General features: G+C 69.8%; 72 protein-coding genes and 12 pseudogenes. 42 read left to right on the top strand and 42 right to left on the bottom strand.

What is annotated here, in order from left to right:
* Nucleotides 1-428, bottom strand: a 428-nt coding sequence (locus ACIPM1_RS30500) for a helix-turn-helix domain-containing protein (RefSeq protein ID WP_402440105.1), incomplete at its 3' end; no start/stop codon positions are given.
* Nucleotides 429-497: 69 nt separating this feature from the next.
* Nucleotides 498-1,364, bottom strand: a complete 867-nt coding sequence (locus tag ACIPM1_RS30495; protein WP_402440102.1) for a class I SAM-dependent methyltransferase — start codon at nt 1,362-1,364, stop codon at nt 498-500.
* 137 nt (nt 1,365-1,501) lie between these two features.
* Between ACIPM1_RS30495 and ACIPM1_RS30490 the strand changes: the two genes are divergently transcribed.
* On the top strand, nt 1,502-2,086 hold the full coding sequence (locus ACIPM1_RS30490; RefSeq protein ID WP_402440099.1) for a TetR/AcrR family transcriptional regulator: 585 nt from the start codon (nt 1,502-1,504) through the stop codon (nt 2,084-2,086).
* A 202-nt stretch (nt 2,087-2,288) separates the two neighbouring features.
* On the opposite strand, the gene ACIPM1_RS30485 is transcribed toward ACIPM1_RS30490, so the two are convergent.
* The 5 genes and pseudogenes from ACIPM1_RS30485 to ACIPM1_RS30465 all read right to left on the bottom strand — a co-directional run bounded on the left by ACIPM1_RS30485 (nt 2,289) and on the right by ACIPM1_RS30465 (nt 8,542).
* Nucleotides 2,289-3,122, bottom strand: coding sequence for an ANTAR domain-containing protein (locus tag ACIPM1_RS30485; protein WP_402440096.1), 834 nt, complete (start codon nt 3,120-3,122; stop codon nt 2,289-2,291).
* Between the two features lie 514 nt (nt 3,123-3,636).
* Nucleotides 3,637-3,951 (bottom strand): annotated as a pseudogene (locus ACIPM1_RS30480) (cellulose binding domain-containing protein); the annotation flags it as partial.
* Between the two features lie 72 nt (nt 3,952-4,023).
* Entirely contained in the window at nt 4,024-5,247 is a 1,224-nt protein-coding gene (locus ACIPM1_RS30475) for an RNA-guided endonuclease InsQ/TnpB family protein (protein WP_402440094.1), read from the bottom strand.
* Nucleotides 5,248-5,257: 10 nt separating this feature from the next.
* A complete protein-coding gene (locus ACIPM1_RS30470) occupies nt 5,258-6,988 on the bottom strand; it encodes a glycoside hydrolase family 6 protein (protein WP_402440091.1) in 1,731 nt (576 codons plus the stop codon).
* Between the two features lie 423 nt (nt 6,989-7,411).
* Entirely contained in the window at nt 7,412-8,542 is a 1,131-nt protein-coding gene (locus ACIPM1_RS30465; RefSeq protein ID WP_402440089.1) for a cellulose binding domain-containing protein, read from the bottom strand.
* Nucleotides 8,543-8,813: 271 nt separating this feature from the next.
* Here ACIPM1_RS30465 and ACIPM1_RS30460 point away from each other — a divergent pair, with 271 nt between their 5' ends.
* The gene (locus tag ACIPM1_RS30460; RefSeq protein ID WP_402440087.1) at nt 8,814-9,587 is read left to right on the top strand and encodes a class I SAM-dependent methyltransferase; all 774 of its coding nucleotides are present in this window, start codon (nt 8,814-8,816) and stop codon (nt 9,585-9,587) included.
* A gap of 92 nt (nt 9,588-9,679) precedes the next feature.
* Here ACIPM1_RS30460 and ACIPM1_RS30455 read toward each other — a convergent pair.
* Together ACIPM1_RS30455 and ACIPM1_RS30450 are read right to left on the bottom strand one after the other, a co-directional pair.
* A pseudogene (locus ACIPM1_RS30455) lies at nt 9,680-10,011 on the bottom strand (substrate-binding domain-containing protein); the annotation flags it as partial.
* Nucleotides 10,012-10,235: 224 nt separating this feature from the next.
* The gene (locus tag ACIPM1_RS30450) at nt 10,236-11,027 is read right to left on the bottom strand and encodes a hypothetical protein (RefSeq protein ID WP_402440084.1); all 792 of its coding nucleotides are present in this window, start codon (nt 11,025-11,027) and stop codon (nt 10,236-10,238) included.
* Nucleotides 11,028-11,362: 335 nt separating this feature from the next.
* Here ACIPM1_RS30450 and ACIPM1_RS30445 point away from each other — a divergent pair.
* Nucleotides 11,363-11,485: pseudogene (locus ACIPM1_RS30445) on the top strand (ABC transporter ATP-binding protein); the annotation flags it as partial.
* Nucleotides 11,486-11,556: 71 nt separating this feature from the next.
* On the opposite strand, the gene ACIPM1_RS30440 reads toward ACIPM1_RS30445, so the two are convergent.
* Together ACIPM1_RS30440 and ACIPM1_RS30435 are read right to left on the bottom strand one after the other, a co-directional pair.
* Nucleotides 11,557-12,114: a GNAT family N-acetyltransferase gene (locus ACIPM1_RS30440; RefSeq protein ID WP_402440081.1), complete on the bottom strand. Its 558-nt coding sequence runs from the start codon at nt 12,112-12,114 to the stop codon at nt 11,557-11,559.
* Nucleotides 12,115-12,607: 493 nt separating this feature from the next.
* Nucleotides 12,608-13,492, bottom strand: coding sequence for an alpha/beta hydrolase (locus tag ACIPM1_RS30435; protein WP_402440078.1), 885 nt, complete (start codon nt 13,490-13,492; stop codon nt 12,608-12,610).
* Between the two features lie 207 nt (nt 13,493-13,699).
* On the opposite strand from ACIPM1_RS30435, the gene ACIPM1_RS30430 reads away from it, so the two are divergent.
* Nucleotides 13,700-14,305 (top strand): NUDIX hydrolase, encoded by a 606-nt coding sequence (locus tag ACIPM1_RS30430; RefSeq protein ID WP_402440075.1) that lies wholly within the window; start codon nt 13,700-13,702, stop codon nt 14,303-14,305.
* 101 nt (nt 14,306-14,406) lie between these two features.
* Here ACIPM1_RS30430 and ACIPM1_RS30425 read toward each other — a convergent pair whose 3' ends face one another.
* Nucleotides 14,407-15,012 (bottom strand): DUF6461 domain-containing protein, encoded by a 606-nt coding sequence (locus tag ACIPM1_RS30425; protein WP_402440073.1) that lies wholly within the window; start codon nt 15,010-15,012, stop codon nt 14,407-14,409.
* A gap of 470 nt (nt 15,013-15,482) precedes the next feature.
* On the opposite strand from ACIPM1_RS30425, the gene ACIPM1_RS30420 reads away from it, so the two are divergent.
* The 3 genes from ACIPM1_RS30420 (at nt 15,483) to ACIPM1_RS30410 (ending at nt 17,990) form a co-directional block, all read left to right on the top strand.
* Nucleotides 15,483-15,653 (top strand): hypothetical protein, encoded by a 171-nt coding sequence (locus ACIPM1_RS30420; RefSeq protein ID WP_055705189.1) that lies wholly within the window; start codon nt 15,483-15,485, stop codon nt 15,651-15,653.
* 525 nt (nt 15,654-16,178) lie between these two features.
* The gene (locus ACIPM1_RS30415; RefSeq protein WP_402440071.1) at nt 16,179-16,685 is read left to right on the top strand and encodes a YrhB domain-containing protein; all 507 of its coding nucleotides are present in this window, start codon (nt 16,179-16,181) and stop codon (nt 16,683-16,685) included.
* 219 nt (nt 16,686-16,904) lie between these two features.
* The gene (locus ACIPM1_RS30410; RefSeq protein WP_402440069.1) at nt 16,905-17,990 is read left to right on the top strand and encodes a hypothetical protein; all 1,086 of its coding nucleotides are present in this window, start codon (nt 16,905-16,907) and stop codon (nt 17,988-17,990) included.
* A 220-nt stretch (nt 17,991-18,210) separates the two neighbouring features.
* On the opposite strand, the gene ACIPM1_RS30405 is transcribed toward ACIPM1_RS30410, so the two are convergent.
* On the bottom strand, nt 18,211-18,756 hold the full coding sequence (locus ACIPM1_RS30405; protein ID WP_402440067.1) for a GNAT family N-acetyltransferase: 546 nt from the start codon (nt 18,754-18,756) through the stop codon (nt 18,211-18,213).
* A 683-nt stretch (nt 18,757-19,439) separates the two neighbouring features.
* Here ACIPM1_RS30405 and ACIPM1_RS30400 point away from each other — a divergent pair.
* Entirely contained in the window at nt 19,440-20,036 is a 597-nt protein-coding gene (locus ACIPM1_RS30400) for a hypothetical protein (protein ID WP_402440064.1), read from the top strand.
* Between the two features lie 362 nt (nt 20,037-20,398).
* Here the strand turns inward: ACIPM1_RS30400 and ACIPM1_RS30395 are convergent, their stop codons facing one another.
* The gene (locus ACIPM1_RS30395; RefSeq protein ID WP_402440062.1) at nt 20,399-21,094 is read right to left on the bottom strand and encodes an alpha/beta hydrolase; all 696 of its coding nucleotides are present in this window, start codon (nt 21,092-21,094) and stop codon (nt 20,399-20,401) included.
* Nucleotides 21,095-21,537: 443 nt separating this feature from the next.
* Here ACIPM1_RS30395 and ACIPM1_RS30390 point away from each other — a divergent pair, with 443 nt between their 5' ends.
* From ACIPM1_RS30390 to ACIPM1_RS30375, 4 genes and pseudogenes are all read left to right on the top strand, one after another.
* On the top strand, nt 21,538-23,016 hold the full coding sequence (locus tag ACIPM1_RS30390) for a PHB depolymerase family esterase (RefSeq protein ID WP_402440059.1): 1,479 nt from the start codon (nt 21,538-21,540) through the stop codon (nt 23,014-23,016).
* Between the two features lie 464 nt (nt 23,017-23,480).
* A complete protein-coding gene (locus tag ACIPM1_RS30385; RefSeq protein WP_402440056.1) occupies nt 23,481-23,645 on the top strand; it encodes a hypothetical protein in 165 nt (54 codons plus the stop codon).
* Between the two features lie 305 nt (nt 23,646-23,950).
* Nucleotides 23,951-24,489, top strand: a pseudogene (locus ACIPM1_RS30380) (winged helix-turn-helix domain-containing protein).
* The gene (locus ACIPM1_RS30375; RefSeq protein WP_402440053.1) at nt 24,486-25,010 is read left to right on the top strand and encodes a transposase; all 525 of its coding nucleotides are present in this window, start codon (nt 24,486-24,488) and stop codon (nt 25,008-25,010) included. Before ACIPM1_RS30380 ends, ACIPM1_RS30375 begins: the two are co-directional and overlap by 4 nt.
* Before the next feature lie 24 nt (nt 25,011-25,034).
* Here ACIPM1_RS30375 and ACIPM1_RS30370 read toward each other — a convergent pair whose 3' ends face one another.
* Complete coding sequence (locus tag ACIPM1_RS30370; RefSeq protein WP_402440050.1) at nt 25,035-25,496, bottom strand: DUF4279 domain-containing protein; 462 nt, start codon at nt 25,494-25,496, stop codon at nt 25,035-25,037.
* A 98-nt stretch (nt 25,497-25,594) separates the two neighbouring features.
* Complete coding sequence (locus ACIPM1_RS30365; protein WP_402440047.1) at nt 25,595-25,912, bottom strand: hypothetical protein; 318 nt, start codon at nt 25,910-25,912, stop codon at nt 25,595-25,597.
* Nucleotides 25,913-25,937: 25 nt separating this feature from the next.
* Here ACIPM1_RS30365 and ACIPM1_RS30360 point away from each other — a divergent pair.
* The 6 genes and pseudogenes from ACIPM1_RS30360 to ACIPM1_RS30335 all read left to right on the top strand — a co-directional run bounded on the left by ACIPM1_RS30360 (nt 25,938) and on the right by ACIPM1_RS30335 (nt 34,003).
* Nucleotides 25,938-27,154: pseudogene (locus ACIPM1_RS30360) on the top strand (RNA-guided endonuclease InsQ/TnpB family protein).
* Between the two features lie 222 nt (nt 27,155-27,376).
* A complete protein-coding gene (locus ACIPM1_RS30355; protein WP_402440044.1) occupies nt 27,377-28,984 on the top strand; it encodes a long-chain fatty acid--CoA ligase in 1,608 nt (535 codons plus the stop codon).
* Between the two features lie 314 nt (nt 28,985-29,298).
* Nucleotides 29,299-31,338, top strand: coding sequence for a multicopper oxidase family protein (locus ACIPM1_RS30350; protein WP_402440041.1), 2,040 nt, complete (start codon nt 29,299-29,301; stop codon nt 31,336-31,338).
* Between the two features lie 300 nt (nt 31,339-31,638).
* A pseudogene (tnpA, locus tag ACIPM1_RS30345) lies at nt 31,639-32,068 on the top strand (IS200/IS605 family transposase).
* Complete coding sequence (locus ACIPM1_RS30340) at nt 32,065-33,273, top strand: RNA-guided endonuclease InsQ/TnpB family protein (protein ID WP_402440039.1); 1,209 nt, start codon at nt 32,065-32,067, stop codon at nt 33,271-33,273. The pseudogene tnpA and the gene ACIPM1_RS30340 overlap by 4 nt, the downstream one beginning before the upstream one ends.
* A gap of 31 nt (nt 33,274-33,304) precedes the next feature.
* Nucleotides 33,305-34,003 (top strand): hypothetical protein, encoded by a 699-nt coding sequence (locus ACIPM1_RS30335; RefSeq protein WP_402440036.1) that lies wholly within the window; start codon nt 33,305-33,307, stop codon nt 34,001-34,003.
* 143 nt (nt 34,004-34,146) lie between these two features.
* Here ACIPM1_RS30335 and ACIPM1_RS30330 read toward each other — a convergent pair whose 3' ends face one another.
* The 3 genes from ACIPM1_RS30330 to ACIPM1_RS30320 form a co-directional block, all read right to left on the bottom strand.
* On the bottom strand, nt 34,147-34,815 hold the full coding sequence (locus tag ACIPM1_RS30330; RefSeq protein ID WP_402440033.1) for a hypothetical protein: 669 nt from the start codon (nt 34,813-34,815) through the stop codon (nt 34,147-34,149).
* Nucleotides 34,816-35,060: 245 nt separating this feature from the next.
* Complete coding sequence (locus ACIPM1_RS30325; protein ID WP_402440030.1) at nt 35,061-35,783, bottom strand: dienelactone hydrolase family protein; 723 nt, start codon at nt 35,781-35,783, stop codon at nt 35,061-35,063.
* 288 nt (nt 35,784-36,071) lie between these two features.
* On the bottom strand, nt 36,072-37,043 hold the full coding sequence (locus ACIPM1_RS30320) for a 2-dehydropantoate 2-reductase (RefSeq protein ID WP_356191033.1): 972 nt from the start codon (nt 37,041-37,043) through the stop codon (nt 36,072-36,074).
* A gap of 183 nt (nt 37,044-37,226) precedes the next feature.
* Between ACIPM1_RS30320 and ACIPM1_RS30315 the strand changes: the two are divergent.
* Nucleotides 37,227-37,301 (top strand): annotated as a pseudogene (locus tag ACIPM1_RS30315) (GntR family transcriptional regulator); the annotation flags it as partial.
* Nucleotides 37,302-37,533: 232 nt separating this feature from the next.
* On the opposite strand, the gene ACIPM1_RS30310 reads toward ACIPM1_RS30315, so the two are convergent.
* From ACIPM1_RS30310 to frc, 3 genes are all read right to left on the bottom strand, one after another.
* On the bottom strand, nt 37,534-38,922 hold the full coding sequence (locus tag ACIPM1_RS30310) for an OFA family MFS transporter (RefSeq protein ID WP_402440027.1): 1,389 nt from the start codon (nt 38,920-38,922) through the stop codon (nt 37,534-37,536).
* Nucleotides 38,923-39,098: 176 nt separating this feature from the next.
* Complete coding sequence (locus tag ACIPM1_RS30305) at nt 39,099-41,231, bottom strand: acetate--CoA ligase family protein (RefSeq protein ID WP_402440024.1); 2,133 nt, start codon at nt 41,229-41,231, stop codon at nt 39,099-39,101.
* Nucleotides 41,232-41,235: 4 nt separating this feature from the next.
* A complete protein-coding gene (gene frc / locus ACIPM1_RS30300; RefSeq protein WP_402440021.1) occupies nt 41,236-42,495 on the bottom strand; it encodes a formyl-CoA transferase in 1,260 nt (419 codons plus the stop codon).
* 292 nt (nt 42,496-42,787) lie between these two features.
* Between frc and sucC the strand changes: the two genes are divergently transcribed.
* From sucC to ACIPM1_RS30250, 10 genes and pseudogenes are all read left to right on the top strand, one after another.
* The gene (sucC, locus tag ACIPM1_RS30295; protein WP_402440019.1) at nt 42,788-43,918 is read left to right on the top strand and encodes an ADP-forming succinate--CoA ligase subunit beta; all 1,131 of its coding nucleotides are present in this window, start codon (nt 42,788-42,790) and stop codon (nt 43,916-43,918) included.
* An 11-nt stretch (nt 43,919-43,929) separates the two neighbouring features.
* On the top strand, nt 43,930-44,808 hold the full coding sequence (sucD, locus tag ACIPM1_RS30290) for a succinate--CoA ligase subunit alpha (RefSeq protein WP_402440017.1): 879 nt from the start codon (nt 43,930-43,932) through the stop codon (nt 44,806-44,808).
* Nucleotides 44,809-45,056: 248 nt separating this feature from the next.
* Nucleotides 45,057-46,622, top strand: a complete 1,566-nt coding sequence (locus tag ACIPM1_RS30285) for an aldehyde dehydrogenase family protein (RefSeq protein WP_402440015.1) — start codon at nt 45,057-45,059, stop codon at nt 46,620-46,622.
* Between the two features lie 104 nt (nt 46,623-46,726).
* Nucleotides 46,727-46,868, top strand: a pseudogene (locus ACIPM1_RS30280) (short-chain dehydrogenase); the annotation flags it as partial.
* 67 nt (nt 46,869-46,935) lie between these two features.
* A complete protein-coding gene (locus ACIPM1_RS30275) occupies nt 46,936-47,853 on the top strand; it encodes a DUF2510 domain-containing protein (protein WP_402440012.1) in 918 nt (305 codons plus the stop codon).
* Nucleotides 47,854-48,423: 570 nt separating this feature from the next.
* Nucleotides 48,424-49,167, top strand: coding sequence for an acyl-CoA dehydrogenase family protein (locus tag ACIPM1_RS30270; RefSeq protein ID WP_402440009.1), 744 nt, complete (start codon nt 48,424-48,426; stop codon nt 49,165-49,167).
* A 273-nt stretch (nt 49,168-49,440) separates the two neighbouring features.
* Nucleotides 49,441-49,920: an NAD(P)H-dependent oxidoreductase subunit E gene (locus ACIPM1_RS30265; protein ID WP_402440007.1), complete on the top strand. Its 480-nt coding sequence runs from the start codon at nt 49,441-49,443 to the stop codon at nt 49,918-49,920.
* A complete protein-coding gene (locus tag ACIPM1_RS30260) occupies nt 49,917-51,533 on the top strand; it encodes a formate dehydrogenase beta subunit (RefSeq protein WP_402440005.1) in 1,617 nt (538 codons plus the stop codon). The genes ACIPM1_RS30265 and ACIPM1_RS30260 overlap by 4 nt, the downstream gene beginning before the upstream one ends.
* The gene (gene fdhF / locus ACIPM1_RS30255) at nt 51,530-54,370 is read left to right on the top strand and encodes a formate dehydrogenase subunit alpha (RefSeq protein ID WP_402440002.1); all 2,841 of its coding nucleotides are present in this window, start codon (nt 51,530-51,532) and stop codon (nt 54,368-54,370) included. Before ACIPM1_RS30260 ends, fdhF begins: the two co-directional genes overlap by 4 nt.
* Nucleotide 54,371: 1 nt before the next feature.
* Nucleotides 54,372-54,599: a formate dehydrogenase subunit delta gene (locus tag ACIPM1_RS30250; protein ID WP_402440000.1), complete on the top strand. Its 228-nt coding sequence runs from the start codon at nt 54,372-54,374 to the stop codon at nt 54,597-54,599.
* Nucleotides 54,600-54,703: 104 nt separating this feature from the next.
* On the opposite strand, the gene ACIPM1_RS30245 is transcribed toward ACIPM1_RS30250, so the two are convergent.
* The 3 genes from ACIPM1_RS30245 to ACIPM1_RS30235 form a co-directional block, all read right to left on the bottom strand.
* Nucleotides 54,704-55,339: a carbonic anhydrase gene (locus tag ACIPM1_RS30245; protein WP_402439997.1), complete on the bottom strand. Its 636-nt coding sequence runs from the start codon at nt 55,337-55,339 to the stop codon at nt 54,704-54,706.
* A 137-nt stretch (nt 55,340-55,476) separates the two neighbouring features.
* On the bottom strand, nt 55,477-57,210 hold the full coding sequence (gene oxc / locus ACIPM1_RS30240) for an oxalyl-CoA decarboxylase (RefSeq protein ID WP_402439994.1): 1,734 nt from the start codon (nt 57,208-57,210) through the stop codon (nt 55,477-55,479).
* A 211-nt stretch (nt 57,211-57,421) separates the two neighbouring features.
* Nucleotides 57,422-58,420: a LysR family transcriptional regulator gene (locus tag ACIPM1_RS30235; RefSeq protein ID WP_402439991.1), complete on the bottom strand. Its 999-nt coding sequence runs from the start codon at nt 58,418-58,420 to the stop codon at nt 57,422-57,424.
* A gap of 324 nt (nt 58,421-58,744) precedes the next feature.
* Between ACIPM1_RS30235 and ACIPM1_RS30230 the strand changes: the two genes are divergently transcribed.
* Entirely contained in the window at nt 58,745-59,737 is a 993-nt protein-coding gene (locus ACIPM1_RS30230) for a zinc-binding dehydrogenase (protein WP_402439988.1), read from the top strand.
* Between the two features lie 57 nt (nt 59,738-59,794).
* The gene (locus ACIPM1_RS30225; protein WP_402439985.1) at nt 59,795-60,763 is read left to right on the top strand and encodes an RNA polymerase subunit sigma-70; all 969 of its coding nucleotides are present in this window, start codon (nt 59,795-59,797) and stop codon (nt 60,761-60,763) included.
* Between the two features lie 351 nt (nt 60,764-61,114).
* Here ACIPM1_RS30225 and ACIPM1_RS30220 read toward each other — a convergent pair whose 3' ends face one another.
* Nucleotides 61,115-62,878, bottom strand: a complete 1,764-nt coding sequence (locus tag ACIPM1_RS30220; protein WP_402439983.1) for an Ig-like domain repeat protein — start codon at nt 62,876-62,878, stop codon at nt 61,115-61,117.
* 941 nt (nt 62,879-63,819) lie between these two features.
* Here ACIPM1_RS30220 and ACIPM1_RS30215 point away from each other — a divergent pair.
* Entirely contained in the window at nt 63,820-64,359 is a 540-nt protein-coding gene (locus tag ACIPM1_RS30215) for a 2'-5' RNA ligase family protein (RefSeq protein ID WP_402439980.1), read from the top strand.
* 265 nt (nt 64,360-64,624) lie between these two features.
* Here the strand turns inward: ACIPM1_RS30215 and ACIPM1_RS30210 are convergent, their stop codons facing one another.
* From ACIPM1_RS30210 to ACIPM1_RS30180, 7 genes are all read right to left on the bottom strand, one after another.
* Nucleotides 64,625-65,371 carry a phosphotransferase family protein gene (locus ACIPM1_RS30210; RefSeq protein ID WP_402439977.1) on the bottom strand — a complete coding sequence of 249 codons (747 nt, stop codon included), beginning with the start codon at nt 65,369-65,371 and terminating at the stop codon, nt 64,625-64,627.
* Nucleotides 65,372-65,607: 236 nt separating this feature from the next.
* Nucleotides 65,608-66,654, bottom strand: coding sequence for a S66 peptidase family protein (locus ACIPM1_RS30205; protein WP_402439975.1), 1,047 nt, complete (start codon nt 66,652-66,654; stop codon nt 65,608-65,610).
* A 179-nt stretch (nt 66,655-66,833) separates the two neighbouring features.
* Complete coding sequence (locus ACIPM1_RS30200) at nt 66,834-67,211, bottom strand: toxin Doc (RefSeq protein ID WP_402439974.1); 378 nt, start codon at nt 67,209-67,211, stop codon at nt 66,834-66,836.
* Nucleotides 67,211-67,447 (bottom strand): hypothetical protein, encoded by a 237-nt coding sequence (locus ACIPM1_RS30195; RefSeq protein WP_356194882.1) that lies wholly within the window; start codon nt 67,445-67,447, stop codon nt 67,211-67,213. Before ACIPM1_RS30195 ends, ACIPM1_RS30200 begins: the two co-directional genes overlap by 1 nt.
* Nucleotides 67,448-67,531: 84 nt before the next feature.
* Nucleotides 67,532-67,819: a hypothetical protein gene (locus tag ACIPM1_RS30190; RefSeq protein WP_402439970.1), complete on the bottom strand. Its 288-nt coding sequence runs from the start codon at nt 67,817-67,819 to the stop codon at nt 67,532-67,534.
* Between the two features lie 336 nt (nt 67,820-68,155).
* Nucleotides 68,156-69,745: an FAD-dependent monooxygenase gene (locus ACIPM1_RS30185; protein WP_402439968.1), complete on the bottom strand. Its 1,590-nt coding sequence runs from the start codon at nt 69,743-69,745 to the stop codon at nt 68,156-68,158.
* Between the two features lie 30 nt (nt 69,746-69,775).
* Nucleotides 69,776-71,302, bottom strand: coding sequence for an MFS transporter (locus tag ACIPM1_RS30180; protein ID WP_402439965.1), 1,527 nt, complete (start codon nt 71,300-71,302; stop codon nt 69,776-69,778).
* 73 nt (nt 71,303-71,375) lie between these two features.
* Between ACIPM1_RS30180 and ACIPM1_RS30175 the strand changes: the two genes are divergently transcribed.
* The gene (locus tag ACIPM1_RS30175) at nt 71,376-72,026 is read left to right on the top strand and encodes a TetR family transcriptional regulator (protein WP_402439963.1); all 651 of its coding nucleotides are present in this window, start codon (nt 71,376-71,378) and stop codon (nt 72,024-72,026) included.
* Nucleotides 72,027-72,074: 48 nt separating this feature from the next.
* On the opposite strand, the pseudogene ACIPM1_RS30170 reads toward ACIPM1_RS30175, so the two are convergent.
* Nucleotides 72,075-72,290, bottom strand: a pseudogene (locus tag ACIPM1_RS30170) (Tn3 family transposase); the annotation flags it as partial.
* Between the two features lie 41 nt (nt 72,291-72,331).
* On the opposite strand from ACIPM1_RS30170, the pseudogene ACIPM1_RS30165 reads away from it, so the two are divergent.
* Nucleotides 72,332-72,797, top strand: a pseudogene (locus ACIPM1_RS30165) (transposase); the annotation flags it as partial.
* Between the two features lie 46 nt (nt 72,798-72,843).
* Here the strand turns inward: ACIPM1_RS30165 and ACIPM1_RS30160 are convergent.
* From ACIPM1_RS30160 to ACIPM1_RS30145, 4 genes are all read right to left on the bottom strand, one after another.
* Entirely contained in the window at nt 72,844-73,230 is a 387-nt protein-coding gene (locus ACIPM1_RS30160; protein WP_402439960.1) for an ankyrin repeat domain-containing protein, read from the bottom strand.
* 667 nt (nt 73,231-73,897) lie between these two features.
* A complete protein-coding gene (locus ACIPM1_RS30155) occupies nt 73,898-74,833 on the bottom strand; it encodes an alpha/beta hydrolase family protein (protein WP_402439957.1) in 936 nt (311 codons plus the stop codon).
* 214 nt (nt 74,834-75,047) lie between these two features.
* Complete coding sequence (locus ACIPM1_RS30150) at nt 75,048-75,701, bottom strand: TetR/AcrR family transcriptional regulator (RefSeq protein ID WP_402439954.1); 654 nt, start codon at nt 75,699-75,701, stop codon at nt 75,048-75,050.
* 306 nt (nt 75,702-76,007) lie between these two features.
* Nucleotides 76,008-76,550, bottom strand: a complete 543-nt coding sequence (locus tag ACIPM1_RS30145) for a hypothetical protein (protein WP_402439951.1) — start codon at nt 76,548-76,550, stop codon at nt 76,008-76,010.
* 142 nt (nt 76,551-76,692) lie between these two features.
* On the opposite strand from ACIPM1_RS30145, the gene ACIPM1_RS30140 reads away from it, so the two are divergent.
* The 3 genes and pseudogenes from ACIPM1_RS30140 to ACIPM1_RS30130 all read left to right on the top strand — a co-directional run.
* On the top strand, nt 76,693-77,358 hold the full coding sequence (locus ACIPM1_RS30140; protein ID WP_402439949.1) for a glyoxalase: 666 nt from the start codon (nt 76,693-76,695) through the stop codon (nt 77,356-77,358).
* Between the two features lie 54 nt (nt 77,359-77,412).
* Nucleotides 77,413-77,898 (top strand): iron chaperone, encoded by a 486-nt coding sequence (locus ACIPM1_RS30135; protein WP_402439946.1) that lies wholly within the window; start codon nt 77,413-77,415, stop codon nt 77,896-77,898.
* A gap of 112 nt (nt 77,899-78,010) precedes the next feature.
* Nucleotides 78,011-78,430, top strand: a pseudogene (locus ACIPM1_RS30130) (phosphotransferase); the annotation flags it as partial.
* A 308-nt stretch (nt 78,431-78,738) separates the two neighbouring features.
* Here ACIPM1_RS30130 and ACIPM1_RS30125 read toward each other — a convergent pair.
* Together ACIPM1_RS30125 and ACIPM1_RS30120 are read right to left on the bottom strand one after the other, a co-directional pair.
* Nucleotides 78,739-79,767 carry an alpha/beta fold hydrolase gene (locus ACIPM1_RS30125; protein WP_402439943.1) on the bottom strand — a complete coding sequence of 343 codons (1,029 nt, stop codon included), beginning with the start codon at nt 79,765-79,767 and terminating at the stop codon, nt 78,739-78,741.
* 478 nt (nt 79,768-80,245) lie between these two features.
* Nucleotides 80,246-80,863, bottom strand: coding sequence for a CGNR zinc finger domain-containing protein (locus ACIPM1_RS30120; protein ID WP_402439940.1), 618 nt, complete (start codon nt 80,861-80,863; stop codon nt 80,246-80,248).
* A 165-nt stretch (nt 80,864-81,028) separates the two neighbouring features.
* Between ACIPM1_RS30120 and ACIPM1_RS30115 the strand changes: the two genes are divergently transcribed.
* Nucleotides 81,029-81,772 carry a metallophosphoesterase gene (locus tag ACIPM1_RS30115; protein WP_402439939.1) on the top strand — a complete coding sequence of 248 codons (744 nt, stop codon included), beginning with the start codon at nt 81,029-81,031 and terminating at the stop codon, nt 81,770-81,772.
* 398 nt (nt 81,773-82,170) lie between these two features.
* The gene (locus ACIPM1_RS30110; protein WP_402439936.1) at nt 82,171-82,734 is read left to right on the top strand and encodes a dihydrofolate reductase family protein; all 564 of its coding nucleotides are present in this window, start codon (nt 82,171-82,173) and stop codon (nt 82,732-82,734) included.
* A 74-nt stretch (nt 82,735-82,808) separates the two neighbouring features.
* On the opposite strand, the pseudogene ACIPM1_RS30105 reads toward ACIPM1_RS30110, so the two are convergent.
* Nucleotides 82,809-83,123 (bottom strand): annotated as a pseudogene (locus ACIPM1_RS30105) (transposase); the annotation flags it as partial.
* A 709-nt stretch (nt 83,124-83,832) separates the two neighbouring features.
* Here ACIPM1_RS30105 and ACIPM1_RS30100 point away from each other — a divergent pair.
* From ACIPM1_RS30100 to ACIPM1_RS30090, 3 genes are all read left to right on the top strand, one after another.
* Nucleotides 83,833-84,960 (top strand): ABC transporter permease, encoded by a 1,128-nt coding sequence (locus ACIPM1_RS30100; protein ID WP_402439933.1) that lies wholly within the window; start codon nt 83,833-83,835, stop codon nt 84,958-84,960.
* Nucleotides 84,957-85,673 (top strand): ABC transporter ATP-binding protein, encoded by a 717-nt coding sequence (locus tag ACIPM1_RS30095; protein ID WP_402439931.1) that lies wholly within the window; start codon nt 84,957-84,959, stop codon nt 85,671-85,673. The genes ACIPM1_RS30100 and ACIPM1_RS30095 overlap by 4 nt, the downstream gene beginning before the upstream one ends.
* Before the next feature lie 62 nt (nt 85,674-85,735).
* Nucleotides 85,736-86,347 (top strand): TetR/AcrR family transcriptional regulator, encoded by a 612-nt coding sequence (locus ACIPM1_RS30090; RefSeq protein ID WP_402439928.1) that lies wholly within the window; start codon nt 85,736-85,738, stop codon nt 86,345-86,347.
* 561 nt (nt 86,348-86,908) lie between these two features.
* Here ACIPM1_RS30090 and ACIPM1_RS30085 read toward each other — a convergent pair.
* Nucleotides 86,909-87,364 carry a VOC family protein gene (locus ACIPM1_RS30085; protein ID WP_402439925.1) on the bottom strand — a complete coding sequence of 152 codons (456 nt, stop codon included), beginning with the start codon at nt 87,362-87,364 and terminating at the stop codon, nt 86,909-86,911.
* Nucleotides 87,365-87,766: the final 402 nt, after the last annotated feature.

Raw genomic sequence — 87,766 nt, 5'->3', positions numbered from 1 at the left:
AACAACGGGTCGGTGGATAGCTTGAACGTCTGCGACCGGTGCGGAGCCAGCGCGAACGCCCGCCAGATCCGCGAGATCGCCGACTGCGACATGCCAGTGGCCGCCGCCATGGACCTGGTCGACCAGTGGGTGGCGTTCTTCGGCTTCTCCTCCAGCGTCTTGACGATGACCCGCTCGACGTCGGCGTCGGTGATCTTCCGCGGGACACCGGGCCGTGGCTCGTCGGACAGGCCGTCCAGGCCCCGTTCGAGGAAACGCCGCCGCCAGGTGCGGACCGTGTCCGGCGTGACCCGCAGCCGCCGCGACACCTCCATGATCGAGTGCCCCTCGGCGCACTCCAGCACGATCCGCGACCGCTGGGCCAGAGCCTGGGCCGTCGAACGACGACGCACCCAGCCCTCCAGCACGGCCCGCTGGGCATCGGTCACCGACAACGGCGGAATCTTCGGACCCGGACGACTCATACCGAACCAACGACGAATCTCCGACTCAGGTCACTAGAGCCTGTCGGAGGGGTCGGCCGGGCGGTCCGCCGCGACCAGCCACGACGTGCTGCGAAGCCGGACCGTTCCGTCCGCCGCCTGGTGGGTGCGCAGATGGTCCGTCAGGGTGCGGCAGGCTCGGGTCCGCGCGGCCGCATCAGCCTGTTCCATCAGGTGGCGGCCGGGGCCGGTACCCAGCAGAAATCGCGCCGCGTCCTCGGCTCCCCGCCCCCATGTCCCGTACGCCTGAACCTGGTTGATGCTGATGCCGGTGAACCCGGACGCGGTGAGGACGGCGTGGACGCGCTCCGGGACAGCCAGGGAGAACATGCCGGGCAGACCCGGCCGCCCGAAGTCGCCGACAGGCAGAATGCCGCGCAGTGACGCCATGGCCGCCACCCAGCCGTTGAGCGCGGCGTCAGCCGGGCAGACGAACGCCAGCCGTCCGCCGGGCCGCAGCGCCCGGCCGACGTTACCGAAGGCCGCCACCGGGTCGGCGTAGAACATCACCCCGAAGCGGCTGACCGCCGTGTCGAACGCGCCTGCTTCGAATGGGTGCACCTGGGCGTCTCCCTGCGTGAAGGAAGCGTTGTCGATGCCCTCCCGTTCCGCGCGGGCCCGCGCCGCGGCCAGCATGGGACCGGACAGGTCGAGGCCCAGTGCATGCCCTTGGGGCGCCCTGAGTGCGGCGAGGCGCGTGGTCTGTCCGGAGCCGCAACCGAGGTCGAGGACCCGGTGGTCTCCGGCGATCCCGGCGGCGTCCAGCAGCGGCTCGTCGAAGCCCTGGTTCACGGCGTTCCAGCGGTCCTGGTGGTGGGCCCAGTGGGAGCCTTCGGGACCGTTCCATGCCTGTGCCTGCTCGGTGTTGACGATGTCCGGCACTGGTGCCTCCTCTGGGGATGACGGAGAATGGGCGCTTGCCCAAACAGTATGGGCGTTCGCCCAAACCGGCAATCCCCGCTACCATCACAAGGGTTGTGGCCCCTGAGGGCGGCGGCAGCGGAACGAGAGAGAGGCCCATGTCACCGCGCGGAGTGGCGACACCGGATGTACGCGAACGGCTGTTCGCCGCGGCCGAGCGCGTCGTGGAGCGGGGCGGCCCCGGCGCGCTCACCAGCCGGGCCGTCACCACGGAGGCGGGCTGCTCCAAGGGGCTGCTGCACGCGCACTTCGCGGGGCTCGATGAATTCGTGGCCGAGCTCTGCCTCGACCGGTTCGCGCGGACGGCGGCGAAGGCGCAGGAACTCTCGGGGCTCGCCGGACACGGCTCGGTGGCGCAGAACCTCAACGCCGTCGCCCTCGCGCTGTTCGACTCCGCCGGTCCCGCCCTCTCGGGCCTCGCCGTCAGCCGCCCCGACACCGCGCTGCGCATCCGACAGGCCCTCGAAGCCGGGGCGCCGGGTCTCACCGCGATCCAGGAGGCCGTCACCGGCTATCTGACGGCCGAAAGAAGGCTCGGCCGGGTGGCGGAGACCGTCGACCCGGACACCGTGGCCCTCGCCATCGTCGGCACCGCCCACCACCTCCTGATGACCAGCTGGCCGAAGGTACCCGACCCCCGGCCCTCCATGACGCGCCTGGTGGCCGCGCTGGTGGAGGGATAGACGGGGTGCGGCGAGTCCGTGCGGAGCCGGAGACGGCTGGCTCCGTCGGCCCCAGGGACTGGGGCGTGCCCGCCGGCCGCCTCAGGTGGGGACCGGCGGACACACAGGCGCCGGCCGCTGGGCCGGCGACTCTCGCCTGCGTCCCCAAGCGAGCCCTTGCAGCGGGAGTGCCCAGCGTCGGTGTGCCGACACCTCTCGCGCGTCAGCGGGTGGCGTTGGCGTGGAGATGGTTGAGGGCGGTGAAGACGGCCGTGTTCCGGTGCCAGAGCAGCCAGCGGCCGACCTGGCTGCCGACCTCTTCGAGCTCGGCCAGCTGAGCAGGGACGAGGTCGTGCAGGGTCTGCTCGTGGTGGGAGGAGATCATGCCGATCACGGTGCCCTTCGGGCTGCGCAGAGGGACGCTGTGGCAGGCGCGGCTGCTGGCCTGCAGGATCACCTGCCGGGAGCCCTCGTCGAAGGTGTCGGAGGCGGCGACGTCTTTGACGGTGACCTGACGGCTTTCCTCCGCCGCCTGCGCACAGGAGGTGGTGGAGGTTTCGACGAAGGCGAAGTAGTCGGTGAAGCGGCGGTTGAGCCCGCTGTGCTTCTCCATGCGGAGCATGCCGTTCTCCACCAGCTGCACATTGCCCATCTCGGCACCGGTGATGTGCAGAGTACGGGTCAGTGCGGCCTTCAGGACGGCACTGTGGCTGACCAGCCCCTGCCCGTTCGTCCGCAGGGCGGGCAGCGGGGGTGCCACGCCGTGCGGACGGCTCGGCACCCAGCTCGCGGCGCCCGCCGCCGGAGCGGGCACGCGGACGGCCGTCTCGGCGAGAGTGTGCAGTTTGATGTTGAGCTGCTGGGAGGTGTGACGCAGGAGGTCGAATGCTTCCCTGGTGGACGAGAGTCGGTAGCGCGTGACGAGGAGCTGTTCGGCGCGCGCGACGCCGGCGCGCGCCAGTCGCCGGTTCCGCTCATCGATCGCCTCCTGCTCGATGTCCTGAGCAGGGTGTCCGGTGATCGGGCGGGAAGTGGGCGTTTGCGGGTACTGGGTCACGGGCGGGGCCTCCTGATCTGGCAGCATCCGGGACGGCGCCTCGCGGCGACGTCCACGCTGCTGGCAGCGCTGCGGTGCCTGTTTGCCCAAACACCTTTCTCGTTTCACTCTACGCACAACCGGACCGAGGCCTGCCATGGGCCATGGGCCATGGTGCCGGTGCGGAGCCTCCCGGGTGCGGGCGCGGGGGTCCTACCGTGTGCCTTCCCTGGCTCCGGCACGGTACACGCAGGCCGTCCCGCCAGGGCCCGTCACTCGCTGTCCCGGGCCTCTCGAGTGAGGGTCGCAGCCACGGACGACTCGTATCGAGGCCACGGCCCGCCGCCGGCCCCGTACGAGGGGTCGGCGGCGGGCCGTGGCGGGGGCGAGCGGGTCCCGGGTGGTGTGTGTGCCGGCGGGGCGGCGTCCTTCTCCGCCGCGGCTGCGTTGCCGGCGGATGAGAGGAGGCTCACCCTCCGGGTGGGCGTTCTCCTGGAGGGCGAGAGCGTGGGAGGCGCGCCCGGGCGTGGGTGGATCAGGTGGGCGGGGTGCCCCAGGCGAGGGTGGTGCCGAGATAGGCGGGGATCCCCGGGGCGTCGGCGTAGGCGGTGGCCGTGGACCGGCTGGCGTCGCCGACCTCGTCGAAGTCGGACCAGTCGGATTTGCTCATCCGTAGCTGCAGCTCACCGGTGGACCGACCGGCGGCCAGGGTTCCGCCGGTGAAGCCGGCTTCGAGATAGGCGTCGGCTCCCGCCACCGGCGTGGCCAGGGGTACGACTTTCAGCGTGACGTCGGAGCAGCCGACGGCCGCGTAGTCGCACCAGGCGTTGACGGTGGGGGAGCCGCCATCCCGGGTGAAGTATTGACTTGCTCTCCCTCCTGAAGGAGGGAGATTTTGGCCTGCTCGCCTGGTGCTGTGCCGCTAGGCGGCACGGGCATCGGGCGGGCTTCCGTGGCTTCCTGCTTCGTCGCGCTGTGCCAGATGGGGTTCTGGTCTTACCGGCGCTCCACAGGCTGTCACCGCCAGTCCGGCGGCCTGTTTCACGTTCTTCGCGGCGTTGTGGTCGCGGTCGTGGACGGTGCCGCAGGCCGTGCAGGTCCATTCCCGCACGTGCAGGGGTTTCGGGCCGTCGCGGTGGCCGCAGGTGGAGCACACCTGGCTGGTGGGTTCGAACCGGCCGATCTTGACGAAGGTGCGCCCATACCGCTGCGCCTTGTACTCCAGCATGTGCACGAACGTCGACCAGCCCGCATCATGCACGGACTTGGCCAGCCGGGTGCGCGCGAGTCCGCCCACCGCCAGGTCTTCCACGGCGACCGCTTGGTTCTCGCGGATCAGCTTCGTGGAGAGCTGGTGGTGGAACTCGCGGCGCGCGTCGGCCACCTTTGCGTGCGCGCGGGCCACCTTCCGGCGGGCCTTCTCGCGGTTCCTTGATCCCTTCTGTTTGCGGGACAGCTCTCGCTGGGCTTTCTTGAGTTTCTTCTCGGCGCGGCGCAGGAAACGCGGGGAGCCGATCTTCATGCCGTCGGACAGCACCGCGAAGTGCGTCAGCCCGAGATCGATCCCGATGCCGGCCTCGGCGTCGGGCATGCGCCGCGCGTCCGCCTCCGGGTCGGTGTCGATGACGAAGGACGCGAAGTACCGGCCCGCCGCATCCTTGATCAGGGTGACCGAAGACGGCACACACGGCAGGGGGCGGGACCACTTCACCCGTACCTCACCGATCTTCGGCAGGTTCAGCCGCCCGGCTGGGGTGATGGACCAGCGGGCGTTCGCGGTGAACCGGATCGACTGCCGTGAGTCCTTGCGCGACTTGAACTTCGGCGCGCCCAGCTTCGGGCCCTTGCGCCGCCCGGTGAGGGAGGCGAAGAAGTTGCGGTAGGCGGTCTCGGCGTCGCGCAGCGCCTGCTGCAGTACCACCGCGGAGACCTCGCCCAGCCAGGCGCGTTCGGCGGTCCGCTTGGCCTGGGTGATCAGGGTGCAGGACAGCTCGGCCATGGTGGGGAACGGCCTGCCCGCCGCGCGTGCGTTCTCACGGGCGCGCACCGCGTCGTTGAACACCACGCGGGCGCACCCGAACGCCCTGGCCAGCGCCGCGCGTTGGCCAGGTGCCGGGTACAGGCGGAAGCCGTACCGAAGCTGCATACGGACTACCCTACGTATTCGGGTCATGGCCGAGATGCAGAACAGCAGGACTGGCCGGCACTGTGTTTTCGTCATGCACGTTCACTTGGTCTTCGGTGTCGGTGAAGGCGGTACCCGTCACCTGCGTGACGGTGACCTTGTGGCCGTCGCGGTAGACGTCGTAACCGCTCACCCCGGTGTCGTCGGTGGACGCGGTCCAGGCGAGGGAGACGCTGGTGGCGGTCTTCGCCGTCGACTTCAGCGCGGCCGGTGCGGTGGGCACGGTGGTGTCACCGTCCGGGGTGCCGCCGCCGTCCGCGGGCACGATCGGGTAGGCGTTCCGCACCAGCATCGCGAACGCGTCGGGGAACCAGTGCCCGGCCAGGGGAGCGTTCGGCAGGGCGCCGGTCTTGTTGTTGCCCGCGTTGGGTGCCGTGTACGCGGGGTCGCACAGGGGGTCCAGGCGCTTGCCCTCGTCGTTGGGGATGTCGGTGGCGGCGCCGTCCGACTCGCCCGGCGGCTTGACCCACAGGAACGCGTCGAGGTGGGAGTCGGGGTAGCCGGCGGGTGCGGCCTGCGGAGGCTGTCCGAGCCCCGCGCCGCTGACGTTGCACCACAGGCCCCGGTGGGCCCGGCGGTCGACGCGGGAGTCACTGACGTAGGTCTCGAGGCTGGTGCTGCTGCTCTCCGCGGTGGGGCGCCCGGCGCCGCCCCACCCATTGCGGGAGGTGTCGATCAGCATGCCGGTCGCATCGGGCCAGCCGGCGGAGACGAGCGCCCGGTGCACGTTCCCGGTGAAGTCGGTCTCGTCGAAGTTGGGGTTCCACTCGTAGAACTTGCCCGACTTGACCGGGTTCCCACCGACGTTCTTGTCCGGGTCGGTGAGGAAGGGTTCCGTGAGCGGTGTGTAGTTGGCGACGTCGGTGATCAGTCCGTCGACGCTGGCGAAGCCCGCCGAGGTGCCCTTCGCGACGTCCGTGTAGAGCTGCACGGTCTGCGACAGGTTGTTGTCCCAGCCCAGCCATCCCGAGTGCGCGAAGTCCAGGTAGGTGTAGACGTTGGGGACGGCGTGCAGCTTGTTCAGCGCGTACTGGATGCCCTTGACGTAGATGCCGGTGCTCTTCGCCTGGGCGCACTCCGGGTCGGCGGTGTTCGTCACCAGGTTGGGCAGCCCGTCGGGCTCGATGACGGTCGTGATGCGGACGTCCTGGTACTTCGGGTTCTCGAAGACGTTCGCGACGGCGTCGATGTACTCGCTCTCGTAGCGGTCCAGTCCGGCCTGGGTGAGGGGGAGTTCGCCGTTGGAGGCGAGTGCCGCGCAGTCCCGGCCGGGCAGGTCGTAGATCACGAAGGTCGCGGCGATCGGTTGCCCGGGCTTCTTCTGTGCCAGCGCCAGGTCGAGATGGTCGGCGAGGCTCTTGCGGCCGGCGTTGGCGTCACCGCCGGCGATGGCTGCGATCCGGTCGAGCCACACCGCGGTGGGATACGTCCCCACCTTCTGCATACGGGCCTTGAGCGTGGCGTCGGCGGTCTGCGCGGCCGAGGTGCCGACCAGGTCGGTGTAGTCGGGGTTGACGTAGAAGGTGGCTCCGGCGAACGGGTTGTCGACGTGGGTCTCGGCGGCGGCCGCCGGGTGCGCTGTCAGTTGGCCCGCCATGCTCAGGGCCAGCGCCAGGGCCGCGAGCGCCGCGGTGAGTGAGCTCTTCCGGCGCCGCGGGCGGCCCGGCTCGGGTGCCCGCACTCGTCCAGGGGCGTGTGTCACGGGTCCTCCTTCAGGTTGCTCTGTGGGGGGCGCAAGGTGGTGCAGGGGTGTGTCGCGTGGGGCGGTGCGCGCGCTGCCGGGACCGGTCTGGGCGGCTGCTGATGCGGCGCGAGCCGGTCGGGCCCGCAACGCCCGGCGACGGACATCGTGACCGGGCCTCCCGTCCTGACACACGTCTGTCAGGACGGGGCTCGGCGCAACTGCTGGGCGCAGCAGACTTGTTCAGGCACGGCCATGGGGCAGGGGGCTGGGGCGGGGCCGGCGGCCGGCAGTGGATGCCGGTCGTGCCCGTCCGCCGCCAGCGGCTCGCCCGGCCGTGGTGAGCGGCTCTGGCGCGCCCGGCAGGTGGTCTGACGCGAGGCCGCGTGACTTACGGCGCAGCCGGCGTCTCCTGCGGCGTGGGGGCGAAGGCCGCCCCAGGTGTCAGACGGGCGTGCATGCGGTGCCGTTGAGGCTGAAGCCGGCGGGCCTGGCGAAGGTGCCGACGTAGGTGCCCTGGAAGCCGAAGGTCGTCTTGCCGTTGGCCGGGATCTCCGCGTTGTAGGCGACATTGGTCGCCCCGACCGATCCCGACGACGGAGTGAGACCGGCGTTCCAGGCACTGCTGATCTGCTGTCCGGCGGGCAGTGTGAACGCCAGCTTCCAGCCGCTGACCGGCGAGGAACCGCTGTTGGTGACGGTGACGTCGGCGGTGAAGCCGCCCTGCCAGACGTTCGTCGCGTACGACACGGCGCAGGCTGCGGGGTTGCCGGGCCCGCCGGGGCTCCCGCCGCCGGTGTCGATCGTCGAGGAGAAGGACGTCACCGCGAGTCCGGTGCCGTTCTGCCAGGGTTCGAAACCGGCCTGCACGCTGGTCAGGTACCAGCTGTTCTGTGCCAGCCCCCGCGAGACGGCCTGCCGGACGAAGTCCATGACGTCGAAGTTCCAGCTGGAGATCGCCGACGGGGCGACGAAGGAGAGGACGTCGTTGGAGCCGTTGTTGCCGGACCACACCTGCCACTGGCGCCCGGCCACGGTACTCGTGCCGACCTGCGAGCCGACGGGCTGAACGGGGCCCACCTTGGCGAACCAGATCATGATTTCGGTGCGGTTGACGCCGTCGGTTCGGGGTGTGGGGTCGAGCCAGATGTCGTAGGCGGCGTCGTACACGGCGTCGCTCACGTAGCCGTAGGAGATGCCGGTCGGCGCGCCGGCGATGCTGCTGAGCTGCGCCGGAAGGGCGGTGCCCGGTGAGCAGTTGGTGTAGTGGCAGCCGTTGTAGACGGACGGGTAGGACTTCGGGGCGCCGTTCGTCGGCACCGAGCCGTCGGCCTGGGTGATCCGGAAGCCCGAGTCGGTGGTGGTGACGCATTGGGGCTGGCTGGTGCCCCAGCGGTTGTTCTGGACGATGTAGCGGCCCTGGATCGTGGTCGATCCGAACTGTTCGCAGATCGAGGTGTCGGCCTGGGCCGCCGGGGCACTGCCCAGCAGCGCCGCCAGGGTGGCGAGCGAGGAGAGGAGTGCGGCGAACAGGCCGTGGGCTCTGCGGGGGAGGGGGTGCCATGACATCTGCATGGGGGTCCTCTCGGAGGGGTGGGGGGAGTGATCGCGGGAGCGCCGCCGCGCACTGGTGGAGTGGGAGCGCTCCCATTGCCTCCGTCAGAGGGGAATGTAGGAGAGGGGCATGGTCTTGACAAGGCGGTGAACGCGAAACCGTCGAGTTTCTTTCGAAGGCACAGGTCAGAGTCGGCGGAGCAACTCCACTAACAAACAACCGAGTTGGGAGCGCTCCCGAACTCGTCGCCAGGTTCGGTCCGTTGGATCATGTGAGCAATAGGCTGCGACGATGGAACGCGCAAGCAACGTGCCCGAGAGCGTCGCCGGGACCGCGGACCCGGTCCCGGCGAATGACTACGACCGTTTCGCCGAGGCGTACTCGGCGGAATCCGAGAACAACCTCGTGAACGCGTACTACGCGCGCCCCGCGATGCTGGCCCTCGCCGGAGACGTGGCGGGCCGTCGGATCCTGGACGCCGGTTGCGGCTCGGGCCCCCTCTCCGCCGCGCTGCGCGAACGCGGTGCCGTCGTCACCGGCATCGACGCCAGCGCCGGGATGCTGGCACTGGCCAGGCGGCGGCTCGGGGACGACGCGGCCCTGCACCTGGTCGACCTGAGCGACCGCCTGCCGTTCGCCGACGGTGCGTTCGACGACGTGGTCGCGTCGCTGGTGCTGCACTACTTGCAGGACTGGGGCCCGACGCTGGCCGAGCTACGGCGAGTGCTCAGGCCCGGCGGCCGCCTGATCGCGTCCGTGGACCACCCCTTCGTGGCCTACGCGATCCAGGACCCTCGGCCCGACTATTTCGCGACCACCAGCTATACCTTCGACTGGACGTTCAACGGGCAGTCCTTCCCGATGAGGTTCTGGCGCAAGCCGTTGCACGCGATGACCGACGCCTTCACCACCGCCGGCTTCCGCATCTCCGTCATCAGCGAGCCACAGCCCGACCCGGCCGCCCGTGAGCTGTTCCCCGACGGCTTCCACGACCTTTCGACCAAGACCTGCTTCCTGTTCTTCGTCGTCGAGGTACCGCCGTCGGCCACCGGCTCGGACGGCTAGCAGGCGGGGGGTCTGGCAGCAAGGTTCGGCCCGCAGGACCCAGGCGGATACGGCGCCCTCGCCGCGGACCTCCCTGCCGTCGCCGACAGCGCTCAGGCCGATTCGCGCAGCATCAGTTCGGTCCGCAGGATCACGTGACGCCAAGCCCCCGACGACTCCTCGATCTCCTGGAGCAGCAGTTGGACCATGGTCGTGCCGATGTCCTCCAGGGGCTGCCGAACCGTGGCCAGTCGTGGCTCGGTGCGCTGGGCCAGGGGGAAATCGTCGAAGCCGATGACGGCGACGTCCTCCGGTACCGGCGTCCCGCCGCGCGCAGCGTCGCCAGGGCACCCGCGGCCGTCGTGTCCGACGCGGCGAGGACGCCGTCGATCTCCGGATGCCGTCGCAGGAGCCGAGCCATGGCCCGGCGACCGCTCTCCTCGGTGACCCTTCGCCGCTGCCCGGCAGGGAGCGCACCCTCGCGCGATACCTTGGGCAGAGTCGTGGGGTGAGGATCATTCCGGCCACGTCTCGGACGAGACGTGGCCGGTCTGCGCCGCCGTCTCGCTCAGGCGGCCGGGGCATTCGGCCGTTTCTGCCGGCTGCCGGCGAGCAACCGCCGAAGGAGGCGCGGCTACCGGCTGGAGCCGTGGCGTCCGGTTCCGGCCGTCAGTTCGCCTTACCGCTGGGCGTGTCACGGCGCGAGGTGGCCAGATACCCGACGAAGCAGACGATGGCGACCGTCCAGGCGAGGGTGACCGGGCCCAGCCCCAGCCCGAGCCCGCCCCGCGTGTGCCCGAGCGCCATCCAGTCGGCGAGGGAGGCGCCGAGGGGTCGGGTGATGACGTAGGCCGTCCAGAAAGCGGTCACGGCGTTCAGGGTGGCGAAGCGGTGGGCGAGGGCGGGCACGCAGATCGCGGCGGCGAAGAGGAAGACCGATCCGAGGTAGCCGAAGCCGACGGTGGCGGTCAGGTCACCGGCGGCGGTGCCGAGGGCGAAGGTGGCGAGGACCGCCGCCCAGTAGAAGGTCTCGCGGCGGCGGGTCCGGATGCCGTGGATGGACAGCGTCCGTTCCGCGGCGTACCAGAGGGCGAACACGGCGGCCAGGGCCGTGAGGAAGAGCGGTGTGGACACCGTGTAGGAGATGCCGAGGCCGACGTGCAGGACGTCGGCCGCCATCGTGCCGAACACGCTGACCATGACGATGGCGGTCCAGTACACCCAGGCGACGTACCGGCGGACGGCGAACTGCACCATCAGGGACGCCACCAGGGCCAGACCACCGAGCGCGACCGCCGGCACCGGGCCGAGCACCCGGGCCAGCAGGTCCGAGGCGGTCTCGCCCATCCCGGTGGTGAGCACCTTGATGATCCAGAAATAGATGGTCACCTCCGGCACCTTGTTCGTCATCTGGCGTATGGGGGCCAGGGGCCGGTCGTCGAGGAGGTGCTCTGTAGTCATGATCGTACGATGACATGGTGAACTCTTGGGTCCTCGACGCGTTTGCCACTGCTTTGGGGCTTCTGGGGCATGATTTTCAACACCGCACCGACCATCTGAACGCCACCTGAACAGTTCGGCAAATAGCCTGGTCACGATGGTTGCGCTGGTGATACGCGGGGAGTTTCCCCCGGGCACGCTCACCGCGAAGCGCGCTCGAAGTCGCGTAGTACCGCGGTACCACGTGTGCGGGCCGTTTCAGCCTCCGGTACCACCGAGGCGGGGCGATCGGGGCCTTGGCGTTGCGGGTGAGGCGTCGGATCCGACGGAGGCCGGGCCCGAGAGAAAGAGCGCCCATGATCGACGCGCAGCAGCTGACCAAGAGGTACGGGGAGAAGACGGCCGTCGACGGCCTGGACTTCGTCGTGAAGCCGGGCACGGTGACCGGCTTCCTGGGGCCCAACAGAGCGGGCAAGTCCCGGCGGAAGATCTTGTCGGATTGCCGAACAGGATCCGGATTCGGGCAGCGTCCCAGGAAGGGTACGGCCGGTCAGCCCCCGCCACCGGACGTACGGTTCAGACCCCACGTCTGCAGGGCGTAGGGCCGCCCCTTCTCCTCACCCTTGATCAGGGGCACGTCGAGCAGCCTGAAGCCCGCCTTCGTGGCGACCGCGACGCTGGCGGCGTTCTCGGCCTCCAGCTCCAGGATCACCTGCTCCGTGCCCAGCTGCTCGAAGGCGTAGGCGGCCATCACCCGCACCGCCCGCGCCGCCAGGCCCTGGCCGCGGTGCGCCGGGCCGACCGCGTAGCCGAGTTCTGTGCCCTCGGGGGCGCGCCGCAGCATCACCTCCCCGAGCGGGGTGCCGCCGTCGGCGGTGATGGCGAGCAGGATGGCCGTGCCTTCCGCCCGCAGCCGCCGGTCCCGGTCCAGCCGTGCGCGGGCGGCCGCTTCGTCGAAGGGGGAGACGATCGGCGTCCAGTACGCGATGTCGGGGTGGTCGAACAGCTCCGGCATCGCGGCCAGGTCCGCCTCCGACCAGTCACGGAGTACGAGCCCCTCGCCCGAGAGCTCGATCCGCTCGGGAAAGGACGACGTGGTGCTGCTCATGCTGAGGGACCTCCCTGGCCTGTTCAGGACAAGGCAGGATAACGCGCGGCTTCGCAGGAACCGGCGAACGGGTGTACGTGCTGGTCCGCCCTGCCGCCCACCCGGCGGGCCGAAGCCCGGGTCCGTGACGCGATGGAGCGGCACGGCCGGTGACACGGCGGCGACGACGGCCGGTTCACCGGGCCGGCCGGCGCGACGGGACCGCCCGTACCAGCGTTCCGCGCCGCGTTCGTCGGTGCTCGGCGCCGGCAGCGGACGCGGCAGCCTGGCAGCGTGAGAGCCGGAGAACCGGGCTCTCGCGCTGCCCGGCGGTACGTCCCGCCGGGGGGAGCGAAAGGTCAGCCGTGGTCGAGACGCGGCCGGCTCACCGTGGGCCGTCGGACAGTGCCTCTTGCCGAGGGCACCTGAGGCTGGCGCAGGGGGATACGGGGTGCAACCCCGCTCTCCGGGCAGGCACAAACGGCCCTGCCCGGCGACCCGCGGCGGCGCGGCGCTACATCCGGTCGAGCTCGGCGTGCACCGTCTGAGCGAGGGCTGCCGTCGCGTTCTTCGCGAACAGGATCGTGTAGTGGTTGGTGTCGTCGACCCGGTGGGTGGTGATCCGTTCCGGGGCGAGGCCGCCGGCGGCCAGGCGCGCCTCGTCGTAGAGCCCCTGGGGCTCGTTCATCAGTCCGCGTTCCGCCCACAGCAGGGTGCCGCACACCTGCGGCTGGTGGATGGCGTCGAGCGTCTCGGGATCGCCGAGGGGGCCCGCGCCGTCGGCCCGGATCGCGTCCAGGACACAGCTGCTCCGCATCTCGGGGGGCTCGCCGGTCAGATCGCGGTCCACGTAGGCCTGGATGAGCGGGCCCCAGTGGGAGGCGAGGGAGGGGTGCTCCCGGAAAAGGGCGAGGTAGGCCTCGCGGTCCGGGAAGGTCGTCTTCAGTCGCCGCATGGCGGGGCCGATGACGGACTCGATGACCTCGTCGATGTCCGCGCCCGCGGGGATGGGGAAGCCGAGGCCCCCGTCGACGAGAACCACGCGCGGAAAGCGGTCCGGATGCCGCGCGGCCGCCACCGCGGCGATGAAGGCACCCAGCGAGTGGCCGACGAGCAGCGCCTGCCGCAAGCCCAGATGGTCGAGCAGGGCGACGATGTCCTCGACGTGGGCGGGAACTCCGTAGGGTCCGGGGAGACCGGCGCTGTGGGCCCGGCCGCGCAGGTCCGGGGCGTACAGATCGACGTCGACGAGTTGTTCGGCGGCGGCACCGAAGGCCAGGCTGTTCGCCGTTATGCCGTGCAGCGCGATGATCACCGGTCCCTCTCCCGGCCACCGGGTCACGGCGAGCTCGCCTCCGCGTACGGGGACGGAGAGTTCCTCTGGGGTGCGCGTGGTCATGCGGACTTCCTCCTTCTGCCCAGTGCGGCCAGGCCGCCGCGGGCCACATGAACGGTAGCCGCGAACAGTCTGCCGAGAACGAGCGGGCGGCCGGACGCCGGGCCCGCGCTTGGGACTGAGGCTGTCGCCGATGCGCAAGACCGCGTCCCCCAGGACCTACATCCAACGCTGCGGCGAACTCCACCGTGTCCAGGCATCATGAGGGCCGTGACTGCCATTGATGCCTCAGAGGTTTCCGACCAGCTTCTTCGCGCTCGACTGACAGATGTGCTGGATCGGCTGTGGATCTGGGACGAGCAGGAGCGCGCGCATCTCACCGCGGCCGTGGAGTGGGTCGCCGGCGGGGCTCCGCTGTACCGGACACAGAAGCCTGATGTCCCCTCGATGCATCTGGTCAGCTACTTCGTCGTCCTGGATGAGAGCCGCGGGGAGCTCCTGCTGGTCGCCCACCGCAAGGCGGGACTCTGGCTTCCCAGCGGCGGCCACGTCGAGCCGATGGAGGATCCCTGGGACACGGTCACGCGCGAGTGCCGGGAGGAACTGTCCATCGAGGCCGTCCCGTCGGCTGTCACCGGCGCGCAACCGTTCTTCCTCACGATCACGCGAACACGCGGGCACGGTCAGCACACCGACGTGTCGCTGTGGTACGTGTTGCAGTCGAGTGCGGGCGCCATCACCTCTTTCGACGAGGGCGAGTTCGAAGCGATCAAGTGGCTGTCCCCGCAGCAGGTCCTCGCCGAGCCCGCTGACACGCTCGATCCGCACATGCACCGGTTCACCCGCAAGCTCATGAGCGTCGTCGCTTGCGGGTAGTCGCTCTCGCTGCGGTGCCTGCTCGGCTCGCTTCGTGCCTGATCCCTGTCGGTGTCTTCTTCTACTTCCGGTGCTGGTTGGCGTAGAGAGGCGCCGCGCTGTCACCTGACCTCGACGCTGCCGCAGGTGAACTCGGTGTTCCGAAGCAGTTCCGGTGTGATCGCTATTCCGGACAGGTGCTCGGCGAGGGCGAACGCGGCTGGTCCGGACAGGTCGGCTTCGAGGCTGTCCTCCCCGAAGTGGAATCCGATGCCGTGCATGACGTCCAGTAGTTCGTCCGGCGTGGCGCCCCAGCGGTCATCAGGGAACATGGGCTCGAACCAGAGCCGCCTCACGGCGTCCTCGGCCCAGAGAAAGGCGTCCACGCCATTGATGTTGACGAAGTGTGAAATCCAGCGTGTGCCGGCCGAGGCGGGCAGGGCCCTGTCCTCCGTGACTCCGAGATAGCCGTTCGGCTCGATCAGCAGGACCCAGCGTCCCACGGTGGCCATGGCGAGGAGTTGCCGCTTGCCGTCCGATTGGCGGAGCAGGCCGAAGGCCGCGTCCACGACCGCGTCGATGCCCGTGAGGGAGGGTTCGTCTCGGCCGTCGAGGCGGTGGAGCAGATCAGCAGGTGCCAGATCGTGCACCAGCGTGAAGCAATACGCCTCCGCGAGATCGGGGAAGCGCTCCTCGAACCACGTGTAGTCGGCGGCGTTCGTAGTCATGCCAGAGATCCTCGCCCATGCCACTGACAGAGTCTGCGGCCGCACCAGTCCGCGGCCGCACCACTGTCTCGATGCGCGCGGCGCCCGCTCGACCCTGGCGAGGGCTACCGCCACGACCTACGGATCGGCGTGGCATACGGCGTGAGCGGGACCTCCTGATCGTGACCGGGGCCTTCGATCAGACGGCCGTCGGCCTTGGGTCTGGCTTCCTCGCTGGCGGCCGTACTGCTCGCCTTCCTCGGCGCCGGTTCCAGGTGCTGGATGTGCGCATGACGTCTCAGCTCGCCCGTAAAACCTTGGCCAAAGCAGTGCATCGAGTGACCTGCGGTGGGTGGCCGCAGTGCGTGAGATACGCGAGAAGGGGAATCGTGCACGGTGCGCGGATGCCCTTAGCCCAGTGGGAGTAACTTGCAATTTGTGGGCTTGTAGGGCCGAAGTAAGGGCATTCGATGGTCAGGAGGTTGATAACGATGGTTCCCCTGCTTCTGGTTCTTCTGCTGGCTCTGATCCTCTTCGGTGCGGGCTTCGCACTGAAGGCCCTGTGGTGGATCGCGGTGATCGTGCTCATCGTGTGGCTGCTGGGCTTCGTCGTCCGGTCCGCGGACAGCGGCGGCCGACGGGGCCGCTGGTACCGCTGGTAACGAGCGCGCCTGAGCGCGCGGGGCGCGCCGCCCCGCGAAAGAAGCGTGAGGCCCGGCCGGAACACGGCCGGGCCTCACGTGCATGAGCAAACAAGCCGGGGTGACTGGAAGAGATCGGGCGTATCGGACGCACCGCAGGGTACGCGTCAAAAGCGGCGGCCCCGCGGAATCAGCAGTGGAACCCTGCCTCCTAAAATCCGCGGGACCGCCGCGCCCGCTCTCCCGGAACCGGCCAGTTCCGCGGCCGGACCGCTCGTCGACGGTTGGTTCCAGCGGACTCCCACTGCATACAGCTGCACGTCAGCGGCTGTCGCTCTGAGCCACGACCGGGTGTGACCACGGTCCACCGCGAGCCATCAAATTCATGAGGAGACGTTGCGGTCACGGTCACACCACCTATTGCTCCTCAAACAACACGTGGGCAGTGTGGACTGCCACGTACGCTGACTGCGTGATCTCGCGTGAGTGGGCGGTTGAGGTGGTGCAGCGGCAACTGATGAAGAAGAGACCGAACACTCGCCGCCGATGGTGGTCATCGGTGTCGAGCGCCACTCGTTGGGATGGCTCGTCCGCTGCCAGTCGCAGCGGTTTGCGCGGACGCGCAACTGGAGGGACGCGTTCGTGGGGCACGGTCCTTTCCTCGTTGACGAGCTGGATGGCAGCCTGCACATGGTGCACAGACAGTTCTGCAGCGACGGTCTGGAATGGGAGGACCATTACCGCCGGAAGGTCCGGGGTGAGATTCCACGACGTGAGCTGGATGTCGAGGTTGAACGGCTGCTTGGTCTCGGGCGCCGGTTCGATGCGCTCAAGGCTGCACGCCGTGCCGGCGGAGGGTTCAACCCCGCCGACGCCGTCCGCTTCGTCGATGCAATCAGTTCCGGGGTGCAGCCGCCGTCTGATCTGGTAGCACGGCTGCCGCAGCCTGATACGCGGTACTTGGCCATCCGTACCTACAGCGGGCCCAATCCCGAACCTGCGGACTGGTCGCCGGTGCGTGGCAGCGCATCCGGCCCCGGACGTAACCGTTGAATCGCCAGGGCTCCCCTCGGTTCTTCTGGAAGTGATGCCCCGTGCCCTTTCCCGTGCGGACAGAGGCAGGAGACCTGCACCCGTGCTGGGGGCCGCACCCGGGTGGCCCTGACCGCAAGCACCGACCCCGGATGTTCCTGGATGTCGACAGCACGGAGCGGGCCGGGAGCGTCGAGAGGTCCGTCACTGATGACGCCGGACAGCCCTCGGGCCTAAGGTATGCCGGTGATCTTCAAGAGGAAGCGGGAGGCCACGGACCTCGGCGCCGTGGTGTCCGAGCTGGAGCAGGCCGTCGACGCGCGTGACGGTGCCCGCACCGAGCGTGCCTTCACCGCTGCGATAAAGAGGTTGCAGCAGGCGACGGACGCCGAACGCGTCCTGGCCGGACCCCGGTTGGCCGCGCTGCTCCCCGCCTTCCCACCGACCGGCCCGCGCCCGCTGCTCGCATCGGCGGCCGGCTTCTGCGTCGAGCGCGGGGCCGATCCGGCGGCCTGCGCGGAGCCGATCCTCGGCGGCGTCCACCAAGACCTGCTCGACGCACTGGAGTTCGCCCGTCGCTGGACAGCCGCCGGAGCGGCCGAGAACGAACTGCCACAGCCCGACGAGAAGATCATCGACGATGCCCTGCCGGCCCGCCTGGGCGGTGACGCGTACGAGGCCACGCGGTTGGCGCTGGCCTGGTGCTCGGTCGATCAATGGCAGCCGCCCGCGCTGGCCGTGCTGTGCCGCAGCGCAGAGGTGCGGCGTCGGCACGCGTCCACGCTCCTGGCCGCCTGCCGCGACCTGGCAGCCCTGGAACAGCACGACCTCAAGTGCCTGGCCTACGCGCTGGCGGTCCTGGACGACGAGCCCTTGGTCGTGCTTCATCGGCCGACCGGAACCGGGTTCGAGGTGCGCATCGGCGGCATCGGGGACAACTTCCAGTTGCACACGCTGCTCGCCCACGTCCTCGTCGGCGGCGGCCACGTGCCCGGCACCGCGCCTTCGGCTGAGAGCGTCCGCCTGGCCACGGACCCCGAGCCCGCCCGGGGACGCACCGAGGCCGTCGCGACCGGGGCCTTCGAACTCCTCGCCCCGGACGGCGAGCGGATCTGGAACGAGGGGCTGCCCGACGACATCCCCGTGGTGGAGGGACGCCGTTTGCTCGTGCTGGACGAGCCGACCTACCGCCGTAGTTGGAACGCCGACCGGTTCTTCCCGATGCTCCCTGGTACGGCCGAACTCATCCGCGTCCTGCCCGCCGACGAGGCGCGCACCTGGTTCGCCCGCACCACACCCGGCAACGGGACCGGCCGGGCTTCCTGACCGGGTGGAACCGGCCGCCACCGCCCGGCGGCCGGAAGCCGGAGCTCGGACGTGCCCCCGCCCAACAGCGCAACATCGTCAAGCACCGCCCCACCGCCGTAGGTGATGGGGCGCGGTCTGGCCACCCGCTACGACAAGACCGCCCCCATCCACCTCGCCGTACTCCACGTCGCAGGCATCATGATCTGGTCAGTGGCACGATCCGAAGCAGCGGCCCAGCTCAACCGGACGGCATGCCCGAGGACCACACGCCGAACCACTCGGCGCCGAACTCCTCGAACCGCTCCACCTCGGCGAACCCCAGCTTCGCCGCGAGGCGCATCGAGCGGTCGTTGGCGGTCTGCGTGCAGAGCACCACCGGCTCGCCGGGGAGTGCGTCGGCGAACCAGTCGAGTGCCGCTGCGCACGCCTCGGCGGCGTACCCGCATCCCCAGGCTTCCGGCAGGAACATGTAGCCGAGCTCGGCCTCCCCGGCCTCCGGACGGACGTGCCCCGGACGCTCCGCGTCGCGCCGGTCGAGCGCGATCGTGCCGATGGTCGTCCCGTCGAGGTCGACCACGAACAGGCCAGGACGCCGCCCAGGTACTTCAGGCATCGCGCGTTCGAGCTCATCGCGCGCTCGAGGGCCACCGAGGTAGGTGTGCACCTGCGGCGATGCGAACAGCTCGATGAACGCCCCCCGGTCCCGGGCCTCGGACTCGCGGAGTACGAGCCGTCCGGTCCTTATCGGGGCAGGTGGCCAGGCGACGGGTCCGAGTCCAGTCATGGCGGGCAACCTATCGCACGCTCGTGACAGTGATCCGACCAAGAGGGCTTGGTGCTCGAGGAGTTCGGCTGGCGCGGGACGCAGGATGAGACGACGTGTGCCAACGCCTCGGCGAGTTCGCGGGCGGCAGGCCTCGGGGCGGACCGTCTCGGTCATGTGCGGCTGAGGGCGACCACTGGGTGCCTGCTCCGCCCGTGTCCGCGCTGGTGGTGGCTGCATTCTCCGAGGGGCACCGCTTGACGGCGGCCGCGTCGCGCACGGTCGGGATGGGGCACACCAAGGTCCAGGGTGCCCGTGAACTGCTCCGTTCGGGCGGCTATGAGGGCAGGGTACGGTTGCGCCTGCCACGCGCTGCTGTTGCGTCTGCCCGGCGCTGTCGCGGCGGGACGCACCGACCACATCGGGATGTGAGACGGGGTTGCGAGTTGACGGGTCCGTCGTCCATGGCTGGGCGTGACGTCGTGCGCCGTGTCGGTGCCGCTGTCGTGTCTCTTGCCGCCCTTGGAACGGTGGTTGCGCCGTTGTGGGCGCAGCCCCAGCCGACGCCGGGGGGTCAGACCGCCTTGCATGCCGAGGTCGCCATGGCGCCCTTCACGGCAGGCGCGCTGAGAGGAACCGGCGCGCGGCTGCCCACCGGCGAACGGAGCAGACCGCCGAAACGGCCGTGGGCCACCACCCGCGTGTTGCCCACCGCCGCGGTCCACGGCCTGGCGCATGCCGGTACGGCCTTCGCCGTCGAGACGTCCCAGTCGTCGCCGGCCGACTACACCCCTGTCAGCGGCGCGGTCAGGGGCAGGGTGGGGGACACCGTCGCGGTGCGGCTCGGTGTGACGAACCTGGGCCCTGGTTCCCCCGACACCGGATCCTTCGCCGTCGTGCCGCCCCCTGGGACCACGGTCACCTCCATCCCCTGGGAGGGGGACGACGACGATCGCCGATACTCGTGCCGGCCGCCACAGGACGGAGAAAACCACTTCTTCCTGTGCGACCTCTCGTACCTGGGTGCTCCATCGCCCGAGTCTTCGAGCACCATCGTTTTCCACATCCGCATCGACAAGCAGATCCCCGGCGCCGAGGGCAACATCGCCGTCTACGGTCCGAGCGACCCCGTGCCGGGCAACGACGTCGAGGCGATTCCCGTCGAGGCCGCACCCGCGCCGCTGTGGCGGTGGCAGAATCCGCTCTGGTGCTGGCAGCACTGGGCGCCGGCCCTGGGAGTCCTGGTCCTTGGGATGTCGGCGCGCCGGTGGCTCGTCGGGAGGCGCCGGTTCGACGGGTAGGCAGGCCAGAACGATTTCCTGTGCCGCCAGTCAGCCCCGGACAGGACGCGGCAGGCATCAGGTAGTCGAGCGCACGTTGCCAGATCCGTTTGCCGCTCATCGGCATCGGCGCGTCGCCCCCTGGTGGTGGCGCCGCCTGGCCGGCGGACGAGAGGCCGGATGAGGGGCTGCGCCTGGGGCAGCTCGCAGGTCGTCGCCGCGCTGGGCGGCATGCGGGCTCCCGACACCGGATGGCGGCCGACTTCCTCTCCGTCCGTCGGGAGGCGGGGCGACAAGACGTGTTCCTCGCGCGCCGACCGGGAGACACGCCTGCGCGATCGCGCCTTCCGCTGCACGCTCCGGATGCGCCGTCGTCCAGCTGCTCACGTCGTAGGGGCGAGTGCGACGAGGTGCCGGGCTGTTCCGGCAGGATCGATGATCTGGTGCAGGTGAGCGCCGGGCAGGTGCGCCACCTGCCAGCCGCGTTCGCGTGCTTCGGCGGCAAGGTCGTCATACGGAGGGCCGAACAGCACGTAGGAGCACGGATGATCGTCCCAGCCGTCGGGAACCGGGATGTGCTGCTCGTAGTACGACAGGGGCAGGGAGGGCTGCTCCTCGACGACCGTCCGCCGCATCACCGGATCAGAGAACATGGGGGCGAGGTCAGCCTCGTCCCACCAGTCGGTCCACCGCGGCAGCTTGCCGTTCACCGCCATCGGGCGGAGAAACTCCAGGACTTCGGGTGTGGCCACAGGAGTGGGGCCGATCCGCGCCGGCAGTGCGGCATCCACGAAGATCGAGCCGGTCACCGGGTGATCGAGGCCCGAGCGGATCGCCGGGAGGAAGAGGCCTGCGTTGCTGTGCGCCACCAACGTGACAGGGCGGTCGGCCGGGATCTGCCGGAGGTCGTCGCGGACGGCGCTGACGACGCGGGGCCAGAAGGGCGGGGCGCCGGCGCCTATGTGCAGCAGGGACGGCACCAGTACCTGGTACCCCGCCGCTGTCAGGTGTTCGGCCACAGGGTGCCAGGTCGAGGGACCCACGGACGGACTGTGCACGAGAACGAAGATCGGCTGCATGGGACGATCCTGTCGCTCATACCCGGGGAGACGCGACCCCCTCGGCCGACAGCAGAACACGGTGTGCAGGTGTCCGCCTGGCAGGTGTGTCGCCTGCTCGATCCGGCGGAGGGTGATCCGGCGGGGGGCCGTGTCGCCCGCGGCCGGACGTGCCTCGTCGTACAGGCACTGGGGCCACAGGGACGGCCGCCACGAACAGGGCGCCGGGAATGACGCGCTCCGTCTGGTCTGCTGATCTGCCGTCAGTGGATCCGGCGCACACCCGGCCGATCCCAGAAGTGTTCGATCCATCCATAAGCGCTGCACGCGGCGCGGCCGTACCGTCGCAGAAACGCCCCGGTCACCTCGTCGCCCCACGGCGCGGCGGCCGGTGGTGGCGTCACCGTCCCTTCCCCCCGACGTCCCGGGCAGTCGGCTGCCCCGGGGCGGACAAGGAGACATCGATGCGCCTGCGACCCCACACCCCTTCCCGTAGAACCCGAGGCGGAGGCGGCAGACGCGCTTCCGTCTACGGCCTGATCCTGTGTCTGGTCGGCCTGCTGCTGGGCCTGTTCCCGGTCTCCGCCCAGGCCGCGACCCTCACCGAGGTGACGGGCTTCGGCTCCAACCCCGGCAACCTGCAGATGTTCCGCTACGTCCCCGACGGACTCCCCGCCGGGCGCCCCCTGGTCGTCGCCCTGCACGGCTGTACGCAGTCCGCGTCCGGCTTCGACGACGAGACCGGCTGGACGAAGTGGGCCGACACCTGGGGCTTCGCCCTGCTGCTGCCGCAGCAGAAGTCCGCCAACAACGCCAACTCCTGCTTCAACTGGTTCCAGCAGAGCGACTTCTCGCGCGGTCAGGGCGAGGCGCTGTCCATCAAGCAGATGGTCGACAGAATGGCGGCCGACTACGCCACCGACGCCTCACGCGTCTACGTCACCGGACTGTCCGCCGGAGGCGCGATGACCGCGGTCATGGCCGCCGCCTACCCGGACGTCTTCAGCGGCGCGGCGGTCGTCGCCGGCATCCCCTTCGACTGTGCCCGCAGCACGACGGAAGGCCTCAACTGCATGAGCCCGGGCGTGGACCTCACCCCCCAGCAGTGGGGCGACAAGGTGCGAGCCGCCTACCCCTCCTACGCGGGCCCGTACCCCACGATGTCGGTCTGGCACGGCTCCGGCGACACCACGGTGAAGCCGATGAACATGACCGAACTGGTCGAGCAATGGACCAACGTGCACGGCACGGACGCGACCGCCGACGTCAGTGACACGGTCCAGGGCTACCCGCACAAGGTGTACCGCGACGGCTCCGGCAACGACGTCGTCGAGTCGTACTCCATCACCGGCATGGGGCACGGCCAGCCCGTCGACCCCGGCAGCGGGGCCACGCAGTGCGGCGTCGCCGGCAGCTACATCCTGGACGTGAACATCTGCGCCTCGTACTACATCGGGGAGTTCTGGGGCCTGGCAGGGGGCGGCGGTGGCAGCGGCAGCCTGCCCGCACCCACCGGCCTGACCGTCACCGGCACCACCGACACCTCGGTCTCCCTGTCCTGGAGCGCGGTCGGCGGTGCGGCCTCCTACCGCGTCTACCGCGGCGGCACCCAGGTCGGCACCCCGACCGGCACCTCGTTCACCGACACGGGCCTGTCCGCCGGTACGACGTACAGCTACACCGTCGCAGCCGTCGACGGATCCGGGTCGGCCGGAGCGGCCTCCGCCGCCGTACAGGTCACCACGAGCGGCGCGGCCCACCAGTGCTACACCGACAACAACTACAACCAGGTCGTCGCCGGGCGCGCGCACCAGAGCATGGGCTACGTGTACGCCAACGGCTCCAACCAGTACATGGGCCTGTACAACGTGTACGAGACCCACACACTGGAGGAGACGTCGCCGGGCTACTACGTGGTCTCCGATTCCGGCTGCCCGTCCTGACCCGCACGGCGGCGGCCCGGGTCAGCCCGTGAAGCCGCCGCCGCACACCACGACCTGCCCCGTGATGTAGTCGGCCTCGGGCGTCCACCTCAGGTAGACCGCCCCGCCCAACCTCCTCGGGGCTACCCGCGCGGCCGAGCGGGATGGACCGCTCGGCCGCCGCGAAGTACTTGTCGCTGATCCCCACCTTGGTCTCGCGGCCGGCCACCTCGATGCCGGCGCCGCCGGCCGTCTTCACGGTCAGGACGGTCTCGGAGGCGGGCCCGGGGTCCAGGTCGTCGACGACGGCTGTACCCTCGGCGGCGAGCTTCAGGGCGACGGCGCGGCCGATGCCCCGCCCGACGCCGGTGACGATGACGGTCCTGCCGTCGAGGTTGCCCACGGCGGACTCCCCTTTCACGCAGAGGTGTTCGGACGTGTGACCGGCTGCTCCCTGTCGCTTGGCCTCAAGAAGGATCCGGCCGATGCGCTGGATGACGACCGGGGCGAGCCCCTCGGTCGGCGTCGCACAGCAGCAGCCCCGCTCCCGCCCGCAGCACCCGTGCAAGAGCGAGCATCTGCTGCTCGCCGCCGGAGAGCTTGGCGCCGAGAAGCGGCGGTGGGCCGCCAGCGCGGAGAAGGGGTGGTAGATCCGCTCCAAGGACCACAGTGAGGTGCCCTTGGGGCCGGCCAGGGCGTGTACGGTGCCTTCGGCGACGCTCAGTTCCACCTCGTTCACAGCGCGGAATCCCTGGAACCCTTGGCTAGGCGGTGCGTGGCGAGAATGGCTCGTGCTTCTCTCATGAGGGCCTCGGCTGCACGGGGATGTCGTCGGCGACTGCCGATGTGACGCAGACGTTAAATTCGGCCACCCAGGGCTGCTACTGAACTTGATTGAGTGAAGTCGGTGCCGTTCGCCTGACAGCCGACCATCGGCAGCGGTAGCCCTGGGGATGTGAGGTACGCGCAGGGCGCCGGGCTGACCGACGCCGAGAGAACCACGCGGGAGCGGATACGGCTCCAGGCCGTGGAGCGCTTCCAGGCCGGAGAGAAGAACGCGGAGGTTGCTGCCGCCTGCGAGTGAGCGCGCGGTCGGTCGAGCGGTGGCGCCGCGCCTGGCGCGAGGGCGGCGAGGCAGGAGTCCTGTCAAAGGGGTCGCCCGGAAGACCTCGGCTCTGTGAAGCCCAGATCACCAGGCTGGAGCGTGAGTTGGAGCGCGGTCCGCTGGCTCACGGTTGGGTGGACCAGCGGTGGACGCTGGCACGGATCAAGATGTTGATCGGGCGACTGTTCCACGTCTCCTACACGGTCGAGGGCCCTTGGCGGCTGCTGAAGCGGCACGGCTGGAGCTGGCAGCAGCCCGCTCGGCGGGCGATCGAGCGAGATGACGACGCGGTCGAGGTCTGGAAGAAGGAGACCTGGCCGCGGGTAAGAGCATCGCGGCGGAGCGCGGGGCCTGGATCGTCTTCGAGGACGAGGCCGGGCAGTCGATGACTCCGCCGCGCGCGCGGACCTGGGGCCGGATCGGCCAGACCCCGGTCGTGCGGGTGGGGGGCCGTGGTTCCGGACGGGTGTCGATGGCGGGCATGGCCTGCTACAAGCCGGGCGAGCGGTCTCGACTGATCTACGCGATCCGCGAGTACCGGGGCCGCAAGGACGAGCTGAAGGGCTTCGGCTGGCGTGACTTCCGCAACCTGATCGTCCGCGCCCGCATCCAGCTCGGCGGCCCGATCGTGCTCGTGTGGGACAACGTCCGGCTGCACCTGACGGCCAGCATGCGGGAGTTCATTGCCGCGAACGCCGAGTGGCTCACCGTCTTCCAATTGCCCACCTATGCCCCGGACCTCAACCCGCAGGAGGGCGTCTGGTCGCTGGTCAAGCGCGACATCGGCAACCTCGCCGCGGCCGATCTCGGCCAGATCACCCGAGCCGTGAAGCGCCGGCTCAAGAAGATCCAGTACCGTCCGGACCTCGTTGACGGCTGCCTCACTGGAACCGGGCTCGCACTCGCCTGACCATCCAAGATGGCTCTCCAATCTTCATCCGGAAGCGTCGGTCGTGGTCGGTTCGGGTGGGTAAAGGTCGAGCACGATGTCCAGTCCGAGTGCGCCGACCTCGGCGAGCAGGCGTGCAGGCAGGACACAGCCTCCCTGACCGTTCTCGCTACCGAAGCCAAGACACAGCTCCAGGTCGCAGTCGGCCGACAGGCCCGCCAACTTCTCGCGATGCCCGTCGACGAGTTCGACCAGTGCTCGTACATGGTCCGTGAGGTCGCTGTCATCAGGCAGCCCGCTTCGCCTGAGCCAGACGCTGGTCTCCCGTCGAGCGCTGATCGGGTTGCGGGGGTTCATCAGGCTGTCCCGCTCGAACTGCTGGTCCGCCATGATCCCCAGGCGACCCGAAATCTCGCCAGCAGTGACCGTGCTGCTCGTGATCCGGATCGACCCGGCCGACCACTTCGTGACCGGCGCGGCCGGCTGCATACTCAGGTCCTTTGGCACGTCCTCACGATCGCAGTACAGCCGACGGGACGCGAACCCATTTCTGCAGGTCTCAGGCGCGGGCGGAGGCCGACAGGACCGACATCACCAGTTCAGGTTCAGTACCGGGATTCATTCGCAGTGCACCGGGCTTCAGCCCGGTGGTGAAGCGAATCCTGTCGTGGCGTGGCGGATTTCTGGTCGGCGGAGCCGGCCGTCGCGTGTTCGCCACCTGCTGCGCGGAGCGCCGCGACGGCTGTCCCGGCGGAGCCGGGGGAGAACTCGAAGTCCGCGCGCATCGCCCGCGTGATCTCCTGCATGCGCGTCAGATGAGCATCCGTGAACCCCTGGTGCCGGAACGTGGTCACGAAGACCAAGTGCACGTCAATCGCGAAAATGCAGTGCTGGCCAGTCCTGATGTTCTGCATGTCAGCCATTACCCGAATTTGTAGGGTGCTCTGTATGCAGCTTCGTTACGGCTTCCGCCTGTACCCGGCACCGGGCCAACGCATCGCGCTGGCGAAGGCGTTCGGGTGCGCGCGCGTGGTGTTTAACGACGCGGTGCGTGCCCGTGAGGACGCCCGGGCGGCGGGCAGGCCGTTCCCGACGGCGGCCGAGCTGTCCCGCAGTTTGATCACCCTGGCCAAGCGGACCGCCGAGCGGTCCTGGCTGGGCGAGGTCTCCGCGGTGGTGCTGCAGCAGGCGCTGCGCGACGGCGAGGCGGCCTACCGCAACTTCTTCGCCTCCCTCAAGGGCGAGCGCAAGGGCCCCAAGCTGGGCGCGCCGAAGTTGAAGTCGCGTAAGGATTCGCGGCAGTCGATCCGGTTCACGGCGAACGCCCGCTGGTCCATCACGCCCGGCGGGCGGTTGAACCTGCCGAAGATCGGTGAGGTACGGGTGAAGTGGTCCCGCGCCCTGCCGTGTGTGCCGTCTTCGGTGACCGTCATCAAGGATGCGGCGGGCCGGTACTTCGCGTCCTTCGTCATCGACACCGAACCGGCCGCAGATCTGCGGCGCATGCCCGACGCCGAGGCCAGCATCGGGATCGATCTCGGGCTGGCCCACTTCGCAGTGCTGTCCGACGGCACCAAAATCGACTCCCCACGGTTCCTGCGCCGCGCCGAGAAGAAGCTCAAGAAAGCCCAGCGGGAGCTGTCCCGCAAACAGAAGGGATCGAAGAACCGCGAGAAGGCCCGCCGGAAGGTGGCCCGCGCGCACGCCAAGGTGGTCGACGCGCGCCGCGAGTTCCACCACCAGCTCTCCACGAAGCTGATCCGCGAGAACCAAGCGGTCGCCGTGGAAGACCTGGCGGTGGGCGGACTCGCGCGCACCCGGCTGGCCAAGAGCGTGCATGCTGGTCGACGTTCGTGCACATGCTGGAGTACAAGGCGCAGCGGTACGGGCGCACCTTCGTCAAGATCGGCCGGTTCGAACCCACCAGCCAGGTGTGCTCCACCTGCGGGCACCGCGACGGCCCGAAACCCCTGCACGTGCGGGAATGGACCTGCACGGCCTGCGGCACCGTGCACGACCGGGACATCAACGCCGCGAAGAACGTGAAACAGGCCGCCGGACTGGCGGTGACAGCCTGTGGAGCGCCGGTAAGACCAGAACCCCATCTGGCACAGCGCGAGGAAGCAGGAAGCCCCGGAAGCCCGCCCGATGCCCGTGCCGCGTAGCGGCACAGCACCAGGCGAGCAGGCCAAAATCTCCCTCCCTCAGGAGGGGGAGCAAGTCAAGGAGACAAGCTCCACAGCGCGGACCCGGCGCATGTGGGAATCTCCCAGGCGCGATTCGCGCGGCCCCCGACCCGGGGTGGGGTTTCGCCACACACCCGGGGCGTCCGGACCGTGGGGATCCTCCATGGCCGGGCCGACGGGATGGGACTGACGATGTCCGCCATGGCGATGATGAACACCCCGCTGAACACCTGGCTGCTCTTCGGCCACGCCCCGCGGTACTTCCCCGACACCGAGGTGGTCACGAGGTTCCCCGACGGCCGCGTGCACCGCTACACCTACGCCGACTTCGGTCGCCGGGCGCAGCAACTGATGCACGCCCTGGACTCGCTCGGCCTGGAGCGGGGCGCGCGCGTGGCGACCCTGGCCTGGAACAATTACCGTCACCTGGAGGCCTACTGGGCCGTTCCCTGCACCGGCCGCGTCCTGCACACCCTGAACCTGCGGCTCTCGCCGGAGGATCTGACGTACGTCATCGGGCACGCCGAGGACCGGGCGATTCTGGTGGATCCCGATCTGCTGCCGCTGCTGGAGAAGGTGCACGAGCGCGGCGGACTGGCGGGCGTCAGGCACGTGATCGTCCTCGGCGGCTCCGTCCCCGAGACCACACTGCCGGACGTCGTCGCCTACGAGGAGATCATCGCCGCCCGGCCGGCGGAGTACGAGCCGGTCGACATCGACGAGAACGCCCCGCTCGGCCTGTGCTACACCTCCGGCACCACCGGCCGCCCCAAGGGCGTCGTCTACACGCACCGCTCGACCGTCCTGCACGCCATCGCCGCCTCCTCCCAGGCCGCGATGCGCATCGGCCCTGGTGACTGCGTGCTGCCGGTGGTGCCCATGTTCCACGCCAACGCCTGGGGCGTGCCGTACACCGCCACCTCCTACGGCGCCAAGCAGGTCTTCTCCAGCGGCTCCCTGGACCCCACCGCGCTGGTCGAGTTGATGGCCGCAGAGCGGGTCACCATAGCCGCCGGCGTCCCCACCGTCTGGATGTCGGTCGCTGACGCGATGGCCGCCCGCGGCGGCTTGCCCGAGCTCCGGCACCTGCTGTGCGGCGGCGCCCGCCCGCCTCGCTCGCTGATCGAACGCTACCGGCGCGACCTCGGCATCCCCCTGGTCCAGGTGTGGGGCATGACCGAGACCTCGCCGCTGGCCTCGCTGGCCTGGCCCAAGGAGAGGATGCGCGACTGGGACGAGCAGCGCGTCACCGACGCCGTGCGCACGCGCGCCGGGCTGCCGCTGCCCGGCGTGCAGATGGAGATCCGCGACGGCGACGGCACCTCCGTTCCGTGGGACGGGGAGTCGATGGGCGATCTGCTGGTGCGCGGCCCCTGGATCGCAGGCTCCTACCTCGGCGGTGACGGTGCGGACGCCTTCACCGAAGACGGCTGGTTCCGCACCGGCGACATCGCCGTGGGCTCGCCGGACGGCTACATGGTCGTCGCCGACCGCGCCAAGGACCTCATCAAGTCCGGCGGCGAGTGGATCTCGTCGGTGGACATGGAGTCGGCCGTCATGGCCCTGCCCGAGGTGGCCGAGGCTGCGGTCATCGCCGTTCCCGACGACAAGTGGCAGGAACGCCCCCTGATCTGCGTCACCGCGCGCCCCGGCAGCACGGTCACCCTCGCCATCGTCCGCGACCACCTGGAACGCAGCGGCTTCGCACGCTGGCAACTGCCCGACCGTATCGAGGTCATGGACGCCATTCCCCGGACCGGGGTCGGCAAGTTCGACAAGAAGACACTGCGCAGGCACTTCGACGCTTGAACCGGCGGCACGGCCCCGCCGATGGACCAGTGTCGGCAACGCGTGGCACAACGCGTCGTCTTCCCGACGTCGGCGCTCCATCCGATGCGTACACCGAAGGCCGCCTGCTCGAGCGGTCCGTCGACTGCGGCTGCTGGTCAGCCACCGCACCGCGCGGGTCGAGGAAGCAGTCCGCACCGCACTCCTGCGCGACCGGCTCACCGGCATCCACCCGGGACCGGCAGACCGCGCGCCGCCCGGCCCTGACAACCTGACGACACGCTGGACGGCGTTCAGTTACTCGCTGTGTGCGCGATCTAACATTCAGTAAAGGAGTGGTCGACTCCCTCGGGCTGCAGAAGGCGAGTGAAATGATCGCACGACGAGACGTGCTCGTAGCCGGGGCCGTCGGAGGGGCGGCCTTAGCCCTTCCAGGACCCAGCGGGGCGGTGGCACTCCCGAAGGGGAACACGGTGGCCCCCGGGGCCGGGACTGACGCCGGCTTCCCCGTTCCCACCCTGGACCCCACGACCATCCCGAAATACGTCACCGACCTGGTGATTCCGCCGGTGATACCGAAGGCTCCCCGCCCGCAGCGGCACGGAATCGACACCTACGTCATCGGTGTCCGGCAGTTCAGCCAGCAGGTGTTGCCGCCCACTCTGCCCTCCACCACCCTGTGGGGGTACGGCTCGCTCGGCGACAACGACACATACAGCTATCCGTCGTTCACCATCGAGGCCAAGGTCGACCGACCTGTCCGGGTCACCTGGGTGAACGATCTCGTCGACAGCCAGGGCCGCTTCCTCCCGCACCTGCTGGCGGTCGACCCCACTCTGCACTGGGCGAACCCGCCGGGAGGCAAGGCCGGGCGCGATTCCCGGCCGGTCTTCACCTCGACACCGGGTCCGTATACCGGCCCCGTGCCGATCGTGACTCACCTGCACGGTGGGCATTCATCCGAGGAGAGCGACGGCCACCCCGAAGCGTGGTACCTGCCACGCGCGAACGACATCCCTTCCGGGTTCGCCACCGTGGGCTCGTACTACGACGAGTTCCGTCGGAAGTCCGCCGACGCACATGGCCTGAAGTGGGAGCCGGGCACCGCGACCTTCCAGTACGCCAACGACCAGCGGGCGGCGACCCTCTGGTTCCACGATCACGCCCTGGGTCTGACCCGGCTCAACGTCTACGCCGGGCCCGTCGGGTTCTACCTGCTGCGCGGCGGCGAGTGCGACCTGCCCAAGGGGGCCCTGCCCGGACCGGCGCCCGCCTTCGGTGATCCGCCGGGCACCCGGTACTACGAGATCCCCCTGGTCATCCAGGACCGCTCGTTCAATGCGGACGGCTCCCTGTTCTACCCCACGAGCCGGGAATTCTTCGACGGGTTCGCGGGTCCGTACATTCCCACCACCGATGTGTCCCCCGTCTGGAACCCCGAATTCTTCGCCAACACCATGGTGGTCAACGGACGCACATGGCCAAAGCTGGAGGTCGAACCGCGCCGCTACAGGCTGCGCCTCCTCAACGGATGCAATGCCCGGTTCCTGATCCTGAAGATCGCGGACAGCCCGACCGCCCGGCCGGCACAGTCCGCCGTACCGATCTGGCAGATCGGCAACGAAGGCGGGTTCCTGCCCGCACCGGTACGGCTGGAGCGGCTGCTGGTGGCCAACGCGGAGCGGGCCGACGTCATCGTCGACTTCACCGGGATCCCGGAAGGCACCGAGCTGTACCTCATCAATGAGGGCGCCGACGAGCCCTTCGGCCGGGGCCAACCAGGCGTGGACTTCTCCGCGGCGGATCCCGCCACCACCGGGCAGGTGATGAAGTTCGTGATCGTGCCGCCGGCGGGCAGGGACACCAGCGTTCCGCCGGATCGGCTCAGGCTGCCCAGGATCAGGCCGCTCGGCTCGGCGAGCGTCACCCGTCGCCTCTCCCTCAACGAGATGGACTCCAGCAATCCCCTGGTGCCACCGGACACCCCGGTCGAGGCCATGTTCGGGACGCTCGATTCCGCCGGCAATCCGGTGCTGCTCCACTGGGCCGATCCGGTCACGGAGAACCCACGTCTGAACGCGACCGAGACATGGGAGTTGCACAACTTCACGGACGACGCCCACCCGGTGCACATCCACGCGGTGGCGTTCGAGGTGGTGAACCGGCAGCCGTTCAACGGGGCAGCCGTTCCGCCGGAGAGCGGGGAGCGCGGCTTCAAGGACACCGTGATCGCCTATCCGGGAGAGATCACCCGGGTGAAAGCCCGGTTCGACCACCCCGGTCGCTTCGTCTGGCACTGCCACATCCTCGAGCACGAGGACAACGAGATGATGCGGCCGTACCAAATCGGAGGCAGACGCAGGAAAGACCTCTGACAGGCCCGCCCCCGTGGTCGGTCGCAGCAGCCAGTCCACCACGGGGGCCGCCCACCACCGGGCCGGTGGCGAGGCCGCCCCCGGCGGTGGCGGTCCTTCGTGCGTCCATCCCCACGGTGCCCACCGGACGAGGGCGGTACCTTGCCGCCATCAGGACCTAGCCAGGGGACGCCCCGCTTCAGCGGGGTGGGGAATGGCTTCTTTGGGCTGCTCTGACGTCAACCGGGTGCACGAATTCTCGCTGTTCACCTGCGGCGCCTTTCTGGGGGATTAGACCTGTCGCGTATGTATGGTGGTCGTATGGTCGTGGCCAGGAAGGTTCGCCGGTTCTCCGGCGGCGTGTATGACCTCGGGCTCCACGTGGTGTGGTGCCCGAAGTACCGCCGTCCGGTCCTTCGGCGGCCGGGTCGCGGAACGACTGGAGGAACTGATCCGGCAGAAGGCTGACGAACGCGGCTGGGAGATCATCACCCTTGAGGTGATGCCCGACCAGGTCCACCTCTTCGTGAAGCACGACCCGAAGTCGTCAGCCTCGTACGTGGCCAACCAGTTCAAGGGCTTCACCTCCCGCGTCCTGCGCGAAGAGTTCCCCCACCTGAAGTCGCGGATGCCCACGTTGTGGTCGTCGTCGTATTTCGCGGCATCGGTGGGTGCCGTGTCGGCGGCGACGGTCGAGAAGTACATCGACACCCAGTGGGAACGCCCGGGGAAGAAGGGGGACGGCGCGTGATCCGCGCGTACAAGTTCCTCCTTCGCCCCACCAAGAGCCAGGCGGCGTCGCTCACCGACATGCTGCGGGACCACTGCTCCCTCTACAACGGCGCGCTCCAGGAACGCCGGGACGCCTACCGGCACACCTCGAGGACCACCGTTCGGTACGGCGACCAGTCCGCGCAGCTCAAGGAGATCCGCGCGTTCGACCCCGAGCGTCACGGCCGCTGGTCGTTTTCCTCTCAGCAGGCCACGCTGCGCCGTCTCGACAAGGCGTTCCAGGCGTTTTTCAAGCGGGTCAAGGCCGGTCTCACGCCGGGCTACCCCAGGTTCAAGGGCGTCGGGCACTTCGCCACCGTCACCTTCCCCAAGAACGGCGACGGCTGCCGCTGGGACTCCACCCCGCACGACCGTCAGACCCGCGTGCGTTTTCAAGGCGTCGGGCACATCCGCGTGCACCAGCACCGGCCCGTACAGGGGCGCGTCAAGACGATCTCGGTGAAGCGCGAGGGGACCCGCTGGTACGTCGTCCTGGCCTGCGACGAGGTCCCCGCCGAGTCGCTGCCGTCCACCGGGGCGATCGTTGGTATCGACGTGGGCGTCGCCCACTTTCTGACCACGTCGGACGGCGAACACGTCGCCAACCCGCGCTTCCTTAAGGCGATGGCCGACGAACTGGCCGAAGCGCAGCGGCATCTTGCGACGTTCCCGAAGCGGACCCGGCAGCGCACCAAGCGCCACCGCGCTGCGGCCCGGAAGGTCGCCAAGCTGCACGCCAGGATCCGGCGGCAGCGCGTCGACTTCCACCACAAGACCGCGCTCGCACTCGTGCAAGAGCACGACGTGATCGCGCACGAGCGGTTGAACACGGCGGGCATGACCAAAGCCCCGGCACCCAGGGCCGCCCCCGAGCAGCCCGGCAGCTTCCTGCCGAACGGTGCCGCCGCGAAGGCCGGACTCAATCACAGCATTCTTGACGCGGGTTGGGCGCAGTTCCTCGGAATCCTGGCGAACAAGGCTGAGAGTGCCGGTCGCCTCACGGTCCCGGTGGACGCGCGCAACACCTCCCGCACGTGCCCCGAGTGCGGGCACGTCGCGAAGGGGAACCGCCTCACCCAGGCGAAGTTCCAGTGCACGGCGTGCGGGTACACCGCGAACGCGGACCACGTCGGCGCGAGGAACGTCCTCAACAGGGCCGGGCTGGCCCTCTGCGACGTGGCGTAGCCACCGACACAGGAAGCCCGCGCGTTTACGCGTGGGTGGAGTCACGCTGCTGCACCTGCCCACCAGGCAGCTCACCCCCCGGCAGTTCCTCTCCGCCGGGCGCACCGGCGACGTCCTGCACCGCATGGTCGCCGCCGCGGAGCGCGTCGCCGCCACAGCCGACGACATCGCGTGGATGAGCGCGGAACCGCAGGCCGTACGGGTCTTCGACCACGACGTCTACACGGTGCTCTTGGCAGAGGACCCCACCGCGGTCCCGGCCGCGCTGCGACGGGTGCCGCCGCACCGGCGCCCCGAGCTCGAGCCTGACCTGTTGCGCTTCTACGCCGGACACTTCCCCGACCACACCATCGCTGTGTGCTGCTTCGACAACGCCGACGCGCAACGCGCCAAGCCACTGCTCTTGTGGTACGCGCCCCTCGATCCCGACCGGCTGACCGTGCCCGCCCTGGACAGTCACACCGGCAAGGCGCCGGACCTCTACGCCGCTGTGCCTGTGGACCACTGGGTCCTGCTCTCCACCGACCAGGCCCCCGCCGGCTGGGGTACCCCCGTCGACTACCCCGGGGACATGCGCCACCGCCTGCGCGCCTTCCTGCCCACCACCGTCATGGGCCGGCAGTACGCGGAAGGGCAGGCCCTGCCCAACGGAGACTTCACCATCAGCCACCGCGACCTGCTCGCCGGCGACCTCGACCGCATCGAGCGCCTGCAACCGGCCCACCGTTGAAGCACGTTTCCGACGGTGTGATCACACCAGGCACACCGTGATCATTCCGCTCGGCTCCACTGCTGGGGATGTGGCCGGTTTTGGCGGAGCCGTCAGTAAAATCGGGCTGGCCCTTGAGGTGTGGAGGAACGGAACGAGTGCCCTCAGGTGATACCTAGGCGCGCCAGGACTCCGCTTACGGCAGGGCTGGGAGGGCCTGAGCTCCCGCTGAGTGGCGAGCCCCACGTGGGGTCATGCCATGCGTTCCCGGCTGCGTGCTCAAGCAGGTGCTGTGCGGTGGTCGGGGCGGTGTCCTCAGAGGCTCCTGCCGCGATCAGAGCGGCGGTGAGCGTCGCAACTGCCTCGTCCGAAGGGGCATGCTCGGCGAGCAAGGGAAGCAGCAGCAGGAGACGGGCAGCCGGGTCCTTGATCCCGTCGGCTGTCGGGCTCGGACTGGCGACGATGCGGATGAGTTCACGCCACGTCAGTGTGTCCCCGTGCAAGTCGCCGTCCCAGCCGGCGATTTGCCGGGCACCGCTCCAGCTCGGATGCGTAAACACGTAGTCGACTCCGTAGTCGTCGACAAGATTGCGGTAGACCACCACGGCCTCGTACCCGCCCTCGACCGGCATCAGGAACACCGGCCACCGCTTCGGGTCCATGAGCAGGTCGGACATGGCGTCGACATCGGCTCCGTCAGCGCCGAACCACTCCGGCTCGGCACTCGCACCACGCCAACACGGCCCCCACAGGTGGTTCGACCAAAAGCCCGGACGGTCCACCAGTGGCTCTCCGGCGACCAGTGAGCCACCGTCGTATCCCTCGATCAGCACGCCGTAAGCGTGCCATCTGCTCTTGACGTGGTTCGCTCCAGGCGCCGACGCGGAGGTTCAGCAGGTTGGCCGGCACTCGAAGCACGGCAGAAATCGACCAGTTCATGGCTTCGGGCAGTGCGGGCCCCTGCCGACTCGGCAGGGGCCCGCGGTGGAGAGAGCTGAGAAGAGCCGGGACCTGTCCCCGGTGAGCGGTGTCCTGGCCGACCGGGACTATTGGCTCCTGCCGGCCTGGCGGCCGGGCCTCACTTCAGGTGCCGGCCGAAGAACCGGTTCCCGTCCTCCACCTCGAACCACGGGGTGCCGGTGTGCCCGCCCATGTTGGCGTGCAGCGTCTTCTCCTTGGTGCCGAAGGCGTCGAACAGGTCCAGGGCCCTTTGCCGGGGGTTGCCTTCGTCGTCCCACTGCAGGAGGAACAGCAGCGGAATGGTGACCTGCCGGGCCTCCTGGCGCTGGGCGCGGGGCACGTAACCCCCGGCGAAGAAGCCGGCGGCCGCGATGCGCGGCTCCAGGACCGCCAGCCGGATGCCCAGTGCGGTCCACCCCGAGTACCCGACCGGGCCGTCGATCTCGGGCAGCGAAAGGAGGGCGTCCAGGGTGGTCCGCCACTCCGGGACCGCCTTCTCGACCAGCGGGCCGATGAAGGACTCGAAGATCTCATCGACCGGCTCGCCGGCCCGCATCGCCCGGCGCAGGTCGGCGCGGGCCTGTTCGTCGGCGGTGGAACGGGGCCGGTCACCGCACCCGGCCGCGTCGATGGTGGCCACCGCGTAGCCGTACGCCGCGGAGTGCCGGGCCCGGGCCACCAGCCGGGGTTCCCCCTTGGGCAGGCCGTTGTTGTGGGCCGTCAGGATCAGCGGGGCCGGTGCGGCGGATGCGGGGGTCCACAGGGTGCCGGGGATCTCGCCGAGGGTGAACTCACGTTCGAGGACGCCGTCGTCGAGGCGCCGTTCGGAAGTGAATCGCATGGTCGTGCCTTTCGGGAGTGCGCAGACGGCGCTCCCGGACGACCTATCGCCCGACCGTGACCCCGGAGGGGAGCACCCATGTCGATATGTTCACGGGTACCACCTCCTCGGTCTCTCGCACGGCCTCCGGAAAGGTAGCAGCGGTCTCCATGGTCCGCCAACGGGTTTTCGCGGAGGCCCCATGGCCGGATGCCTCGGGCTCGGAACGCCGCGCAGGACCACTGGGGGCCTCATCGCGGCTTCCCGCGGTGAGGCCCCGCGGCGGCGGAGCCCGCCGGCCGGGTCACCTCATGCGGGTCTCCTCAGGGCCAGCAGGTCCGACAACGCGGCTACCGTGCGGAGTGTGGGCACCTCGACGCCGGTGATCTCCGCCAGTTCGATCACGGCGGGCAGCAGGACGTCGAGTTCCAGCGGTTTTCCGCGCTCCAGGTCCTGGAGGGTGGACGGCCGGTGGTCGCCCACGCGCTCGGCGCCGGCCAGGCGCCGTTCGACGGAGACCGTCACCTCGCAACCGAGGGCCTCGGCGACCGCGAGCGTCTCCCTCATCATCGTCTCGATGACCTGGCGGGTTCCGCCGTGCGTGGCCATCTGCCGCATGGTCGCCCGCACCAGGGCGCTGATCGGGTTGAAGGAAACGTTCCCGAGGAGTTTGACCCAGATGTCGCTCCGCAGGTCCTCCTCCACCGGGCACTTGAGACCACCCGCCCGCATGGCCTCGGCGAAGTCCAGGCAGCGCTGCGAGGCTCCGCGCGCCGGCTCGCCGATGGAGAACCGGGTGCCTTCGACGTGCCGCACCACGCCGGGGGCCTCCAGTTCGGTCGCCGCGTACACCACGCAGCCGATCGCCCGCTCGGGCGCGAGCACCGCACTGACCGCGCCGTCGGGATCGACACTTTCCAGGCGGCGCCCGTCGTGGGGACCGCCGTGCTGGTGGAAGTACCACCAGGGAATGCCGTTCTGAGCGGCCACCACGGCGGTGGTGTCGTGCAGCAGCGGCTCGATCAGCGGCCCGCACGCCGCGTACGAGTTCGCCTTCAGGCCCATGAACACGTAGTCGACCGGGCCTATCTCGGCCGAGTCGTCCGTGACGTGGGCGCGCGCGGTGAAGTCACCGCGGGGGCTGAGGACGCGCACCCCGCTGCGCCTCATGGCAGCGAGATGGGGTCCACGGGCGATGAGATGCACGTCCGCGCCTCCGCGGTGAAGGGCGGCACCGACATAGGCGCCGATGGCACCGGCGCCGAGAATGGCGACTTTCACAAGGAGCTCCGTTCGGTCGAGGGTGTACCGAGGAACTTCGGTGAACCTCCGGGGAGGCCCGGGGGAGTGCGGCGAATCGCCGCAGTGCAGGGATTTCGGCGTGAATGCCGAGATGTGCTTGTCGGAGAACTCGACTGAATATTGTCTACAGTATGGAAGGTGGAGCGGCAAGGGTCCTGACGCCTGCGGCCCGCGCAGGGCGCTTTCGTTCACGAGCCCACCGACGAGGAGGCCGACCAGCTGATGCGCGAGCACACCGAGAACACCCGCCGGTCGTCCCACGAACGGGCGTGTGACTGAGGTCTGTTGGGACGCCGGTCTTGCGACGGAGAGCCGGCCGCGCTGTGCGGCGACCGACCGGGCGACGCCCGTGGGGAGTGAGCAAGGCGGTCCTTCCCTCAGGGGGGAAGGACCGCCTCCGGCCTGGCTGTCGACAGGCGTACGGCTCAGGGGTCGTGGGGAGGGTGTGCGGCGGTGAGCCGCGGGGACGTCACGCCACTTCCTCGCCCAGCGGTTGCGGGTTGGGTGCGATGGACTTGGCGCTCTGGCGGCCCGGCTGCCGCAGCAGCAGGGCGATGGCGGCCGCCACCATGGAGATGCCGCCGGCCAGCGCGTAGGCGCCGTTGTACCCCCATGCGGCGACCACCATGGAGCCCAGACCGCCGCCGAACAGGCCGCTGACCAGCTTGCCGCTGTACACCATCCCGTAGTTCGTGGCGTTGTAGTTCTCGCCGAAGTAGTCCGGCGTGAGCGCCGCGAACATCGGGTAGAAGGCGCCGCTGCCGAAGCCGGAGAGGAACGCGAACGCCAGGAACAGGAACTCGTTGTGCATGTCGCCGGCCCAGATCACACCGAACTGGGCCAGGCCCAGGACGACGATCACGAAGACGAGGGTCGTCTTGCGGCCCCAGAAGTCGGAGAGCCAGCCGACCACCGCACGTCCGACGCCGTTGACGACGGACATGATGCCCATCGAGGAGGCCGCGACGAGAGGGCCGAAGCCGATCTGCTTGGCGTAGTCGACCTGGAAGGAGATGCCGAAGATGGAGACTCCCGCGGTCATCACGATGGAGATCCACATCAGGTACAGCTGAGCCGTCCTGAGAGCCTCCCTCGGCGTGAACTGCCGTACCGCCGGAGGGTTCTTCTCGAGGCTCTTGGTGTTCTTCCTGGCGCTGGTGTGGGACAGCGGGTCGATGTCCGCGGGCCACCAGTTCTTCGGCGGGTCCTTGAAGAAGTACGCGCAGATGGCGACGGCGGCCAGGACGTAGAGACCCACGAGGTCCAGGACGGTGTTGTAGTTCGAGGTGTCGAAGGCGTAGTTGAAGATGAAGATGAAGGGCAGGGCGCCGTAGGCGAATCCGCCGTTCACGAAGCCGGTCTTGGCGCCCCGCTTCTCGGGGAACCACTTGCCGACCATGTTGATGCAGGTCGCGTAGATCGCGCCGGCGCCGATTCCGCCGATCACGCCGAAGCCGAGAAGGGCCATCCAGACGTTGTGCAGATGCGACAGCGCCAGGAAGCCGATGATGCACATCACCGAGCCGATGTACATGGCCTGCCGCGCCTTGAGTATGCCCTTCTCCCGCAGCCACCCGGCGGGGGTGGCGATACCGGCCTGGAAGAAGACCCAGATGCTCAGGATCCAGAAGGTGTTGCTCTGGGTCCAGCCGTGCGCCTTGGACAGCGTGTCCTCGGCCGAGCCGTAGGCGTATTCGAAGACGCTGATCGCGATCATCGCGACCCACGGCAGCCACATCATCAGCTTGCGTGAATGGCCGAGGATGTCCCGGTCGGTCTCGCCTATGCGGTACACGCGGCCGTTGGCGTCCGTGACCTCCCGGTACGGGACCATGCTGGGTGAATCGGTAGTTGTCATGTCAATTGTACCCCTTGCGTTCGAAAGATCTGGCCAGCGCCCCCTGTCCAAATGCCTTTCGTGCGCGTATGGGAGCAGGGGGCGGCCGACCGCGCTGTCGGCCGCCCCGTTCACCTCACGCCCTCATGTACCGCCCCCTTGCCCTTCGTTCGCGCGGCCCGCCACCGGAAGCCGGATCAGAGCAGCCCCGCAGCCTTGGCCCACCGGTACTTGGCGCCCAGCACCGCCACCGGCTTCTCGGTGGTGTACGGGTAGGCCACGACCCCTCGCTCGAAGAGGTACTGGCAGGCCTCCTCGACCTCGACGTCGCCGGCCAGCGACGCGACGACGGGCTTCTCGATCCCGCGCTCGCGGAACTCGGCCACCACGCGCGCGGTGAGCTCGGCGAAGACCATGGGAGGGGTGACGATGGTGTGCCAGTAGCCGAGGACGAGCGCGTGGATGCGCGGGTCCTCCAGGCCCAGGCGGATCGTCGCCTCGTACGTCGACGGCGGCTCGCCCCCGGTGATGTCCACCGGATTGCCGGCCGCCCCGAAGGGCGGGATGAACGTGCGGAACGCCTCGTCCAGGTCCGGCGGGATCTCCATCAGCGACAGGCCGTTGTCCGTGACCGCGTCCGACAGCAGCACGCCGCTGCCGCCGGCCCCGGTGATGATCACGACGTTGTCGCCCTTGGGCGCCGGCAGCACCGGCAGGGCACGGGCGTACTCGAGCATGTCGTTGAGGCCCGGGGCCCGGATCACGCCCGCCTGCCGCAGGATGTCGTCGTACACCGCGTCGTCGCCCGCGAGGGCGCCGGTGTGCGAGCCGGCGGCCTTGGCGCCGGCCGCCGTACGCCCGGCCTTGAGCACCACGACGGGCTTCTTCGGCACCGTCTCGCGTGCGGCGGCCACGAACGCCCGGCCGTCCTTGAGGTCCTCCAGGTGCATCGCGATGCACTCGGTGTTCGGATCCTCGCCGAACCAGGTCAGCAGGTCGTCCTCGTCGACGTCGGACTTGTTGCCGAGCCCGACGATCGCCGACACGCCCGTCTTGGTGGAGCGGGCGAAGCCGAGGATGGCCATCCCGATGCCACCGGACTGGGAGGTCAGCGCCACCCCGCCCTTGACGTCGTAGGGGGTGCAGAACGTGGCGCACAGGTCCTGCCAGGTCGAGTAGTAGCCGTAGATGTTCGGCCCGAGCAGCCGGACGCCGTGCCGCTCGGCGATCGCCACGATCTCCGCCTGGAGTTCGTGCTCGCCGGTCTCCGCGAACCCGGAGGGGATGAGGACGGCGTTGGGGATGTTCTTGCGTCCCACCTCCTCCAGCGCAGCGGCCACGAACTTGGCGGGAATGGCGAAGACAGCCACATCCACCTCACCGGGAACGTCCGTGACACTCTTGTACGCCTTGCGGCCGAGAATGTCATCGGCCTTGGGGTTCACCGGGTGGATCTCCCCGGAGAAGCCGCCGTCGACGAGGTTGCGCATGACCGAATTGCCGATCTTTCCCTGTTCGTTGGAGGCGCCGATCACCGCCACCGACGACGGCTGCATCAGCCGGCGCATCGAGGTGAGGATCTGCTCGCGGGTGAAGGTGCGCCGCGGCTCGGGCTCCGATTCGCTGAGGATGACGCGGATGTCCGCGGCGACCGCGCCCTCGGGCGTGGCGATCACCGGGTTGAGGTCCACCTCGGCGATCTCGGGGAAGTCCGCGACGAGTTGCGACACCCGGCGGATCTGCTCGGCGATCGCCTCCCGGTCGACCGCGGCCCCTCCGCGCACCCCGCGCAGCACCTCGGCCGCGCGGATGGAGTCCAGCATGGACAGCGACTCGGCCTCGTCGACCGGCGCCAGACGGAAGGTGACGTCCTTGAGGACCTCGACGAGGACGCCGCCGAGCCCGAAGGCGACCACCTTCCCGAAGGTGGGGTCGGTGACCGCGCCGACGATGACCTCCTGCCCCTTCGGCAGGAGCTCCTGCACCTGCACGCCGTCGATCCGGGCGTCGGCGGCGTAGGCGCGCGCGTTCTCGATGATCTTGTCGTGGGCGGCTCGGACGTCGTCCGCGCCCTGGACGCCGACGATCACGCCGCCGGCGTCGGTCTTGTGCAGGATGTCGGGGGAGACGATCTTCATCACGACGGGTCCGCCGAAGCGGGCCGCGAAGGCGACCGACTCGTCGGCGCTCTTCGCCAGTTCCTCACCCGGTACGGCGATCCCGTACGCGTCGGCGATCACCTTGCCCTCGGGGGCGGTCAGTCCCGTACGTCCCTCGGCGCGTACGGCGTCGAGAAGCGCACGGACCCGCTCCAGACGGTCATCGGCCATCAAATCAGATCACTCCGTTCGACTTGAGCAGGCGCAACTCCTCGTCACCGAGGCCGAGTTCGCCGACAAAGATTTCCTCGTTGTGCTCACCGAGCAGCGGCGACCGCTTGACGTCCACCGGGGAGTCGGACAGTTTGAGCGGGCTGCCCACGGTCTTGAACTCGCCGCGCGCGGGGTGCGGGACGTTGACCACCATCTCGTTGGCGACCAGCGACTGGTCCTCGATGATCTCCTTGGTGGAGAGGATCGGCCCGCAGGGGATGTTGTGGGCGTTGAGCTTCTCCAGCACCTCCCACTTGGGGAGTCTGGAGGACCACTCCTCGATCAGCTGGAACATCTTGCCCAGCTTGGGCAGCCGGGCCTCGGGCGTCGCCCACTCGGGGTCCTCGGCCAGCTCGGGGCGGCCGATCAGCTCGCTGAGCGGCTTCCAGCCGACGGGCTGCACGATCACGTACACGTAGTCGTTCGGGCCGCCCGGCGCGCACTTGACCGCCCAGCCGGGCTGGCCGCCGCCGGAGGCGTTGCCGGAGCGGGGAACCTCGTCGCCGAAGTCCTCGTTCGGGTACTCGGCGAGCGGGCCGTGGGCCAGGCGCTGCTGGTCGCGCAGCTTCACCCGGCACAGGTTGAGCACCGCGTGCTGCATGGCCACGTTGACCCGCTGCCCGCGTCCGGTGCGCTCCCGCTGGAGCAGTGCGGCGAGGATGCCGGCCACGATGTGCACACCGGTCCCGGAGTCGCCGATCTGGGCGCCGGTCGCAGTCGGCGGCCCGTCCTCGAAACCGGTCGTCGACATCGAGCCGCCCATCGCCTGGGCGACCACCTCGTAGGCCTTGAAGTTGGTGTAGGGGCCTTCGCCGAAGCCCTTGATGGAGGCGTAGACAATCCGCGGGTTGATCTCCCGGATGCGCTCCCAGGTGAAGCCCATCCGGTCCACCGCGCCGGGGCCGAAGTTCTCCACCATCACGTCGCAGCGCCGGATCAGCTCGGTGAGCAGCTCCTTGCCGCGCTCCGACTTGGTGTTGAGGGTGATGCTCCGCTTGTTGCAGTTCAGCATCGTGAAGTAGAGCGAGTCGACGTCCGGGATGTCGCGCAGCTGCCTGCGGGTGATGTCACCGGACGGCGCCTCCAGTTTGATGACGTCCGCGCCGAGCCAGGCGAGCAGCTGGGTCGCCGATGGTCCGGACTGGACGTGGGTCATGTCGAGGACACGTATGCCGTCGAGGGCCTTTCCGGCAGGTGTGGTCGCGGAAGTTTCGGTCGTCACCGGGTCACCTCACTTGTGCATCGGGTGGTTCGTGATTCCTGGGGCATAGGCGTCCAGAGCGGTCCGGGCGGGGGCCGCCCGGCCCTCGTCAGGCATGACGAAGGCCCGTCCCGTCGTGCGGTTCTTGCTGGTCAAGGCTGTCGTCAGACATCACGAAGTCCGTCCCTTCATAGGGGGTGCACCGCCCACGCGGTACATTGCATACAGTCGACGAATACTGTATGAAGCTTGTTATCCCGCATCCGGTGGGTGGTGTCCAGGGGGCGTGCGGCATTTTTGAACAGGAGCCGGAATGGACCTGTACGAACACCAGGCAAGGGAACTCTTCGAGGAGCACGGCATCGTGGTGCCGCGCGCGGAGGTCACCGACTCGGCCAGGGAGGCCCGGGAGATCGCCCGCAGGCTCGGCGGACGTGCCGTCGTCAAGGCCCAGGTGAAGACCGGCGGGCGCGGCAAGGCGGGCGGAGTCAAGCTCGCCGCCGACCCGGCCGCCGCCGAACAGACGGCACGCCGGATTCTGGGCATGGACATCCGCGGCCACCGCGTAGGCACGGTCATGCTGGCCGAACCCGTCGACATCGACCGGGAGTTCTACGTCTCCTACGTCCTCGACCGGGCAGCCGGCGGCTTCCTCGCCATCGCGTCGGCCGAGGGCGGCATGGAGATCGAGGAGGTCGCGGCCGAGCGCCCCGAGGCGGTGGCCCGCATCCCCGTCGACCCCAAGGAGGGCGTCACCTCCGCCGTCGCCGCCAGGATCGCCGCCGCCGCCGGACTCCCGGAGCGCACCGCGGACGTCCTCATGCGGCTGTGGCAGGTACTGGTCCGCGACGATGCCCTGCTCGTCGAGGTCAACCCGCTCGTCCTTACCCGCCAGGGCCAGATCCTCGCCCTCGACGGCAAGGTCACCCTGGACGACAACGCACGCTTCCGACAGGCCCGTTGGGCGGCCGACACGGTGGAGCACGACGACCGCCTCGAGGCCGCCGCCGCGGCCAAGGGCCTCAACTACGTGAAACTGGACGGCCAGGTCGGCGTCATCGGTAACGGCGCAGGGCTCGTCATGTCGACCCTCGACGTCATCGCCGGCTGCGGTGCCCGGCCCGCCAACTTCCTGGACATCGGCGGCGGGGCCTCCGCCCAGGTGATGGCCGACGGCCTCTCCGTCATCCTGTCCGACCCGGACGTCAAGTCCGTCTTCGTCAACGTCTTCGGCGGCATCACCGCCTGTGACGCGGTCGCCGACGGCATCGTCCAGGCCCTGGACACCGTCGAGCTGACCCGCCCGCTCGTGGTCCGCCTCGACGGCAACAACGCGGCCCGCGGCCGCGCCATCCTCCACGGGCACGCCCACCCGCTCGTCCAGCAGGCCACCACCATGGACGGCGCCGCCCAGCGCGCGGCCGACCTCGCCAACGCCTCGTAAGGAGCCCGGACATGGCCATCTTCCTCACCAAGGAGAGCAAGATCCTCGTCCAGGGCATGACCGGCGCCGAGGGCGTGAAGCACACCCGCCGGATGCTCGCCGCCGGCACTGAGGTCGTCGGCGGCGTCAACCCGCGCAAGGCCGGGCAGAGCGTCGCCTTCGACGACCGCAGCGTGCCGGTCTTCGGCTCCGTCCGCGAGGGCATGGAGGCGACCGGCGCCGACGTCTCCGTCGTCTTCGTGCCGCCCGCCTTCGCCAAGGCCGCGGTGATCGAGGCCGCGGACGCGGGCATCGGCCTGGCGGTCGTCATCACCGAGGGCATCCCCGTCCACGACGCCGTCGCCTTCACCTCGTACGCGAAGGACAAGGGCACCCGGATCATCGGCCCCAACTGTCCGGGGCTGATCAGCCCCGGACAGTCCAACGCGGGCATCATCCCCGCCGACATCACCAAGCCCGGCCGGATCGGCCTGGTCTCCAAGTCCGGCACGCTCACCTACCAACTCATGTACGAGCTGCGGGACATCGGCTTCTCCTCCTGCGTCGGTATCGGCGGCGACCCCGTCATCGGCACCACCCACATCGACTGCCTCCAGGCATTCGAGGACGACCCCGACACCGAACTCGTCGTCCTCATCGGCGAGATCGGCGGCGACGCCGAGGAACGCGCCGCGGCCTACATCCGCGAGCACGTCACCAAGCCCGTCGTCGGCTACGTCGCCGGCTTCACCGCGCCCGAGGGCAGGACCATGGGCCACGCCGGCGCCATCGTCTCCGGATCCTCCGGCACCGCCCAGGCGAAGAAGGCGGCCCTGGAAGCCGTCGGCGTACGGGTGGGAAGCACACCGACCGAAACGGCCCGGCTGGCCCTGCAGGCCATCGGCGGGTGACGTCCCCCCTCGTGTGCCCGGGCGGTGACCGGCGTCCCGCCCGGGCACTACGGCCATTGGTCCCCTGTCCGCCGTGTTCCGCCGCGCGCCACGAAACCACCACGAGACGCGCCCCACCGCGCGATACGTCCCACCGCGCCCCGTCCGTCGGGCGGGTGCGCTCCGTGCGATCCGTACGACCGTGCAACAGCGCGACCTGCACGCCATGCGAACCGCCCCCGACTGTGCACCGAGAGCGGAGCAAAACAATGGCATCGATCCTCGACAACACCACCACTCCCACCCTCACCCTCAAGTCCGGCACCGCCTGGACCGACGCCTGGCGGCGCTGCCTGGCCGTCGCCCCCGAGGCGTTCCGCGAGGACCGTGTCCTCAACCTCTGGAACGCCTCGTGGCAGGCCGACGGCCGGGCACTGCCCGCCACCAGTCCCGTCGACGGCAGCCCCATCGCCGGGCCGCCCCGCCTGGACGGGGACACCGCCGGCGCCGCGGTCCGGGCGTCGCTCGACCAGCACCGCGCCTGGCGCCACGTACCCCTCGGCGAACGGCGGGCCCGTGTCGCCGCCACCCTCGACGCCCTCACCGAGCACCGTGAACTCCTCGCCCTCCTCCTCGTCTGGGAGATAGGCAAGCCGTGGCGGCTCGCCCAGGCGGACGTCGACCGCGCGATCGACGGCGTGCGCTGGTACATCGAGGGCATCGAGCCCATGCTGGACGGACGCGTCCCGCTGGACGGGCCCGTCTCCAACATCGCCAGCTGGAACTACCCGATGTCCGTCCTCGTCCACGCCATGCTGGTGCAGGCACTCGCCGGCAACGCGGTCATCGCCAAGACTCCCACCGACGGCGGCCTCGCCTGCCTTACCCTGGCCTGCGCGCTCGCCGCCCGCGAGGGCATCCCGGTGACCCTGGTCAGCGGCAGCGGGGGAGAGCTCTCCGAGGCGCTGGTGCGGGCGCCCGAGATCGGCTGCGTCTCCTTCGTGGGCGGCCGCGACACCGGCGCCGCCGTCGCCACCGCCGTCGCCGACCTGGGCAAGCGGCACATCCTGGAGCAGGAGGGCCTCAACACCTGGGGCCTGTGGAACTTCTCCGACTGGGACGCGCTCACCGCCGTGATCCCCAAGCTCTTCGACTACGGCAAGCAGCGCTGCACCGCCTACCCGCGCTTCGTCGTCCAGCGCTCCCTCTTCAACGAGTTCCTCGCCGCCTACCTCCCGGCCGTCCGCACTCTGCGCGTCGGTCACCCGCTGGCCGTGGAGCACCCCGAGGACCCGTATCCCGTAATGGACTTCGGCCCGGTCATCAAGGCGGCCAAGGCCAAGGAACTCCACGACCAGGTGGCGGAGGCCGTCGACCGCGGCGCCGTCCCGCTGTACCGCGGCGACGAGTCGGACGCCTTCTTCCTGCCGGGCCAGGACACCTCCGCCTACGTCCAGCCCGTCACCCTCCTGAACCCGCCCCCGTCCTCACCGCTGCACCACGCGGAGCCCTTCGGCCCGGTCGACACCATCGTCCTGGTCGACACGGAGGCGGAACTGCTCGCCGCGATGAACGCCTCCAACGGCGCCCTGGTCGCCACCCTGTCGACCGACGACCGGCAGACGTACGAGAGGCTCGCCCCGCAGATCCGCGCTTTCAAGGTGGGCCACGGCAAACCCCGTTCGCGCGGCGACCGCGAGGAGCTCTTCGGCGGCTTCGGTGCGTCGTGGCGCGGCGCCTTCGTGGGCGGCGAACTCCTCGTCCGGGCCGTCACCGTGGGCCCCGCGGGCGAGCGCCTGCCGGGCAATTTCCCGGAGTATCAGCTGATGCCCTAGCGGTACGGACAGCCGGGACGCCGTCCTGCCGTCGCCCGGTCGACCGGCGCCCTCCGATCGAGGGCGCCGGTTCGCCTCTTCCCCGGGCAAGAGCGAGGTGCGGGATTCCGGCCGGCCGGTTCGCGGAGGCCGAGGAGATCGCCGCGGCGGTCGCGTTCCCAGCCGGCGACGACTCCTTCTTTCGTGAACGCCGTCGACTTCCCTGTGGCCGGCGGGATTTCGGGCGCTTTCGTGACACCGCTGTGAGGCGGGCGGGACGGTCGAACTCGGTGGCCGCGCCGTCAGTGCGTGAGGGTAAGGTTCCGCCGTGGACATGGCGACTCCTGGGTGGTATCCGGACCCGTGGCATGAGGGCGGCGGCCCGGCGGGCTTTCGGTGGTGGGACGGCACGAACTGGACCGAGCAGGTGCAGGTGCCGCAGCCGCCCTCCGGGGGCAAGCGGCGCCGCGGCCTGGTCGTGGGCCTCCTGGCCGGCGCCCTCGTCCTGGTCGCCGGGGGCGTCACAGCGGCGGTGGTGCTGACCGGCGGCGACGGAGGACACAAGGTTCCGTCGGCGGCCCACGGGCCCGCCGCGCCTGACCGGCACACGCCGAGCCCGTCGGCGTCGCACCGCGCCCAGCCGAGCCCTACCGGATCCGCCGGCGAGAATCGCGCCCGTGGCGGGAACCGGCCCCCGGGGCCGCGCCCGGCCGTCACCGGGCACGTCGACGACACGGCCAACGGCCTCCGCGTCCCCGTGCTGCGCGGCTGGCGGGGCACCTCCACCAAGACCGGCGCGGGCCTCGGGTACGGCACCGTGTACCACTGTCCGGCGGTGCCCGCCGACTACTGCCTGCCGGGCGGGGCGTACACGCGGGTCATCGCCCATCCTGGCGACCTGACCCTCGAGGAGCTGGCGCAGGCCGAGATCGGCGAGGTCGCAAGAAGCACGTACGGCACCAACACGAGCGGCCGGAAGGACTACGGCGGCATCACCGGACATCGTCAGACCGCCGCGGGGGCTGTGACGGTCGCGGGCCGGACGGGGTACTTCATCCGCTGGAGGGTCAGCACGGGCAAGGGGCCCGGGGCCGTCGTGGAAGCGGTGGTGTTCCCTTCGCCGCGGGTCCAGGGAGGCTATCTGCTGCTCGGCTTCGGCTTCGACGCCGACAGCAGGGGCCCGTCCGTGACGGACATGCAGTGGATCACTGACGGCATCGAGCGCCTCGACGGCGGCGGCGCCGGCGCCTGACCGTGGCGCTGTCCCCGTCGTGCCGTCACAGGAAAGTCCGCCCCGGCCTGATCGCGACGCTCGCCGCGTCGTGACGCAGTGGCGTGAACGTCGGCCGACGTTTTGCGCCCGCCCGCATCCGAACGGTCAATGAGCATGCGGTTGTGGCGAGTTGGGACCGGCCGACCAGGGGGCGCACCCGCCGGCCGGTCCCGTTCTCGTGCCACGTGTCACCTCTTCGGCAGGCGCACGGTGCTGCCGCGCTCCGAGCCGGGCGTGGCACGCCTGTGTGCACGTCCATGCGGAGAGCCGCGGAACTCGGGGCCGCGCACAGGGGGGCGGATGCGAGTGCCGACGGCGCTCATCGAATGGCCGATTTCATTCTGTCTACAGTATCCGGTTTGGCGCTGACAAGGGTTGTGCCGGCACGTGCGTGGAGGCCGTGCACCGGGCGTTCGTCAGGACGTGGCCGGAAGGCGGCCGGGGTGCGCCGTCGGGAAGTTGCGGAAGAGCATTCGTCGCCGGAGGCATGGATAGCCGGGGCAGGGCGGTATACAGTATGCAATTCTCCGAGACCTTCAAGGAGCCGCCATGTCGTACCGCTCCGCCCTCACCTCCGTCCTGAGCAGCGCCATCGCCTCCTCGGCCCAACAGGCCAGCCTCGGCGCGAGGTTCCCCCGCGCGTCGGTCGCGGCCCTCTCCGAGGCCGGCATCCTCGGACTCACCGTCTGTGCCGACCTCGGCGGCGGGGGCCTCGGGCTCACCGAGGCCGCCGACGTCGTGAACCAGGTGTCGCGCCTGTGTCCGGCGACCGGCGCCGTGCTCCGCTCCCACTACGCCGCCGTCGCCTTCATCGAGGAGTACGGCTCCCCGTGGGTGCGCAGGAACGTGGCCGCAGGACAGCACCTCAGCACCCTCGCCCTGGCGGACGCCGACGAGGGGGGACCGGGCGGTGCGGGCCCCGGGGCCTCGGCGGCCCGGCGTGCCGGGGGCGTGGTGGCACTGCACGCGCGCAAGCGTGACGTCGTCGGGGCGGGCGAGGCCGACAGCTACATCTGGTCCTCGGCCCCGGTCGTCGGCGGCGGTGCGGGGCAGACCCTGTGGCTGGTCCCCGCGGACGCCCCCGGTCTGCATGTGCCGGCCCGCCCCAGCGGCGCCGGGCCGCGCGGCAGCGGGACGGCCACGGTGTGCGCCGACCCGGTGCTGATTCCGGCCGACGCGATGCTCGCCCAGGACGACGGCGGGCCCGACGGAGTCCTGAGCACCGTCCGCGCCTGGCTGGCCGCGCTGCCCGCGGCGGACACCGAGCCGGCCTTGGCCGAAGCCGTGGGCTGACCCGCGCCGCACCGCGGCGCCGGCTGCTCCGATGCGGCGACGGCTGGGAGCCCCAGGGTGAACTCGCTTGCTCCGCACGGTAGGCGCGGGGGCCGAAGGTGCATACAGTATTCGATGAACCAGGCTCACCACAGAACTCAGTACGTGAATCAGGGGCGTTATGCACCGCACGAGCAGGGCGGCGGGATCGCCGGGCTCGTCGATCACCACCCCGTGGAGCCGACCGAGCAAGGGCAGGGATGCACATGCGTGCAACGGTGAGGGGGAGGATTCATGACGACGAGCGTCAGTGACGTGACGACAGAGGCCGCCATCAGTGCGATCGTCGCGACCCATCGCGGCGAGCGCGGCCCGCTGCTGGAGATCCTGCACGCGGTCCAGGCCGAACTCGGCCACATACCGAAGGAGGCCGTCCCGCTGCTCGCCCGGGAGCTCAACCTGTCCCGGGCCGATGTGCACGGCGTGATCACCTTCTACCACGACTTCCGCGACGCGCCCGCCGGACGCACCACGGTGCGCATCTGCCGGGCGGAGGCCTGTCAGGCCCTCGGTGCGGCGGACCTGGTGGACTGCGCCCAGCAGGCGGGCTCCCCGATCGGCGGGGCCCGTGCGGACGGCTCGGTCACCGTGGAGCAGGTCTTCTGTCTCGGCAACTGTGCCCTGGGCCCGTCCGTCGAGGTGGACGGCAAGGTCCTCGGGCGCATGACCGCCGAGCGCCTGCGCTCGGTGCTCGACCAGGCGGTGACCTCATGACGCCGGACAGGAGCCAGGACGCGACCCGGGACGAGGCCCCGAACCCGGCCCAGGACCCGAACCCCTTGGTGCGGGTGTACGTCCCGCGCGACTCGTCGGCGCGGTCCGTCGGCGCGGACGCGGTGGCCGAGGCGGTCCAAAGGGCCGCCACCGCCCAGGGCAGGCGGACCGAGATCGTGCGCAACGGCTCACGCGGAATGTTCTGGCTGGAACCACTGGTCGAGGTGGTCACGCCCGAGGGACGCGTCGGCTACGGCCCGGTGGCCCCCGAGGACGTGCCGGACCTCGTCGGCACGGGCCTCCTGGACGGAGCCGAACACCCGCTGCGGCTCGGCGTGGTGGACCGACTGCCCTGGCTGGCCCGCCAGAACCGGGTCACCTTCGCCAGGGTCGGCATCGTCGATCCGCTCTCCCCGGAGGACTACGAACGCCATGGCGGAATGACCGGTCTGCGCAGGGCACTTGCGCTGCCGTCCGCCGACGTCGTGGCCGCGGTGACGCAGTCCGGGCTACGGGGGCGCGGCGGGGCCGGCTTCCCCGCCGGCATCAAGTGGAAGACGGTGCTCGACTGCGCCGACGAGCTGAAGTTCGTCTGCTGCAACGCCGACGAGGGCGACAGCGGCACCTTCGCGGACCGCATGGTCATGGAGGGCGACCCGTTCATGCTCATCGAGGGCATGACCATCGCCGCCCACGCGGTCGGGGCGAGCGAGGGCTATCTCTACATCCGCTCGGAATACCCCGACGCGGTGGCCACGATGCGCGCCGCCATCGGCATCGCTCGCGAGCAGGGCTGGCTGGGCGAGCGCATCCTCGGCTCGGGCCTCGACTTCGACCTGCACGTACGGGTCGGCGCCGGCGCGTACATCTGCGGCGAGGAGACCTCCATGCTGGAGAGCCTGGAGGGCAGGCGCGGCCAAGTGCGCGCCAAGCCGCCGATCCCCGCGATCCAGGGCCTGTTCGGCAAGCCGACCGTGGTCAACAACGTCCTGACCCTCGCCACGGTCCCGGTGATCCTGGCGAACGGTGCGAAGGCGTACCAGGAGCTGGGGGTCCAGCGCTCGCGCGGCACCCAGGTCTTCCAGCTCGGCGGCAACGTGGCGCGCGGAGGCATCGTGGAGACCGCGTTCGGGGTCACGCTGCGCGAGCTGGTCGAGGACTTCGGCGGCGGCACGCTCTCCGGACGTCCCGTGCGGACGGTGCAGGTGGGCGGGCCGCTCGGAGCCTATCTGCCGGTCTCGACGTTCGATCTGCCCATGGAGTACGAGGCGTTCGCCGCGGCCGGTGCCATGCTGGGGCACGGGGGAGTCGTGGTCTTCGACGACTCGGTCGACATGGCCGCGCAGGCCCGCTTCGCGATGGAGTTCTGCGCCGCCGAGTCCTGCGGCAAGTGCACACCGTGCCGCGTGGGTTCGGTGCGCGGCGTCGAGGTGATCGACAAGATCGTCGCCGGTGAGGACCGCGACGGCAACCTCGCGCTGCTCGAGGACCTGTGCGAGCTGATGACCGACGGATCGCTGTGCGCCATGGGCGGGTTGACCCCGATGCCGGTGCGCAGCGCCCTCACACACTTCTCCGACGACTTCCTTGCGAGGAAGGAGGGAACGGCGTGACACTGCTCAAGGAACCCGACTTCGGCACCCCGGAGCGACCGGGCGAGGCGACCGTCTCGGTCGAGGTGGACGGACTGTCCGTCACGGTGCCGGAGGGCACCTCGGTGATGCGGGCGGCGGCTCTCGCCGGCATCGACGTCCCCAAGCTCTGCGCCACGGACAGCCTGGAGCCGTTCGGCTCCTGCCGGCTCTGCCTGGTGGAGATCGACGGGCGGCGCGGCACTCCCGCGTCCTGCACCACCCCGTGCGGCGAGGGGATGGTCGTCCGCACCCAGACGCCCAAACTGGAGAAGCTGCGCCAGGGCGTCATGGAGCTGTACATCTCCGACCATCCGCTGGACTGCCTGACGTGCTCGGCCAACGGGGACTGCGAACTGCAGGACGTGGCGGGCGCGGTGGGCCTGCGCCAGGTGCGCTACGGCTACGAGGGGGAGAACCACCTCGACGCCGAACCCGACACCAGCAACCCCTACTTCGACTTCAGCCCGTCCAAGTGCATCGCCTGCTCGCGCTGCGTACGCGCCTGCGGCGAGATCCAGGGCACCTTCGCGCTGACCATCGAGGGCCGCGGGTTCGACTCCAAGGTCGCCGCGAGCGCCGGCGAGTCCTTCCTGGACTCCGAGTGCGTCTCGTGCGGTGCCTGTGTGCAGGCCTGCCCGACGGCGACCCTGCAGGAGAAGTCGGTCGTCGAGCTCGGCATGCCGTCCCGTTCGGTGATCACGACCTGTGCGTACTGCGGGGTCGGCTGCTCCTTCAAGGCCGAACTGCGCGGCGATGAACTGGTCCGGATGGTGCCCTACAAGGATGGCGGGGCGAACGAGGGCCACTCCTGCGTCAAGGGCCGCTTCGCCTTCGGCTACGCCACCCACCCCGACCGCAAGCTCAAGCCGATGGTCCGCGAGAGGATCACGGACCCGTGGCGCGAGGTCGAGTGGGAGGAGGCCATCGAGACGGTCGCCACCAGGATGCGTGCCATCCAGGACGCCTACGGCCCGGCCTCGATCGGTGCCATCAGCTCCTCACGGTGCACCAACGAAGAGGTCTACGTCCTGCAGAAGATGGTGCGCGCGGCCTTCGGCAACAACAACGTCGACACCTGCGCCCGGGTCTGCCACTCGCCCACCGGATACGGGCTGAAGCAGACCTTCGGCGAGTCCGCAGGCACCCAGGACTTCCGTTCGGTGGCCGAGGCCGACGTCATCATGGTGATCGGCGCCAACCCCACCGACGCGCACCCGGTCTTCGCCTCGCGGATGAAGCGAAGGCTGCGCGAGGGCGCCGAGTTGATCGTCGTCGACCCGCGCCGTATCGACCTGGTGCGCTCCCCGCACGTCGAGGCCGCGCACCACCTCCAGCTCAAGCCGAGCACCAACGTCGCCGTCATCAACTCGATCGCCCATGTCGTCGTCACCGAGGGCCTGGTGGACCGCGGGTTCGTCGCGGATCGGTGCGAAGGGTTCGAGGAGTGGGCCGAGTTCGTCGCCCGGCCCGAGAACAGCCCCGAGGCGACCGAGCCGGTCACCGGTGTTCCGGCGGACGAACTCCGCGCGGCCGCACGGCTGTACGCGGCGGCGCCCAACGCCGCCATCTACTACGGCCTCGGTGTCACCGAGCACAGTCAGGGCTCCACCATGGTCATGGGAATGGCCAACCTCGCGATGGCGTGCGGCAACATCGGGCGCGAGGGCGTCGGCGTCAACCCGCTGCGCGGCCAGAACAACGTGCAGGGCTCCTGCGACATGGGTTCCTTCCCGCACGAGTTCACGGCCTACCGGCATGTCTCCGACGACGCGGTGCGCACCGTGTTCGAGGAGCTGTGGGGCCGCGAGCTGCTGGCAGAGCCGGGCCTGCGCATCCCCAACATGTTCGACGCGGCGATCGAGGGTTCGTTCAGGGGCCTGTTCGTGCACGGCGAGGACATCGCCCAGTCCGATCCGAACCTCCAGCACGTCAGCGCCGCGCTCGCGGCCATGGACCTGGTCGTGGTGCAGGACCTGTTCCTGAACGAGACGGCGAAGTTCGCGCACGTCTTCCTGCCCGGAGCCTCGTTCCTGGAGAAGGACGGCACGTTCACCAACGCCGAGCGCCGGGTCAACCGGGTCCGTTCGGTGATGAAGCCGAAGTCGGGCAAGCACGAGTGGCAGATCGTCTGCGAGATCGCCACCGCCATGGGCTATCCGATGTCCTACGACGACCCGGGTCGGATCCTGAACGAGATCGCCCAGGTGACGCCGACGTTCCAGGGCGTCTCCTTCGAGCTCCTCGACAAGCTCGGCAGCGTCCAGTGGCCGTGCAACGACGCGGCGCCGCAAGGCACTCCGACCATGCACGTGGACGAGTTCACCCGGGGCAAGGGCAGGTTCGTCGTCACCGCGTACGTCCCCACGGACGAGCGCACCACCGCGCGCTTCCCGTTGGTGCTGACCACGGGCCGCATCCTCAGCCAGTACAACGTGGGCGCGCAGACCCGCCGTACCGGCAATGTGGCCTGGCACGCGGAGGACGTCCTCGAACTGCATCCGCTGGACGCCGAGAACCGCGGCATCACCGACGGCGACCTGGTGACGCTGGCCAGCAGGGTGGGCAGTACGACCCTGAGGGCGAAGGTGTCCGACCGGATGCCGCCGGGCGTCGTGTACACCACGTTCCACCACCCGGTGACGGGCGCGAACGTGGTCACGACGGAGAGCTCCGACTGGGCGACCAACTGCCCGGAGTACAAGGTGACCGCCGTCCAGGTCGGGCTCGCGCACCCGCTCGAGCGACACGCCTCGGAAGCGGTCCCCGACCCCGTCTCCAAGAATCCCGGTGCCGGCCGCCTCGCGGGGGTGGAGTGAGATGACCGCCCTCGTGCCGTCCGAGCAGCGGATGGCGAACCAGATCGCCGTGAACTTCGCCCATGTGCCCGCCGATCAGGCCGCCGAGATGCTGGCGGGTCACATCGAGCGGTTCTGGGACCCGCGGATGCGGGCCCGGCTGCTGGAGTTGGTGGACGCCGAGGCGGACGACCTGCACCCGGTGGTGGTCATGGGCGCGGGAGTGCTGCGGAAGTCCCGGGAGACATAGCTGTCCACCGGCCCCGACAGGAGCCGGGAGCACGACCGCGCCCCGGCCCCCTTGGTGAGGGGGCCGGGGCGCGGTCGTGTGGTGCCGTGGGGACGTCCGGGCGGTCAGGCGGCCTTGGCGCCGTCCTCCCGGCCGTCCAGGCCGCGGGTGGTGACCAGCCGGACCTGTCCGTCGTCGAGGTGGTAGGAGAGGCCGACGACCGCGGTGCCGCCCTTCGCCAGGGCGGGTGAGCGGTCGAGCAGCAGGTCCACGGTGTGCCGTACGTGCTCGTCCACGATGTCGGGCTCCTCGCTGAGCCCCGCCGCCCGTGCGGCGAGCACGCTGGACGTCACACGTTCGACGACGTCGCGCACATAGCCGGACGGGGTCAGGCCGTCGTCGAGGACGCCGTGTGCGGCCCGGATGGCGCCGCAGGCGTCGTGTCCGAGCACCACCACGAGGGGGCAGCCGAGTTGGACGACGCCGTACTCGATGCTTCCGAGCACCTCGGGCCCCATGACGTGGCCGGCGGTGCGCACGACGAACAGGTCTCCAAGGCCCCGGTCGAAGATGATCTCCGCGGCCAGGCGTGAGTCGGAGCAGCCGAAGAGCACGGCGAAGGGATGCTGGGCGGGCGCCAGCGAGGCACGGTGCGCGGCGTTCTGGTTGGGGTGCTGCGGGGCTCCGTCGACGAAGCGCCGGTTGCCGGTCAGGAGGATGTCCAGGGCCTCGGCCGCCGTGGGCGTACTGGTCTGGGTCATGGGTCACCAATCTCCAACAGGGTGGGGGAGTGCGGTGCACGTGCAGGGTCTCGGTGTAACACGGAGCGGAATGGCGTCGGGGACGCCGCGCGGCCGGTGCGCGGCGTCCCCGACGCCGGTGAGAGGAGGCCGGCGCGTCAGCGCTTGGCCGTGAGCCCCTTGGGGTTGAGGTGCGAGATGTTTCCGCTCTCCGTGCCGTCCGCGGGGTCGATCACACAGTCGATGAGTGCCGGCACGCCCGCCGCCAGGGCCTCGCGCAGCGCGGCGGCGACCTCGTCGGGGGTGGTGGCCTGGTAGCCCTTGCCGCCGAACGCCTCGATCATGAGGTCGTGGCGGGCCTTCAGGTACGTGGGCGCCGGGTCGCCGTTGGGGGAGGCCTCGTCACCACGGTAGACACCGCTGTTGTTGAGGACGACGGTGACGACGGGCAGGTTGTAGCGGCAGATCACCTCGATCTCCATGCCGCTGAACCCGAAGGCGCTGTCGCCCTCGATGGCGACGACCGGCTCGCCGGTCTCCACGGCGGTGGCGATCGCGTATCCCATGCCGATGCCCATCACGCCCCAGGTGCCGCTGTCCAGGCGGTGGCGCGGCACCTTCATGCCGATCGTGTTGCGCGTCAGGTCAAGGGCGTTGGCGCCCTCGTTGACCACGTAGGCGCGCGGGTTCTCCTCCAGGACGTCGCGGACGGCCTGCAGGGCGCCCAGGAACTTCATCGGGTGCGCCGTCTTCGCGGCCTCCAGGCGCTTGGCCATCTTGGCCACGTTCTGCTCCGACTTGGCGGAGAGTTCCTCCCGCCACCGCGTCGGCGCGCTGATCCGGCCCGGCTTGCTGCGCTCGACCAGCGCGTCCATCACGGAACCGATGTCACCGACGAGCGGGGCCGCGATGGGCTGGTTGCTGTCCATCTCGTTGGCCGCGATGTCGACCTGGACGAACCTGGCGTTCGGGTTCCACTGGGGCGCGTCGCCGTGCCCGAGCAGCCAGTTGAGGCGCGCGCCGACGAGCATGACGACGTCCGCCCGCTTCAGTGCGAGGGAGCGCGAGGTGGCCGCCGACTGCGGGTGGTCGTCGGGCAGCAGGCCCTTGGCCATCGACATCGGTACGTAGGGGATGCCCGTGGACTCGACGAACTCGCGGATCGATTCGTCCGCGCGCGCGTACGCGGCGCCCTTGCCGAGCACGACCAGCGGCCGCTCGGCACCCGCGAGCAGGTCGATGGCCCGGTCCACGGCCGCCGGTTCGGGCAGCTGACGCGGCGCCGGGTCGACGAGCTCCCACAGGGAGGCGGCACCCTTCTCCGCGTCGATGATCTCACCGAGCACGGCCGCCGGGATGTCCAGGTAGACGCCGCCGGGCCGGCCGGAGATCGCCGTACGGATGGCGCGGGCGATACCGCGCCCGATGTCCTCGGCACGGGACACGCGGAAGGCGGCCTTGGCGAACTGCTTGGCGGCCGACAGCTGGTCCATCTCCTCGTAGTCGCCCCGCTGGAGGTCGACGATGTGGCGCTCGCTGGAGCCGGAGATCTGCACCATCGGGAAACAGTTGGTGGTGGCGTTGGCGAGTCCTACGAGACCGTTGAGGAAGCCCGGCGCCGACACCGTCAGGCATATGCCGGGCCGCTGGGTGAGGAAGCCGGCCGCGGCCGCCGCGTGAGCGGCGTCGCTCTCGTGCCGGAAGCCGATGTAGCGGATTCCCGACGCCTGGGCGAGCCGCGCCAGGTCGGTGATCGGGATGCCCACGACACCGTAGATGTTCTCGACTCCGTTGAGCTTCAGCGCGTCGACGACCAGATGGATACCGTCGGTCAGGGCGGCCGGTTCTTCGGCGCCCTCCGCCCCGGTGTCCTGCGTGACAACGTCCGTCATGGTCCGGATCCTTCCTAGCGCGTCGCCAAGTTCGTGCTGCGGGTGCTCTTCACCATCGGCGCGGAAGGGCCGATGAGTCCAAGATCTTTCGCCAACCAGCCGATTCACGGCGTTTATCGATACGGGGGTGGAAGCCCCCTTCGCTTCCGGCACCGGTGAGAGCGGCGTCGGGAGAGCGCTTCCCGCCACTCCCGCGCGGCCGACCCCCACATCAGCGCGCCCCGCGGACGAGCACGGCCGGCTCCGGGAGCGCCCGCGGCTTTGGCAGTTCCGCGTGTTCCTGCACTGCGGCTCGTTCCGGCAGTTCGGGTGGGAAGACCTCGTCAAGGGAGAGCCCGGCCACCACGTTCAGGAAGGCCCGCGCGGCGACCGAACCCGGCGTCGCCGCGTGGATCGCCACCGAGATCTGTGCGTCGGCGTCCGGCTCGACCAGCCGCACGGCCCTGGTGCCGGGGGCCAGGGGCATCGAGGTCAGCCAGGTGTGCGGCACGATGCTCGCCCAGGTTCCGGTTGCCACGTGCGCGCAGAGGGAGGCGACCGAGTCCGTCTCGACCTGCGGGGCCGCCACCGCACCGCAGTCGGCGAAGGCGTCGTCGATGAACTGGCGGAACCTCATGTCGGGCGTCAGCAGCGCCAGGGGGAGCCGTGCCGCCTCGGCCCAGGTGATGGTGGGCTGCGCGGACACCAGGTGTTCGCCGGACACCAGCAGTACGTACTTCTCCTCGTACAGCGGCAGCAGCTCCAGGGACTCACGGTCGTCGGGCCCGAAGTGGGCGATCGCGGCGTCCAGTTCGAAGTCCCGCAGCTGCCGGACCAGTTCGGCGGAGGACAGCCTGGAGCAGACCTTCACCCGGGCGAGGGGGTGCATCGCACAGAACGCGGCCACCGGGAGCCCGGCCGTCGTCGAGACGGTAGGGCCCGTCCCGAGCCTGAGCGTCCCCGTGATGCCGGACTGCATCACGGCGACCTCGGCCTTGAGCGCGTCGTGTTCGGCGAGGATGCGCTTGGCCCACATGACGAGCCGTTCGCCCTCGGGCGTCAGGCCCTCGAAATTGCGGCCGCGGTGGATCAACGTGACCTTGAGTTCCCGCTCCAGCTTGGCGATGGCGGTCGACAGCGCCGGCTGCGAGACGCAGCACGCGTCCGCCGCCCGGGCGAAGTGCTTTTCCCTGGCCACCGCCACGAAGTACTCGAGCTGCCGGAACAACATGAGCGGCCCCTCCTCACGAGTATTGTATGCAGTATCCCTTGTTCAATGAGGGGGCGCCAGACTCTCGCCACGACGGACTCGGTCAGGAGGCGAACTGGCGGCGCACGGTGGCGGCGCGGACGAGCCGTCGGAAGATGTCGCCTAGGGCGCGCCGTCCGGGACCCGCCGGCTCAAGAGGACCGGGTTTCACCCCGGGCGACCGTGAAGGTGGTGCCGGTCGATTCCTTTTCGTGGTGGCCGGGATCTACATGGTGGGAGGCGCGGCCCGCACGACGGGCTGGTCGATCTCTCTCATGTACGCCGAGAAAGAAGGCCTGATCGCCGATGAGCATTCCCGCGACCATGCGCGCGCTGCAGCAGACGTCCCTCGACGGTCCGCAGGCCATGCGCCTGATCACCGACGCCCCGGTGCCGAGCCCCGGCCGGGGCGAGGTCCTGATCCGCGTCACCGCCGCCGGGGTCAACTTCGCCGACATCTCGAAGGCCCACGGCGCGTTCCTGGACGGCCCGCGGCCACCGTACAGGGCGGGTTTCGAGGGCGCCGGTGAGGTTGTCGCCGTGGGCGAGGGGGTGACCGGCCCGCGGCCGGGGGCCCGTGTCGTCGGCGTCGGGACCGGCGCTTTCGCCGAATACATGGTCCTGCCCGCGGCTGCGGCGGTGCCGGTGCCTTCGGGCTGGACCGAGCAGCAGGCCCTGGGGCTGGTCGTGAACTGGCCCACCGCGCTGGCCGCGCTCAAGCCCCTGGGCGGCGTCGCTGCCGGGCACGTCGTGCTGATCCACGCCGCGGCGGGCGCGACCGGCCAGGCTGCGGTGCGCATGGCCAAGCACTACGGTGCGACGGTCATCGCCACGGCCTCCCCTGCCAAGCACAGGACCGTGCTGGCACTGGGAGCCGACCACGTCCTGGACTCCCGCGGCGGAGACCTCGTCGCCGAGGTGACGGAGCTGACCTGCGGTTCCGGCGTCGATGTGGTTCTGGAGTCGGCCGGCGGCGCCACCTTCGCCGCCAGCCTGGCCGCGGCCAAGCGGGTCACCGGCCGTGTCGTCGTCTACGGCGTGGCGGGCGGCGAAGCCCCTGTCACCAACTGGGAGCTGGTGTACAAGCACCAGGTCCACATCATCGGCCTGAATATCGGCGTGCTGATCCAGGCGGCACCGCAGATCTTCGGCGAGCTGATGGGCGAGCTGGCCGCGCTGATCACTGCCGGCGTGCTCGCCCCGGGCCTGCCCACTGTGTACGAACTGGCCGACGGTGCGAAAGCGCTGACGGCACTGGAAGCCAGGGCCACTGTCGGCAAAATGGCCCTGCTGCCCTGAGAAGACCCGGGTCGCTGGCACCGCACACTGGAAATTCCACGGCCGGAGTTGACGTAGATGCAAGACCGGTTCACTGCCGAGACGGAGCGGTTCCGACGGGAGTTGTTGGCGCACTGCTACCGCATGATCGGCTCGGCTCACGAGGCCGAGGACTTGGTGCAGGAAACCTATCTGCGGGCGTGGCGGTCCTACTCCGGATTCGAGGGCCGGGCGTCGATCCGGTCCTGGCTCTACAAGATTGCCACCAACGTCTGCCTGAAGGCGTTACAGCCTCGCCCGATCCGGGTGCTGCCCTCGGGTCTGGCAGGCCCGTACGACGGACCTGATCGGCCGCCCAGGTCCGTTGCGCCGGGAGAGGTCTCGTGGCTGGAACCGCTGCCCGACGCATGGATCGCCCCGCCCGCAGCTGATCCGGCTGCGGTGGCGGTCGAACGCGAGTCGCTGCGGCTGGCGCTCATCGCCTGCCTGCAGCACTTGCCCGCTCGCCAACGCGCGATCCTCATCCTGCGCGAGGTGCTGGCGTTCTCGACGGCCGAGACCGCGGAGATCCTCGGCACCACCACGGCTGCGGTCAAGAGCGGTCTGCAGCGTGCCCGTGCCCGGCTGGACGAACTGGAGGCGGAGCCCGAGAGTCTGCTTGCCCCGACCGACCATCGGGCACGCGCGCTTCTCGACGCCTACATCGCAGCCTTCGAACGCTCGGACGCCGGCCTGCTGGAACAGGTGCTACGCACGGATGCCAGGCTGGAGGCGACGCCGTTCCGCGATTGGCAGGCGGGCCGGGCGATGTGCATCCACATGCTCGACGCGTACGTGCTGGGCACACCGGGCGACTGGCGGATGATCGCCACCGCGGCCAATGGCCAACCCGCCGCTGTCGTCTACCACAGGGAGGCGGACGGCGCGCTCCGAGCCGACGGTGTGGTGGTGCTGGCCCCCACCGCCGCCGGCGTCTCCCACGTGATCAAGTTCCACGATCCCGCACTGGCCGCGACGTTCGGCTTCCCGGATGTGTTGGCGCGCTGACCCTCCAACGGGGTACCGCCCCATCAGAGCCTGGACCACCAATTGGTGAGGGTGCGCCGGGCCCGGACGGCGGAGCACCGCAGGGTGCCCCAAGGCGTGCGGCGCCCGGTCGGGGCCGGGCGGTCTGTGGTGCAGCCCGGTCACGAACAGTGCCGCCGCGGCCGCCGCGGCGGCACTGGCGAACACCGGGTGACCGGGCCCACTGTGGTCGCGCGGCGGGTTCGTCGTCGGACGGCGCACCGCGGTTGCCGCGCGCACCAGCCGGCCGCCGGAGCCTGGCCCGGGCTCTGTCGGCCGGGTGCTGTCGCCTCTACTCAACTCCGCCGTGGGCTGGTCGGCCCGAGCCTGGGTTCACTTGGTGACGTCGACGATCACATAGTCCGCTGACGCCTCGTGCAGCGCGTCTCCGGCGTAGGAGACCGTGTAGAGGGTGCTGCCCTTGGCGGACGGTACGTCGTCCACCGTGAAGGAGCCGTCGGACCCGACGGTGACGGCGGGCAGGTCGACGAGGCCCTTCTTCGTCACCCTGCTCACGTCGACGGTGGTGCCGGCCGGCAGCGCGGCCCCCGGCGTGGTCAGGGAGCCGTGGATCTCCACACCCGAGGTGGTCGCCGCGGTGGGCGCGTCGAGGGCCAGGTCGGTGGGCGCCTTGGCCACGTCCACGGCGAGCGTGGCGTCCTTGGCGGGGTTGTGCGCGGAGTCGCCGGCGAAGGAGACGGTGTAGGTGGCCTGCCCGGTGACGGTCGGAGTGTCCTCCAGGGTGAACGTGCCGTCCGAGCCGACGGTGGCCGGGGGCACCGCGTGGTCGCCGTCGGAGTCGTGCCGTACCGCGGTCACCTGTACGGGCGTGCTGGGCGCGGGTCCGTTCATCTGCAGTCGGCCGGAGATCTGCACGGCCTGGCCGGCGTAAGGGGTTCCGGGCTGCGCGGTCAGCGGGGTGTCGAAGGAGGAGTGGTAGCGCGCGTCGGGGTTGCTGATGACGTGCAGCCAGTACGCGTCCCCGGCGGCGTCGGTGGTCATGGCGAACAGGCGGGAGCCGTCGGCGCTGAAGGCCGTTCCGCGGTCGGCCACACGGTCGCCGCCGTTCTGAGCGTCGGTGAAGACGTACTCGCGAGGCGTGTCGCCCCGGGCGGGGTCGGCGCGCTGGACCAGGAGGTCGGCCGCGGTGCCGTCAGCCGCGCCGCCGCGCGCGAGGAGGGAGCCGTCCGGGCTGAACGCGACCGCCCTCGAGCTGGTGCCGTCGGGCAGCGGCCCGTATCCGGGCGTCACTTCGCTCAGGTCGGTGGTGGACAGCGTCTTGGTGCCCGACACCCCGGCCGCTACCAGGGCGAGGGCGCCGTCAGGGCTCACCGCCACGTCCCGCGGCACCGTCGTCGGGTCGTCCGGTCCGGCGAACCCGTGCACGGCCGACCGGCTGAGGGTCGGCTTGGTCGCGTCCCACACGCCGACGGCCAGCTTGGTCCCGGAGCTGGGGAAGGCGTACGCCTCGACGATCTTGTCGCCGGCGGGGGAGACGGCGATCTTCGGGTCGACTTCGCTCGAGATGCTCTCGGTGTAGCTGCCGCCCGTCAGAGCACCGCTGTAGAGCGCCTGAGGTTCGGTGGCGCAGTCCGTCGCGGCGGACTGGCTGGTCATCCGGGTGAACCTGAGCGTGCTGCCGGTCGCCACGATGTCACCGGCGCACTTCCCCTTGAAGAAGTCGCTGCGCACCCATCCACCGCCGATGTAGGCGAAGGTGTCGGGGTTGAAGATCAGGATGTAGTCGGCCACGCCGACGTAGAGGATGCTGCCGTCCGCGGAGAGCATCATCGCACCCGGGTTGATGAGGGCTTCGGTCTTGACGGTCCGCAGCAGGTTGCCGTCGAAGTCGTACACCAGCAGTGCGTGCACGGTCGCGTTGAGCGAGCCCGTGGTCACATAGACCCGTTGGCGGGCCTGGTCGACCAGCATGCGCGAGTAGGTGCTGGACGGAAGTCTGACGGCGATGTCGGACGGCTCGCCCGGCTCGGCCGCGTGCGCGGTCGGTGCGCCGGTGGCGAGCGTGGCAGTGAGGACTGCCAGCGCGGCGAGCAGGCTGCGGACCCGCCGGCAGCGGGCATGACGGTACTCAGACAAGTGAACCCCCCGAGAGCCCTGTTCGAGCCGTGATCGCCGCCGCCGGGGCGGCGATCGGACTGTAACAGAACGTCAGTTCCCGTGCGGCGAAATAGTTTTCCCGACCACCTCACCCGATTCCGGCGGCACGCTGTGTGTGCCGGACGCTTCGCGGGTGGTCGCCGCCCTGCTCGCGTGCGGTCTCGGCGTCCCTCGGGCTGGTCCCGAGGCGGACTGACGACCAGGATTCCCTCGCCTGCGCCGGCCGGGGGCGGCCGCCGGCCGTCCTGCTCACGGCCGGCCGGCGCCATGACTGACTCCATGTCCGTGGCCAGGCCGACCGGATCCGGTACGGCCTGATGGATCAACGCAGTCGCTCGTAGGAGAGCGCCGTACGCTCCAGTGGGCTCAGACCTTCCTGGAAGCCGAACTGGGCCCCGCTGAACAGGCGCCTCCAAGGCTCGTGGATCTGCTCGGCCTGGGGCCCGAACAGAACGCGGGCGAAGTCCGCGGATGTCCCCTTGTAGTTAGGGAAGTTGAGAAGCAGTCACGGACTGAAGCTAGCGGAACAGATCCCTCCCCACATCATGATGCTCACCACGATTGGGGGCGGAAGCGGGGTGGAAGGTGCCCACCCTCACCGCGGTAACCCGCTAACCGCCAATGCTCTGGCACCTCGAAGCTACTTCCCGGTACCGGCGGAGCCACCGAGACCTCCAGCCTCTTCGGCCGCCCGTGAGCGAGATGGCTCACACCTGCAGCTCTTTCCGCGGTCGGGTCGGGTCTCGGCGTTGGTGGCGCGTTGACTCCGGCGAATCAAAGGGGTGCTCGTCTCTAGGCGAACAGGGACGGCCACCGTCATTACCGGGTTGCCACGTCCGTCGAGGGACGTCAGGCCGCTCCTGATCACGGACACATGATGAGTGCTGCCGTCTGCCAACGAGATGGCAGCATGCCGTGTCATGGCAGACGACAGCACCATCAGATTTCAGGCGGGGCAGACGGGGCTCATCGTCAGGATCCCTGCCGCAGAGCCGGCCGTCCGCGCATGGCGTGAACGGTTCGATCCGTCAGCCCGAGCAGGAGTACCCGCACATATCACGGTGCTCTTCCCGTTTCTCGACGAGAGCCGAATAGATGCCCGTGTCTGCTCGGCCCTCGCTGACGTGCTCGGCAGGTATCGCGCTTTTGACTTGCGGTTTGAGCGCTGCGGGCGGTTTCCGGGGCTGCTGTATCTCGTTCCTGAACCAGGGACGCGGTTGCAGCGGCTCACTGAGGTGATCGCTGACCGTTGGCCCGAAGCCCCTCCCTACGGGGGCCAGTTCGCCGAGATCGTGCCTCATCTGACCGTCGCCGACCATCAGGACGATGCAGTCCTGGATGAGATCGAGGCCGACCTCCTCAGCAAACTCCCCTTCCAGTGCCGGGTCTCGTCAGTTGACCTCATCGTGTACGACGGCGCCGAATGGCAGGAGCGGGCGTCGTTCGCACTCCTTGAATGAACGGGCCGTAGGCCTGGCCGGCCCGCTACTCGGCTGTTCGAGCAGGCGGCGGAAGGACCAGTCCTGTCCGTAGGCCTCCTCGCCAGTCACCCACGCGCCGGGCAGGCCCGCGTCGAGACAGTGCCGGACCAGGCCCTCGGCCAGCCTGCCCTTGCTCGACGTCTGCGCACCGCACTCTGGTGAGAGTATGGGGAGGCGATCGGCCAAGGGATGGCCTTCTCGATGCGTCAGAACGCATTCGCAGCGGTACCGGGCCCGCGCAGCCTCACATGCGGGATCTCAGTACGTCGACCTCGCAGCCGGGCGCGAACGGGTCGAAACCGTGCTCGACCAGCCAGCGAACCGCCAGCAGGCTCCGCAACGACCACCACGCGTGGATCACGTCGAGGTCGATGTCAGTGCCGTAGCCGGCGATGACGTCGTCGAGGTGCTCCTCATGTCCGAGCGTGAAGGTGGCGAGGTCGTACAAGGCATCACCCTGGCCCGCCTCGGACCAGTCGATGATCCCCGTGACCTCGTCGCCGTCGACGAAGACATGCTCGAGATGCAGGTCGCCGTGAGTGAACGCCGGAGTCCACGGCCGCAGCGCTGCCTCGGCGACCTGGCGGTTGCGGGTGACGAGGTCCGCGGGCAGCACGCCGTTCGTCACAAGCCGGTCGCATTCGTCGTCGAGTTCCGCCACCAGCGCGTTGATGCTCCGGCCGGCCCGGCCGGGCCGGGGCGGCAGCGGCGCGTCGTGCAGCGTACGGATGGCGGCGCCCGCCGCGGCCCATGCCGTCGGCGACGCGGTCGACGGCCCGCCGAGGCGGCCGAGCGTCGTCCCTGGGATTGCGGCGAGCGCGAGCACGGGCGGCTTGCGCCACAGGACCTCCGGCGTCGGGACTGGCGCGAGGGCCATCGCCTCGACCTCGACGTCGATGCGCGCCTGATCGGGGTCCACCTTCAGAAACACATCGCCGACGCGCAGGATCGCGCGCTCGGAATGGGCGAAGACGACGTTGACCTCATCCATGGGCGACCAGTATCCCGGGGGTGATCGCCGACGTCGCCGGGTTTCTCAGGGGCGACTATGCGGCTGACCGTGTCCCGCCGACCTCGCGGCTTCGTGCACGTCACCGACCTCTCACCAGCTCTGAGGCTCTGCCGGCCCACGGAATCACTCGCGCGTCTCATCGGGTGCAGCGGTTAAAGCGCAGCGTCAGTGCCTGTTCCTGATCCTTGCCAGTGGGGCGGTGGCGTCCGGAGCTGTCAGTAGTTCACGGTGATCCGCCGTGCCGGGCCGTCCACTGTGACCAAGCCGCCGTACGGAATGACCAGTTGGGGATCGGTGTGCCCGAAGTCGACGTCGAAGACCGCCATGGTCTGCGGGGTGTATGCCGCCAACGCGCGCAGCATCGCCTCGCGCTGCTCCGCGGCGTAACGCCGCCTGGCCTCGATACTGTTCGGCTGCTGGAAGGACCATGCCTTGGCGCGTCCCATCAGCAGAGCGGGGAAGCGGGCCAGGAGGCCCCGCTCGCCCATGCTGCGCAGGATCCGGAAGACTTCCTCCCCGTTCGGCATCTCCTCGGAGGTTTCCAGGAAGAGCACGTCGCCCTCGTACGCGGTGGTGTCGCGTTCGATCTCGCGGTCGGCCATCAGCAGCCAGGAGAGGACCTCGAGGTTGCCACCCCAGGCTCGGCCCTCGACGACGCGCTCGGGCTGGTGCCAGATCCAGCCGTCGGCGGGCTGTGAGTCCGGTTCTGTGGCGAAGGTGGCCGGGTCGGCCCAGTCGCGGTCGGTGTCGCGGTAGCGCTCGGTGGCGCGGAGCTCGTACGGGCCCGCGGTGAACAGGGCCGTGCGCACGGAGTCGGCGGTCAGGGGGTGGAGCGCGTGCGGGCGGCCGAGCTCGGTCATCAGGGAGGCGCCGTGATAGCCGACGATGCCCAGGTTGCGCAGGAAGAGCAGCAGGTTGGTGTTGTCGCTGGTGCCGAAGAAGGGCTTGGGGTTGGCGCGGATCAACTCGCGGTCCAGTAAGGGAAGCACGGTGATCTGGTCGTCGCCGCCGATGCTGGCCATCACCGCCTTGATCGTCGGGTCGGCGAACGCGGCGTGGATGTCGTCGGCGCGCTCCTTGGAGGTGGCGCCCGTCTTGCGGGTGGTGGGGTATTCCACCGGCTCCAGGTCGAACTCTTCACGTAGCCGCTTGAGACCCAGCTCGTACGGGCGTGGGAAGAGGCCCGGGAGACCGGAGGAGGGTGAGATGACCGCTATGCGGTCGCCGGGCACGAGCTTGGGCGGATACGCGGGTGGTCTCATGCGGAGGAAGAATAGAGACCTGACTTCTTGTTGATCACCTCATTTCCGGCGGGGTCTTCCACCCCTAGATCAGGCCGCCCGTGAGACGGAAGCGGCCGGCACGGCCGACGGTTCCGGCTGCGGGCCAGGCGCCTGGGCGGCAGAGTGATCGCGGCCCCGCTTCGCTGGGGACTGAGGCGCTATACCCTCCACGCGCGCAGCTGCTCGGCGACGTCCTGGATCCGGATGCCGGTGTCCCGGATCTTGCGGACGAGGTCGGACAGGGCTCCGTAGGGCGGGTCGATACCCTCACCGGACTGGTCCATGTACTGAGCGGCGATGAAGGCGGCGTACAGGCTGTTGCGGTACGGGAGAGGCTCCAGGCGCACGATGGTGTGCATGAGGGCCGCCGCGCGCCAGGCGGCATCGGGGTCTGCGGCCGCGAGGGTGGGCAGCCGGGTCCTGTGCCGGGCGACGGCGGCGACCAGCGCGGAGTAGTCGGCGACGGAGAGGTCGTCGTGACCGAGCGCGGTCTCCTGGACGTCGAGCAGCCAGGAAACGTCCACGTAGAGGTGCATCAGGCGGCGACTTCGTTGCCGCGGGGGCCGGGCGGTACCTCGTCGGGGAAGGTGGCGTCGAACTCCTCCCGAAGCCGGTCCGCCCATCCGGCGGCGCCGGCGACGAACTGCTTGCGTTGCATTTCGCGGACCCCGAGGTCGTGCAGGTACTGCTTCAGGCTCTTGCCCTCAGCCGCGGCAGCCGCCCGCACGCCCTCGAGTTCCTCGTCGGTGAAGGACACATTCAGCGATGGCATATCCCTATGGTACCTAGTAGGTACCTAGTAGGTACCTGCAGGTGGAAGCGGTCCCCTCGCCGCATGCGAAACAGCGCATCGACGTCAGGGCCCGGCACCCGCCTCAGCGGCGGCCTTCTCCCGACGGTCGTCCCTGACGACGGCGAATGTGCCGAAGGAGCACACCAGGGCCAGCAGCACGCCACCGGCGGTGTACAGGGGCTTGTCCTGGCCGACGCTCGTGGCAGCCAGCGCGACGCCCATGCCGGTGAGCACCATGCCCTCGATGAGGTGCAGAAGGTGCCGGCGGCGGTGCAAGTCGCGGTTCGCCCTCTGTAAGGGAATCCAGGTCGTCACGATCTGGATGCGCACCAGCGGCAACCCCTTGGGCACCAGTTCCTTCGACCTCTACATACGCGGCAAGGTGAAGGAGAACGACCGCACGATCCACTTCGATTACGACGGGTCAACTTCAAGAAGATCAACACGACGGCCACCAGCGGCCTGATGCTCAAGCTCGAGGGGACCGGCCCCCAGGACTGGCCCTCACGCGCCACCCCCAAGATCGGCGGCGATCTGCCGGTGACACGGACGTTCGACCAGCTGCAGGCGATGCCGTCCGCGCACTTCACTCACACGGTGCGCTACAAGGCCCGGGCAGGGCACGGGCTCGGGGATCGTTGGACTTCGCTGCGGCCGCGCGATAGGGGTCCCGGTCCGCCTGGGTCTTCATGTGCGGCTGAGCGGCAGGGGGCGGGCGGGAACGGGCAGTTGTGCCCAGATGGCACCGACGGTCGCCGCGGTGGCGGCGACGTGCCCGTCGGGCCGCACCAGGGTGACGCGGTCCAGCCCGTGGAGAGGTTCGGCCAGGTCCTGGTGGTTGAGGTAGACCATGCGGACGTCGCCCCACTCCGCGGCGGCGGCGGAGTCAGGGGCCTGCTCGTCGGCGCGGCCGGTGACGATCCAGGTGTAGCCGTTCCGGCTCAACCTGTCGTGGAGTCGGCCGCCGAGCGCGAGCCGGGGATTGGGCAGGCGGCGGCCGGCGGTGGGCGAGGTGGTGGTCCGCGCGAGCGGGCTGTCCGGGTAGCCGATGTCGAGCATGCCGACGCCCCGGCCGAGCCGCGCTTGCACCCGGCGGCGGGCGATCACGTGCGGTGCGACGGCTCGGACGGCGCGGTGCAGCAATGGGTTCGTCGTGGTCAGCACTCGGGTCGCGCGGACTGTGCCCTTCGCCATCGCCTGGGCTATGGGGCGGCGCTCGGCCTCGTAGCTGTCGAGGAGCCTGCTCGCCGGGCCCGGCGGGAGACGCTCGGCGGTGGCCAGCTTCCAGGCCAGGTTGTGCGCTTCCTGAACGCCGGTGTTCAGGCCCTGTCCGCCGACGGGGCTGTGGACGTGCGCGGCGTCGCCGGCGAGGAACACCCGCCCCTTGCGGTAGTGGTCCACCAGGCCCTGGCTCAGATCGAACTGGGACTGCCACACGACATCGTGGCTGCCGAACTCGAACCCGGCGCGGCGCCGAATCAGGTCGTCGAGGTAGGCCGCGTCGACGGTGAGGGGCGGGCCGCCGGCCGGGGTGGGGACGTGGGCGATGATGCGCCACCGGTCCGGTTCGGGCATCGGCACGATGAGCAGGAGCTGTTCGCGGCCGAGGAACATGTGGCCTTCGTCCTGCTTGAGCGCGGCGGTGGTCTTGACGTCGGCGAGCACGAAGGTCGCTCCGGCATCCGTCCGGTCCAGGCGCAGCCCGGCCTGGTCGCGCACGGGGCTGCGGGATCCGTCGCAGCCGATGAGCCAGCGCGAGCGGATGGTCTCGGTGCTGCCGTCGGCGCCTTCGACGATCGCATCGACGCGGTCGCCGCGGTCAGTGACGGTGTGGAGGGGGGTGGACCATTCGACCTTGACGCCCAGCGAGACGAGGTGGCGTTCGAGGATCTGCTCGGTGGCGTACTGGGGGATGGACAGCCAGTAGGGGTAGTCGGTGTCGCCCCAGGGCTGTTGGAGCAGGTCCACGCGGGTGTGGTGCCGGGGGCCTCCGATCTGTGCGTTGAGGGCGGTGAAGCGTGCGCCCTGCGCGATGACGGCGTCGGCGATGCCCATGGCGGCGAAGACTTCGAGGGTGCGGGCGTGGACGACCAGGGCCTTGGAGAACTGTGACCGCGAGGGCCTGCGTTCGACGATCCGTACGCGCAGGCCGTGACGTCTGGCTTCTGCGGCGGCGGTGAGTCCGATGGGTCTGGCGCCGACGACCAGCACGTCGACATCGGGTGTGAAGGCGGGCCGGGAGTTTGGCAGCGGGGCGCTGCTGTTGGGGTGCGGCATGACGGGGGTCTCGGTTTCAGGTGATCGAGGTCAGTCGGTGTCGGAGGCGGCAGCGTCGCGGCGTCGCCGTCGGCCCAGGAGCGCGGCGACGGCCAGGGCCGCGGTGAGGACGACGCCGGAGGCGGCCAGCAGGGCGACGTGGAGTCCGTCGGTGAAGGCGGTGCGCGCGGGGTCGAGGACGGGGCCGCCGATGGCGGTGGCGGCGGCGATGGAGGAGCGGGCCGCCTCGGTGACGTGGGCGGGGACCCCGCCGGGGTGGAGGTGGTCGCGGTAGACGCCGGTCAGGAGGCTGCTGAGGACGGCGATGCCGAGCGCGCCGCCCAGTTCGCGGGCGAGGTCGTTGACGGCGGAGCCGACGTTCTGCAGTTGCCGCGGTAGCGCGTCGGTGATGGCGGTGGTGGCGGGGGGCATGGCCAGGCCCAGGCCGGCGCCGAGTGGCACGAGTCCGGCCGCGACAGCGAGGTAGGAGCTGTTCGTGCCGAGCTGGGCGAGGATCGCGAGTCCGGCGGCCAGAGCGACCAATCCGAGCGTCCACGGGCCGCGGACACCGAAGCGGGCCGACAGGCGCGGGCTCAGCCGTGAGGTGGGCACCATGCCGATCGGCATGGCCAGCAGGCTGAGGGCGGCCTGCAGGGCGCTGTCGCCGCGCAGCAGCTGCAGGTACTGCATGAGCACGAACATGAACCCGAACAGCGCGAAGAACTGCAGAGTGATCGAGAGCGACCCGGCGGCGAAGCGCCGGTTGCGGAACAGGCGCGGGTCCAGCAGCGGGTGGCGCTGCCGCAGCTCCCACACCACGAAGCCGACCACGAGCAGCAGGCCGAGCCCCAGCCCGCCCAGCGTCGTCGCGCTGCTCCAGCCGTTGACCGGGGCCTCGATGACCGCGTAGACGACGGTCGCCACTCCGCCCGCGGCGAGCACCGCACCGACCACGTCCAGCCGTGGAGCGCCGCGTTCGGCCGACTCGGGCACGAACACCAGGGTGCCGACCAGGGCGACGGTGACCAGGGCGGCGTTGAACCAGAACACCGACGCCCAGGACCACGACTGCAGGAGCATGCCGGACGCCATCAGGCCGAGCACGCCGCTGGCACCGGCGACGGCCGCCCAGACGCTGACTGCGCGGGCCCGTTGCCGGCGCGGGAAGGTGCTGGTGATGGTGGACAGCGTGGCGGGCATGACCAGTGCGGCCCCGGCGCCCATCACCGCGCGCAGCGCGATCAGCATGTCCGGGCTGGTGCTCAGTGCGGCGCCGGCCGACGCGACGCCGTAGACCAGTAGGCCGGCGATCAGGGCCCGACGGCGGCCGAAGCGGTCGCCGAGCGCTCCGGCGGGCAGTAGCAGCGAGGCGAAGACCAGGCTGTAGGCGTCGATGATCCACGACTGCTGTGTCTGGGTCGCGTGCGTCCGGGTCGCGATGTCGGGCAACGCCACGTTCAGCGACGCCATCGCGGAGACCACCACGGCCAGCGCGAGACAGGTCACCGCCAGGACGAGGCCGGGCCGTGCGGCGCCGGGAGGCGCGTCGACATCGGGGGTGGACTGGGTGTCGAGCATGAGGGGCGGTCTCCTTGGCCGAACATTCTGACCTGCCCACACTCGCTCGCGCCGGACTACTATCTCAACTGTGATGAATAAATCCGTCAGGCGCGGACGCAGGACGGGCAGCCCCGACACCCGCGACCAGATCCTCGCCGCGGCCCGCCGCCGCTTCTTGGCCGACGGTTACCGCACCGTCACCATGCGGCAGATCGCCGCCGAGGCCGACGTCGACCTCGCGCTGCTCAGCTACTACTACGGCTCCAAGAAGGGCCTGTTCAGCGCCGCGGTCACCTCCTCCGCCAACCCCGCCGACGTCATCGCCCGCGCCCTCGAAGGCGACCCGGCGGCCCTTCCGCAGCGGGTCCTGCGCGACCTGCTGGTCCTGTGGGACGGCCCGGTCACCGGCGCCCCGCTCAAAGCCATGCTCGGCAGCATCGCCCAGGACCCCGCCTTCGCGGACCTGGTCCGCGAGATGCTGGAACGAGAACTCATCACCCGGCTCATGACGCGCCTCGAAGGCGTCGACGCCCGCAAGAGGGCCGCGGCCTTCTGCACCCAGGTCGCCGGAGTCGTCGTCACCCGCTACCTCCTGCGCCTCGAACCCGTCGCATCCATGCCGCCTGATGAAATCGTCCGGCTCTTCACCCCCGCGCTGCGCGACGCCCTGCAGCCGGACCGCCGCCCGCCCGCCGCCCGGGCCCGGCCGCCCACAACCCGACGTGGTTCCTCCAAGCAGTAGCCTCAACCCGCCCCGAGCAGGAGACCGCCCGCTTTAAAGCCGCCGCGATCAGGACTCGTCGGCGGCGTCCGGCCCGCGCAGGGGCCGCAGGCCCCCAGGCAGCTCGGGCAGAGTGAAGGAGGAGCGGCCGAGCATGTTGACGTGGTGCCGCACGAACGGGGACAGCCGAACGAGATCCTGGTCGCAGACCTCGAAGCCGTCGGCTCGGAGCCTGGCCACGGCGGCGTCCATGTAGCGGGTGTTGAACAGACACCTCGACCGCAACCGACGGCAGTGGAAGGGTGTCCGGCGGCAGGTGCGTTGAGCGACGCTCGGTCAGGAAGGTCACCGCAGCCCGGCCAGGCTCCGGCTCGGCCGCCGGGGAGTTGCCCGCTGCGTCGTTCGATCCGTCGGGGACGACGGCTCACCGCCGTTTTGCCGAGTGGACGAAGGCCAGGGTGTGGGCCAAGCTCCACCGTCTTGTCCTCGGCGAACTCGGCTCCCGCGGCGAGTTGGACTGGTCCCGCTGCGTGATCGACTCGGTGAACCTGCGGGCCCTGAAAAGGGGGACCTGGCAGGCGCGAATCCTGTCCGACCGGGGCAAGCACGGCTCGAAGATCCATTTGATCACCAAGCGGATGGGTCTGCCCCTGTCCCTCGGCATGTCGGGGACGAACCTGCACGACAGCCAGGCACCGATCCCCTTGGTGAAGCGCATACCACCGATCCGCTCCCGCCGCAGGGCCGCACAAGCTCCGCGCAGACGAGGGCTACGACTGCTCTCACCTGCGGTGATGGATACGAGGGCGTGGCATCAAGCACCGCCTCGCCTGTACCCTCATCTGCTATCGGCGGCTCGTCTGCTGATGTGGCTCTGCAGCAGTTTCATCGCCAGGTCGTGGCCGTAATGATCGGCCATGTCCATGGGGGTGCGGCCGTCTGGGGCTGCGAGCTCCGGATCAGCCCCGAAGGCCAGCAACACGGCCGTGGTGTGCACGCTCAAAGGCTGCCCGCTCTGCAGGGAGCCATCACCCTCGACGTCGATCGCGTGCGTCAGCAGCGTCATGTTGCCGAAGACCTCGTCCGGGTCGGAACCAGCGGCCAGCAAGCGGGCCAGGGCTTCTGCGTCTTCCTGCTCGACCGCTTGATGCGCGGGGGTCCAGTAGTCGCTCACGACGGCAGTCAACCGTCCCCGCAGCATGCCTTCCAGCGCAATCTCTGCCATCAGCCGCCAACTCAGATGAAATCTTGAGGCGTTCCTGCTGTTTGGAGTCTGGCGAGGGGGTCTGTTCCTGGCCTCGGCCGGTGTCCCCTCTTCGCCGGTAGGCGTGACCTGGTGGGTGCCGCCACTCGGAGCCGCTGCCACCTACCGGCCCACGAAGCGGTCAGGGAGAAGGATGTCTGGGGTCGATCGGATCGTCCGAGACCACGGTATCGGGGTTCTTGACTCCGAGCTGGCGGCGCGCGGCCACAAACAATCTGAGCATCGCATCTCTGAGTCTGTCCTCCACCGCACGGCCGCCATAGTGATCGAGACCGTCATCGACGCCGACACCACCTTGCCGCCGCGATGTTGATGCAGTGCCCTGGCCCGCGGTGCCTACGGTTGGCTGGGGCCGCCTGGTGTGCGGTGTCCCAGTCAACCGTAGGCAGTGTGATGTTCCGGCGCGGGGTCAAGCCTGCAGGTGCCGTGGAGTCGCTTGCGCCAGGCAGGCTGCCAGGGGCGGGGGAGCGGACCTTTGCTCTTCCGGTTTGTTGGGCGAGTGGGCTCGTGTCGGCTTCACGGAGGGGTTTTTGAGAGCGGATCTGGTGCACCTCGAAGTGCGTGCCGCTCGCCTGCGTTCAGCCGGCAGGGGCACAGCTGCAATTGCCGCCGTCGCGTTCCGGAACGTTCAGGGCTTGGCGGAGTACACGACTCCAGCCAGGTTCTGGGCCGCGGAACCCCACACCTGGTCGTACAGGGAGGAGTCGACGCCGAGCGTGTGGAGCAGCCAGGCGGTCGTGACACCGTAGGTCAGTTTCAGCTGGGCGGCGCGGGTGATGGTTCCGCTGTCACAGCCGATGCCGGAGCTGTCCTCGAATCCGCAGTGGAACCCGCCGGTGATGACGCGCAGTTGCGTGACGGACGGCTTGGCGTCGTACATCTTCTGCTGGTTGTCGGCGACCCCGGCGATGCTGTCGGCGCTGCCGCCGACGTACTGGACGGGGATGCTCAGCGTGCTGGAGGCACTGACGGCCGAGGGGTTGGTCTCCGCTGCCGCGAGGGTGGAGACGGACTTGACGGCCGGGTTCCGGCTTGCGGCGAGAAGGGCCGCGCCACCGCCCATGGAGTGTCCCGAGACGGCGAGCCGGTCGGTGCTGACCGCGCCTGCGAACCGTGAGCCGCTGGTGCTGTTCTGGATGGTGAGCCAGGTGAGTGCGGCGTTCAGATCGTCGGCGAACGCGGAGTGGCTGGGGAAGAGACCGCCCTGGGACTTGGGTGCGACGGTGATGATGCCCCAGGAGGCGTAGTGCTTGAGCAGGCTCTCGTAGCGGGTGATGGCTTGGAAGAAGCCGTGTCCGAAGGCGAGGCCGGGGTGGGAGCCGGCGGCGACCGGCGCGTTCGCCCCGGCCGTCGTGCCGGGGTACCAGACACGTGCGCTGAACGAGCGGCCCGAGGCGGAGACGGTGAGATCGGTGTAGGCGACGGGGAACGACCCCGTGGTGGAGGGGTCCGCCGCCCGGACCGGGGCGGCTGCCTGCGACGCGTGAGCGGCCGGTGCGATGGCGAAGGCGGCTGCGGCGCACAGCAGCAGCGCGGTCAAGGACCGCAGGAGTGTACGGAACACGAGATCACCTTTTCTGTGGGGAGGAAGCAGTGATATCCGGTGGTACGTCTCCGTGCTGTCCGGGTGTCGTCGGACTCTGGGGCCAAAGGCCCCTCCGCCGCGGGCACACCCGTGAGCCCGAGCGGTGCTGAGGGGAAAGCTCACCGAGGCGGGAATCGCGCCGGGCCCGGATTGAAACCCGAACCGGCGATGGCGATTTCGCGGTCGGGTTTCGTCATCCGTCGTCCCGCGCTCTGAAACCGGCGAGCAGCGGGGTGACGAGACGTTCGAGGTTCCCGCGCCGGACCTGGGGGCCGACTCCGGTGAACTGCACGGGGCTGTCCAACGTCGGAACGTGCGCGAGGAGAGCCAGGTGCGGCAGGAGCACCAGAAGGAGTGACAGCAGTGCGTCCAGGTCGGCGTCCTTGCGCAGGTCGCCGGCGTCGACGGCCCGTTCCAGGAGAGGGCGGAGACCGGCCAGGTACATGGCGTTCACGGGTCGCCTGACCGCGTCACGAACCGCCGGGTCCATCTCCATGTTGGTGGCGGCGGCCACCCCCCGCTCGAGTGGCTGCCCGGCGAAGTACTCCAGCCAGGCCTCCAGCGCGTCGACGAGGTGCGTGGCGAAGTCGCCGGTGCCGTCGTAGCCGTCGAGCCAGGGCTGCATGTACGCGTAGACACGCAGCGAGGTCTGCTCCGCCACGTAGGAGAAAAGGTCCAGTTTGCCCGAGAAGTACTGGAACAGGGAGCCCTTGGCGACCCCCGCTTCACGGGCGATGACGTTCAGGCTGCCCGTCGAGTAGCCGTGGGTGCCGAACTCGTCCATCGCCGCGACCAGGACCCGCTCGCGGCGGGTGGGCGACAGCCGGGTCCAGGTGGGAGTGGGCATGGACACTCCTTCATGGGACCGGACGTTCATGTGACCGCCCGGTCATAGTGAAGGTGTCCTCGTTGCAAGTCAACGTGTCTGACAGGTATGGCTGTTACTGGCTTCGGCTCGAGAGGTCGTCGCTCATCGACGGTGTCCTCCAGTGGGGATTCGCCGCTTGCGCATCCGCGGGGAAAGACGCGACGACATCCACGAAGCCTTGATCGGCCTCGCCACCTGCCTCATCACACACCGACACGTCCAACGGCTTTGTTAGGACCTCTTAGACGACGTTCCTGAGGGGCGTATGGCTGCCCACACGGCTGCCTATGGCTGGAGGCAGGACATGCGCAGCTCGGCCAAGGCGTCCCAGGCTGAGTCGGGAGCGAACAGTACCGTCGACGTGTTCTGCCCGGGAGTGAGCAGCGCATAGTGCCTTGCCAGGTAGGACAGGTCACCCCACGGCTCCTGGTTGTGCGCACGCGCGAGCACTCGGCCGCAACGCGTACAGGCAATCCACCGGACGATCAGGAGATCAGCCAACGCGCTGTCGGTGGCGACGGATGATCCGGACGACGGGACGGTGTCGGCATGCTCGATCAACCTGAGCCTGTCGTCCCCCTGGTGGTCGCCGAGGCATCGGCCGAGGTCGGCAGCGAGCGCTGTCCGCATGCCCCAGACTTCGGCCGCCACGGCGATCTCGGCCCGCACTGTCTCGCAGATCGGCACCCGATGCTTCAGAAGGCCGGCGACGAGCTGGTCGAGTCCGGCTTCCTGCTCCCCGATGTCCCAGCAGTCCATGAATCCGGCGGCGTCAGCGGGCGGCAGCAGTGCGGCGAACCGGCGCCACTGGGTTGCTTCATCGATCACGCGGCCGAGGCTATCGATGCCGTCGCCGATCAGGCTGTGGCGAGGCGGCGGTGGCAGAGGAGGATGCCGGCGTGCGTGGCGAGGCAAGTCTCAAGACCGGTCAGGAATCGAGAAGCCTCGGCGGCCGCGCGGCCCTAGCGTGATGGTCATGGCAACCACCGCTTCCACCGCAGCCGCCACGGCTCTCGCGTCCGTCATCCTTGAGGTGGCCGACCTCGAGGCCGCCCGCCGCTTCTACAGCGCCTTCGGCGTGGAGTCGTACGTACGCCTGCGGGTGTGCGAGGCGCACTCCGCCGGATTCCGCGGCTTCACCGTGGCGCTCACGGTGTCCGGGCCGGCCACGGTCGACAGCTTCGTCAGCACGGCCGTGGACGCCGGTGCCACGGTACTGAAGCCCGCCGCGAAGTCGCTGTGGGGCTACGGCGGCGTCGTCCAGGCGCCGGACGGGACGATCTGGAAGGTCGCGACCTCGGCGAAGAAGGGCACGGGTCCCGCCACCCGCGAGATCGACGAGGTCGTCCTGCTGCTCGGCGTCGAGGACGTGAAGGCCACCAAGCAGTTCTACGTCGGCCGGGGCCTGACCGTGGCCCGGAGTTTCGGTGGCAAGTACGTCGAGTTCGCCTCCGGCGGGTCCGGCTCCGTCAAGGTGGCGCTGTACAAGCGCGGTGCCCTTGCCAAGGACCTCGGCGTCCTCGCCGACGGCGTCGGCTCGCACCGCATTGTCCTCGGCAGCACCACCGGCGCCTTCACCGACCCCGACGGGTTCGTCTGGGAGGCTGGTGACTCGCTCGCGCCGACGCCGTCCTGACGTCCGGCCCCCGCACTTCCGCCCCACCCCACCTGGTACGAGAGGAAACCTGCCATGCCGTCCACGAAGTCGTCCCCCGAGGACTCCGGCACGACCACCGAGAAGTACAACGGATTCACCGCCGAGGAGCGGGCGGCTATGAAGGAGCACGCACGCGAGGAGAAGAAGGCGGCGGCGAGACGGGGTTCGTCCCGGGCGGAGAAGGAGGCGGCGGCGGAGCGGGACGTGCTCGCGAAGATCGCCGAGATGCCGGAGGCGGACCGCGTGCTCGCCGAGCGGATCCACGAGATCGTCAAGGCCGCCGCTCCGGACCTCGCGCCCAAGCTTTGGTACGGGATGCCCGCGTACGCCAGAGACGGCAAGGTCGTCTGCCACTTCCAGAGCGCGGAGAAGTTCAAGTCGAGGTATGCCACGCTCGGCTTCAGCGACCAGGCGGCCCTCGACGACGGCACCATGTGGCCGACCGCTTACGCCGTGAGGGAGCTGACCACGGCCGACGAAGAGCGCATCAGCGCGCTTGTCAAGAAGGCGGTGGGCTGAGGCCGGCGGGGGCAGAACCGGCGGCGAAAGCGACCGAGCCGTGGAAGATGCTCACACGTTTGGCCCAACGCGTCGCCACGGCCCGGCTGGTCCCGCAGGAAGGCGAGCCGGGATCGAGGTCACGGCGGAGTTGGTTCGGGTGTCTGCTTCGCGACCAGCACCCTGACTTGGCCGGTCACTCGTTGAGGCTGGGCGCGCCTGGCTGGGACCACCAGTTGTGGCGGCTCGGCGACGGCATCGCCGTCCGGTTGCCGTGGACGACGCAGTCGGCGGATGCGCTGCTGCGCGAAGGAGCATGCCTGGTTGCCGGGTCTGGCCCCGGGTCTTCCGCTGCCGGGTCCCTGTCCCGCAGGGCCTCGGTGAGCCCTCCGAGCGGTTTCCACGGTCCTGGAAGGTCACGACCTGGGTGCCCGCGGAGCCCGCCGACCGCGCCCCCGCCACGCGTGCTGCGGAGGCGGCGGACACCTTGGCCGCCTTCCTGGCGGTTCTTCACCGACCCGCTCCCGCAGGGGTGCCGTCTGGCCGTGAGCGCGATCGCCGATGGCGAGGTCATACCTGGGAAGGCGAACCCGAAGTCGTACTGTGCCTAGGCGGGTTCGGCCGCTCAACCTCCAGCCAGGCCCGTCCTCGAGCAGCGACAATTACACCTCGGCAGTCGTCCAGGCCGCGGGCGACGGTTTGGAGCGGGACTGCGTGGTCTGCCCAATCCTCTCGCATCTTGCTGAGACGCGCAGCAGCACATTGGCGTGGCCTAAAGGCAGTTGGGGGTTGAGGGGCTTATCGCCGCCCCGAGCACCGCCACGGCACCTCGTGGGCCGGCAGCAGGCTGTATCGCCACGGTCATGAGCCGGCCGAACGGTGGAGTCGTCCAGATGCCGCGACCGATGTCGCTGTGAGCCTGTCCAGGGCGGTCGCGACGGCTTCGGGGTTGGAGATCATCGTCAGGTGCCGGGCGCCGGGGATGAGTGTCGCGGGTGGTGCGCCGATTCGCCGGGCCGTCTCCTGCGGCGTCTGCCGGGAGAACACATCGTCCTCGGCACCGAACACCACCGACTTGGGCAGGCGCACCCGGGCGAGCCGAGCCACATGGTCCGCGGGCAGGCCCGGCACCCCCGCGGCCAGCATGCTCCACAGGGCGTTCTCCGCGCCGGGCACCCTCAGCGGGCGTCGCCACTGATCCAGGCCGGCGGCGTCCAGGCGCGGGCAGGCAGGCCCGCACTGTGTGTCGTACACCTTGCGGATTACCGCGTCGGTGCCGAGGCCGAGCCGTAGCAGGCTGGTGCGGTACGGCTCGATCAGCACGTGCTTGAAGGCCGGCGGCGGCCCGGCCCCCGTGTCGAGGGCGTCGCCGTCGAGGAGCATCACACCTCCCAGCCGGTGGGGGGCCCGCAACGCCGCCTCGGTGACCACGGCGGCTCCGCTGGAGTGCCCCACCAGCAAAGGGCGCTGGCCCGGACCGGCCAGGTGCAGGGCGTCCAGGAAGCCCAGGAGCTGCCGGGTGAAATGGTCGACGGTGTACGGGCCGTGGCGCTCGCTGTATCCGTCGCCCGTCAGGTCGAGCGCGTACACCCGGTGGTCGTGGGCGAGCAGCGGGGCAAGGCGCGACCAGGTGTCCACGGACTCGAAGGCGCCGTGCACCAGGACGACCGGTGGACCTGCCGTTCCCCAGGTCTCGTAGCGCGTGCGGACGTCGGCGGCCTGCACGTACCTGAGCCCGCGCGGCGGCGCGGCGCGCCCGGCTGTGACGGCGTTGAAGACGAACGAGGCCGCCGTGACGAGCACCAGCACGACGGCACAGCCCAGCGCGGCGCGCCGCAGCCACCGCCGCAGCCGGGAGCGGTGTGGCCCGTGTGTGGGCTCGGCAGGCATCGACGGCGTAGCGGACGCCGGATGGGCGCCCCCGTCCCTGTCCTCGTGGCGGTCACCGGGTGCGGCTCCAGTTCGGCGAAGGTCGGCTCTCACAGCCCCAGCATCACCCAGGGCGCACCTGGGGTCATCCTGCGAGGGGCGCCATCGTGACTACTCCGCCGGGTGTAGGGAAACCTCACGCCGAATACGACCGGCTCATGCGGGAGAAAGGGGCCCGCATGCGCCGCGCTCGAAGAGCTCGGCCGCGCGGTCCGCACTCTCTTCGCGTGCGACTACCTCGCCGATCCGGAGCTGACCGGCGCGGACTGGCCGCGCTGTTCTGGTCCACCATCAACCCGTACGGCACTTTCCGTCTGGACTTGGACAAGCAGCTCGATCTCGGGCTCACGCTCAGAGCCTTTCGCCCTCGCTCGGCCGAGTCCTTCGCGGCTACTCCAAGCTGAATGTTCTGCGGCGCGGGCATCAGGGCGGGAGGCGGTCAGGACGGGGTGGAACTGCCCTCGGCGGTCATGCGTTGACGCTGGTAGTGGCGCGCTGCTCGGGCACGGTTTCCGCATGACGGTTTGCACCATTCCTGCCGCCCGTGGCTCTTGACGAAGTAGCGCACGCAGCGGGGCGCGGAGCAGGCCCGCAGTTGGGTGCGCTGCGGGCCGCTCAGGAAGTCGATGGCGGCGCGGGCCAGGGCTGCCACGAGCCGAACCGTTGGATCGTTCTCCGCGGACAGCAGGCGGACTGTGGGGGCACCGTCCGGCGGCCAGTCCATCTGCGGAACGACCGTTTCGCGGGCGGCAACCGTGTTGAGGTAGGCCAATGCGTGGTCGGCCGGCATCAACTCACGGGCGTCCGCCGGGCTGGGGGGAGTGGGACTGACCGCCCGGGCGAAGAGTGCCCGGACTGCCCGCCGCAGTTCGACGATCTCCATCCTGAGGTCCTCGTCCGCTGCCGTTTCCCCAACCGGAACGTGGCCGGCCAGCAGGTCGGCCTGCGTCTGAATCCAGCGGGTCACTCCGTGTGTCGTGGTGAGGTCGTCGGTGACACCACCGTCCCCGTCGTGGCGGATCGTGCTCGCCAGTTCCAGTGCCAGCCGGCGCTCCATCAGCGTCTCCTTCCCCCCTGGTCGTCAGCCACTTGATCACATTCCCACGCACAGCCTAGGGTCCCTAATGGAAAAATTGAGAACTTCCGTTAGAGATTGAGGTGGGTGGCAGCCCCGCCTCGATGTGAAGCGGCGGCCGGGAGCCGCCATGGGAGGGGACAGAGAATGACGGTGTTGCTTGCCCAGATCAGTGACCTGCACCTGGACGGCAGCGAGAGGGCCGCACGGCGCGCCAGCCTCGTCATGGACTACCTGCGGGCCCTGCCGCAGCCGGTCGATGCAGTCCTGGTCACAGGGGACATTGCCGATCACGGCGAGGAAGCCGAATATGCAGAAGCCGCCCGTATCCTGACGGCCTCCTTCCCGGTGCTCACCTGCCCCGGCAACCACGACGCGCGTCCGGCCTATCGCAAGGCCCTGCTCAAAGAGGCACCCGATCAGGGCCCGGTGAACCGGATCCACCACATCGCCGGGACCGCCATCCTGATGTGCGACTCCACCATCCCCGGCCGTGACGAGGGGCGTCTCGACGCCCAAACACTCGACTGGATCGACACCCAGCTCACCGGGTTGCCGCGGGACACTCCGGCGCTGATCGCCTTCCATCAGCCGCCCGTCGAACTCCACCACCCCCTGCCTGACTCCTGCAGGCTCGAACAGCCCGGGCAACTGGCTGCCCTGCTGGAGGCACACCCGCAGGTTGTTGCCGTCCTGACCGGACACGCCCACACGGCAGCCGCCTCGACCTTCGCGGCCCGTCCCCTGATCGTCGGGCCGGCCGTCACCTGGACCCTGCGCATGCCCTGGGAGGGCGACCGCCCGGCAGACCGCGACCAACCGCCCGCCCTCGCCTTCCACGTCCTGGGTGACGACCGGCGCCTGACCACCCACTACCGCGTCGTGGTCTGACCCTGTCTGCCGGCCCCGGAGGCATCGTGGTCCACCCCTACACGATCCTCGGGTTCCTGGCGGCGGTCCTTCCTCTGGTTGCCGCCCCCGGGGCCAGCCTGGCCCTACTGGTCCAGTACGTCACCGACAACGGCCGCCGCCAGGCTCTTCCCATCATCCGCGACACAGCCACCGGGCCGTACATCCACGCCACCACTGCGACCTGCTGGTTCTCTGTCGTCTCACCGCGATGTCACCAAGATCAGTCTCAGATCGATGCCATTTCCTCGGCGGAACGAAGAGTCTGCGGCTGAGCCACCGAGCACGAGCACTACATGCGACCTCAGATCGCGCACGGATGAGTTTCCGGCGGCGCGCCGGTCTGTACGCGTGAGACCGACTCACGGAAGGCTGGCGCCATGCGGAAACTGATCTACGGCATGAACCTGACCCTGGACGGCTACATTGCCGCACCCGGCGACGACATCGGCTGGAGCGTGCCGAGCGGAGAGCTGTTCCAGTTTTGGTCCGACCAGTTGCAGGCGACCGACCTGTCGCTGTACGGGGGCAAGCTGTGGCAGACGATGAGCTCCTACTGGCCGACCGCCGACCAGCAGCCCAGCGCCACCCCGGCGGAGATCGAGTTCGCGCGCCGCTGGCGGGACATGTCGAAGGTGGTGTTCTCCTCGACGATCGACAAGGTCGACTGGAACACCCGCCTGGTCACCGGCGACGCCGTCACCGAGATCACCCGGCTCAAGGCCGAGGACGGCGGCCCGATGGACATCGGCGGCGCGACGCTCGCCGGGGCCGCCATGCGGGCCGGGCTGATTGACGAGTACGTGCTGGCCACCGCGCCGGTCCTGGTGGGCGGCGGCACGCCGTTCTTCACCGCGCTGGACAACTGGGTGAACCTGAACCTGGTGGAGACGCGGACGCTTCCCTGCGGCGTGATCCTGACCAGGTACGAGACGAGGCGCTGAGCGCCCGTCACGCGACTCGACCGCCTGCCGGGTCCATGCGAACGTGAACGCCACCACTGGGGTGGACTCGGGCCCCTTTGCGTGGATACCGGCGGTAGATCGGTGCGGGCACCGGCCGCATGCTGATGCGCGCGGACGATGGTGGAGTCCATCGAGATGTCCCAGTCGATTTCACCGGTCGCATCTGCCGCGGCCTGGACGAGCTGGAGCAGACGCTCGAAGGTGCCGTCGCCGGACCACAACCGGTGGCGTTCGTAGACGGTTTTCCACGGGCCGAACCGTCCGGGCAGTTCACGCCACTGCACTCCGGTCCGCGCTCGGTGCAGAATCCCGTCGATCACCTGTCGGTGATCCCGCGACCGGCCACAACGACCGTTGCTGACCGGCAGGAACGGCTGCCGCCGTTCTCACTCGGCATCCGTGAGATCACCCCGCCCCCATGTCCACATCAACGACTGGGGCGCGGCGTAGTCACATGATCGGCCGGACAGGTCCGAGGGCGCATCGCTGCTGATGCTGATGGCGAAGTCCCGCCACAAGAAGCCGGAGAAACGTGCGCCGCTGCTTCAGCCGTCCCGGAGGCGATCGCCGAGCTCACCAGCCTGCTGGCCCTTGGCGGCAGCTGCCGCTCATCGGGGAGCGGGCTGCCGTCCGCAGCGTGCCGGCGGTCCGGCCGGGCGCCGGCTCGGCTGCGGGGCGCTGTACGAGGTGCCGGTGCTGTTCTCCCGAAACTGGGGGCGAAGTGGCACGTAATTCTCTGTAGCGGTGGTCCGCCGTCCCCCGGACCGAGACGGCGAAGCCCTCGGCCCGCTCCGAAGTCGTGATCGACAGCTCGGTGGTCGACAGCTCGGTGGTCGACCTCGTGAACGATCCGACTGGTCGGCCGGCCGGCACAAAGCCCTCACGGAGCCAAGTCGCGCCCCAGGGATGACAGTCCGGTCGCGGTCGGGAGCGTCTGGCAGGTGTACCCCGGCGCAACGTGCCGACAGGCGTGTCGATAACCTCCGATAGGATGCCGACACATCAGTCGTCAAGTTTGAGCAAAGGGCTGACGTGTCCAGCCGTCGTGTCCCCCTCCCTTCGTCGCTCGGAGATCCCGTGTTCCTTGCCCTACGCGATCTGCGCTTCGCCCGCGGTCGCTTCGCCCTGGTGGGCGCGGTGGTCGCGCTCATCGCCGTCCTCGGCGTCCTTTTGTCCGGACTCGCTTCCGGCCTGGCGGATGCCGGTATATCCGGCCTTCGTGCGCTGCCCGTGACCCATATGGCCTTCGACGAGAAGGCGACCAGCGAGCAGTTCTCCCGCTCGACCGTGGAGCAGGAGGACTGGCGGGCATGGTCCAGGGCCCCAGGAGTGGAGCGGGCGGAGCCGTTCGGCAACACCCTGGCCAACGCCCAGGTGACCCAGGGCGCCAAGAAGGGCGAGCAGGTCAACCTCGCCGTCTTCGGCATGGCAGCGGACTCCTCCCTGGCCCCCAGCCCCAGCAGGGGCGACGGACTGGAAGAGGGCAGTGCGGGCATCGTGATCACCCGAGAGATCGCCGACCTGGTTGTGAAGATCGGGGACGTCCTGACCGCGGACAAGAGCGAGGTGCCGCTGAAGGTGGTCGGCCTGGTCGACAAGCCCATCTCCTACGGCCACATCGGCGTCGCCTACACCGACCTCGACACGTGGCGGCGTCTTCACTACGGCCTGCCGGGTGACCTGCCCGAGGCCGCGCGCCGGCAGGCCACCGCCGTCGCCCTGACTCTGGAGCCGGGCGCCGACGTCGCCGCCGTGGAGAAGGCGACCGCCACCCACGCCGACAGCAAGGAGGCCACCTTCGGCGCGTCCCCCGGCTACACGGCCGAGTCGAGCACCATGGCCCTGATCAAAGGCTTCCTGTACGCCATCTCCGCCCTGGTCGTCGGTGCGTTCTTCACCGTCTGGACCGTGCAGCGCAAGGCCGAGATCGCCCTGCTGAAGGCGCTCGGCGCCCCCACCGGATACATCCTGCGCGACGCGCTCGCCCAGGTCGTCGCCGTACTCGTCGGCGCCACGGCCGTCGGCACCGCGGTCGGCCTGGCCCTGGGAAGCGCAATGATCGGCAAGGCCCCCTTCTCCCTCTCCGCCCCGGCCATCGCCACCTCCTCCGGCCTCCTCATCGGCCTCGGAACCGCGGGCGCCGTCGTCGCCGTCCGCCGCATCACCGCCGTCGACTCCCTGACCGCTCTGGGAGCCACCCGATGACCACACCCGCCACCGACCACCAGGCCGCCCCGGACGCCGCGGGCTCCGGTGGACTGCGACTGGACGACGTCACCCTCATCCTGGGCGACGGCAACACCGCCGTCACCGCCCTCGACCACGTCAGCCTGAGCGTCGCCCCCGGCGAGTTCGTCGCCGTCGTCGGCCCCTCGGGATCCGGCAAGTCCAGCCTCCTCGCCGTCGCCGGGGGCCTTCAGCAGCCCACCTCGGGCACCGTGCACATCGCCGGCACCGAGCTGACCGCCCTCTCGGACAAGGAACGCACCGCAGCCCGCCGCCGCCACATCGGCTTCGTCTTCCAGCAGTCGAACCTGCTGGCCTCCCTCACGGTCAGGGAACAGCTCCTGCTGCCCCTGCACATCGACGGACGTCTCGACGCCGCAGCCCGCAGCCGGGCCGACGAACTCGTCGAGGCGGTCGGGCTCACCCACCGCGCCGGTTCCCGCCCGCACCAGCTGTCCGGAGGCGAACGCCAGCGGGCAGGTCTGGCCCGGGCCCTGATGACCTCTCCCGCCGTCCTTCTGGTGGACGAACCCACTTCAGCGCTGGACCGGGTACGGTCGGCAGAGGCGGTACAGCTGATCGCCGAGCAGACCCACAAGCACGGAACAGCCACGATCATGGTCACCCACGACACGGCGATAATGGACGCCGCCGACCGGGTCCACGAGATGGTCGACGGCCGCCTGTCCTGACCGGGGCCGCAGACCTGCACCTCGCTCCCGGCCCCGTCCACACCTCCAGGAGCCCGCCCCCCATGCCGAAGATCAACGCCTCCACCGTCGCCGAACACCGCGCCCAGCAACGCGAGGCACTGATCGAGGCAGCGATCGACATCCTGGTGAACGAAGGCGCCACCGCCGTCACACCGGCGGCGGTCGGCGCCCTCGCAGGCCTGGCCCGCTCCAGCGTGTACCAGTACTTCGACTCCTCGGCCGCCCTGCTGGCCACCATCACGGAAGAAGCCTTCCGGCGCTCCAACGAGGCACTCACCCGCGCCATGGCCACCGCGAACGGCCCGGCGGAACGCGTCGAAGCCTTCTTCAGGGAAAGCCTCCGCCTCGGCGCCGAAGGCGCACACCGGCCCGCCGCCGCCCTCATGAACGCCGGCCTCCATCCCGCCTGCCAGGAACGGCTGATGGAACTCCACCTGGAACAAGTCGAACCGTTCCGCGCAGCCGTCCGGCAGCTCGGCGCTCCCGAGCCCGCGCTCACGGCGGATCTGATCGCCGGAATGCTGCACACGGCCCTGGCCGCCGTCGAACACGGCACCCCCCTCGATACGGTCACTGAACGCACTCTCGCACTCGTGCGCCGCTGCCTCACTCCGACCGACAGCACGGTTCACAGACCAGAGGCAGGGCACTGAAGCCCTCGTACCACCGAAAGCACCCCGGCCGACCGCAGCCCGGGCCGACCGTGGCGGCCCGGCACACCCCCGCCGGCGTCCATCGACCCCGACCTGCCGAACGCGGACATCCGCATCGGCTACGCCCGCTTCATCCTCCTCGGCGCCCATGGACGGGCGCCGGCAACAATGCGGCCCCGCGCGCGGTCCGGTCCGACTTTCCGCCGATCGGACCGCACCGGCGCCTACTCGTCGTCGGCCGCGTTCTTGTCGCGCAGGAGCCGCAGGCCGCCGGGCGGGTCGGGTAGCTGGAAGGAGCACGGAGTGGGCCTACTGCGGTGATCCCTGGCAGGCCCGCGAGTTCCTCGAAGGGATGATGCTCGCGATGTCCCGCCGCCGGTCGCGCGAACTCCGCAGCCTTGTTGAGGCTTTGGACCGACAGCACTGATGCGAGGCGGCACACGCCTCAAACGCCATCGGGCCGTCGCCACCCGATACGACGAACTCGCCGTCCGTTACGAAGCAGCCGTGCTGGTCGCAGCCATCAACGAATGGCTGTGACCAGTACCGTTCCAACGCCCCTCAGACGATGTCGAATTCGTTGCCCTCGGGGTCCTGCATGGCGGCGGCGTAGAACCCCGCATCCGGATCGTCCTTGATCCGCAGCACGGTGGCGCCGGCTTTTGCCAGCCGCTCCACCGTAGCCTTGACCCGCTGCATGCGGACGTCCAGTGGGACGTCACGGCCCCCACCGACCTTCAGGTCGAAGTGCCACCGGTTCTTGGCGGCCTTCGGCTCCGGAACCTCCTGGAACCACACCCGCGGCCCGCGTCCCTCGGGATCGATGATCGACTCCGGAATGTCCCCGGCGCCGGCCGGCAATTCTTCCTCGGGCACCCCCAGCGCCGCCCAATAAGCACGCCACGTGGCATGCCCGTCCGGCGCAGGCTCAGGCACATAGCCCAGGGCCTCGGCCCAGAAGGCCACCATCTTCTGCGGATCTGAGCAGTCGATCGTCAGCTGCACTGTCATCTCCATGCGCGAAGCATGCCAGGGAGGTCTGACAGACGATCCACTTTCACAACAGGCCCTAGAACCGGAGCGATTCACTCCACCACTTCGACCCAACCGAGGAGGGCATGGTCGACGCCGCAGCTGGTTGGGACGCAGGGGCAGACGAACCGAGCAACGGCTGGTTGAGGTGGGCACCACCGGTTGGCCACTCGGCAGTGGTTCGCCGTCTTGGCTGATCGAGGGCAGTGGTGGCAGGAATTTCACCTGAGGAGCGTCAGCGTCGGGGACCTCGGTGGGGGTGTCGCTGTGCAGCACCCGCGTTGACCACCGCTGTCGGTGTGAGGTCTCAGGAGATGCTTGACCGTTTGTGCTCAGGACATGGGTGACACGTTCGGTTGAACGCCCGCCGTCTCCCGTCCCTCGGTG

This window comes from Streptomyces sp. NPDC086766 (genome assembly GCF_044746005.1).
GTDB lineage: Bacteria > Actinomycetota > Actinomycetes > Streptomycetales > Streptomycetaceae > Streptomyces.
The sequence above is the reverse complement of the archived record's forward strand: the minus strand, read 5'-3'. Positions and strand labels throughout refer to the sequence as shown.

Coding starts and splice junctions, on each gene's coding strand:
- ACIPM1_RS30205 (WP_402439975.1), bottom strand. CDS start 66,654: ATGAGACCACCCGCGTATCCGCCCAAGCTCGTGCCCGGCGACCGCATA.
- ACIPM1_RS30140 (WP_402439949.1), top strand. CDS start 76,693: ATGGTCATGGCAACCACCGCTTCCACCGCAGCCGCCACGGCTCTCGCG.
- ACIPM1_RS30395 (WP_402440062.1), bottom strand. CDS start 21,094: ATGCAGCCGATCTTCGTTCTCGTGCACAGTCCGTCCGTGGGTCCCTCG.
- ACIPM1_RS30310 (WP_402440027.1), bottom strand. CDS start 38,922: ATGACAACTACCGATTCACCCAGCATGGTCCCGTACCGGGAGGTCACG.
- ACIPM1_RS30195 (WP_356194882.1), bottom strand. CDS start 67,447: ATGCCATCGCTGAATGTGTCCTTCACCGACGAGGAACTCGAGGGCGTG.
- ACIPM1_RS30090 (WP_402439928.1), top strand. CDS start 85,736: ATGCCGAAGATCAACGCCTCCACCGTCGCCGAACACCGCGCCCAGCAA.
- ACIPM1_RS30375 (WP_402440053.1), top strand. CDS start 24,486: ATGACTCCGCCGCGCGCGCGGACCTGGGGCCGGATCGGCCAGACCCCG.
- ACIPM1_RS30125 (WP_402439943.1), bottom strand. CDS start 79,767: ATGCCTGCCGAGCCCACACACGGGCCACACCGCTCCCGGCTGCGGCGG.
- ACIPM1_RS30150 (WP_402439954.1), bottom strand. CDS start 75,701: ATGCCCACTCCCACCTGGACCCGGCTGTCGCCCACCCGCCGCGAGCGG.
- ACIPM1_RS30405 (WP_402440067.1), bottom strand. CDS start 18,756: ATGACTGGACTCGGACCCGTCGCCTGGCCACCTGCCCCGATAAGGACC.
- ACIPM1_RS30210 (WP_402439977.1), bottom strand. CDS start 65,371: ATGGATGAGGTCAACGTCGTCTTCGCCCATTCCGAGCGCGCGATCCTG.
- ACIPM1_RS30185 (WP_402439968.1), bottom strand. CDS start 69,745: ATGCCGCACCCCAACAGCAGCGCCCCGCTGCCAAACTCCCGGCCCGCC.
- ACIPM1_RS30435 (WP_402440078.1), bottom strand. CDS start 13,492: ATGACCACGCGCACCCCAGAGGAACTCTCCGTCCCCGTACGCGGAGGC.
- oxc (WP_402439994.1), bottom strand. CDS start 57,210: ATGACGGACGTTGTCACGCAGGACACCGGGGCGGAGGGCGCCGAAGAA.
- ACIPM1_RS30235 (WP_402439991.1), bottom strand. CDS start 58,420: ATGTTGTTCCGGCAGCTCGAGTACTTCGTGGCGGTGGCCAGGGAAAAG.
- ACIPM1_RS30245 (WP_402439997.1), bottom strand. CDS start 55,339: ATGACCCAGACCAGTACGCCCACGGCGGCCGAGGCCCTGGACATCCTC.
- ACIPM1_RS30385 (WP_402440056.1), top strand. CDS start 23,481: ATGCGCTGGATGACGACCGGGGCGAGCCCCTCGGTCGGCGTCGCACAG.
- ACIPM1_RS30215 (WP_402439980.1), top strand. CDS start 63,820: ATGGCAGACGACAGCACCATCAGATTTCAGGCGGGGCAGACGGGGCTC.
- ACIPM1_RS30160 (WP_402439960.1), bottom strand. CDS start 73,230: ATGGCAGAGATTGCGCTGGAAGGCATGCTGCGGGGACGGTTGACTGCC.
- ACIPM1_RS30225 (WP_402439985.1), top strand. CDS start 59,795: ATGCAAGACCGGTTCACTGCCGAGACGGAGCGGTTCCGACGGGAGTTG.
- ACIPM1_RS30410 (WP_402440069.1), top strand. CDS start 16,905: ATGCCGGTGATCTTCAAGAGGAAGCGGGAGGCCACGGACCTCGGCGCC.
- ACIPM1_RS30325 (WP_402440030.1), bottom strand. CDS start 35,783: ATGCGATTCACTTCCGAACGGCGCCTCGACGACGGCGTCCTCGAACGT.
- ACIPM1_RS30095 (WP_402439931.1), top strand. CDS start 84,957: ATGACCACACCCGCCACCGACCACCAGGCCGCCCCGGACGCCGCGGGC.
- ACIPM1_RS30390 (WP_402440059.1), top strand. CDS start 21,538: ATGCGCCTGCGACCCCACACCCCTTCCCGTAGAACCCGAGGCGGAGGC.
- ACIPM1_RS30450 (WP_402440084.1), bottom strand. CDS start 11,027: ATGACTACAGAGCACCTCCTCGACGACCGGCCCCTGGCCCCCATACGC.
- ACIPM1_RS30490 (WP_402440099.1), top strand. CDS start 1,502: ATGTCACCGCGCGGAGTGGCGACACCGGATGTACGCGAACGGCTGTTC.
- ACIPM1_RS30440 (WP_402440081.1), bottom strand. CDS start 12,114: ATGAGCAGCACCACGTCGTCCTTTCCCGAGCGGATCGAGCTCTCGGGC.
- ACIPM1_RS30265 (WP_402440007.1), top strand. CDS start 49,441: ATGACGACGAGCGTCAGTGACGTGACGACAGAGGCCGCCATCAGTGCG.
- ACIPM1_RS30305 (WP_402440024.1), bottom strand. CDS start 41,231: ATGGCCGATGACCGTCTGGAGCGGGTCCGTGCGCTTCTCGACGCCGTA.
- ACIPM1_RS30355 (WP_402440044.1), top strand. CDS start 27,377: ATGGCGATGATGAACACCCCGCTGAACACCTGGCTGCTCTTCGGCCAC.
- ACIPM1_RS30465 (WP_402440089.1), bottom strand. CDS start 8,542: ATGCAGATGTCATGGCACCCCCTCCCCCGCAGAGCCCACGGCCTGTTC.
- ACIPM1_RS30175 (WP_402439963.1), top strand. CDS start 71,376: ATGAATAAATCCGTCAGGCGCGGACGCAGGACGGGCAGCCCCGACACC.
- ACIPM1_RS30180 (WP_402439965.1), bottom strand. CDS start 71,302: ATGCTCGACACCCAGTCCACCCCCGATGTCGACGCGCCTCCCGGCGCC.
- ACIPM1_RS30260 (WP_402440005.1), top strand. CDS start 49,917: ATGACGCCGGACAGGAGCCAGGACGCGACCCGGGACGAGGCCCCGAAC.
- ACIPM1_RS30120 (WP_402439940.1), bottom strand. CDS start 80,863: ATGGAGCGCCGGCTGGCACTGGAACTGGCGAGCACGATCCGCCACGAC.
- ACIPM1_RS30230 (WP_402439988.1), top strand. CDS start 58,745: ATGAGCATTCCCGCGACCATGCGCGCGCTGCAGCAGACGTCCCTCGAC.
- ACIPM1_RS30200 (WP_402439974.1), bottom strand. CDS start 67,211: ATGCACCTCTACGTGGACGTTTCCTGGCTGCTCGACGTCCAGGAGACC.
- ACIPM1_RS30250 (WP_402440000.1), top strand. CDS start 54,372: ATGACCGCCCTCGTGCCGTCCGAGCAGCGGATGGCGAACCAGATCGCC.
- ACIPM1_RS30135 (WP_402439946.1), top strand. CDS start 77,413: ATGCCGTCCACGAAGTCGTCCCCCGAGGACTCCGGCACGACCACCGAG.
- ACIPM1_RS30275 (WP_402440012.1), top strand. CDS start 46,936: ATGGCGACTCCTGGGTGGTATCCGGACCCGTGGCATGAGGGCGGCGGC.
- ACIPM1_RS30420 (WP_055705189.1), top strand. CDS start 15,483: ATGGTTCCCCTGCTTCTGGTTCTTCTGCTGGCTCTGATCCTCTTCGGT.
- ACIPM1_RS30270 (WP_402440009.1), top strand. CDS start 48,424: ATGTCGTACCGCTCCGCCCTCACCTCCGTCCTGAGCAGCGCCATCGCC.
- ACIPM1_RS30085 (WP_402439925.1), bottom strand. CDS start 87,364: ATGGAGATGACAGTGCAGCTGACGATCGACTGCTCAGATCCGCAGAAG.
- ACIPM1_RS30475 (WP_402440094.1), bottom strand. CDS start 5,247: ATGCAGCTTCGGTACGGCTTCCGCCTGTACCCGGCACCTGGCCAACGC.
- ACIPM1_RS30110 (WP_402439936.1), top strand. CDS start 82,171: ATGCGGAAACTGATCTACGGCATGAACCTGACCCTGGACGGCTACATT.
- ACIPM1_RS30415 (WP_402440071.1), top strand. CDS start 16,179: ATGGTGGTCATCGGTGTCGAGCGCCACTCGTTGGGATGGCTCGTCCGC.
- ACIPM1_RS30115 (WP_402439939.1), top strand. CDS start 81,029: ATGACGGTGTTGCTTGCCCAGATCAGTGACCTGCACCTGGACGGCAGC.
- sucD (WP_402440017.1), top strand. CDS start 43,930: ATGGCCATCTTCCTCACCAAGGAGAGCAAGATCCTCGTCCAGGGCATG.
- ACIPM1_RS30365 (WP_402440047.1), bottom strand. CDS start 25,912: ATGGCTGACATGCAGAACATCAGGACTGGCCAGCACTGCATTTTCGCG.
- ACIPM1_RS30425 (WP_402440073.1), bottom strand. CDS start 15,012: ATGACTACGAACGCCGCCGACTACACGTGGTTCGAGGAGCGCTTCCCC.
- ACIPM1_RS30460 (WP_402440087.1), top strand. CDS start 8,814: ATGGAACGCGCAAGCAACGTGCCCGAGAGCGTCGCCGGGACCGCGGAC.
- sucC (WP_402440019.1), top strand. CDS start 42,788: ATGGACCTGTACGAACACCAGGCAAGGGAACTCTTCGAGGAGCACGGC.
- ACIPM1_RS30285 (WP_402440015.1), top strand. CDS start 45,057: ATGGCATCGATCCTCGACAACACCACCACTCCCACCCTCACCCTCAAG.